General features: G+C 40.0%; 96 protein-coding genes (1 of these 96 running past the window's edge). 55 read left to right on the forward strand and 41 right to left on the reverse strand.

What is annotated here, in order from left to right; genetic code table 11:
- Positions 1 to 289: 289 nt before the first annotated feature.
- Together gppA and rhlB are read right to left on the reverse strand one after the other, a co-directional pair.
- Positions 290 to 1,783 (reverse strand): guanosine-5'-triphosphate,3'-diphosphate diphosphatase, encoded by a 1,494-nt coding sequence (gene gppA, locus H5118_RS13710; RefSeq protein WP_182749133.1) that lies wholly within the window; start codon positions 1,781 to 1,783, stop codon positions 290 to 292.
- A 43-nt stretch (positions 1,784 to 1,826) separates the two neighbouring features.
- Positions 1,827 to 3,104 carry an ATP-dependent RNA helicase RhlB gene (gene rhlB, locus H5118_RS13715; RefSeq protein WP_002960940.1) on the reverse strand — a complete coding sequence of 426 codons (1,278 nt, stop codon included), beginning with the start codon at positions 3,102 to 3,104 and terminating at the stop codon, positions 1,827 to 1,829.
- Positions 3,105 to 3,195: 91 nt separating this feature from the next.
- Here rhlB and trxA point away from each other — a divergent pair, with 91 nt between their 5' ends.
- Positions 3,196 to 3,522, forward strand: a complete 327-nt coding sequence (trxA, locus tag H5118_RS13720) for a thioredoxin TrxA (protein ID WP_002960942.1) — start codon at positions 3,196 to 3,198, stop codon at positions 3,520 to 3,522.
- Positions 3,523 to 3,707: 185 nt separating this feature from the next.
- Positions 3,708 to 4,967, forward strand: coding sequence for a transcription termination factor Rho (gene rho, locus H5118_RS13725; protein ID WP_002960945.1), 1,260 nt, complete (start codon positions 3,708 to 3,710; stop codon positions 4,965 to 4,967).
- A gap of 63 nt (positions 4,968 to 5,030) precedes the next feature.
- On the opposite strand, the gene H5118_RS13730 is transcribed toward rho, so the two are convergent.
- Positions 5,031 to 7,850 carry an ATP-binding protein gene (locus tag H5118_RS13730; protein ID WP_182749135.1) on the reverse strand — a complete coding sequence of 940 codons (2,820 nt, stop codon included), beginning with the start codon at positions 7,848 to 7,850 and terminating at the stop codon, positions 5,031 to 5,033.
- A gap of 76 nt (positions 7,851 to 7,926) precedes the next feature.
- On the opposite strand from H5118_RS13730, the gene H5118_RS13735 reads away from it, so the two are divergent.
- Positions 7,927 to 8,499: a DNA-J related domain-containing protein gene (locus H5118_RS13735; protein ID WP_002960947.1), complete on the forward strand. Its 573-nt coding sequence runs from the start codon at positions 7,927 to 7,929 to the stop codon at positions 8,497 to 8,499.
- Positions 8,500 to 8,521: 22 nt separating this feature from the next.
- Here the strand turns inward: H5118_RS13735 and dbpA are convergent, their stop codons facing one another.
- On the reverse strand, positions 8,522 to 9,910 hold the full coding sequence (gene dbpA / locus H5118_RS13740) for an ATP-dependent RNA helicase DbpA (protein WP_002960948.1): 1,389 nt from the start codon (positions 9,908 to 9,910) through the stop codon (positions 8,522 to 8,524).
- A gap of 189 nt (positions 9,911 to 10,099) precedes the next feature.
- Between dbpA and H5118_RS13745 the strand changes: the two genes are divergently transcribed.
- From H5118_RS13745 to H5118_RS13755, 3 genes are all read left to right on the forward strand, one after another.
- Positions 10,100 to 12,178, forward strand: coding sequence for a TonB-dependent siderophore receptor (locus H5118_RS13745; RefSeq protein ID WP_182737943.1), 2,079 nt, complete (start codon positions 10,100 to 10,102; stop codon positions 12,176 to 12,178).
- 180 nt (positions 12,179 to 12,358) lie between these two features.
- Positions 12,359 to 13,759: a M20/M25/M40 family metallo-hydrolase gene (locus tag H5118_RS13750; RefSeq protein WP_182749137.1), complete on the forward strand. Its 1,401-nt coding sequence runs from the start codon at positions 12,359 to 12,361 to the stop codon at positions 13,757 to 13,759.
- A gap of 86 nt (positions 13,760 to 13,845) precedes the next feature.
- Entirely contained in the window at positions 13,846 to 14,787 is a 942-nt protein-coding gene (locus H5118_RS13755) for a tetratricopeptide repeat protein (protein ID WP_182749139.1), read from the forward strand.
- A gap of 44 nt (positions 14,788 to 14,831) precedes the next feature.
- Here the strand turns inward: H5118_RS13755 and H5118_RS13760 are convergent, their stop codons facing one another.
- Positions 14,832 to 15,737 (reverse strand): DUF808 domain-containing protein, encoded by a 906-nt coding sequence (locus H5118_RS13760; RefSeq protein ID WP_024605924.1) that lies wholly within the window; start codon positions 15,735 to 15,737, stop codon positions 14,832 to 14,834.
- Between the two features lie 145 nt (positions 15,738 to 15,882).
- On the opposite strand from H5118_RS13760, the gene H5118_RS13765 reads away from it, so the two are divergent.
- The 5 genes from H5118_RS13765 (at position 15,883) to H5118_RS13785 (ending at position 21,200) form a co-directional block, all read left to right on the forward strand.
- Positions 15,883 to 16,164, forward strand: coding sequence for an MliC family protein (locus H5118_RS13765; RefSeq protein WP_182696161.1), 282 nt, complete (start codon positions 15,883 to 15,885; stop codon positions 16,162 to 16,164).
- A gap of 66 nt (positions 16,165 to 16,230) precedes the next feature.
- Positions 16,231 to 18,261 carry a methyl-accepting chemotaxis protein gene (locus H5118_RS13770; protein ID WP_182737822.1) on the forward strand — a complete coding sequence of 677 codons (2,031 nt, stop codon included), beginning with the start codon at positions 16,231 to 16,233 and terminating at the stop codon, positions 18,259 to 18,261.
- Between the two features lie 71 nt (positions 18,262 to 18,332).
- The gene (gene ubiD / locus H5118_RS13775; RefSeq protein WP_182712540.1) at positions 18,333 to 19,799 is read left to right on the forward strand and encodes a 4-hydroxy-3-polyprenylbenzoate decarboxylase; all 1,467 of its coding nucleotides are present in this window, start codon (positions 18,333 to 18,335) and stop codon (positions 19,797 to 19,799) included.
- Between the two features lie 109 nt (positions 19,800 to 19,908).
- Complete coding sequence (fre, locus tag H5118_RS13780) at positions 19,909 to 20,622, forward strand: NAD(P)H-flavin reductase (protein ID WP_024594622.1); 714 nt, start codon at positions 19,909 to 19,911, stop codon at positions 20,620 to 20,622.
- A 167-nt stretch (positions 20,623 to 20,789) separates the two neighbouring features.
- Positions 20,790 to 21,200 carry a CBS domain-containing protein gene (locus H5118_RS13785; RefSeq protein WP_024594621.1) on the forward strand — a complete coding sequence of 137 codons (411 nt, stop codon included), beginning with the start codon at positions 20,790 to 20,792 and terminating at the stop codon, positions 21,198 to 21,200.
- A 54-nt stretch (positions 21,201 to 21,254) separates the two neighbouring features.
- Here the strand turns inward: H5118_RS13785 and add are convergent, their stop codons facing one another.
- The 8 genes from add to cyaY form a co-directional block, all read right to left on the reverse strand.
- Positions 21,255 to 22,256: an adenosine deaminase gene (gene add / locus H5118_RS13790; RefSeq protein ID WP_002960964.1), complete on the reverse strand. Its 1,002-nt coding sequence runs from the start codon at positions 22,254 to 22,256 to the stop codon at positions 21,255 to 21,257.
- Positions 22,257 to 22,383: 127 nt separating this feature from the next.
- Positions 22,384 to 25,071, reverse strand: a complete 2,688-nt coding sequence (locus tag H5118_RS13795; RefSeq protein ID WP_182749140.1) for a CHASE domain-containing protein — start codon at positions 25,069 to 25,071, stop codon at positions 22,384 to 22,386.
- A 51-nt stretch (positions 25,072 to 25,122) separates the two neighbouring features.
- Entirely contained in the window at positions 25,123 to 26,232 is a 1,110-nt protein-coding gene (locus tag H5118_RS13800; RefSeq protein ID WP_024594619.1) for a heme biosynthesis HemY N-terminal domain-containing protein, read from the reverse strand.
- Positions 26,229 to 28,070, reverse strand: coding sequence for a uroporphyrinogen-III synthase (locus tag H5118_RS13805; RefSeq protein WP_182674450.1), 1,842 nt, complete (start codon positions 28,068 to 28,070; stop codon positions 26,229 to 26,231). The genes H5118_RS13800 and H5118_RS13805 overlap by 4 nt, the downstream gene beginning before the upstream one ends.
- Positions 28,071 to 29,009, reverse strand: coding sequence for a hydroxymethylbilane synthase (hemC, locus tag H5118_RS13810; RefSeq protein ID WP_024594617.1), 939 nt, complete (start codon positions 29,007 to 29,009; stop codon positions 28,071 to 28,073).
- Between the two features lie 35 nt (positions 29,010 to 29,044).
- Entirely contained in the window at positions 29,045 to 30,022 is a 978-nt protein-coding gene (locus H5118_RS13815) for a DUF2914 domain-containing protein (protein WP_182696168.1), read from the reverse strand.
- Between the two features lie 22 nt (positions 30,023 to 30,044).
- A complete protein-coding gene (locus tag H5118_RS13820; RefSeq protein WP_002960978.1) occupies positions 30,045 to 30,701 on the reverse strand; it encodes an alpha/beta hydrolase in 657 nt (218 codons plus the stop codon).
- The gene (gene cyaY, locus H5118_RS13825; RefSeq protein ID WP_002960979.1) at positions 30,698 to 31,021 is read right to left on the reverse strand and encodes an iron donor protein CyaY; all 324 of its coding nucleotides are present in this window, start codon (positions 31,019 to 31,021) and stop codon (positions 30,698 to 30,700) included. Before cyaY ends, H5118_RS13820 begins: the two co-directional genes overlap by 4 nt.
- A 168-nt stretch (positions 31,022 to 31,189) precedes the next feature.
- Here cyaY and lptM point away from each other — a divergent pair, with 168 nt between their 5' ends.
- The 8 genes from lptM to H5118_RS13865 all read left to right on the forward strand — a co-directional run bounded on the left by lptM (position 31,190) and on the right by H5118_RS13865 (position 37,310).
- Positions 31,190 to 31,384: an LPS translocon maturation chaperone LptM gene (lptM, locus tag H5118_RS13830; protein ID WP_024594615.1), complete on the forward strand. Its 195-nt coding sequence runs from the start codon at positions 31,190 to 31,192 to the stop codon at positions 31,382 to 31,384.
- Entirely contained in the window at positions 31,385 to 32,638 is a 1,254-nt protein-coding gene (lysA, locus tag H5118_RS13835; RefSeq protein ID WP_002960983.1) for a diaminopimelate decarboxylase, read from the forward strand.
- A gap of 64 nt (positions 32,639 to 32,702) precedes the next feature.
- Positions 32,703 to 33,533: a diaminopimelate epimerase gene (gene dapF / locus H5118_RS13840; protein ID WP_002960987.1), complete on the forward strand. Its 831-nt coding sequence runs from the start codon at positions 32,703 to 32,705 to the stop codon at positions 33,531 to 33,533.
- Positions 33,530 to 34,141: a DUF484 family protein gene (locus H5118_RS13845; protein ID WP_182696170.1), complete on the forward strand. Its 612-nt coding sequence runs from the start codon at positions 33,530 to 33,532 to the stop codon at positions 34,139 to 34,141. Before dapF ends, H5118_RS13845 begins: the two co-directional genes overlap by 4 nt.
- A complete protein-coding gene (locus tag H5118_RS13850; protein WP_024594613.1) occupies positions 34,138 to 35,082 on the forward strand; it encodes a tyrosine recombinase XerC in 945 nt (314 codons plus the stop codon). Before H5118_RS13845 ends, H5118_RS13850 begins: the two co-directional genes overlap by 4 nt.
- A 10-nt stretch (positions 35,083 to 35,092) precedes the next feature.
- On the forward strand, positions 35,093 to 35,800 hold the full coding sequence (locus H5118_RS13855) for an HAD-IA family hydrolase (protein ID WP_182749143.1): 708 nt from the start codon (positions 35,093 to 35,095) through the stop codon (positions 35,798 to 35,800).
- A gap of 28 nt (positions 35,801 to 35,828) precedes the next feature.
- Positions 35,829 to 36,932: a retroviral-like aspartic protease family protein gene (locus H5118_RS13860; protein WP_182737978.1), complete on the forward strand. Its 1,104-nt coding sequence runs from the start codon at positions 35,829 to 35,831 to the stop codon at positions 36,930 to 36,932.
- 21 nt (positions 36,933 to 36,953) lie between these two features.
- On the forward strand, positions 36,954 to 37,310 hold the full coding sequence (locus H5118_RS13865) for a HopJ type III effector protein (RefSeq protein WP_002960998.1): 357 nt from the start codon (positions 36,954 to 36,956) through the stop codon (positions 37,308 to 37,310).
- 10 nt (positions 37,311 to 37,320) lie between these two features.
- Here the strand turns inward: H5118_RS13865 and H5118_RS13870 are convergent, their stop codons facing one another.
- Entirely contained in the window at positions 37,321 to 37,728 is a 408-nt protein-coding gene (locus H5118_RS13870; protein ID WP_182749145.1) for a GNAT family N-acetyltransferase, read from the reverse strand.
- Positions 37,729 to 37,768: 40 nt separating this feature from the next.
- Positions 37,769 to 38,074, reverse strand: a complete 306-nt coding sequence (locus tag H5118_RS13875) for a DUF6482 family protein (RefSeq protein WP_002961002.1) — start codon at positions 38,072 to 38,074, stop codon at positions 37,769 to 37,771.
- Positions 38,075 to 38,183: 109 nt separating this feature from the next.
- Between H5118_RS13875 and H5118_RS13880 the strand changes: the two genes are divergently transcribed.
- The 3 genes from H5118_RS13880 to H5118_RS13890 all read left to right on the forward strand — a co-directional run bounded on the left by H5118_RS13880 (position 38,184) and on the right by H5118_RS13890 (position 40,573).
- On the forward strand, positions 38,184 to 38,876 hold the full coding sequence (locus tag H5118_RS13880; RefSeq protein ID WP_182749147.1) for a pseudouridine synthase: 693 nt from the start codon (positions 38,184 to 38,186) through the stop codon (positions 38,874 to 38,876).
- 101 nt (positions 38,877 to 38,977) lie between these two features.
- Positions 38,978 to 39,352: a BlaI/MecI/CopY family transcriptional regulator gene (locus H5118_RS13885; RefSeq protein WP_165722699.1), complete on the forward strand. Its 375-nt coding sequence runs from the start codon at positions 38,978 to 38,980 to the stop codon at positions 39,350 to 39,352.
- Between the two features lie 9 nt (positions 39,353 to 39,361).
- Positions 39,362 to 40,573, forward strand: coding sequence for a TonB family protein (locus H5118_RS13890; protein WP_182749148.1), 1,212 nt, complete (start codon positions 39,362 to 39,364; stop codon positions 40,571 to 40,573).
- A 74-nt stretch (positions 40,574 to 40,647) separates the two neighbouring features.
- Here the strand turns inward: H5118_RS13890 and H5118_RS13895 are convergent, their stop codons facing one another.
- On the reverse strand, positions 40,648 to 41,031 hold the full coding sequence (locus H5118_RS13895; RefSeq protein ID WP_024594607.1) for an MAPEG family protein: 384 nt from the start codon (positions 41,029 to 41,031) through the stop codon (positions 40,648 to 40,650).
- A gap of 238 nt (positions 41,032 to 41,269) precedes the next feature.
- Between H5118_RS13895 and H5118_RS13900 the strand changes: the two genes are divergently transcribed.
- Positions 41,270 to 42,148 (forward strand): DMT family transporter, encoded by an 879-nt coding sequence (locus tag H5118_RS13900; protein ID WP_182749150.1) that lies wholly within the window; start codon positions 41,270 to 41,272, stop codon positions 42,146 to 42,148.
- A gap of 66 nt (positions 42,149 to 42,214) precedes the next feature.
- Here H5118_RS13900 and H5118_RS13905 read toward each other — a convergent pair whose 3' ends face one another.
- From H5118_RS13905 to H5118_RS13920, 4 genes are all read right to left on the reverse strand, one after another.
- On the reverse strand, positions 42,215 to 42,532 hold the full coding sequence (locus H5118_RS13905; RefSeq protein ID WP_002962354.1) for a multidrug efflux SMR transporter: 318 nt from the start codon (positions 42,530 to 42,532) through the stop codon (positions 42,215 to 42,217).
- A complete protein-coding gene (locus tag H5118_RS13910) occupies positions 42,532 to 44,064 on the reverse strand; it encodes a bifunctional GNAT family N-acetyltransferase/carbon-nitrogen hydrolase family protein (RefSeq protein ID WP_024595458.1) in 1,533 nt (510 codons plus the stop codon). The genes H5118_RS13905 and H5118_RS13910 overlap by 1 nt, the downstream gene beginning before the upstream one ends.
- Before the next feature lie 88 nt (positions 44,065 to 44,152).
- Positions 44,153 to 45,001 (reverse strand): MBL fold metallo-hydrolase, encoded by an 849-nt coding sequence (locus tag H5118_RS13915; protein ID WP_182696180.1) that lies wholly within the window; start codon positions 44,999 to 45,001, stop codon positions 44,153 to 44,155.
- 58 nt (positions 45,002 to 45,059) lie between these two features.
- Positions 45,060 to 47,345 (reverse strand): penicillin acylase family protein, encoded by a 2,286-nt coding sequence (locus H5118_RS13920; protein ID WP_182749152.1) that lies wholly within the window; start codon positions 47,343 to 47,345, stop codon positions 45,060 to 45,062.
- Positions 47,346 to 47,501: 156 nt separating this feature from the next.
- Between H5118_RS13920 and ycaO the strand changes: the two genes are divergently transcribed.
- From ycaO to folX, 7 genes are all read left to right on the forward strand, one after another.
- Entirely contained in the window at positions 47,502 to 49,262 is a 1,761-nt protein-coding gene (ycaO, locus tag H5118_RS13925; RefSeq protein WP_024595461.1) for a 30S ribosomal protein S12 methylthiotransferase accessory factor YcaO, read from the forward strand.
- A 115-nt stretch (positions 49,263 to 49,377) separates the two neighbouring features.
- A complete protein-coding gene (locus H5118_RS13930; RefSeq protein WP_182749154.1) occupies positions 49,378 to 52,740 on the forward strand; it encodes an ATP-binding protein in 3,363 nt (1,120 codons plus the stop codon).
- A gap of 43 nt (positions 52,741 to 52,783) precedes the next feature.
- Entirely contained in the window at positions 52,784 to 53,413 is a 630-nt protein-coding gene (locus tag H5118_RS13935) for a YceH family protein (RefSeq protein ID WP_182749156.1), read from the forward strand.
- A 68-nt stretch (positions 53,414 to 53,481) separates the two neighbouring features.
- On the forward strand, positions 53,482 to 54,312 hold the full coding sequence (gene nadE, locus H5118_RS13940; protein ID WP_024589633.1) for an ammonia-dependent NAD(+) synthetase: 831 nt from the start codon (positions 53,482 to 53,484) through the stop codon (positions 54,310 to 54,312).
- A 223-nt stretch (positions 54,313 to 54,535) separates the two neighbouring features.
- The gene (gene folM / locus H5118_RS13945) at positions 54,536 to 55,255 is read left to right on the forward strand and encodes a dihydromonapterin reductase (protein WP_024595773.1); all 720 of its coding nucleotides are present in this window, start codon (positions 54,536 to 54,538) and stop codon (positions 55,253 to 55,255) included.
- Between the two features lie 22 nt (positions 55,256 to 55,277).
- Positions 55,278 to 55,832 carry a GTP cyclohydrolase I FolE gene (folE, locus tag H5118_RS13950; RefSeq protein WP_002962341.1) on the forward strand — a complete coding sequence of 185 codons (555 nt, stop codon included), beginning with the start codon at positions 55,278 to 55,280 and terminating at the stop codon, positions 55,830 to 55,832.
- A 4-nt stretch (positions 55,833 to 55,836) separates the two neighbouring features.
- On the forward strand, positions 55,837 to 56,193 hold the full coding sequence (gene folX / locus H5118_RS13955; protein WP_182749158.1) for a dihydroneopterin triphosphate 2'-epimerase: 357 nt from the start codon (positions 55,837 to 55,839) through the stop codon (positions 56,191 to 56,193).
- 16 nt (positions 56,194 to 56,209) lie between these two features.
- Here folX and H5118_RS13960 read toward each other — a convergent pair whose 3' ends face one another.
- Together H5118_RS13960 and H5118_RS13965 are read right to left on the reverse strand one after the other, a co-directional pair.
- The gene (locus H5118_RS13960) at positions 56,210 to 56,644 is read right to left on the reverse strand and encodes a YqaA family protein (RefSeq protein ID WP_024595772.1); all 435 of its coding nucleotides are present in this window, start codon (positions 56,642 to 56,644) and stop codon (positions 56,210 to 56,212) included.
- A gap of 228 nt (positions 56,645 to 56,872) precedes the next feature.
- On the reverse strand, positions 56,873 to 57,238 hold the full coding sequence (locus H5118_RS13965; protein ID WP_024595771.1) for a DUF4870 domain-containing protein: 366 nt from the start codon (positions 57,236 to 57,238) through the stop codon (positions 56,873 to 56,875).
- Positions 57,239 to 57,423: 185 nt separating this feature from the next.
- Between H5118_RS13965 and H5118_RS13970 the strand changes: the two genes are divergently transcribed.
- The 4 genes from H5118_RS13970 to H5118_RS13985 all read left to right on the forward strand — a co-directional run bounded on the left by H5118_RS13970 (position 57,424) and on the right by H5118_RS13985 (position 61,156).
- Positions 57,424 to 58,125 (forward strand): spondin domain-containing protein, encoded by a 702-nt coding sequence (locus tag H5118_RS13970; RefSeq protein WP_182749160.1) that lies wholly within the window; start codon positions 57,424 to 57,426, stop codon positions 58,123 to 58,125.
- A 10-nt stretch (positions 58,126 to 58,135) separates the two neighbouring features.
- On the forward strand, positions 58,136 to 58,870 hold the full coding sequence (locus H5118_RS13975) for a spondin domain-containing protein (protein ID WP_024607274.1): 735 nt from the start codon (positions 58,136 to 58,138) through the stop codon (positions 58,868 to 58,870).
- 62 nt (positions 58,871 to 58,932) lie between these two features.
- A complete protein-coding gene (locus H5118_RS13980; RefSeq protein WP_024595587.1) occupies positions 58,933 to 59,658 on the forward strand; it encodes a response regulator transcription factor in 726 nt (241 codons plus the stop codon).
- A 10-nt stretch (positions 59,659 to 59,668) separates the two neighbouring features.
- Complete coding sequence (locus H5118_RS13985; RefSeq protein WP_182749162.1) at positions 59,669 to 61,156, forward strand: cell wall metabolism sensor histidine kinase WalK; 1,488 nt, start codon at positions 59,669 to 59,671, stop codon at positions 61,154 to 61,156.
- Positions 61,157 to 61,199: 43 nt separating this feature from the next.
- Here the strand turns inward: H5118_RS13985 and H5118_RS13990 are convergent, their stop codons facing one another.
- On the reverse strand, positions 61,200 to 63,374 hold the full coding sequence (locus H5118_RS13990) for a S9 family peptidase (RefSeq protein WP_182749163.1): 2,175 nt from the start codon (positions 63,372 to 63,374) through the stop codon (positions 61,200 to 61,202).
- Between the two features lie 204 nt (positions 63,375 to 63,578).
- On the opposite strand from H5118_RS13990, the gene H5118_RS13995 reads away from it, so the two are divergent.
- Positions 63,579 to 64,049 carry a DUF2721 domain-containing protein gene (locus H5118_RS13995; protein ID WP_007377300.1) on the forward strand — a complete coding sequence of 157 codons (471 nt, stop codon included), beginning with the start codon at positions 63,579 to 63,581 and terminating at the stop codon, positions 64,047 to 64,049.
- A gap of 92 nt (positions 64,050 to 64,141) precedes the next feature.
- On the forward strand, positions 64,142 to 64,594 hold the full coding sequence (locus H5118_RS14000) for a cytochrome c (protein WP_024595584.1): 453 nt from the start codon (positions 64,142 to 64,144) through the stop codon (positions 64,592 to 64,594).
- A gap of 113 nt (positions 64,595 to 64,707) precedes the next feature.
- On the opposite strand, the gene H5118_RS14005 is transcribed toward H5118_RS14000, so the two are convergent.
- Positions 64,708 to 67,863, reverse strand: a complete 3,156-nt coding sequence (locus tag H5118_RS14005; RefSeq protein WP_182749165.1) for an efflux RND transporter permease subunit — start codon at positions 67,861 to 67,863, stop codon at positions 64,708 to 64,710.
- Between the two features lie 14 nt (positions 67,864 to 67,877).
- Positions 67,878 to 69,056: an efflux RND transporter periplasmic adaptor subunit gene (locus H5118_RS14010; protein WP_076925543.1), complete on the reverse strand. Its 1,179-nt coding sequence runs from the start codon at positions 69,054 to 69,056 to the stop codon at positions 67,878 to 67,880.
- Positions 69,057 to 69,344: 288 nt separating this feature from the next.
- Here H5118_RS14010 and H5118_RS14015 point away from each other — a divergent pair, with 288 nt between their 5' ends.
- Positions 69,345 to 71,852, forward strand: coding sequence for a zinc-dependent metalloprotease (locus H5118_RS14015; protein ID WP_182749167.1), 2,508 nt, complete (start codon positions 69,345 to 69,347; stop codon positions 71,850 to 71,852).
- Positions 71,853 to 71,919: 67 nt separating this feature from the next.
- Here H5118_RS14015 and H5118_RS14020 read toward each other — a convergent pair whose 3' ends face one another.
- The 4 genes from H5118_RS14020 to H5118_RS14035 form a co-directional block, all read right to left on the reverse strand.
- Positions 71,920 to 72,708, reverse strand: a complete 789-nt coding sequence (locus H5118_RS14020; protein ID WP_182749169.1) for a PhzF family phenazine biosynthesis protein — start codon at positions 72,706 to 72,708, stop codon at positions 71,920 to 71,922.
- A gap of 19 nt (positions 72,709 to 72,727) precedes the next feature.
- Positions 72,728 to 73,201: a pilin gene (locus H5118_RS14025; protein ID WP_182738011.1), complete on the reverse strand. Its 474-nt coding sequence runs from the start codon at positions 73,199 to 73,201 to the stop codon at positions 72,728 to 72,730.
- Positions 73,198 to 74,022 (reverse strand): hypothetical protein, encoded by an 825-nt coding sequence (locus H5118_RS14030; RefSeq protein WP_182749171.1) that lies wholly within the window; start codon positions 74,020 to 74,022, stop codon positions 73,198 to 73,200. Before H5118_RS14030 ends, H5118_RS14025 begins: the two co-directional genes overlap by 4 nt.
- A 70-nt stretch (positions 74,023 to 74,092) precedes the next feature.
- Entirely contained in the window at positions 74,093 to 74,707 is a 615-nt protein-coding gene (locus H5118_RS14035; RefSeq protein ID WP_033013459.1) for a PQ-loop repeat-containing protein, read from the reverse strand.
- 290 nt (positions 74,708 to 74,997) lie between these two features.
- Between H5118_RS14035 and H5118_RS14040 the strand changes: the two genes are divergently transcribed.
- Together H5118_RS14040 and H5118_RS14045 are read left to right on the forward strand one after the other, a co-directional pair.
- A complete protein-coding gene (locus tag H5118_RS14040; protein ID WP_024605420.1) occupies positions 74,998 to 76,131 on the forward strand; it encodes a PepSY domain-containing protein in 1,134 nt (377 codons plus the stop codon).
- Positions 76,132 to 76,180: 49 nt separating this feature from the next.
- The gene (locus H5118_RS14045) at positions 76,181 to 77,341 is read left to right on the forward strand and encodes a lipopolysaccharide assembly protein LapB (protein WP_024596092.1); all 1,161 of its coding nucleotides are present in this window, start codon (positions 76,181 to 76,183) and stop codon (positions 77,339 to 77,341) included.
- Between the two features lie 16 nt (positions 77,342 to 77,357).
- Here H5118_RS14045 and H5118_RS14050 read toward each other — a convergent pair whose 3' ends face one another.
- The 4 genes from H5118_RS14050 to H5118_RS14065 form a co-directional block, all read right to left on the reverse strand.
- The gene (locus H5118_RS14050) at positions 77,358 to 80,174 is read right to left on the reverse strand and encodes a PD40 domain-containing protein (protein ID WP_182749172.1); all 2,817 of its coding nucleotides are present in this window, start codon (positions 80,172 to 80,174) and stop codon (positions 77,358 to 77,360) included.
- Positions 80,175 to 80,296: 122 nt separating this feature from the next.
- The gene (locus H5118_RS14055) at positions 80,297 to 81,844 is read right to left on the reverse strand and encodes a PH domain-containing protein (RefSeq protein ID WP_182749174.1); all 1,548 of its coding nucleotides are present in this window, start codon (positions 81,842 to 81,844) and stop codon (positions 80,297 to 80,299) included.
- Positions 81,837 to 82,370 (reverse strand): PH domain-containing protein, encoded by a 534-nt coding sequence (locus H5118_RS14060; protein ID WP_182712512.1) that lies wholly within the window; start codon positions 82,368 to 82,370, stop codon positions 81,837 to 81,839. Before H5118_RS14060 ends, H5118_RS14055 begins: the two co-directional genes overlap by 8 nt.
- Before the next feature lie 36 nt (positions 82,371 to 82,406).
- Positions 82,407 to 83,255 (reverse strand): D-hexose-6-phosphate mutarotase, encoded by an 849-nt coding sequence (locus tag H5118_RS14065; RefSeq protein WP_182712511.1) that lies wholly within the window; start codon positions 83,253 to 83,255, stop codon positions 82,407 to 82,409.
- A 427-nt stretch (positions 83,256 to 83,682) separates the two neighbouring features.
- Here H5118_RS14065 and H5118_RS14070 point away from each other — a divergent pair, with 427 nt between their 5' ends.
- From H5118_RS14070 to H5118_RS14115, 10 genes are all read left to right on the forward strand, one after another.
- Positions 83,683 to 84,165, forward strand: a complete 483-nt coding sequence (locus tag H5118_RS14070; protein WP_182692757.1) for a MarR family winged helix-turn-helix transcriptional regulator — start codon at positions 83,683 to 83,685, stop codon at positions 84,163 to 84,165.
- A 100-nt stretch (positions 84,166 to 84,265) separates the two neighbouring features.
- Entirely contained in the window at positions 84,266 to 85,588 is a 1,323-nt protein-coding gene (locus tag H5118_RS14075) for a carbohydrate porin (protein ID WP_182696061.1), read from the forward strand.
- Between the two features lie 129 nt (positions 85,589 to 85,717).
- The gene (locus H5118_RS14080; protein ID WP_024596096.1) at positions 85,718 to 86,113 is read left to right on the forward strand and encodes a YbaN family protein; all 396 of its coding nucleotides are present in this window, start codon (positions 85,718 to 85,720) and stop codon (positions 86,111 to 86,113) included.
- A gap of 124 nt (positions 86,114 to 86,237) precedes the next feature.
- Entirely contained in the window at positions 86,238 to 86,870 is a 633-nt protein-coding gene (locus H5118_RS14085) for a PepSY-associated TM helix domain-containing protein (RefSeq protein WP_182692760.1), read from the forward strand.
- Entirely contained in the window at positions 86,870 to 87,379 is a 510-nt protein-coding gene (locus tag H5118_RS14090; RefSeq protein WP_024596098.1) for a DUF2271 domain-containing protein, read from the forward strand. The genes H5118_RS14085 and H5118_RS14090 overlap by 1 nt, the downstream gene beginning before the upstream one ends.
- Positions 87,380 to 87,413: 34 nt before the next feature.
- Positions 87,414 to 88,259: a DUF4198 domain-containing protein gene (locus H5118_RS14095; RefSeq protein WP_182749176.1), complete on the forward strand. Its 846-nt coding sequence runs from the start codon at positions 87,414 to 87,416 to the stop codon at positions 88,257 to 88,259.
- A gap of 279 nt (positions 88,260 to 88,538) precedes the next feature.
- Positions 88,539 to 91,067, forward strand: coding sequence for a TonB-dependent receptor (locus tag H5118_RS14100; protein ID WP_220488869.1), 2,529 nt, complete (start codon positions 88,539 to 88,541; stop codon positions 91,065 to 91,067).
- Between the two features lie 204 nt (positions 91,068 to 91,271).
- Complete coding sequence (locus tag H5118_RS14105; protein WP_182749178.1) at positions 91,272 to 92,165, forward strand: hypothetical protein; 894 nt, start codon at positions 91,272 to 91,274, stop codon at positions 92,163 to 92,165.
- 210 nt (positions 92,166 to 92,375) lie between these two features.
- Complete coding sequence (locus tag H5118_RS14110; RefSeq protein ID WP_182749179.1) at positions 92,376 to 94,772, forward strand: PKD domain-containing protein; 2,397 nt, start codon at positions 92,376 to 92,378, stop codon at positions 94,770 to 94,772.
- Between the two features lie 164 nt (positions 94,773 to 94,936).
- Complete coding sequence (locus H5118_RS14115; RefSeq protein ID WP_182749181.1) at positions 94,937 to 96,826, forward strand: monovalent cation:proton antiporter-2 (CPA2) family protein; 1,890 nt, start codon at positions 94,937 to 94,939, stop codon at positions 96,824 to 96,826.
- 273 nt (positions 96,827 to 97,099) lie between these two features.
- On the opposite strand, the gene H5118_RS14120 is transcribed toward H5118_RS14115, so the two are convergent.
- The 8 genes from H5118_RS14120 to H5118_RS14155 form a co-directional block, all read right to left on the reverse strand.
- Positions 97,100 to 98,302: a helix-turn-helix domain-containing protein gene (locus H5118_RS14120; protein WP_182749183.1), complete on the reverse strand. Its 1,203-nt coding sequence runs from the start codon at positions 98,300 to 98,302 to the stop codon at positions 97,100 to 97,102.
- Between the two features lie 223 nt (positions 98,303 to 98,525).
- The gene (locus H5118_RS14125) at positions 98,526 to 99,239 is read right to left on the reverse strand and encodes a hypothetical protein (protein ID WP_182749185.1); all 714 of its coding nucleotides are present in this window, start codon (positions 99,237 to 99,239) and stop codon (positions 98,526 to 98,528) included.
- Between the two features lie 139 nt (positions 99,240 to 99,378).
- The gene (locus H5118_RS14130) at positions 99,379 to 101,169 is read right to left on the reverse strand and encodes an alkaline phosphatase (protein WP_182749187.1); all 1,791 of its coding nucleotides are present in this window, start codon (positions 101,167 to 101,169) and stop codon (positions 99,379 to 99,381) included.
- A gap of 11 nt (positions 101,170 to 101,180) precedes the next feature.
- Positions 101,181 to 102,770 carry an alkaline phosphatase gene (locus H5118_RS14135; RefSeq protein WP_182749189.1) on the reverse strand — a complete coding sequence of 530 codons (1,590 nt, stop codon included), beginning with the start codon at positions 102,768 to 102,770 and terminating at the stop codon, positions 101,181 to 101,183.
- A gap of 209 nt (positions 102,771 to 102,979) precedes the next feature.
- Entirely contained in the window at positions 102,980 to 105,415 is a 2,436-nt protein-coding gene (locus H5118_RS14140) for a TonB-dependent receptor (RefSeq protein ID WP_154903800.1), read from the reverse strand.
- A gap of 208 nt (positions 105,416 to 105,623) precedes the next feature.
- The gene (locus H5118_RS14145; protein ID WP_182749191.1) at positions 105,624 to 107,363 is read right to left on the reverse strand and encodes a solute:sodium symporter family transporter; all 1,740 of its coding nucleotides are present in this window, start codon (positions 107,361 to 107,363) and stop codon (positions 105,624 to 105,626) included.
- 91 nt (positions 107,364 to 107,454) lie between these two features.
- Positions 107,455 to 109,515: an alpha-xylosidase gene (locus H5118_RS14150; protein WP_182749193.1), complete on the reverse strand. Its 2,061-nt coding sequence runs from the start codon at positions 109,513 to 109,515 to the stop codon at positions 107,455 to 107,457.
- A gap of 107 nt (positions 109,516 to 109,622) precedes the next feature.
- A complete protein-coding gene (locus H5118_RS14155; RefSeq protein WP_024595864.1) occupies positions 109,623 to 110,390 on the reverse strand; it encodes a sulfite exporter TauE/SafE family protein in 768 nt (255 codons plus the stop codon).
- 180 nt (positions 110,391 to 110,570) lie between these two features.
- Here H5118_RS14155 and H5118_RS14160 point away from each other — a divergent pair, with 180 nt between their 5' ends.
- From H5118_RS14160 to H5118_RS14185, 6 genes are all read left to right on the forward strand, one after another.
- Positions 110,571 to 111,320, forward strand: a complete 750-nt coding sequence (locus tag H5118_RS14160) for a GntR family transcriptional regulator (protein WP_024595865.1) — start codon at positions 110,571 to 110,573, stop codon at positions 111,318 to 111,320.
- Positions 111,321 to 111,535: 215 nt separating this feature from the next.
- Complete coding sequence (locus tag H5118_RS14165) at positions 111,536 to 112,498, forward strand: aldo/keto reductase (protein ID WP_024595866.1); 963 nt, start codon at positions 111,536 to 111,538, stop codon at positions 112,496 to 112,498.
- 9 nt (positions 112,499 to 112,507) lie between these two features.
- The gene (locus tag H5118_RS14170; RefSeq protein WP_182749195.1) at positions 112,508 to 113,503 is read left to right on the forward strand and encodes a TauD/TfdA family dioxygenase; all 996 of its coding nucleotides are present in this window, start codon (positions 112,508 to 112,510) and stop codon (positions 113,501 to 113,503) included.
- Complete coding sequence (locus tag H5118_RS14175) at positions 113,503 to 114,507, forward strand: YeiH family protein (protein WP_182749197.1); 1,005 nt, start codon at positions 113,503 to 113,505, stop codon at positions 114,505 to 114,507. Before H5118_RS14170 ends, H5118_RS14175 begins: the two co-directional genes overlap by 1 nt.
- A 425-nt stretch (positions 114,508 to 114,932) precedes the next feature.
- Positions 114,933 to 115,142 carry a cold-shock protein gene (locus tag H5118_RS14180; protein ID WP_024595869.1) on the forward strand — a complete coding sequence of 70 codons (210 nt, stop codon included), beginning with the start codon at positions 114,933 to 114,935 and terminating at the stop codon, positions 115,140 to 115,142.
- A 186-nt stretch (positions 115,143 to 115,328) separates the two neighbouring features.
- Positions 115,329 to 115,343, forward strand: the beginning of a protein-coding gene (locus tag H5118_RS14185) for a cold-shock protein (protein WP_007580429.1). 195 nt of this gene lie beyond the right edge of the window; the window shows 15 of its 210 coding nt (coding positions 1-15); it begins with the start codon at positions 115,329 to 115,331; the stop codon falls past the right edge of the window.

Genomic DNA, 115,343 nt, shown 5'->3' on the forward strand with positions numbered 1-115,343 from the left:
CTTTAGCGTCTCAAGGGATGCGAATAATACACCCTTTATTTTTCGAGTCAACACTTTGTTTTAAACTTTCTTTTTAGAAGATTTAAAACCGAAGTTTTATTTAACTCTCTGAGTAGTTCGTGCCTTGCTATGCTTCGGCGTTTCCCGTCTCAGTGGGGTCGCATTATAGGGAGATCCAAAAACAGATCAACCCTTTTTTGAAGAAAACTTGAAATAATGTGCTGTTCGCACATATTTACATCGAAATGGTTACTTTAAACACTAAAAAGGCCCTGATGGGCCTTTTTAATTAGTTTACTATGAGCTTCCAGCCAAGTTTTCCTTGCTGTTTAGACTCTTGTTGCAGCTCGCTGGCCATTAATGGATGATCTTTTAACCAGTTACTTTCAAACTTAAGGTCTAACACTTCATTTTTAGCAGTTAACTCAAACTTAGGCAGTACATCATCTTGTCTGCGCATTGATAAAATGACTGCTATTCGTAGTAATCTCACTATATATTGCGCTAATAGACTATTTACGCCGAGTGAATTAAAACAACCTTTTGGAAAATCAGATCGATGTGCATCTGCTACCGCTACTATTAATTTATGCTCTGATTGTGAAAAACCAGGCATATCGGTATTTTCCAAAATATAAGCGGTATGTTTATGGTACTGCTTATACTCTATTAGTAATCCAATCTCATGAAGCTGCGCTACCGCTTTTAATAGTGGTAACCCATTTAAGCTTTCAATTGGCCAATCTTTATCAATACTCAGCGCTAACTGCATTGCCAAGCTTGAAACTCGACACGCTTGTTTTTGATCAACATGATAACGGCTCATAAACCCATCAACTGTGCGTTTGCGAATGTCGTTATTATGAAACTCCGGAACCATGCTATATAAAACACCTTCACGCAGTGCTCCACCCGCCAATCCCATTTTTTCTATTTCAAGAGATTCAAATAGTGCGATTAAGATTGCAAGTCCTGATACAAATACCAGTCGACGGTCTTCACTTAACCCAGGAAGGTCTAGCGCTGCAATAGTGCTAAATGCAATTGCTTGATCTTTTATGGTGTTGAGCTTTTCAAGTGTAAGTAAGTCGTCAAGATTTTGCGCGACCATAATTTCTTGAATTGCTTGTACTGTACCAGAAGCTCCAGATGCAATTTCCCATCCAGCTGCTTTATACTCTGGAGAAATTTCATCAATGACTGTACGAGCCGCTTTTATTGCTGCGTTAAAGTTACTCTTACTTAGTTGGCAATCTTTAAAATAGCGTTCAAGATAGGTAACACACCCCATATTGAGGCTTTTGTAATGTAGGGCATCAAATGCTTTACCAATTACAACTTCTGTACTTGCACCACCAATATCAATAACAAGCTGTTTGCCAGTACAAGATGAAGTATGGGCAACACCTTTATAAATTGTGCGCGCTTCTAATTCTCCGCTGATAACATTAATGTTATGACCTAGAATTTTTTCGGCATGATTTTTAAATACTTCGGCGTTAGTTGCTAAGCGTAAGGTAGCTGTTGCTACTATGGTGATGTTTTTGTCTGGGATATCTTGTAGACGCTCAGCAAAAAGGGCAAGGCATTCCCAGCCTCGCTGCATTGCTTCAGTACTTAATACGTTTGCTTTATCAAGCCCTGCGGCTAATCGGACTTTGCGTTTAACACGTCCAATTGTTTGTAGACCGCCAGCAATTGATTTGGCAATAAGCATATGAAAGCTATTTGAGCCCAAATCAATAACTGCGTACACATTTTTTTGCGGTTTAAGTTGCCCCACCGTTCAAAAACCTCTAGTTACTACTACATATACAAACGGTCGCTTACGACCGTCCTTTTTGGTAACTATTATTTGGGCGACGTCCGCTGTTATTACTACGGTTACGTGGACCTGTTGAATAGTTGCGCTTTCTTTGAATAATAGGCTGAGTTAAATCATCTAGCAATGCTGTTTTATCATAATGAGATAAAGGAATGCTGTGCTCTATATATTCTTCAATTTCATGCAGGTTGTATGCATATTGCTCACATGCAAAACTAATTGCGTGGCCTGATGCACCAGCGCGGCCAGTACGGCCAATACGGTGAACATAATCTTCACAATCGTCAGGTAAATCAAAGTTAAACACATGACTTACTTCTGGAATATGAAGACCACGCGCTGCAACATCGGTCGCAACTAAAAAGTCTAAATCACCTTTGCTGAATTGCGCTAATATAGTTTGGCGTTTTTTCTGGTTAACATCACCAGTAAGCATACCTACACGATGACCGTCTGATTTAAGCCAAGCATATACTGTTTCACAACTATGCTTGGTATTTGCAAACACGATTGCTTTCTCTGGCCATTCTTCTTCAATTAAGGTTAACAACAGCTTAATTTTATCTTCTTGCGAAGGATGAAATAGCTCTTCTTGAATACGTTTACCCGTTTTAACGTCAGGTTCAATTTGAACATGCTCTGGGTTTGTCATGTGCTCAAAAGCTAATTCTTGTACGCGGTACGACAATGTGGCAGAGAATAATAAGTTTAAACGCTTTGATGTATCTGGCATACGATCGAACATATAGCGAATATCTTTGATAAAACCTAAATCGAACATACGATCGGCTTCGTCCAGCACGACTACCTCAATTTCATTAAGGGTGTAACAGCCTTGCTTATACAGATCAATTAGGCGACCTGTAGTACCAATTAAAATATCAACGCCTTTTTCTAGTTGTGCACGTTGTTTTTCGTAATCTTCGCCACCATATACTAAACCTAAGTTAAGATTACAGTGCGGCGCTAAAATTTTAGCATCTTTGTGTATCTGAATCGCAAGCTCCCGAGTAGGGGCCATGATCAGGGCTCTTGGATGTTTACTAGGTGCTTTGCTAGATTGTAATAACCGATGGCACGTGGCGGTTAAAAACGCCAACGTTTTGCCTGTACCCGTTTGAGCTTGGCCCGCGATATCGCGTCCATCACAAATAAAAGGTAGGCATTTTGCTTGAATAGGTGTGCAATATTCAAACCCATTCTCGGTTAAACCGGCAACCACTTCCGGTGCGATAGCAAAGTCTGAAAACTTTTTATCGGTTAAATGTGTCTTAGTCATAGCGTTTAAGCATAACGTTTAAACTTGCAATAAGAAACAAGAGTGTTTAAATACGCACTAAATATTTCGCCTAACTAAATCGGAGAGCGCAATGAGCGAGAAAATAATCCAAATTACTGACGATAGCTTTGAAGCTGACGTATTACAATCAGACAAACCAGTACTAGTAGATTTCTGGGCTGAATGGTGTGGACCTTGTAAAATGATCGCCCCTATTCTTCACGAAGTTGCTGATGAATACGACAGCCGTGTGACTGTTGCTAAATTAAATATTGACCAAAATGCTGGCACACCGCCAAAGTTTGGTATTCGTGGTATCCCTACTTTACTTCTTTTTAAAGATGGCCAAGTAGCTGCAACGAAAGTGGGTGCTCTTTCAAAAACTCAACTTATCGAGTTTTTAGAAAACAACATCTAACGGTAAGCTAGAACAATAAAAGGGCTTTTTTGCCCTTTTTTAAATTTATTTTGTATAAAGACTGGACGCTTTGCCAGTGAACTGCTAGTTTATAAAGCCAACTAATCCTTAGTTATATTCAACAAACCTCACTCAACGATCAAAGCGATTTTGAGTATGACAACTGTAATAAAGAACCCACCAATATGCATTTACGCGAATTAAAAGACAAGTCGATTAAAGAGCTTGTAGACTTAGCTGAGTCCATGGGGCTCGAAAACGTAGCCCGCTTAAGAAAGCAAGATATCATTTTTGCCATTCTTAAATCCCATGCCAAAGGCGGAGAGAATATCTTCGGCGGCGGTGTATTAGAGATTTTACAAGATGGTTTCGGCTTCTTAAGATCATCAGAAGCCTCTTACTTAGCTGGGCCAGATGACATTTATGTTTCACCTAGCCAAATTCGCCGTTTCAGCATGCGTACTGGCGATTCAATTTCAGGCCTTATTCGTCCACCTAAAGACGGTGAACGTTACTTTGCTTTACTCAAAGTAAATGAAGTTAACTTTGATAAACCTGAAAACTCTCGAACTAAAATTCTTTTTGAAAACCTTACTCCACTACATGCAAACGAACGTTTTCGCATGGAACGTGGTAACGGCAGTAAAGAAGATATTACAGCCCGTGTACTTGATTTAGCATCTCCAATTGGTCGCGGCCAACGTGGCTTGTTAGTAGCTCCGCCAAAAGCGGGTAAAACAATGCTACTTCAAAACATTGCACAATCAATTACGCATAATCATCCTGATGTAACATTAATGGTTTTACTTATTGATGAACGTCCGGAAGAAGTAACAGAGATGCAACGCCTAGTAAAAGGTGAAGTTATTGCATCAACGTTCGATGAGCCAGCTTCTCGTCACGTACAAGTTGCCGAAATGGTTATCGAAAAAGCAAAACGCCTAGTTGAACATAAAAAAGATGTTGTTATCTTATTGGATTCAATCACTCGTTTAGCACGTGCTTATAACACCGTTATTCCTTCATCAGGTAAAGTACTTACTGGTGGTGTTGACGCTAACGCATTACATAAACCTAAGCGCTTCTTTGGTGCTGCACGTAACGTTGAGGAAGGTGGTAGCTTAACAATTATAGCTACAGCGCTTATCGATACCGGCTCTAAAATGGATGAAGTTATCTACGAAGAGTTTAAAGGTACTGGTAACATGGAACTTCACCTTAACCGTAAAATTGCGGAAAGACGTGTATTCCCTGCTATCGACTTTAATCGTTCAGGCACTCGTCGTGAAGAATTACTAACAAAACCAGATGAGCTTCAAAAGCTTTGGATTTTACGTAAAATTGTTCATGACATGTCAGAAATTGATGCAATGGAATTCTTAATCGATAAACTATCGATGAGCAAAACCAATGATGAATTTTTTGATTCGATGAGACGCCAATAAAGCGTTTTAGCTGAATAAAAAAAGCGCCTAAGGCGCTTTTTTTATGTCTGGATTAAACACAGTTTAACTTTCGTTATACTTTTTAAGTACACTCTGCAGCGTATCAACGAGCGCTTTAAAGTCATTCGCACTACTTTTTTGGGTCCTGCGTAAAAGGGCTCTATCTAAACTTTGAGCCGATTGCGCAATTTCATCTAAACCAAACATTTGCGCCGCTCCTAAAATGCGATGACTATCTTTTTGTAGCGCGGCTAAATCTTCACTTATGAAATGCTGAGTAATCGTTTCACTCTCCAAAGCAAAGCTTTGCTTAAAACTAATGACAAGATCGCTCATATCAACTTCATTTTGCTTTGTAATTGGCTGATCTTCTGCATTATGTAGGTGGCTGGAAAGCGCTTTATAAAATGACTCTTTATCTATCGGTTTACCTAAGTAACCACTAAACCCTAACTCTAAATAGCCATCCACTTCATGACTCATAGCATTTGCAGTTAAAGCAAAAATAGGCCGCTCAAAACCACACTGTTTTAATAGCTGAAAAGCAGAACGCCCATCCATCACAGGCATTTGAATATCGAGTAGCACTAAATCAGGATACTCTTTTAAGCACTGCTCTACCGCTTGCTCACCGTTTTCAACGGCAATAACCTCGAGCCCCATTGAACGTAAATAGCGGCTTATTAACCTTCGATTATCAGGGTGATCTTCTGCAAGTACAACACGCCCTGCCAATTGCTTATTTACCTTTGGAGCACTTTGAGTTTCAATCAGGCTTTGCGATTTATTTACTTCTGCGCACGGTAAAAAGAACGAAAACTGACTGCCCTTTTTGTATTCGCTTTGTACACTGATATAACCGCCCATCATCGCGGCTAATTGTTGCGATAAGCTAAGGCCTAACCCTGTCCCCCCAAAGCGACGGCTAATACTGTTATCAGCTTGGCTAAAGCATTCAAAAATAAGCTTTAACTGTTTAGAGCTCATACCAATACCGGTATCTTTTACAATAATCACTAGCCCTTGTTCACTCTTATTTAAAGCAATAATGATTTGGCCAGCGTGAGTAAACTTAATAGCATTAGCACATAAATTTATAAGAATTTGTTTTACGCGTATTAAATCCAGCTTAGTGTAAAACTCATTACCCACTTGATTGTCTAAAATGAGGCGTAAATTTTTTGCTTTTGCTTGAGTGATAAACATTGCATGTACGTCATTTACAAGCTCTACAATATCAAAGCACGAAATATTTAACTCTAACCTATTAGCTTCAATTTTACTTAAATCGAGCACGTCGTTTATTAAGCTTTTTAAATGGTCGCTATGGCGCTGAATTACTCTTAATTCATCTTTAAGTGACTCAGGCTCATATAATTCATTAATTAAAGCATCTGTTTGCCCTAAAATAGCCGTTAGTGGAGTGCGGATTTCGTGGCTAATATTGGCCAAAAACTGGCTTTTAACATCGTTAGCTTCTCTTAGCTCCTGTGCTATTGCCTGTAACTCGGCAGTGCGCTGCGTAACTTGCTCTGTTAACTGCTGCTTAGCGCGTTTTTCTGCGCCACGGCGGTAAAGCGCAATACCAGTTACAACAACCAAAAGTAATAGTAAAAAAGAGAATAAAGTAAGCTGAGAACGCTGCGACATTTTTAGCTCTTGCACACGTCGATCTTGTTTAAGTTTTTCTATTTCTTGGTTTAATTGTGTTGCTTTAAATTGATGCTGAAGTACCGCTAATGCATTTATAATTGCTGTACTTCTGAGTTTTCGTAGCTCACTAATGTATTCTTGTTGCAAGGCCATTGCGCTTGAATAATCGCCTTTACTGGCTTCAAGTAGTGCTTTAGTCCCTAAACCCTCCCTAATTATTCGCTCACTGCCATATTCGTGGGCAAGTGAAATAGCTCTATCTAAACTTATTTTCGCCTCTTCTAAGTTGCCTTTAACAAACTGAATTTTACCAAGCGCATGTAGCGCATTAAGCTCTAAATTATGGTTACCTATTTTAAGCGCATAGTACTCACCTAATTTAGCTTGCTCGTACGCTTCATCTACTTTTTTTAACACTAAATTAGTATTTGCCAAGTTGGTATATTGCGTAGATAACTTATTGTAATCATTGGCTGAAATATAATAACGCAGCGCTAGCTGGTAATAATGAAGTGCTAAGTCAAATTGATTACTCTCCATATGAGCAACACCCATATTGTTGTATACCTGCGCAATACCGCTTTTATCATCTAACCGCTGATAAACTTTAAGTACATCTTGATAAAGACTAAATGCACTATCGTAGCGTGATAAGCGTATATAAACGCCTGCTATATTAAGTAATATGTCGGTTTGATCTTGCTCACTACCGTGCGCTTCGTAAATAGCTTTTGCCTTTAAGTAAAACTCTAGGGTATCGCCTAGCTTATTCATATTAAAATAAGCCAAACCAATATTATTTAGTAAATTTGCTTGTTCAAGTAGTTGTTCATTTTTTTCAGCTAATACTAGGGTGCGGGTATATTCACTTATGGCCTTTTGAAATAAGCCTTGATAAAAAAGTGCTACACCTTGCATTTTTATTGCACGAAAGTGCTCGTCAGGAAAGAAAGTATCTGAAGTGTTTTTTTCTAATAATTTAAAATAGTGTAAAGATTCTTTAAAATTATCAGCCGATAACGCACTATTACCTAATGCCGAATAAACAGCGACACGCTCTTTTTTAGAAACGTTTTGATTAGCAAGTAACGTATTTGCTAATTGTAATTTAGGCTCCCACTGCACTTCGTTTTTGAATTGCTCAAATAACGAATCACTATTTTGGGCATAGCTAGGAGCTATTAGTACACAGCATATAGTAAATAAGAGGCATTTAAACTTGCCCAGCATAATTTTAATCCTTCAAACCGTTACTTATATCAGTGTAATCTTTATTGAAGATACACTAACTACTAGGGCCTAAACAATGCTTAACCCACTGATTGATGAGATTTTTGAGCTGATATTAACAAGGCAGGTTTGGCAAGTTCATACTTTAGCAGCAGAACTGACAAACCGCAGCGCAATAACAACACTCGATAAAAGCCCTGAACGAGATTTATTTAAACGTAACTTTTTAATTATGAATGCATTGTACCAACTGCAGGCACAATTACGCCCTCAAAGTTTACTCATTTCAACTCTGCATATCGAGCTTTTAGAAAAAGAAGATAATAGTTTAGTAACAACGAACGAAAATTTGCGAGATTATTATTTAGATTGGCGTAATTACGATACCGGTGAAGAGAAAATTGATGAGCTTTTGAATAGTTTTTGGCGTCAGTTTAAAACGACATCACCACAACAAGTATTAAATGACAATGAATTTAAAGCGTTGGCTTTAGAGTGGAAGTTACCCGAAAATTTCACTCTTAAAAACGTTCAAAAGCGCTGGAGACAACTTGCATTACAGATGCACCCAGATAAACCAAATGGTTGTGAAGTTAAGTTTAAAAAAATAAAATTACAATACGAGCAGCTAAAGGTAGCTGCTCGCTAATTTGTTAATTTAGCGGTTTAAATTAACGAGTAAGGCGACGAGCGCGTATTTTACGCCCTTTAATGTTGCCTTCGGTTAGTTTGCGAAGTGCTGGTTTTGATGAGTTACGTTCAACAGCAACAAATGCTACGTTATCAAGTACGTTAATTTTACCTACTTGACGACCTGCAACCCCATCCTTACCTGTTAGAGCACCAAGAATATCGCCTGCACGTACTTTTTGCTTTTTACCTGAATCAATCATCAAAGTAACCATTTCAGGGCGGTACGGCGGTTTATCTAATAAATTAAACGGCGGCATTTGCTCTGGAGTAATATCACGCTCGTAATGATCGCCAATTTGTGCAATTTTAAATGCTTCAGCTTCACCATAAATAGAACAAGCAATGCCCTTTTTACCAGCACGACCAGTTCGGCCAACACGGTGAACATGTGTTTGCGTGTCATGTGCTAAATGGTAGTTAATAACCATATCCATGTCATCAATATCTAAACCTCGTGCAGCAACATCGGTTGCAACAAGTATTGAAGCACTTTTATTTGAAAAGTGAATTAGCGTACGTTCACGATCGCGTTGCTCTAAATCACCGTGCAATGCAACAGCGCTGAAGCCTTCGTCAGCTAAATCATCACACACTTGTTGAGTTTCTACTTTGGTATTACAAAATACAACACAGCTTTGTGGTGTAAATTTAAGAAGTAATAACTTAAGCGTTGGATAGCGCTGCTTATTGTTATCCATTTTGTAGAAGTACTGCTTAATTGTGCTTTTGGCTTGCTCTTCTTCTACTTTAACCATTTCTGGATTTTTAAGTACACGCTTAGCAATTGCTTCAATAGCTCTTGGGAAAGTAGCACTAAATAACAATGTTTGACGATTTTGTGGAATACGCTCAATAATTGCATCTAATGTGTCTTGAAAACCCATATCAAGCATTTGATCGGCTTCATCAAGCACCAATGTTTCCACATCATCTAAACGTAGAGTACCTTTACGAATATGGTCATCAACACGCCCTGGCGTGCCAACAATAATATGCGCACCATGTTCAAGTGAACCTATTTGCGGGCCAATTGAAACACCACCACATAACGTCAATATTTTAATGTTATGAATGCCGCGCGCTAATTTACGCATTTCAACTGCAACCTGCTCGGCAAGTTCACGAGTCGGACACAAGACTAAAGATTGAATACGAAAGCGTTTTACATTTAATTTAGCTAACACACCCAAGCTAAACGCAGCAGTTTTACCTGAACCGGTTTTTGCCTGAGCAATGATGTCTTTACCAGCAAGTACAGGCGGCAAACTTTGCGCTTGTACAGGTGTCATGTGGGCATAGCCAAGGGTTGATAAGTTATCAACGAGTCCAGCCGGTAAAGCCAAAGATGAAAAAGCAGTTGAAGTCACAGTAAGTTCCATAGCAATAAAATAACATGGGAGAAAGCCCCACTAATATGCAGCTTATAATAGCAGAATTCGTAATTGGCAACCATTAACAAACACATTATAAAACATGTTAATGAAAGGTGTTGAAAATGATAGTAGTTTGCATTAAGATCGCGATTGTTTTTTACATACCTGCGCTGGAAGCAATTAATGAAACTGAATTCTATTTACATAGCTCTATTAGCAAGCATTACGACAAGCACATATGCAAACACTACCGACCTTGAACGCATAGAAGTAAAGGGTAGCTACTTTAACGATTACAAAGTAGATAACGCTAATGGCGCAATGAGAACATCAGCTTCATTACTTGAAACTGCACAATCTGTCACTGTAATAACCGACACTATTATTAGCGAACAGCTTGCCACTACACTTGGCGAAGTACTCACAAATGACGCAAGCTTAACTGCAGGCTCACAACAACGAAATCGTGAGGTATTTAACTTACGCGGCTTTGAGCTGAGCTCATCGACAGGTTATTTACGCGACGGTCATCAGCATTGGTCGCACTATCAGCAACCAATCGAAATTTTGCAGCAAGTTGAAGTAATTAAAGGCCCATCAAGTATTTTATATGGTCAGTCAGGCCCGGGTGGCTTGGTTAACATGGTAACTAAAAAACCTACAGCACAAACACTATTTAATGCCAGTGCCGATGTAGATCAGCATGGCTCAACCCGCTTTATGGTTGATGCTGCAGGTGCCTTGACTGAATCGGAAGATTTACGTGCTCGCGGGATTTTAGTAAAGCAAGACGTTGACTACTGGCGTGAGTACCAAAACGGTGAAAATCGTGAACGCGACCGCTTTTTAGGTGCTTTAATTGTAGATTACGATATTAGCGATAACGCATTAGTACGTGTGCATTACGACCGCACAGATGACGAAGCAGGTTTAGATACTGGCGCATGGATAGACGATAATGCTAATGTAATTGGTAGCGATAAAACAATCCGTGATATGTCTTGGGCGTTTACCGATATTACCGTAGAAAACCTAGGTGTAGACCTAGAAGTATTTTTAACCGATAACTGGCAAGTAAAACTTGGCTATAACGAACAAACGTTTGAACGTCAACGCTTTGAGTCAGCACCTCGCATGCCTAGTAGCTTTGCTGAAGGTGACAGCTATGAATCTCGTCCTTACGACCGTTTTGACGATTGGCAATTTAAAACTGCATTTATTGATTTTATTGGTGAATTTAAAACAGGTAGCTTACAGCATCAGTTTTTAATTGGCGCAAACTCGCTAGATTACTACTACGGGCAACGCCGTACTTCTGCTGACTACTTTGATTTTTCTGCAGGACAAGCAGAACCATCACGCCCATCTGTAAGTTATAAAACAGATGATACAGTAAGCGAAACTGAATACGACTATTACGGTATTTACGTTCAGGACTTAATTTCGTTCTCACCACAATGGCAATTATCGCTAGGTGGCCGTTACGATAAGCAAACTCGAGAAGGTGCAGATAACGAGTCATTTGTACCAAAGGTAGGTGTGCTTTATCATCCAAATACTTCGGCAACTATATATGCAAGTTACTCAGAAGGTTTTGAGCCTCAAGGTAGTGAAACTCTGATTGATGAAACCGATGTAAATAATGGCATGAAGCTAGATGCCATTACCTCAGAGCAAAGAGAGATTGGTATTAAATGGCAATTATTTGATGACCGTTTACTGCTTACAGGTGCAATTTTTGATATTAGTAAAGAAGGCACACTTGTTAGCGAACAGCTTGAGACGCCTATTGGCTCATTCACAAGTGAAACAAACCAAGTGGGTGAACAACGCCATAAAGGTGTTGAAGTAAGCGCACAAGGTGCTGCTACCGACCGCTTATTTGTTATGGCATCAACTATGTATCTAGATGCTAACTTTGAACGCGATGAAGTATTGGAAGGTAAACGCCCTACCGATGCACCAAAATGGTCGGCATCACTTTGGACTCGTTATGAATTAAACGACGCCATTGCCATTAACGCTGGCGCTTTTTACGAAGGCGAGCGCTTTGCAGATAGCGATAATACAATTACTAAAGATGCATATACACGTGTTGATGTTGGCGCCACTTATAAGTTTAACTTAAGCAATACCGATATTAATTTACGTCTTAACATCGAAAACTTATTTGATAAAAGCTATTTAGGTGGTGGCGGCACGAGTAATGTAACTGTTGGCGAGGGCACAAATCTTCGTTTAGCAGCGCAATTTAGCTTTTAAATAAATGCCTTAAATAACAGTGTTAAAAGATAGCCCGCGTACATTTACGCGGGCTTTTTTATATCTAAACTTTTATACCTAACAGCATTAAACCTATTACAAAGCCTATTCATCTCATCTATTTTTTATCATGTTTGTTACATGTTCTAATAGCGCTAATTATTAAAAAGGCTTACCCAAATGAAAAAATTAATTACCGCACTGCTGCTTACTAGCAGTATGGCTGCAAACGCTAACAACGCCGAATTTACCCAAAAGCAATTACAACAAGTCAATGAAGTGCGCACCTCTGCGCTAAATAGTGATCTAAGCTATAAATTACTAGAGTCATTAACAACTGAGGTTGGCCCTCGCTTACCTGGTACTGAAAATGATAAAAAAGCAGTGGCATGGGCTAAAGCTAAATTTAATGAGCTTGGTTTTGATAAAGTATGGCTTGAAGAAGCGACTTTTCCTGAATGGCGCCGTTATAGCGAAAGCGGAAAAATACTAACACCAAGCGAGCAACCTCTACATTTAACTGCATTAGGTAACAGTATAAGCACGCCTAAAGATGGGATCACAGCGCCAGTAGTCTTATTCGAAACACTTGATGAGTTAATTGCAGCACCTGCAAATAGCCTAAAAGGTAAAATTGCGTATATTAATTACCGCATGAACCGCGATATAGATGGGAATGGTTACGGACCTGCTGTAAAAGCACGTGGCACAGGCGCTATAGAAGCGTCTAAAAAAGGCGCTGTTGCCTACATGATGCGCTCGGTAAGTACTGGTCATCATCGTTTTGCACACACTGGCGGTAGTTACTACAAAGAAGGTGTTACAAAAATACCTAATGTAACCATTGCTAACCCAGATGCCGATCAGATTGCACGACTCATTGCTTTAGATAAAGACGTATCGGTAAATATTAATGTGCAAACCGAAAGCCTTGGTGAAGGCACAGGTTATAACGTTATTGGCCAATTTAATGGTACCGAAAACCCTGAGCAATATGTATTAATTGGCGGGCATTTAGATTCTTGGGACTTAGGGACTGGCGCGCTAGATGACGGTGCAGGCGTTGCGCTAACAATGGCAGCCGCTAAACATATTAGCGATGTAAAGCGTCCTAAGCGCAGTATTCGTGTGGTACTTTTTGCAGCCGAAGAGCTAGGCCTTTGGGGTGCAAAAGCCTATTTTGCAAAGCATAAAAACGAGCTAAGCAATATTGTTGCAGCAGCTGAGTCTGATTTTGGCGCTGATGTTGTATATGCTTTTGAATCGAACGTAAGCGCAGAGTCACTTCCTGTAGTGCGTGCTATTGCAAAAGAACTTGCGCCGTTAAATATTGAGCATATTGGTAAAAACCAAGCGAATGGTGGCCCTGATCTAATTCCACTTAAAGCAGCAACCTCAGCACCTATTTTTGAACTTTCTCAAGACGGAACAGATTACTTTGATTACCACCATACAGCTGACGATACGCTTGATAAAGTAACACCTACTAAGCTTCGTCAAAATACCGCTGCATACGCTGTATTTGCTCTAATGGCTGCTGATGCAAAAACAACAATTAAGCCTAAAGCTCAAAATAAGTAATAACAGACATACTTACTTACAGTTTGTAGCTTTAACTAACACGCTTCTTGTTTTACCTTTAGGTAATTAAACAAGGAGCGTGCTTTATGTTACTTTTCAACACGAGTGAATCATTTCCATATTTTGCACAAACAACACGCTGCCCTCATTGTCAAAGCGACGCCTATCATTTAGTAAATATAAGCCGCTATTTACGGTTTAGTATTTTACCTATGTTTGCCTTAAAATTAAGTTATAAACGCGAGTGCTATCAATGCGGAAAAAGCGAACCTGTAAAAATAACGCAACTACCGTTAATAGAAAAACTAAGCCTACCTAAATACTTTATTGGTGTATTTTTATTACTTTGGATTGTTTTATTTTTTTATCAACAGCACCTTAATAGCGAGACTCGAAAGGAAGGCTATTTAAATACGCCTAAAATATATGATACTTACTTAGTACACGCCGACAAATTTACACACGAGCCCTGGACCTTAACCAATTTAAGAATTGCTCAAGTTTTAAATTTTGACGAACAATTTATTACCTTTCAGATAAGCAACTACAGCTATAAACGTAATAATAGTATTACTTTGGCAATGCGTACTAGCCAGCTAATTCAAGACAATTACTTTTCCACTAAAACGATCACCCTCCCTCGTGATGAAGTAAAGCGTTTGTATAAAGACGAAGCTATTTACGACGTACTGCGCCCTTATGCCAACATCCTTTATGGTGGGTTTGTGATGCATCCTCCCAAACCTAAGCCACTATATAAAGGCTTAAAGCTCGATAAAAACAATCAACAAGGCATTATTTATTTTAAAGATGGTTTGTTTGTTGAAGCACTTAATAGCTTTAAACAAGCTGCTGAAGCAGGCTCTCAATGGGGGCAATTAAATTTAGCGCAAATGTATCGTGATGGTCAGGGAATAGATCAGGATCCACAGCAAGCTATTTATTGGTACAAAAAGGCCATTGAGCAAAAAAATACTAAAGCGCAATTTGAATTGGAATCTCTTTGTAAAATAGCTAACTGTGAATGAGTGAATTTCAATATAGCTGGCGCAACAAGTACGCCAGCTTGGAATTATTTTTTAAATAACTTTGTATAACCTACATGTATAAGCACGACAACTAAGCCAGCAATCACGCCTAGCAAACCATCAAACAATAGAGGAGCTAATACTTCTCCTGTACCGCCAGCAACAGATTGGGCATAGTTTGTTACATCGACTTGAGTATGATGCAGTAACTCAACACCATGTACTAAAATCCCGCCACCTACTAAAAACATCGCGATGGTGCCCGCAAATGCTAAAAACTGCATCAACCTAGGCGCTGCTGCGAGTAAGCCTTTCCCAAGTAATTCTTTAAATTTATTAGCTGTTACCTTTGATTGGTTGAGTAAATAAAGCCCGGCATCATCCAGCTTTACAATACCGGCCACTAAGCCATAAACGCCAATCGTCATTATAATTGCGATAACACAAAGCACTAAAGCTTGATTAAGCAATGTAGCACCTGCCACAGTACCTAAAGTAATCACAATAATTTCGGCAGAAAGAATAAAGTCGGTTCTTATTGCCCCTTTTATTTTTTGTTTTTCGTACTCAACTAAATCTAATTTCTCACCCTCGTCTACCGCTTCACTGTTATGAGGCAAAAACTTAGCAAATACTTTTTCAGCTCCCTCAAAACATAAAAACAAACCACCCATCATTAAAAGCGGTGTTATTAACCAAGGCAGCCATACGCTTATTAATAAAGCAGCGGGTACGAGTATCGCTTTATTTAAAAATGAGCCCTTTGCCACAGCCCAAACAACCGGTAATTCACGCTCTGCTGCTACACCTGTAACCTGCTGTGCATTGAGCGCTAAGTCATCGCCTAATACACCTGCTGTTTTTTTTGTTGCTACCTTACTCATTGTCGCAATGTCATCAAGTAAAGTGGTTATATCATCTAATAACGTTAAAAGGTTAGTGCCTGCCATAAAGCTTCCGAGCTCAAAAAATATTGCTATAAACATAACTTAAAGCGCTACTTTCACCAACGGTTAATTTTGCTTTGTTATTCTTACATTAGATTAAAATTTTGCCCTATGTTTTAACTAACGCTTAAAGAAGATGGGAGGAAAAATGAAAGTATATTTAGCATTAATCGCTATTTTACTAAGCTTAACCGCTTGTAGTGATTTAAAAACCAGTACTGCTTACCAATGCGATGATGAGAGCGTAAAACTCAACATCATTAACAATTCTGAAGCCGAACTTATCTTTAACAATAAAGTGCATGTACTTAATCACGAAAAAAGTGCCTCAGGGAATAAATATATAAATGAAGAGGTACTGTTTTGGGGTAAGGGCAATGAAGCCATGTTAATCATTGCAGGTAAAAAAAGACAGTGCACCAAGGCCTAACATAAAAACAACCAATAAATTACAATAATGCTACAATAATTAAAGACCCATTATTGTGATGAAGTTATGCGTTCAATTGCGATCAAACATAAAATAATTTTAGCCTTTACAGCCATTGGCATATTGGTGCTAACAAGTAGTGTATTTTTTTATTGGTCATTAAACAAAATTAGCGTTAACAATACCCGAACCGAAAAATTAGCGGTTCCGGTACAACAGTTCAGCAAAGATTTAAGGCTATCATTACTGTCTATTACCAAATTTAACGCCTTAGCTTACAGCCAAGCAAACCTTGATTTACTTCAACAAAATAAAAAACAGGCGCAAGTTGAGCAACAACAATTTAGCGATATGCTCAATTTGTTAAGCACTCAACTAAATCAACAAATAACAATGCAAAATTTACTCACCAGTACCAACGCAGGTTTCGAGCAACTGACTGAAGTAAGTGTCGCAATGTTTAGCGCTAAAGAGCGTAAGTTTGTAGCGCAAAATTCCACCATAGAATTATCAGCAACGTTTAACGAGCAACTTTACAATTTAAGTTCTAACTTACTTGATATAGAACTTTTAGAAGTGCCTGTAAAACAGCAGGCGTTACTTAATGCTATGTTTGGAACAGCGACCCGTATAGACGATTTATTGTTTAACTTAAGCAATAATATAAAAAGCATTACTCAAACTACAAGTATCAATGATTTAAATAGCCATCAGCAAGATACCCTATTTCTACTAGATAACATCCAACCTAATTTCACCTATTTAGAGCAACAAGCGCTACCTTTTAATAATGCGTTTAATGCTAAAAATTTAACGGCTAAGTTTAATCAATTAAGAGAGTTACTTAACAACGATACAGGAATTTATGCCCAACAAAATAAAGTACTCAAAAGTACTATTGCTGCGGCTCAAAATTTTGAACACTTTCAACAGCAATTTATAACAACAGAAGATCAGCTTATTGAACTTAATAAATTGGCTGATGAGCGCTTTAATGCCTTACAAACTAATGCAAAGGCCGCCATAAATACAGGGATTAGTTCTGTAGTAATTATTACGATTGTTTTAATTATATTGATTATCGCTATCTCTATTTTTACAACTCGCGCAATGCTAAAACCGCTTAAAAAAGTAAACCGCGATTTAGCCCGAATCGCCTCAGGTGATTTATCAAAGCGAAGCCACCCACGTAGTAAGGATGAATTTGGTACTTTGCTAAATAACATAAATAAACTCAGTGAAGACCTTACTAACCTAATTGGTGCAATTAGTAGCGACGCCCACGAACTAGACAGCAGCGCTATTAAAACCAGTGAAAAAGGTCAGCAAATGACGGTTGTTGCACAACAGCAGTTAGAGCGAAGCGCGCAGGCAACATCGCTTGCACACAATATGCTAATCAACTCACAAGCGGTTTATGAACAAGCAGATAAAACATCAAGTGAAATAACAAACGCATCGCAATTTGCAAATGATGTAAACGAGATTGCTAATCAAAATAGTCTAAGTATAGAAACTTTATTGCAGCGTCTTGATAAAGCAGTAGGCAGCACAGAAGAACTCGCACAGTACACTCAGCTTATTGAAGCCATTGTTGAAACAATTAGTAGCATTGCCGAGCAGACTAACTTACTTGCACTTAATGCTGCAATTGAAGCAGCGCGAGCGGGTGAAAACGGACGCGGGTTTGCTGTAGTTGCTGATGAGGTTCGATCATTAGCTGCACGTACACAAACCTCGACTAGCGAAATAAACACCATGATCCAAACATTGCAACAACACACTAAAACAACTCAAGAACACATTACTGATGGCCAACACCAAGCCAAGCAATGTGTTAAAAACAGCACTGAACTAAATAAAGCCGTAGAGCGTATTAAAAGCACATTGTTGTCTGTTAATCAGATGAGTGAGCAAATTGCTCATGCATCACATGAGCAATTGACTAACAGTGGCGACATTCAACAAATAATGGCAAAGGTGACAGAGCAAGCAACCTTGAATGCCCAAAATGCGACAACCCTAGCAAGCGAAAGTGAAGACGTAAACCAACTTGCACACTCTTTAACGAGTGCCGTAGAGCGCTTTAAGTTTTAAGTGCAAGTAATGACTTGCCTTGCATGAAATGGGTATAATACTTTAACTCTTTTGCTTAATAGCGGCCCACAATGAAATATAAAGATCTACGTGATTTTATCGATTTGCTTGAAAAAAAAGGCGAACTTAAACGTATCACCCAAGAAATCGACCCGTATCTTGAAATGACCGAAATATCTGATCGCACATTGCGTGCAAAAGGCCCTGCGTTATTATTTGAAAACCCAAAAGGCTACGATATGCCGGTGCTTACCAACTTATTTGGTACACCAAAACGCGTAGCAATGGGCATGGGCCAAACAGATGTTAGCGAGCTTCGCGAAGTGGGCAAGCTACTCGCTTTTTTAAAAGAACCTGATCCACCAAAGGGTATTAAAGAAGCTCTAGGCGCTATACCTATTTTTAAGCAAGTGCTTAATATGCCTGCAAAAGAAGTTAAAAAAGCGCCTTGCCAACAAGTAGTTTTAGAAGGTGATGATGTAGATTTAACTAAATTACCTATTCAGCATTGCTGGCCAGGTGATGCAGCACCATTAATTACTTGGGGCCTTACAGTTACCAAAGGGCCTTATAAAAAGCGCCAAAATTTAGGTATTTATCGCCAGCAATTATTAGGCAAAAATAAAATAATTATGCGCTGGTTGTCACATCGTGGTGGCGCGCTTGATTTTCAAGAATGGTGCAAAGAAAACCCAGGGCAACCCTACCCTGTATCGGTAGCATTAGGTGCCGATCCTGCCACTATATTAGGTGCCGTAACGCCTGTACCTGACACTCTAAGCGAATATGCATTCGCTGGCTTATTACGTGGCAGCAGAACCGAAGTTGTAAAATCTATTTCAAATGACCTACAAGTCCCTGCCAGTGCAGAAATAGTACTTGAAGGTTACATAATGCCTGGTGAAATGGCGCCAGAAGGCCCTTATGGTGACCATACCGGTTACTATAATGAAGTCGATGACTTTCCAGTAATGACGGTCACTCATTTAACGCATCGTAAAGAACCTATTTATCACAGCACATTTACTGGCCGTCCGCCTGATGAGCCTGCTATTTTAGGTGTGGCACTTAATGAAGTGTTTGTGCCGATACTACAAAAGCAATTCCCTGAAATTGTCGACTTTTACCTTCCGCCTGAAGGGTGCTCATATCGTATGGCGATTGTAACAATGAAAAAACAATATCCAGGCCATGCGAAGCGCGTGATGATGGGAGTTTGGTCGTTCTTACGTCAGTTTATGTACACCAAATTTGTAATCGTCTGCGATGACGATGTTAACGCCCGCGATTGGGAAGATGTTATTTGGGCTATAACAACCCGAATGGATCCAGCGCGTGATACAACATTAATAGAAAACACACCTATTGATTATCTCGATTTTGCATCACCAGTCTCAGGTCTTGGTTCAAAAATGGGAATGGATGCTACCAATAAATGGCCTGGCGAAACCACCCGCGAATGGGGCGAGCCTATTGTTATGGATAAAGACACCAAAGACCGTGTAGATGATATTTGGGAAAGCCTTAATATTGTTTAAGTGTTTATATGTAAGTACATATCAGGCTATAAAATAACCCTGCAGATATGCTAGAATCTAGCTATTCGATTGCGTATCTGCTGTTACAAGCGCTGCTAAAAGGTAAAAAATGCAAACATTAAAAGCTGAAGTTGTAGCTATCAGCCCACTTACAGAATTTGTTCATAAAGTAATTTTAAAGCCACAACAACCTGTGACCTTTGAAGCTGGCCAATACATGCAACTCGTATTAGGCGAAAAAGACAAACGTGCTTTTTCTATAGCTAGTCGCCCTTCACAGTGCGATGCAATAGAACTGCATATTGGCGCCTCAGGTGCCGATTCGTATGCAATGCAATCGTTAGAGCATTTACGAAACGCCCATACCACAGGGCAGTTAGTAGACATTGAAGCTGGCTTGGGTATTTCACAGTTGCGCCTGCAATGTGAGCGCCCTATTATTTTACTCGCCGGTGGTACTGGTTTTTCATACGCAAAATCAATGGCTGATCATTTAGCTGAAATAAAATGCGACCGCCCTGTATTGTTTTACTGGGGCGTAAAAGAAGAGTCTGCTTTATATGCACATACAGAAATGCAAACATGGGCAGATAGCCATGAGAACTTTAAGTTTATTCCTGTAGTAGAAAATCCATCTGCTAATTGGCAAGGACACACTGGCTATGTACACAAAGCAGTAATGCAAGATATTGTGTCACTAGAACCATACGATATTTATATGGCAGGTCGTTTTGACATGATAGGTGTTGTCCGTGATGACTTTATTACTCATGGTGCAATTCGTGAAAACATGTACGCAGATGCATTCGCATTTATCAAATAATTGAAATTTACTTTCAGTTATAAATAAAGGCACCTAATCGGTGCCTTTATTTTTATAACAACAAATATTTAATAGTTAAAACCTATCAACTCCATCAATATAAACAATTTCCTAAATCCCTATCTATAAACCATACTTTGTATAGAACATCAGCGGGAGAGACCCAAATGCTAAATACAAAAGTAAAAGATTTTATGCAACGCAAGTTGCCAAATATCACACCAGATACAGAAATGACGACAGCCATAGCAGAACTACAAAAATTTAAACTACTTGGCGCACCAGTATTTGATAAAGATAAATGCTTAGTTGGATTTATATCAGAGCAAGAGCTGTTAAAACCACTTACGCAAAGCAGTTATTTTTGTGATGGGATGGTTAAAGTCTCGCAGCTTATGCAAACAGAGGTAGTGACCGTTAGCGGCGATACCAACATTATTGAGCTTGCACAGCAGATGCAGCCTGGTAAACCAAAAAACTACCCTGTTGTAGAGGGTGTTAAAGTAATCGGTATGATCAGCCGAGCAGACGTACTTAAAGCGCTTTACGATAATTACATAAGCTGCCAAACACATTAAATTGCAGATACAAAAATGCCGCTTATATAAAGCGGCATTTTTAATGCTCTTAAATTAACGTGCGCTAACGAGTGCTAAAAGTTCTTTTTTATCGCCATCGCTTAAAAATGCTATTTCTAACGCATTTTTTTGGGCTTTTTCCATATCAGCTTGAGATAAGCCTGCTTTAGGTGCAGCAACGGTATATTCATACTCAATTTCAATACCTTCAACCGCAGGATCATCAGTATTAATACACGCTAAAATACCATGATCTAAAAACTGTTTAAGTGGGTGCTTAGTTAAATCGTTTACTGTACTGGTTTGAATATTACTTGTTAAGCATGACTCAATACCAATACGGTTATCGCGTAAATAATCCATTAGTTTTGGATCTTCAATTGCTTTAACGCCATGCCCTATTCTGCTCGCACCCAACTCATTAATTGCTTGCCAAATACTTGGAGCGCCAAGTGCTTCTCCAGCATGAATAGTCGAAGCTAAATACGCATTTCGTACTTGTTTAAAGTGCTCTACAAACAACTCACCCGGGAAGCCAATTTCGTCACCGGCTAAATCAACAGCGACTAAATCATTTTTAAATGCGAGTAATGCATCAAGCTCTTTTTGACACGTTTTTACGCCATAAGTACGCGATAAAATACCAATCAAGTTAGCTTTTATATTTGCGCCCTTTGTTGCTGATTTAATACCATCAACAACTGCCTCTACAACGCCTTCTGGATGTAAACCTTGGCTTTGTGCCATGTAGTAAGGGCTAAATCGAAGCTCCACATAATCAAGACCTTGTGCTTGTGCATCTTCAATGTTTTCAATTGCGATACGTCTACACGCATCGTAGTCGCCAAGCACAGTAACTCCCCAATCTAACTTTTGTAAAAAAGCCATGAGGTTTGGTTCAGGATCAATAACTTGAACATGAGGGATTAATGCTTCAACGTTATCTGCAGGTAGCTCTATATTAAACTGTCGACCAAGTTCTAATATGGTTTGCGCACGTACATTACCGTCTAAATGGCGGTGAATATCTAGCAAAGGTAATTTTCTATTGATCATAATAGCAACCCAGTTTAGTTAAATTTGCGCGCATGATACGCAGATACAGTTATTTTTCAAGTCTATATGATTTGCGGTAAGTTTTAGCGGTCATATGTCTGCTTTTTGTGCAAAAAAATGATACAGCTTATTTTCCTGATAAGTGATGCCAAAGAGTTTTAAAAAGCGTATTTGCATCAATAGGTTTGGTAATATAACCATTCATTCCACAGGCTAGTGCCTTTTTAACGTCCTCGTCATGGGCGTTCGCCGATAGCCCTATTATGGGTAAATCAATTAACTCTAAATCACGACGAATTACTTTTGTTGCTTTGAGTCCATCCATTTTTGGCATTTGAATATCCATAAGAACAATGTCATAGCTATTTTCGGCTAGCTTTTCTATGGCCTCAAAACCATCGTTAGCAATGTCGGCAATACAGCCTTTCGTTTTTAAAATAGCATTAGCAACATGCTGATTAAGTGGATTATCTTCTACTAAAAGTAATTTATAGCCTGTAAATGATAATGTACTTACGTCTATTTCGTTGTATTGCTGCTGAATTTGCTCTGCCTTTGGTAAAGGCGATATTAGCGGCAAACTAAATGTAAATGTAGAGCCTTTACCTTCATAACTAACTAAATCAATTGCACCACCCATTAACTCAACCAGTTTTTTGCAAATACTTAATCCTAAGCCTGTACCACCATATTGGCGTGAGGTTGAGCTATCAGCTTGTGCAAACGGTTTAAACAATTGTTTCTGTGCTTCGCTACTAATACCAATACCCGTATCGTTAATACTAAAATAAGTCATTTTTTTCGATTGCCAAATTTTCAGAGTGATTTCACCTTCCCCTGTAAATTTAACCGCATTATTGAGCAGATTCAGCAGCACTTGTTTTAAGCGAATTGGATCGGTATTAATGACCAAATTTGATGTTTTATCAAAATCGAGACTTAACTTTATTGATTTAATGTCAGCATCAAACTGAAGTAAATTAAGCATTTCATCCGCTAAACTCGCTACATTAATAGGCTCTTGCATTAAGTCTAGCTTGCCTGCTTCCATTTTTGAAAAGTCGAGCACATCGTTTAATACCCTCAGTAAAACACCAAGTGCCCCATCTGCTTGCTCTATGTAACTTCTAGCTTGTTGCCAATCGTTTTGCTGGAGCGCTAAATAATGCAGCCCTTTTATACCGTTAATAGGGGTGCGGACTTCGTGGCTCATGTTTGCTAAAAACTGCCCCTTTATATGACTCGCTTCATCTGCTTTTTGTTTTTCTTTGCGTAGTGTATGTGTTTGCTTGGCCACTTGTTCGCGAATTTGTATGTTTGTACCAGTAACTGAAATCAAAAATGTAATCAGTAACCACACAAACAACATACCTACTATTTGTGCAAGCCAATATACTAACCAAGACGTTCTAACTATTGGCTCATATAACTCAACCTGCCACATGCGTTTGCCAATCAACAATTGATATTCTTTAAATAGCGCTTGCGAATTAGCGGTATCTGCAATATAAATTGCCTGCTTTTTCCCTGATACCGTTGTATCAAAAAAACTAGCTGAAATTGAGTTGTTGTGATCAAATAATAGTGTTTGCGATAAGCGTTTCAGACTGACTATCGCTGCCACAAAGCCTTGAAAATCATCTTCGGTAGAGGACTCTCTAAAAACAGGATATAAAAAAAGCACACCGTGTTCGGCTGTATTTTGGACCAAGTTAATTGGCTCACTTAGTGCAAGTTCATTAAGCTCTTTCGCTTTGCTAAGCGCTGCACCTCTTACTTTACTAGAAGCTAAATCAAACCCTAAAACATCTTCATTACCTTTTAAGGGATATACGTACTTTACTGGAAAGTAATTACTACGCGTACCTGCTGGTTGCCAAGCTCCATCTAGTGACTTTTCTTTTATATATAGAGGTTTGCCTGTGGCTGGATTTTCATGTGTTTCAAAATCTGCGAGTTTATTTGCTGGTATATAAGGTATCCATTCAAAAGCCAGAATTTCTTGGCTGTAGCCCAACTGCTTTGAAGTAAATTGTTTAAACTCTTTAAAATCCACGTCACTACTACTAGCAAAATATGTAGCTAATAAGCCTAAATGAGCAGTAATACCATCGAGCTTTTGGCTTATAGCATTTTGCACAGAAAGTATTTTGGCTTCTTGCTTTTGAATATCTTTTTCTTTTTTAACACTAGCAGCGCCATAAAAACTAACGCTGATCAGTATGTAAATTAATAGCGAGGGTAAAATTACCAGCATACGGTGGCGTACTTGTGTGTAATTAAAAGCGGCGAGTACTAAAGGTGTAAATATAAGTACGCCAATACTGTCGCCAATCCACCATGCTATAAAGTTATCAAAAATAGCATTGGTCGGAATCACATTATTCAATGCTAATAAACTTGTTCCTACACCTGCAGCAATAACACAACATATTGGCCCCGCTACTATTAAGCTTTGAACACTGTGTTTTAAAGAAGATAAATCCAACGGCGCTTTTATAACATTCACTATAATTTGTCGGCCAATCCAAGCCTGTAAAACAGAGGCTAAAGTAATGCCTATAGCTTGTAAAAGCACAATAAAATGAAAAATATCTACGGTGCGTTCAAGGTGAATTAAGTTAGTACAAAAAGCCCCAATAATAAGGCCAATAAATGACTTACGTCCCCAAATTAAAAAGCTCGCTAAAGCAATTCCTGAGGGCGGCCAGGAGGCGACCGCATAGCCATCTACAGAAAGAAGTGAGTTGCTAAAGTATCCTGTAAAGAAGTAAGCACAAGCCAAGCTAAGGGTTAATATTAAAAACTTTCTCAAAGCTTGTGCTCCTGAACTACAAAAAATGCTAAGTAGTTATAGTGTAGTCATTTATTGATATAAAACGAGCGCCTTTTCTGCCTGTGCACTATTTTTATAACTCAACACAGCTTGTTCAGAGAACTGTTTTTTATTTTCACTATTCAGTGCTTTATCAAAAATTCTAGCTGCTAAGTCATAATCACCCTTAGCATTAGCAAGGCAAGCTAGCGCAAGTAATAGTGAATTATTTGAATCATCCTTCTTAAGCCGTTCTTGAATGCTTATTTGCAACTTAGCTGCATCGGCTGCTGTTGCTTTACTTAATATATTGGCAAGCTCTAAGTGTTGCTCATTGTGCTTAACCATTTTAATTAAGTCACTTTCAATAACAGCCAATTGACCTGCTTGCGCCATTTGCATTAAATATGCGGTGTGGGCATGAGCTTGCAGCTTTTTAGGCAGCTGTTTATATTTTTCACTCAGCTTGTCTGCATCTAACGCACTAAAATAAGCACTAAATAACTGCGTCCACTGTGCATCAGTAAGTGCTTTTTTGCGCAGTAAACGCGGCAAAAAGTCTTCCAGCGCACTAAAGTGTTGTTGCTGTACTAATACTTCTGCATAAAGTTTTAACTCAAGTGCGGTGGCTTTTTTAGCTTCTGCGCTAATACGCATTTGTGATTCAATCGCGCTACTATCGCCACTTGCCAACCATAGCTTTGCTACTTTTAATTGATGCTCTGGGCTTATTTCAAATAAACGCTCAAGTGCTTTATCTGTTTGATTATTAGCAAGCGCTGCTTTTGCAAGTAATGCTAAGCGAATATCTTCAAACTTATCTGGTACGCTATTACCCGATAAAGCCTGTTCTACGTGCTCGTAATCATCATTAATAGCACTCCAAAGAGCCTGCTCAATAGCTGCTTGTTTGCGCTCTTGGCTACGTGCAAAAAAGCCATGCTTAGTATTATGATAAATCGATAATAAATAACGAATTAACTTATATGTTAAATATAAAACAACAGCGGTAATGACTGCCATTATACAAAACGATACTATCGTGCCTTCTATCGTCGTATTGTTAAATGAAATAAGTACATAACCTTTTTCATCTAGAACGAATGGAGTAACCGCTAGTACAACAACAATAGCTACAATTAAAATAATTAGCCCTATCATTGCGCCCACTCCTTAACCTTTTGTGTACTGTTTAAGGTTACTTTTGGATTAAAGTTAAGCTGCTCTTTTTCAAGTTTAGACAACGCTTTAAGTACCGTTTTAGTTGTATCATCGTCTTGCTTAAAGTACTCACCAACTAAACGTTTTGCTTCACTTAAGGCGCTAAAGAAAATACTCGCCTGCTTACTCATAAGTGCATCTTGTGCCTGAGTTATATTAAGCTTGATTCGTTGATTTATTAAATGGCGCTCTTGATCCGTAAGTAATGGCTCAATGGAAACACCTTCGTGCTGACGAATAGTAATAAAGCTATCCACAATTTTATTCCAGCTATTACTCAAGTTTTGCTGCCAATCACTCACGTCACCACTTAAAGCATTTTCATCTATTGCAGCTGCTTCTTCTGGTAAATTAACCGCATTAAAAACTAAGTCGTCAATACTGCTTAGTACACTGTTTAGCTGTAAATAAATAGCCTCTGTTGCAACAGGTTTAAGGCTATCAAGTGTTTGTATATCTTGCATAATCGCTTGGCGAACTTCAACTGTTCCTGGGTGCTCACTAAGTAATCCATCTAAGCGCTTTAAAACAGCACTAGTGCCTTGGTAGTCTTTTTCAGCCCATAGTTTAAACTCAGCCATACGCTGTAAGCTGGTTACTTCTTGCGGGTTTAACGATGAGCCTTGTTGCTGCGCCTTTTGCAAAGCCGCTTTTAGTTCTTGCTGATTTTGAACTGCACTTTCATTTAGGGCTGCGGCAACTTTTTCTTCACTATTAAACAGCGCTTGTTGCAAATTAGATTGCGCCGATTTAAGTGCTTGCAGCTCCTGGGTGAGTAACTTATTTTGCTCGCTTAACTCATTAACGGCTAGGTTTTGCGCCTTACCAGCATTTAATTTTTGATAAAACTCGTATCCAACACCAGAGGCCACAATTAACGAAATAAGAAGCGCAAGTACTGCAACCTTACTTATTTTTTGTTTACTTTTGTCTGCCGTATTTTTTGTAGCTGTAGGCTCTTGCTTAGTTGATTTAGCAGAGGTCGTGTTAGCTATTGTTGGTGTGGCTTTTTCTGCCGTTACTGGCTTTGACTGTTCGCTCATGTTGCTACCTTGCTGATTTATGCAGGTAAACATAGCATTATCGCTAGCCCCTGCTGCAATGTGTATATTAGCCGAACTTACCTGTTGCAGCTTTAAATAAGCGGCTATACGCTCGCTAGCAACATAAAATCGGCACTGTTGTAACCATTGTAGTTGGTGTGCAGTAAGGCTTTTAAATATAGCATCAACTGCTGCATTACTTGTTATGACTATACCGTGTACATTCTGGCTTTTCCAGTGGTCTGTCCAGTTAGAGGTGATACTCTCTGTCGGTTCACGTTTGTACACAACGCAATTATTTAAAAAAGCACCGCGCTCTTTGAGCGTTTTAGCTAACTCAGGGCGGCCACCTTGGCCCTTAACTAATACTATATTACAGCCACCCACCTCGGCGAGTGATTTAAGCGCAAGTAACCCTTCTGAATCATACTGCTTTGGTACTGCTGCGCGCACACCAAATTGCTCATATATAACATCGGCTGTTTGTTGTCCAACCGCATAAAACTGCGCTTTGGTATTTATATCTGGTTTTAATTGCGAAAGTGCACTGACTGCATCTTGCGAGATAAATATTATTTTATCTGCATTTAATAGCGGACTAAGCTCAGTGCTGGAGGGTGTTAAATGCGTTATTTTTAATACCGGAAATAAAGACGCCTGATAACCCGCTTGCTCAAGTTGCTGTGCAAGGGCTGCGCCTTTTCCTTCGGGCCGAGTTATCAGAATATGTGTCATTTATGCGTCTCTATAAACTTCAGCTAGTATTTTGTCTGCACCTTGAGCTAGTAATTTTTTAGCAAGCTCAATACCTAGTTTTTCTGCGTCATTTACATGGCCTGTTACTTCGTCACGTAAAATTTCGCTGCCATCAACAGCACCAACTAAACCACGTAAATGCACTTGTTCGCCATCAACCAATGCATAAGCACCAATAGGAACTTGGCAACCACCTTCTAAATAGCGATTCATCGAACGCTCTGCGTTTACGCGAATACGTGTTTGTGTATGCTCAAGTGGTGCAAGTAATGCTTTGGTTACTTCATCATCAATACGACATTCAATACCTACAGCGCCTTGACCATTTGCTGGTAATGACACTTCTGGCTCAATGTAGTCAGCAATACGCGACTCCATTTCTAAACGAATAAGCCCTGCAGCCGCTAAAATAATAGCATCATATTGGCCGTCATCTAATTTACCTAAACGCGTATTTACATTGCCGCGTAAATCACGAATATCTAAATCAGGGCGAAGTGCCTTAATTTGGCACTGGCGGCGTAGGCTCGAAGTACCAACAATAGCGCCTTGTGGTAGCTCACTTAAATTAGCAAAATTGTTTGATACAAACGCATCGCGTGGATCCTCACGCTCACAAATAGTATGCAGTGCTAGCCCTTGAGGAAACTCTACTGGCACATCTTTCATAGAATGTACGGCAATATCAGCTCGGCCATCTAGCATGGCTTGCTCTAGTTCTTTAACAAATAAGCCTTTACCGCCAATTTTGGCCAATGGCGTATCTAAAATTATATCCCCTTGTGTCGACATTGGGACTAATTCTACGCGCACATCTGCATGAAAACGCTCAAGCTCTGCTTTTACAAATTCGGCCTGCCAAAGTGCTAGAGCGCTTTTTCGCGTTGCGATGCGTACTAATTTTGTTTTTTCTGTCATAGGGGTATCCAATTAATTACTGCGTTTAGCCAGTTTTAGTCAGCTAAAATTCTAAATTCTTTTTGGGCAATTAAATTACCTTGCTCATCAACTACATCAACACGCCAATGACCTGTTTGTGTGTTCATTATATTTTTTGTTGAGTACGTTCTGTAACGAGGCGAAGTAACATTAAGTGTAATTTCAGCCATCGTTTCACCTTCAAACGACCAAACATGCTTAACTTGCTGGCCTTGAAGGTTTTTAATCTCGCTAAAAAACGATAACCCTTCCTCAAACTGGCTTAACCTAATATCAGCAGCAAACACATTAGTAGGCTCACGCTTACTTACTTTACGAGTAAGTACCGCGCGACTAATTTTACCCGTGTCTATTTGCGCCCCCAATGCCACACTTGCCACATGTGCTGTAGAGGAAAAACCTTCAGTGCCACTCAATGCGCCATCATCACTTTCTAACTCTAAAAGTAAGTCACTTTGACTTGCAGGCTCAGTTACGTTTTGGGCTTCTGCGGTTTCTTCTTGCACATCATTATCAAGGTTTGAGTTTAACTCTGTATTAATACTTTCGCTTTGATCAGTAACAATATCGTTGTTAGCCAACAAAGCCGGGGGATTATTTACAAGGTCTACTTCGGCAGGTGTATTACTTGAAATGCTTAGTTGAGTCTCATTTTGCTCAGCTAACAAAGGTTCAATACTCGCTTGAGTTATCTCTACAGACTCAGCAGGGGTATTGTTTCCTGATGATTGAGGCTCAACATCCATTACCTCATCGCTTGTTTGGTTTTCAGCGTTACTGCTGAAATTTAAGAATTGTTCCTGCTCATTTGGGTGCTCACCTTGCTCTGCATTAACAGAGGTGGTTAAGCCATAAACAACTGCTGCAGAGGTCATTAATACCAACATAGCAATACTCACAATACGACGCCAATTCCACTCGTAGCTTACCGTTGGTACGCTCTGTTGTAATTCGCGTTTAACATTTGCTTTTATAACTATTTTTTGACTCATATTGACCTCAGCGGTTCCAAAATTAGCTTAAACGAGCAATTAACCATTGGCGAATAGCTTGCAATTCTTCTGCGCAAACTTGATGAGCCATTGGATATTCTTGCCAGCTTACATCCATGTTATGTGCTGTTAATACTTCAAACGCATTTCTACCCGCACTGTGCGGTACAACGTTATCTTGGCTACCATGAGCCATAAATACGTTTAAATCAGTATGTTTTGCTTCATCAGCAAATTTGTGTGGCACACACATATAAGTAGAAAGCGCCATAACACCCCCAAGCTTTTGCTCAAAGCGCGGCGCTAAATGCAAAGACACAACACCACCTTGAGAAAAACCAGCTAAAATTATTTTATTAGCAGGAATGCCATTAGCAATTTCTTTATTAATTAACTCTTCTACCTTTGCAGCAGAATCTCTTACGCCTTGTTCATCGGCACGCTTATCTAATTCTATAGACTTAATATCGTACCAAGAGCGCATTTCCATGCCACCATTTATGGTGACCGGTTGCACTGGCGCATGCGGAAAAATAAACCGTATACCAAGCTCGCTTGGTAAATTTAGCTGTGGGGCTACTGGCGCAAAACCATCCCCAGAGTCACCTAAACCATGTAACCAAATAACCGTTGCTTTATGTTCACTTTGGGCTGCATATTCTACAAATTCTAAACTCATAGTGATGATTGCCACTTAACTTCTTGGCCTGCTTGGCGAGTTGAGGCTTCATTTATAAACGCCCAAAATTCAGCGCCAGAGCGGTTATCAATCCATAACCCATCACGCATTTCAAAATGATGTCCGTTAAACTTAGTCGCAACCCATACTTGATGAAGAGGTGCTTGCTTATTGATCACTATTTTACTTTTATCAGGAAAAATAATTTCTAAAATACCTTGTGCCGATTCATAATCTAAATCAGCTTCGCAATCATCAACCTGCTCTTCAATAGTGAACATAAGAGCTTCGGCTAATTGGTGATATTCGTGTTCAGTCATTGTTATTTCCTTTGCAGGCGAGCCGCCTAATATTGGGTACGTTTTAGCTTTAAATTAGCTTTAAAAATGTGCAGCTAGTGTAACAGGAATAAAATCATCCGCGAATAGCTGCATTTTTTAGATATTCTGTTACTCTGCGATTATAAAGCCAGCAACCGTATTAATCTAATGAAAGCGACACATACCTTACAATTAAAAAGACTATTAATAAGCACTGTACTGTTAAGCGCCTTAGCTGGCTGCGGACAAAGCGGTCCGTTATATTTACCAGAGCAACAAACAGAGCAAAACCAACCTCAAAATACAGCTAAACCAGCCACTACCGCTGAGCAAGCTAAAGCATCGCAAAGTCAGGAGCAATAAATGGATTATTTTAACTACAAAAACAACCAATTATTTGCCGAAGACGTCAGCGTAGCAAGCATAGCGCAGCAATACGGCACGCCGTGTTATGTATACTCGCGTGCTACATTTGAGCGCCATTACTTAGCATTTGCTAACGCCACTAAAAATCATAAAAGCTTGGTATGTTACGCTGTAAAAGCAAACTCAAATATTGCCGTACTTAATATATTAGCGCGCTTAGGATCGGGTTTCGATATTGTATCTAAAGGTGAACTAGCGCGTGTAATTAAAGCGGGAGGCGATGCTTCTAAAGTGGTTTTTTCAGGCGTGGCTAAAACGTCTGACGAAATAGCTTACGCATTAAAACTGGGCATTAAATGTTTTAATGTAGAGTCGGCGTCTGAGCTTGAGCGTATTTCTGAAGTGGCTTGCGAGCTTAACCTAGAAGCGCCTATTTCTATTCGCGTAAACCCAGACATAGATGCAAAGACACATCCGTATATTTCTACCGGTTTAAAAGAAAATAAATTTGGTATTGATATTCAAACAGCAGTGAGTGTTTATCAACAAGCAGCGGCTTTACCTGGTTTAAAAGTAATTGGTGTCGATTGCCATATTGGCTCTCAATTAACGCAAGTTAGACCTTTTTTAGAAGCCCTTGATAAATTAATGGCGCTTATTGATGAGCTAAAAACTAACGGTATTGAGCTAACTCATTTAGATATTGGCGGCGGTTTAGGTGTGCCATACGACAACGAGCAACCACCACACCCAAGTGAATATGCAGCGCAAGTTACCGAACGCTTAGCTAACTACAAACATCTTGAACTTATTTTTGAACCAGGGCGCGCTATTGCAGCTAACGCAGGTATTTTGGTTACTCAAGTTGAATTTATTAAACAAAACCAAGACAAGTTTTTTGCAATTGTAGATGCAGGTATGAACGATATGCTTCGCCCTGCGCTTTATCAAGCGTGGCAAAAAATTATTCCGGTATCCGTTCGCGACGACGAAACACCTACTCACAACTTTGATATTGTGGGTCCGGTGTGCGAAACCGGCGACTTTTTAGGAAAAGACCGCGAACTTGCACTCAAACAAGGCGATTTACTTGCACAACGAAGTGCGGGTGCATATGGCTTTACAATGAGCTCAAACTACAACTCGCGCCCGCGTGTTGCAGAAATTATGGTAGATGGTCAGCAGCATCACCTTATTCGTGAACGCGAAACTATTGAAAGCCTTTATCAAGGTGAGAAAGTTTTACCATAAACGTTTTTGTCTACTAGCTGCTCTGTGGCATGATTAGCACAGAGCAAAACCGAATTAGAGCGCTATGTTAGTTAATTTTTCCAAAATGCACGGCTTAGGTAACGACTTTGTTGTGATTGATAACATTACACAAAATGTTTTTTTGTCGCGAGACCAAATCAAAAAACTGGCAGATCGCCACTTTGGCATTGGCTTTGACCAATTGCTGATGGTTGAAGCACCATATTCACCTGATCTCGACTTTCATTATCGAATTTTTAATGCCGATGGTACCGAAGTAGAACAATGCGGTAACGGCGCACGCTGTTTTGCCCGCTTTGTACGCATGAAAGGCCTTACTAACAAGCACAAAATTAGTGTATCGACTAAGTCGGGCAACTTAACGCTCTACATAGAAAAAGACGGTCAAGTAACTGTTAACATGGGCCATCCTAATTTTGAGCCAAGTAAAATTCCGTTAAAAGCCAGCAAACGCGAGCTTACTTATATTATTAGAACGCAAGAACACACTGTATTTAGTGGCGCGGTATCTATGGGTAACCCGCATTGCGTGCTAGAGGTTGACGACGTAACCACCGCGCAAGTTGATATATTGGGTCCATTGCTTGAAAACCATGAACGCTTTCCGCAAAAAGCGAACATTGGCTTTATGCAGGTTGTATCGCAAGAACACATTAAGCTAAGAGTGTGGGAGCGCGGCGTTAACGAAACCCTAGCCTGTGGCACAGGTGCATGTGCAGCGATGGTGATTGGTCATATGCAAAATAAACTATCAACAACCGTTCAAGTAGATTTGCCGGGCGGTACTTTGCAAGTGCGCTGGAGTGGTGAAGGTCACCCGGTACGCATGACTGGTCCCGCAGAGCATGTTTTCGACGGACAAGTAGCACTATGAGCGAGCTAAGTACAGAGCAGATTATTAATTACTTACAGCAACATCCTGACTTTTTAGTTCATCACCCCGAGCTACTCGCACAACTTGAGCTGCAACAGCAAGCTCAAGGTGCAACGTCACTAGTACATATTCAGCAACGTCAATTACGCGAGCACAACACGCTTTTAAAAAGCCAAATAGATGCTATGAGCAAGCATGCAACGCAAAACGAGCTCGTATATCGTTTGTTTAGCCAATGTCATCGCCAGCTTTGGAATCATGACGACTTTGACACTCTTGCAAATAATCTACGCAATATAATCTGCTCAAGTGAAGATGTTAACGACTGCAAATTAGTAAAATATAATCCCGAGTACGACGAGCTTATTGCGCATCGCCTTACCCATTCTGGGCATTATTTAGGGCGAATTAATAAACAAGAGCGCGAACAATTATTTAGTGAAGATACACAATCCGTCGCTATTTATTTAATTGGCGACACCAAGCACCCTATCGCTATTTTGGCGTTTGGTAGCAATAACGTAAACCATTTTGAGCCCGCGCAAGATAACCTGTTTGTGCTCGACTTTATAAACGCATTACACCTGCGGTTACAAAAACTAGCATGAGTGACGATGCGCCTAATATTACCGCGCTAAGCGACCACTGGCGTACACCCATAACGCTATTTAGCGATTATTTAAAGTTTGAAAAACAATATTCAGCGCACACAGTTAATCAATACGTAAGCCAACTTGGCTTTGCAGCCCTTTATTTTAGCAAACTATGTGATGACTGGTTTGGCGTACAAGGCGAACATATTCGCCGCTACAGCATGGCACTGCGATCAAAGCAATTAAGTGGCCGTACAATTAGCTTAAAGCTCAGTTGTATTCGCAGCTTATATAAGTTTTTAAAAGCAAAAAATATTGCCGAGCAATCGCATTACCATAATCCGGCTATAGGTATAAAAGGCCCTAAGTTTGCAAAGCCCCTACCTAAGAATCTCGATGTAGATCAAATGGCACGCTTGCTCGAAATACCCGACGACGAACCTCTCGCAATTAGAGATAAAGCAATGATGGAGTTGATGTATTCATCAGGGCTGCGTATAAGCGAGTTAGTTGGCGCTAACATGCAAGATATTAGCGCTGCCAATGGCGAAATTTTAGTGCGTGGTAAAGGCAATAAAGAGCGGTTAATTCCGGTGGGTAAAAAAGCGTTAGACGCACTAAAAAAATGGCTCACAATACGCCCTCAGTTTGCAAAGCCCGATGAAATAGCCGTATTTTTAAGTAGCCAAAAAAATCGTATTTCAATTCGCCAAGTGCGTCTGCGTATGCAAGAGTGGGGAATAAAACAAGGCATTAGCTCGCAGGTTCATCCGCATAAGCTGCGCCACTCGTTTGCGTCACATATTTTAGAATCATCTGGTGATTTACGCGCTGTGCAAGAATTACTAGGGCACAGCAGTTTGTCGGCTACACAAGTGTATACGCATTTAGATTTTCAACATTTAGCCAAGGTGTACGACAACACTCACCCTCGTGCAAAAAAACGAACTGATTAGGTAAATAAATATGATCCGATTTAATCGTGCTATTAAGCCATTTTCTGTCATGAGCTTTGATTTAGACGACACTCTTTACAACAATCACCCCATTATAAAAGCAGCGGTTAAAGCGCAGCAAGATTATTTAAACGCGCTCCCTAGCTACTTAGCCCAAGGCCAAAAATACTGGCAACAATGCCGCAATGAAGCCGTATTACAGTTACCTGAACTTGCTGATAACGTCACTAAATGGCGCCAACATACATTGCGCTTAGCCCTTGCTAAACTAGATTTGAACGAGCAAGAGGTAGAGTACCATGCCGATGCTGCCTACAACGCCTTTGCCGATGCGCGCAGTAAAATAGTGGTAACCGACGACGTACTAAAGCTGCTAGATAACTTAGCCCAGCACTTTACGCTGGTTGCTATAACTAATGGTAATGTTGAAATTGAACGCTTTAACTTACACGATAAATTTGAGCTTGTATTACAAGCCGGTATGCACGGTAAAGCAAAACCTCACAGCACCTTATTTGATAAAGCCGCCGAGCACTTAAACGTTGCTAAAAGTGAAATTTTACATATTGGCGATAGCCTAGATACCGACGTACAAGGCGCAAATAATGCCGGTTGCCAATCGGTATGGTTAAACGATCAAGGCGCCAATTATGCTTATAAAGGGCTGGCTGATATTGAAATAGCCAATATTCATGCCTTAACGCACTTTATTAAATAATACCAATTGCATTAAATAAGAGGTCACAATGAGCCACTATACCAAGCTAATTACCTTGCTATTAATTGGCTCACTTAGCCTTAACGCTTATTTATTGTGGCCGCAGCCCGCGCCAACCAAAGTACAAAAAACGCAAGGTGCTGAAAAAAGCATATCGCCTAAACAACAAAATACGCTATTAAATACGGCAAAGCAGCAGTTTAAAAAACACCAATTTGAAGCCGCACTTAGTAGCTATCAACAACTCAAAAACAGCAATCCAGAAATCGCAAAAAACCTTTATTCATCGTGGCTAGTGCAGCTTAAAACATGGCTAAATAGCAATTTATTACTCAGCGAGTCATTTCTCAATGCGCTATTAAATAACAGCCCTTATAACGTAGAGTTACTTAATTTACAGGTTGAGTATTTAATAAATAGCGAGCAAACACAAAATGCCATTATTGCTTTATTTGAGCTTAATTCATTACTGCCTGCTGATCAGCAAAGTAATGTAAATACACGTTTAAATACGCTCACTCAAAACGAATTACACACATTAACTGAGCAACAAAATTGGCAAGCTATTATTGAGCAAACACAAATTTGGCTTGATTATAAAAGCGATAACGCGCAGTTTTTATATCCGCTTGCGTATGCCTACTATCAGCAAGGCGATTTAATTAGCGCACAAGCAACCCTTGATCGAATGCCAAACCAGCACAATCTAAAAAGCCAAGTGCAAACACTGCAAGCGATGATCAATAAAGCACAATCGCAAGACGACTTTGTTGCTTTAACGCCTTACGGCGCGCATTACTTAATAAACACCGAAATAAATAACAATCTATCGACCGAACTAATGATTGATACAGGCGCAAGCGTAACCTCACTACCTACAAATATTATTAAGCAAATTTCGCCAAGACCTTTGTATTTAGGCGATGTAACGGTAAATACAGCGAATGGTCAAATTGTTGTAAAGCGTTATCAAATTGAATCGTTTAAAGTGGGCTCGCAAATTATTTATGGTTTTGAAGTGCTAAGCATTGAAAACACCCGTGGGCAAGGTTTGCTAGGAATGAACTTTTTATCGCGATTTAAATTCAATATAAATCAGCAAACAGATGAGCTAGAGTTGAGCGCTAAATAATTAAAAACCCAAAGGTAACACATGACACTAAATAACTATTTAAAAGCACTTGCTGAAAACCCAAAAAGCATTCAATTTACCGATACAATGGCCGTGATAGAAGCAAATTACGACTTTACTGCATGTGGCTTTAATAACCATGGATTACTTAGCGCTGCGAGTGAGAACAACGGCTCGTGTAAAATTTTTGCGTTTGCTAAATTAAACGATTTAAGTAAACAAAATACGTTGGATTGTTTTGGTAAGTTTTACCGAGAAGACGTTCTGCAAAACCCTAAAGGGGATGATCATATGAACATTCGCACGTTTATGTTAGCACCAGAGGCAACACCTTTTTTAGGTATTACCTTTGAAGGCGAGCCACTAAAAGCAAAATAGCCAGCAAAAATTAAAGTGGTTTTTCCATAAAGTAACGCGTACCTGAGCGTGGGTAATTATTAAGTTGATACTTAACACTATAACCGCGCTTTTCATAAAAGGGTTTTGCTTGAAAATCAAGTGTATCAAGCTGAGCAGTTGTAGCACCTAGCTCAATAGCTGCTTGTTCAAGTGCCGTTAGCAGTTTATCTGCAAGCCCTTTACCTCGTGCAATATCGCTACACCAAAGCCAACTAATCATCAGCCAATTTCCAAACACACACCCACTAATACCGGCAACAAGCTCGCCCTGCTCATCAGTAAATTTATAGCCTAATGGCACTCTTTGCGCATCAAAATGCTCGGCGTTAAATTCAACCATTTGTGCGCGAAGCGCTGAGTTTAACGCATCGGTATTATCTACTTTTAATTGATACATTTATCGCCCTTAAAAAGCAGATACTAGCAAATTAGCTCAATCAATAAAGATTATTTTTACCATAAGGTACTTCAAGCATATTGCTGCTGGTTTTATCCGGCTGGCCGCACATTTCGTCGTAAGCGCTTGTTTGCCTTAACATCATCTGTGCGTACGCTATTTTTTCAAAACGCTTTTGAACATGCAGTGGGCTGAGCGCTCTTAAAAACTCACCGCTGTCTTCTGTTACATAATATTCAACGTTATTAATCATTACCGATACTTGATAAAGCGCCATATCTAACGAGTGAACAATAACTTTTTGTAGCGGCTCGTGCTTTTTTAACTGTGAAAATTTAATACCCATCTTGGCTACCTTTTTATATTTAACCTGAGTTCTGGTTATTTAACATTATCGATACGCAGCTTTGCTATAATCACGATCAAATTTTTATTAGCCGCTGGCGTCACACGTTATGAGCACAAAAATCCGACTCGCTAAATATATTGCCCATGCAGGTATTTGTTCTCGTAAACAGGCATCGCGTTTAATTGATGAAGGTGTAGTGACTGTAAATAATCGCCCAGCAAATCATATAGATCACGTTGATGAGCAAGACACAATAATAGTGAACGAAAAAGAAATTAAAGGTGCTGCCGATTTAGTTTATTTTGCGTACCACAAACCAGTAGGTATTGACTGTAAATTAAATATTGATGACCCTGCCAGCCTTATTCACCATTTGCCCACACTCACCCGTGTTTACCCTATTGGTCGATTAGATAAAGACTCTCGCGGTTTGCTTATTTTGACCAACGATGGGGATTTTTGTAATCAACTAATACATCCTGACTTCCACCAGCCTAAACATTATTTAGTCACCGTAAATAAGCCTTTAGACGATGCTTTTTGTAAAAAAATGGCTGCAGGCGTACCCGTTGATAAACACATAACCCTGCCTTGTGAGGTAAATAAAATAGCCAGTAATCAGTTTAGTATTGTTTTAAAACAAGGGCTAAACAGACAAATACGTAAAATGGCGCATTACTGCGGATACAAAGTAATTGACTTATTTAGAGTGCAATTTAGTGACCTCCCCCTTTCAAAGCTAAACCTACCTGAAAACCAATATATACAAATTAATAAAAACGATATTTCAAAAATCTAATACCAAGTCACTTAACTATATCTCAAAAAGTTAAAAATAAACTTGCAAAAATAGATTACAGGTGTAGTCTCAAATTAAAGATTACACTTGTAGGCGATAAGATGATTGAATTATCAAAAGCAGAGTTTGACGTGCTCGATGCACTTTGGATTAACTACCCCGCCACCGCGAGCCAAATAATTGAACGCTTAAGCGACGATAAGCAATGGCACGAAAAAACAATTAAAACCCTACTAGGTCGACTAGTAAAAAAAGGCGCACTTACATTTGAAAAAGAAGGTCGCCAATATATTTATATGCCGTGTATTGAGCGCGCCGACTACACCTTAAAAGAAAGCCAAAACTTTATTGAGCGCTTTTTTAGTGGGCGTATTGCGCCACTTGTAAGTGGTTTTGCTAAATCGGAGCAGCTTTCTCAGCAAGATATAAACGAGCTTAAAAAAGTTATAGATGACTGGGAAAAAAACCAAAAATAAGGGATTAACATGGTTATTCAAACTGGTTTTAATTGGTTGATTGAGCAGCAATTACTATTAAGTATTTTGTTTTGTGGATTTATTTTACTCGAGCGATTTGGTTTAAAAGCCCTTGGCTCACGGTTTGTATATAAATTAGCATGGCTATTACCTGCAGCATTGGTTATTGCTAATTTACCAAATGCGGTTAAACCACTGCAAAGTAGCAATATTAGCCATTATTTAATCACCCCTAACCAGCCCTTTGCACATGGAATGGGTATTAGCTGGGCGCTCATGTATGTACTTATTACTGCAGGGTTATTAATAGCTAGCTTTATTACACATACCCGTTTTGTTAAAAATCTGCAGTTAACTGAGTTAACACAATTTGAAGGTACTCTTACCACTGGTGTTAAAACCTACACCAGTCAACATGTAGCCACACCAATGGTGGTCGGGATTTTAAACAGCAAACTGGTGTTACCGAGTAACTATAATACTCAGTTTGATAAAGCCACATTAGCGCTTATTTTAGAGCACGAAAACGTACACATTAAACGCAAAGACAACTTAACAAACGCACTTATATTACTGCCTACTCTTTTACTTTGGTTTAACCCACTAGCTTGGTTTTGTTACGCAAGTATGCGCCGACTACAAGAGCTGACTTGTGATGAACGGGTACTTAGCAATAAAACCACACAACAACATATTTTATATAGCAAAGCCTTAATAAACTGCGCGGCGAATGCGCCCACAGGGCTTATGGCTTATTCACACTACGGAGATAAAAAAACCATGTTACAACGACTAACTAATATAAAACACAGCGGGGAGCGTTCAAAGTTTGCTAAAGGTGGCTTATTACTTTTAGCCGCAAGCATGCTAAGCGGCTTAGCCATTGCAAAACAACCAGAAGTAAATAAAACGCAAGAGGAACATATTTCACCAACAATACGCATTGAACCTGTTTATCCAATACAAGCAGCTCAACAAGGGATCAGCGGCTCTGTTGTATTAAAATACGATATTGCAGCAAACGGTAAAACAAAAAACATTAGTGTTATTCAATCTAAACCTAAAGATGTTTTTGATAAATCAGCGAAAGAGGCACTAGCAAAATGGAAATATAAAGCATCTGATTCAGGTTTTGAAGATGTACTTGTACAACTAGATTTTGCGATTAATAGTGAAGTGACACCTACCGATTTAATTGAGCGAATTAAAGTATCGCATTAACGCCACCGGGTTGTTCAAGACTACAAAGCAAGCGCCCTTTTAGGCTGCTTGCTTTGTGGTTTTACGCTATAAAGTTATAAACTCACCACAATCATGGCAATGGCCGTACCCAAACCAATAAACCACACTAATGAGCGAATTATATCTAGGTTCATATAGTAAAATACGCAATACAAAATACGCGACACAATATGCGTAACTGCTAACATTTCGGTCACTGCACCTACAGAGTTAGTGCCGAGTACAACTGCAATAGCGACAGCAAAAACAGCAAGCGATTCAAAACAATTTTGATGAGCAGCGAGCGCCCGTGCACCAAAGCCGGTTAATTTTATTTGTTGCGCCCTTGGGTGTTTATTGTCGTATCGACCTAATTTTGCCATTGCTATAGCAACCGGCACTTTTGCAAAGTAAGGCATTAATACCGCAAGTAATGCACATACAACTAATGTTGTCATAATTTATCCTTTTAATGTTTCGGATAATTTAGCATAAGCGCAATAAAAAAGCCGCCAGATACGTTTATGACAAACTCTGGCGGCTAACAATAACATCAGACCTACTATAGCTAAATTTATCCTTAAACCCGTGCGACATAATGTCGCAGATGATGAATATTCAACATCATAGTTAATGCATCGCTTTACTTCACAAAGCTTGTTAACTTTACTGCCTTACATTTTAACGATGACAATCATGACCTGGATATTTTTCACTTTTTTAGCCGCTTTCATGCAAGCATGGCGTAATGCCCTGCAAAGTAAATTAAGTAACGATGTGAGTGTTGCTGGCGTAACCCTCTCCCGCTTTATTATTGCAGGCCCTATTGCTGCGGTGTATTTATATGGTTTGTATCAATATCAAGATACCGCCATGCCTACGTTTAATAATGCCTTTTGGGGATTTATTATTGGCGCGAGCGTTATGCAAATACTTGCCACCGGTTTAATGGTTAAGTTGTTTAAAATGAATAATTACGCTGTAGGTGCTGGTCTTGCTAAAAGCGAGGCGTTAGTAGCTGCCATTTTAGGTGTATTATTTTTTGGCTCGGCACTTTCTTTGCTTGGTTGGCTTGGTGTGTTTTTTGGCGCTATTGCCGTATTGCTACTCAGCGGCATAACAAGCGTTAAACACTTTAATGCTAAAACTGCATTACTAGGACTGGCATGCGGTACTTGCTTTGCACTTACATCGCTGTGGGTACGAGAAGCGAGTTTAAATTCAGGGTTACTATTCCCACATTCTGCCGCTTGGGTTTTACTGTTTGTAATTAGCTTACAAACACTAATACTACTGGGCTATTTATTATTAAAAGAGCCGCAAACACTTAGTAAACTGTGGCAATACAAAGGTACTACAGCCGCAATTAGTGTTTTTAGTTGTGTCGGTTCTATTGGCTGGTTTAGTGCAATGAGCTTACAGCACGTTGCTTACGTTAAAACACTTGGACAGGTTGAAGTGTTTTTTACCATGCTAATTGCCGTTCTTTGGTTAAAGCAGCCACTTAAGAAACAAGATACTGCTGGCTTAATACTCATAGCCATTGCCGCTGTTTTGGTTATGTTGCCGAATTAAGGGCATAAAAAAGCGCAGGCTTTTATACCTGCGCTGTTATAATTTTTATAGCTTTAAGAACTGGTTCTAAGAGCTTATTTTAAGTGTTATCACACCACTAATAATCATTAATACTCCCGCAATACGACCAAATGTAGCTGCATCGTTATAAAACAATATTCCCACTAAAAACGTACCGGCGGCCCCAATACCTGTCCATACGGCGTATGAGGTACCCATTGATATTTGCCTTTGTGCAAGCCACAACATAAAACCACTAGCGACTAAAAATACCACCGCTATTGCTATGCCTTGCCAGCGTGTATCAGCGTTTTGCGAAATTTTTAAGCCAATCGGCCAGCCAATTTCAAGTAACCCAGCAATAATTAAGTACACCCACGCCATTAAACGTCTCTCTTTTTAACAATCACTTCGTATAAATCTTCGCGGCGATCTTTTAAATTACGCACTGTGCCTTCGCTGTGAAGTATTTTAAGCTTATCCATATCAAGGTCACTAAATAGCAGCATTTCGGTGTTTGGTGTGGCTTCGTTAAGTGTTGCATCGTGCGGGAACGAAAAGTCCGATGGCGTTAATACCGCCGATTGTGAGTACTGCACATCAAGACTTTCTACCTCTGGTAAATTACCCACCGAACCTGCAATAACCACATAACATTCGTTTTCGATTGCACGCGCTTGTGCACAGTGGCGCACACGTAAATAACTGTTTTTAGTATCAGTCCAAAATGGCACAAACAGAATATCTAACCCTTGTTTGGCCAATATGCGTGAAAGCTCAGGAAACTCTACATCGTAACAAATTTGAATACCTACACGACCGGCATCGGTATCAAACACGGCAATTTTATCGCCGCCTTGAATAACCCAATCGTTTTGCTCATGCGGGGTTATGTGTATTTTACGTTGCTCGTCTATTTTACCGCTACGATGGCATAGGTAACTTACGTTATAAATTTTATCATCTTCGGCAAGTGGCATAGAGCCGGTAATAATATTAGCGTTGTATTCTATTGCCATACGCGACATGGCATTTTTAAACGTTTCGGTATATTCCGCTAAATAGCGAATCGCTTCTGTTTGATTACTTTGATTCCCTAGCCCCATTAGTGGCGCATTAAAAAACTCAGGGAATAGTATAAAGTCACTTTTGTAGTCAGATACGGTATCTACAAAGTATTCAACCTGCTTTAGCATTTCTTCAACCGATTCAACACAACGCATTTGCCATTGCACAGCACCTACACGCACGATTGATTTAGTTGACTCAAGTACCGTGTCGGTTGGCTCATACATAATGTTATTCCACTCAAGTAGAGTGGCGTAACCAACAGACTCTTGATCCTCCGGTAAATACTTTTTAAGTAATCGTTTTACCTGAAAATCGTTAGATAACTGAAAACTTAAAATAGGATCGTATAATTCTTTTTGATCTACTTTTGCAATGTATTCCATTGGCGTCATTTCACTGCTGTGATTGTAATAACGCGGAATACGCCCACCTGCTAAAATAGCGCGTAAGTTATATTGGCGGCACAATTCTTTACGGGCATCATAAAGGCGACGACCTAAACGCATGCCTCTGTGACTTTCGCTAATAGCAACATCTAAGCCGTATAGCGCATCGCCGTCGGTATCGCTAAATACACGGTCGTGACCGTCTGCAATATCTTCGTATGTATGCGGGTTTGAAAAACGCGTGTAATCAACCTGCACGCTTAATGCTAAGCCCACCAGCACGCCGTCATCCACAATACCTATTTGCCCTTCAGGAAATTGGTCTATTAATCTAAAAATGGTATGACTTGGCCACGCACCGCCTAAGTCGGGATACGCTTGATCCATCAAGGTTTTAATTTGCGGATATTGCTCTCTGGTTAAGTTACAAATTTCAAGATGGGTTTTTTCTGCCGACATACACAACTCCTTTGGGCATAAGAAAATAAAAGCCGAATGTACGTTAAAGTACACTCAGCTTTGTATCATGTTTTTTACGTTACGCGTACTACTTTAAGCTACGATAAAAAAGTGTGGTTACTTTCTCTTTTGGTAACCAGCCTGCGTATTCAAGATTCAGCTCAGCCAATGGATCGGCTTTAAGTACTTGCTCTAAGCTTGCATTATTTTGCATTGCTTTTAGCATTACGTCTTTCGCGTTTTGAACTAGCTTACCATACGCTATCAGTCCTGAACGGTCACTTACCTTGCCGTGTCCTGGTATTACTTTAGTGTTGCCGTCAATTTGATTTACTACATCGTTTACTGCCGCTAAAATACCATCAACGCTGCCGCCGCTATCTACATCAACAAACGGTAAGCTGCCAAAATTAAAGTAAATGTCGCCCATGTGCACTATGTTGTCGTTACTAAAAAAGATAACCGAATCGCCATCGGTGTGTGCATGTTCGTAATGCACTACATGGGCGTGTTCGTTATTAAAATGTAGTTTTAAGTCGTGACCAAAACTAATGCGCGGTAAAAAGTCTGACCCTTCCCCGTGCTGCTCTTCTAAACGTTTGTGTACATTGTCGTGGGCTATAACGTGCGCACCCGCTTTAGCAAAGTTCTCGTTGCCACCGGTATGATCGCCATGATGATGAGTATTAATAACAAACTCTGCACTGCCTGGTTTTAAATCGCTAATCGTTTTTTTAATATCATCTGAGAGTTTGGCAAACTGATCATCAATAATATAAATGCCATCATCACCTACACTTGCTGCAATATTACCGCCTTGCCCAAATAGTACGTATACATGCTCACTTAGCTTTTGTGCTGTTACTGGGCCATCATCTGCTTGCGCTGTAGTGCTTAGTAATAAACCTGTTATTAATGCGGGTAGTATTTTTTTCATTTTAGTTCTCTGTTGTTTTATTGGTAATTATATAGAACGTGTTTAGCTATACTTTAGTTCATCGTGTCGGCTTTATTACTATTTGATGTATTAACTCTTGAGGCAACAAAGGTGTATGCTTACCTTCTACGTAATCACTAAACCCCGCTCTGTAAAATTCAGAAAGAGGGTGCCCCGATTGCCCACCGGGAATAGCTAAAATTGCATGCTCTAAATGCCCAGGTTGAGCAATAAAACGCTGCGATGCGCCAAAACTACGCCCTTGTACGGCGGGCATATAACTATCTCCAAAACCCGCTGTTGTGGGCATATTTAATAACTTAGCAAGTAACGGCATTTGCTTTGCAAACGGATGCTCTATCACTAACTCATTTACCTTGCCCCACTGCCAGTTTTGTACGTTATTACCAAATTGTTCTGTAAGCTTAGTAATAGTTTGGTTAAATGCACCGTGTAATTGTGCATCCCAGCTTTTAAATTGCGGGTTTATCCATGTGTCGGGCTTGTTGTTAATAAGCTGCCAAACAGCGGGCTCTAAATCTCGTTTTACGTATTTAAGTGTGCCTTGTTGTTTATTTAATTCATCTTCCATATTGCTAAATAAAATATTAATCACTTCATCGCGGTAGCGCTTAACTAAGGTATACCCTGTGGAGGTTGAACACGCACATTGCTGCCAGTTTTCAAGCGCTGTTATATATTGCTGATTTTTAGTTGTATCGGTTTTTAATTGCTTTAATAGCAAAGCATGCCAAGGCATTAAAAAGCGAGCTTGATTATCAAGTTGTAATGCGTAAAAGTCGCTCTCAGCAAATGTTTGTTTTTCAAATAATCTATCGCGAATTTGACTCGAACGTGCGCCGAGTGCATAACCACCATTACCAAAACGCGCGTCATCCTCAGCCGATACCACGCGAGAATTACCAGTCCATAATCGACCGCTTTGCGGGTTTTTAATAAAAGGGCGTTGTAGTTCATTTTGCTGCCAAAGCGCTGAGTAGTCATCGGCATTTACGCCAAGCTCACTTGGCGTTTTACGAGCAGGTATACCGCCCATGTTTTTCCACGCTGCGCTACCAAGGCTGTCTACCACCATAAGGTTTTGTACCGGAATGCCCACATCGCTTGCTACAGTAAGTGCATCATCTACTGTTTTGGCTTGCTCTAATTTTAATAACTGCATATTAACGGCATAAGGCTGATGGGCAGCCCAGCTCAACGCATAAGGTTTTTCGTTAATATATTTTACAGGTCCGTATTCACTGAGTATTAATGAATAGTTTTCAACCTCCCCATCGGGTAATGCAATAGGTTCATCAACTTGCCATGTTTTACTATCATCGTTTAATGCAATCCAATCGGCTGTATCTAAATAACCGTTAGTAAATCCCCATGCAACATTGTTGTTAGTGCCAACAACAATGGCAGGTGCGCCGGGCAGCGATACACCGGTCACCTGAGTCTGCTCACCACTGTGCATGTAATTTAATTGTGCCCTGTACCAAATTACAGGTACTGCCATCGATAAATGCATATCATCCGACACCATTCCAGCCCCTGTTTTAGTAAGCGCTCCTGTAACAGCCCAGTTATTACTGCCGCGCTCTTGGTTTGATTCAATACTTTTAACTATATGCTTTGTTTGAGTTGGAAAGGTAGGTATGCCGTCACTATAAGGCGCTAATTTGCTGCCATCAAGCGCCGCTTGGTAATTACTCGGTTGCGTTAAAAAATCAACCATTTGCTTTGTGTACGCTTGCTCAATTTGAATAAGTGCTTGGTCGCGCTCAAATGTGGCGCTTTGTAAATCAAGGTACATGCTAAATATCACAAGTAGGCTGTCTTCACTTAGCCATGGCTTTTGTGCTGCACCGGTTAGTAAATATTCAAAGCTTGAATACCCTACTTGCGCTAAGCCTTCGTTTACACCTTGAGCGTAACTTTTAAGTAATTGCTTATCTGCCTCTGGCAGGGTTTGTAAAATAATTTGGCTACGTTTACGTAATTGATGAAAACGCATTTTTTTATCGAGCCCCAACGCTGCTTGGCCAAATAATTCACTTAACTCACCTGCGGCATTACGCCTTAGTAAATCCATTTGAAAAAATCGGTCTTGCCCATGCGCATAACCTAAACCATAGGCAGCGTCGTTTCGGCTATTGGCGTTTATTACTGCTTGCCCTAGTGCATCGCGCGAAATTTTTACAGGCTCTACTACCGCGTTACTGCGTCCGTTTCCATCAAGGGCGGGTAAACTTAAACTAAGTACCCCATAAACAACAGCGGTACTTGCCAGCCCTAATATCACAATTAATAACAACAAGCGTTTGATTACTTTAAACATCACCGTTTCCTTTGCACGTTTTGACCAAGCGTTAAGCACATATAATAACCACAGTTTTATTAAATAATAATGTTCTTGCTCGCAAAGGGTGAAATAAACATCAAAATCCACGATAATGTCAGCTCCACACATCGTGCAGAACTAGTTGAGATCAATATGACTGAAAAAACATTTATCAAAGGTAAAGACCGCGACCTAGAATCGTCAATCTCTACCATGCAAAACAAGCTTAAAGCCCTAAACATTAATGTTGAAGAAGCGCTTTGGCTTAACCCTGTAGCTAACTGTTATTCGGTTCATATAAAAGACAGCGACTGCGGTGTTATGTTTACCAATGGTAAAGGCGCAACCGACAAAGCATCTATTGCTTCAGCACTCGGTGAATACTTTGAACGTTTAAGCTGTAACTACTTTTTTGCAGACTTTTATCTAGGTGAAGAATTTGCTAATGGCGAGTTTACTCATTACCCAAGCGAAAAATGGTTTAAAGTTGAAGGCGATGAAGTGCCAGAGGGCATTATGGATGAAAGCTTATGGGATTACTTTGACCCAGAGCGCGAACTAAACGCATCACACCTTTTTGATTTTAACTCAGGCAATATCGACCGTGGTATTTGTACCCTGCCATACACACGCCAACGCGATAACCAAGACGTATACATTCCGGTAAACGTTATCGGTAATATTTTTGTATCTAACGGTATGAGCGCAGGTAACACCAAGTTTGAAGCTCGCGTACAAGGTTTATCAGAAGTATTTGAACGTGCTATTAAAAACCGTATCATCGCCGAAGGTATTTGTTTACCAATCGTGCCTGAAGACGTTGTTAAGCAATACCCTAAAATTCACGAAGCGTGTGAAGAGCTTCGCAGCCATGGCTTTCATTTACGTATTGCCGATGCGTCACTTGGGGGTAAATACCCTGTAATGAGCGTAACGCTTATTAACCCAACAGATGGTTCTGTATTTGCTTCTTTTGGTGCTCACCCATCATTTGAAGTTGCGCTTGAACGTACCGTGACTGAGTTACTACAAGGTCGTCGTCTTGATCAGCTAGATGTATTCCAACCTGCTACCTTTGATAACGACGAAGTAGCAACACCAGAGAACATTGAACTGCACTTTATTGATTCAAGCGGTTTGATTTCGCATGATTTTTTCCGTGCAAAACCTGATTTTGAATTTGTACACTGGGACTTTAGCGGAACAACTGAAGAAGAATATAACTTCTGTACTGACCTAATTCATAGCATGGATCATGATATCTACATCATGGATTACACGCACCTAAACGTATACGCGTGTCGTATTTTAGTACCTGGCATGTCTGACATTTACCCTGTTGATGAGCTTATTTGGCGTAACAACAACGAAGGCGCAAAATTTCGCGAAACATTCCTATCGCTTGATCAGTACGATGCAGAGCAATGGATGGAAATTTACGACAGCCTAGAAGAAGCAGGCCACAGCGATATTATCCGCGCCGCAGAATTTATTGGCCTTGCAACCGATGCCGACACACCATGGCACACACTGCGTATAGGTGAGCTTAAAGCACACCTATGTTTAGCTGCAGGCAGCGAAGAAGCCATTGATTGGGTTGACTGGATACTTCATACAGGCCAAGTAAACGAAGAGGCAATGCGCCACTTCCGCTGTTTAAAAGCAGTTCTTGAAATTAAATACGATGACGAGCGCGAATACGCAGATTACCAAGATGCACTAGGCTTAATGTTTGGTGCTAATAATGTAGCGCTGGCTATAGAAATTGCCGAAGGTAAAAAGCAGTTTAACGGTTTAACTTTCCCTGGTTTATCGCTTGAAGGCTTTAAAAAGCATGCGGCGCTACTTGATGGTTACCGCAAGCTACATGTAGCAAAGCAAAATCACTGGGCGCGTGAAGTTAGCGACTCGTAACTCGCTAAACTACTAATTATAAAAAATAAACGGCGCATTTGTTAATGCGCCGTTTTCATTTGTGTAATAAATTAGCTATAGTTAATTTGCCTAAATTAACGCCACGATGTAGCAAATGCCACCATCTACTAACAATAAAAAAACGAACGTTCATAACTTTAAGTTGACCTTTTGGTTATCGCTTACGCTAACTGTACTAGTTGGTATCGTACTTGATCGTATTAACTACAATCGTGTTAAAGATGCCCATCGCCTACAAATTCTTTCTGAAGTAAGTACATATCGAGCTCAATTAGAATCTATTTTAGTTTCTAATATCCAACTAGTTCGAGGCTTAGGTGTTGCCGTAGCAGCGCAGCCTGATTTACAGCAAACACAGTTTGAACAAATTGCCCAACCACTATTTAAAACCTCAAATGAGCTTCGCAATATTGGTGGCGCACCCGATATGGTAATTCGTATGACTTACCCCTTAAAAGGTAATGAAAAAGCACTCGGTTTAAACTTTTTAGAAGAAAAAAACCAACGCGCTGATGCTATTAGAGCTCGTGATACAAATACCATTGTAATGGCTGGCCCATTAAAATTAATCCAAGGTGACATAGCACTTATAGCCCGAGTTCCTGTTTACATACCGCCAGATAATCGCTTTTGGGGATTACTTTCAGTTGTTCTCAACATTGACAAAGTCTATGAAAATTCAGGTATTTATGAGCTAGAAAAAGAATACAACGTCGCTTTACAAGGCAGGCATGGACTTGGCAGCAAAGGGGAGTTTTTTTACGGTAATCAAAACATAATAGAGCAAGACCCCCTTGAGTTTACGTTAAGCTTTCAAGGTGGCAATTGGCAACTTTACGTAGCACCTAAAATAGGTTGGAGCCCACCAAATTCAGCTGTATGGCCACTTAGGCTATCAATTATAATTATTTGCGGGTTATTAATTTGGGCCTTTTTATTCTTTTTGAAAATGCTTAATCGCCAGCAACAAAACGAAAAAATGCTTGAGGCAATGAGTGATCTAGCCCAAATAGGCGCATGGTCATTTAACTTAGAAACGAAACAAGTGTATTGGTCTGATATGACCAAAAAACTATTTAAATACCCATTAAATAGCCAACCAGAATGGCCTAAAGATTTAAATTACTTTAAAAAAGGCACTAGCAGAGAAACAATTAAACCTTTAATTGAACGAGCCATAAAATATGGTGAAAGCTACGAAGTTGAATTAGAAGTAATGGATGAAGAAGGTGAATCTGTTTGGGTACTCGTACATGGTGAAGCAGAACGAAAAAATGGACGATGCACACGTATTTTTGGCTCATTACAGAATATTGATACCCGTAAAAAAATTGAATTAGAAAATAATAAAACAGCATTACACAACGAAATTTTAGCTTCCCTTACCGTTAATAAATTAATATTAACTGGGCAGCTGAGCCAATCGAAAGATATTATCACTGAAGCAATCTGCCAAGCATTTGATATTAAACGTGCCAGTATTTGGTTTTTTAATGAAGACAAATCCCAACTAAGCCCTTTTGCCATACATAGCAAACATTCGTCTAGTGATAAAATTGACTCTATTTGGCTAAGAAAAAATCTTCCCGGCTTTTTTAATGCAATAGATCACCAGCCTGTATTTAATGTGCCTGACGCCCAAGAACACCCAATACTCGAGCCAATTAAAGAACAGTATTTAATGACTCTCGAGATTAAATCAATGCTGTGCGTAATAATCCCTGCAGGAAGTGGCGCTATAGGAGTCGTCTGCGCAGAGCAATGCCAATCAAAACGCTACTGGTCTAAAAACGAAGAAAGCTTTTTAATTGCCGTTGCAGCGTTAATAGGCAGCTTGCACTCAAGCCAACAGCGAATTGAAACCGAACAAAAACTAGTTTCTGCCAAAGAAACCGCCGAACAAGCTGTTGAAGCTAAAAGTGAATTTTTAGCGAGTATGAGCCACGAAATTCGCACCCCAATGAACGGTGTTTTAGGGATGCTTAACATAATTAAGCAAACTCAATTGGACCTACAGCAAAAACATCATATTGAACTTGCTCAATCATCAGCTCAATCTTTGCTTAATATAATTAATGACATATTAGACTTTTCTAAAATTGAAGCCGGTAAGCTCGATATTGAAAACGTGCAATTTAATTTACCTCGGTTATTAGGCGAAGTGGTGGAGTCCTTTGCTTTAAAGGTAGAACAAAACAATACAAAACTTATTCTAGATGCTACTCAAATAACTGTTAGCGAGATAATTAGTGACCCTAACCGCTTGCGCCAAATTTTAAATAACTTAATTGGCAACGCGGTTAAATTTACTATTGATGGCGAAGTAGTCATTACTGCCAGAATAGATGAAACAACGGATGGCTCGTTCCTTCAATGTTCGATTATTGATACTGGTATTGGTATTGACCCTAAAAAACAAGCGTCGTTATTTGACTCATTCACACAAGCCGATGCTTCAACAACACGCCAATTTGGGGGCACAGGGCTTGGTCTTGCCATAGTAAAACAATTGTGCGAACTGATGAACGGTGAAGTGAGTGTAAACAGTATGCAAGGTGAAGGAAGTACATTTTCTTTCACAGTACAAATACAACCGCGCTTAAGTAAAGAACAAGATTTACCGAGTCATTTAATTAAAAACAAACATATTTTAATTATTGATGAGTGCTCGTTAAATGCTAACACCGCTAATAAGCAGCTCACTGTTTGGGGTGCAAAAGTTAATTGTATACATAACTATCTTGAGGTTGATGATTACTTAAGTAATGTAACCACCCACCCTGGTGCTATTTTAGTTGATTACTACTTTTTTGAAAAAGCCCCACAAACGCATATCACCGCGCTCAAAAACTTTATAAATATGCATAGTTGCAAGTTAGTTATTATGGCGCCAATGAGTTATTCGTCTGAGGAGTCTAAAGTAGGTATGGAAGTCGACTGTATGATTTTCAAACCTCTCACACCGTCTGATTTGTTTGACTCACTCACAAACGATAAATACATTGAACAACAGCAGCAACAAGCACAGCTTCAAAACAAGCTAACTAAATCGCCAGTACTCGATTCATCAGAACCACAACTATTGCTTGTTGAAGACAATAAAATAAACCAAGTGGTTGCCTCTGCGCTATTAAAGCAGGCGGGTGTTACTTTTGATATTGCCGAAAATGGACTTGAGGCAATTGTAAAGCTCAATGCAAAACAAGGTAAACCATATAAGCTAGTTTTAATGGATTGCCAAATGCCCGAAATGGATGGCTACCAAGCCACTAAAGCCATTAGAGAAGGTGATGCAGGTAAAGATAATGAAAATATTACTATTATTGCGCTAACAGCCAATGCCATGCAGGGCGATAAAGAAAAATGTCTAGCCGCAGGCATGAACGACTATTTAAGTAAGCCTCTCGATTTAGCAGCATTACAACCAAAGCTTCAACAATGGCTTGGCATTCAATAAAGGTGTAAGCTAATAAAATACGCTTACTAATTTGAGATTATTTATGCAGTTATCAACAAATCAACAACGTATTCTTGGTTGCCTATTAGAAAAACAAAGCACGACGCCAGAGCATTATCCGCTATCGTTAAACGCTCTCGTGAACGCATGTAACCAAAAGTCTAATCGCGATCCTGTGTTAAGTCTTACAAATGAAGACGTGCAAAACGCACTTGATGAACTAATAGAAATGCGTTTGGTTACAATAGATGAAGGTCTTTCGGGTCGCGTAAATAAATACGATCACCGCTTTTGCAACACTGAATTTAGTAATCTGCAATTTTCTGCTCAGCAGCGTGCCATTGTTTGTTTATTACTTTTGCGTGGTGCTCAAACCCCTGGTGAATTAAGAACCCGCAGTGCTAGGCTTGCTGATTTTAATAACGTAAATGAAGTAGAGGCAGCGCTCAATAAACTGATTGAAAGCGAGTACGTCACAAAGCTAGAGCGTGAAGCTGGAAAACGTGACAGCCGATATATTCATTTATTTGGCGAACAACAAAATAATTCCGCCGATGCCTTTGTTGCTCTACCAAGCGAAGTAATTAAAGACAAAGAATTAAGCGATTTACTTGAAGAAGTAGAAAAATTAAAAGCAGAGCTTCGCCAAATAAAAGCTCATTTAAAACTTTAATTAACTAAAACTAAATCACATAATAAGTTTATTGCGTATCACATATTAAATTTTATAAGGAGCTGGCAATGCGCGCCGAAATTATGGCTGAAATGAAGGTTCAGCCAACGATTGATGTAAATGCTGAGATAACTCGCCGAGTTAATTTTATTAAAACACGTTTGGTAGCAGCTCATTCACGCTCGTTAGTACTGGGTATTAGCGGTGGTGTTGACTCATCAACCTGCGGCCGCTTATGTCAACTTGCTGTAAACGAGCTAAATAAAGAACACGATACTGACAAGTATCAGTTTATTGCAGTGCGCCTACCTTATGGTGTACAAGCTGACGAAGATGAAGCACAAATGGCGGTTGATTTTATTCAGCCAAGTAAACGTATGACCGTAAACGTACAACCTGCGGCTGATGCATTGCATGAGCAAGCGATAGCTGCCGTAGTTGGCTGTGGTGAAGCACTGCCTGAGCAAGCTCAAATAGATTTTATTAAAGGTAATGTTAAAGCGCGTCAACGTATGGTTGCTCAGTACGAAATTGCAGGTTTTTGCCAAGGCTTAGTAGTGGGTACCGATCATAGTGCTGAAAACATTACTGGTTTTTATACTAAATTTGGTGACGGCGCGTGCGATTTAGCCCCTCTGTTTGGTTTATCAAAACGCCAAGTTCGTGCACTTGCTACTGCACTAGGTGCGCCAGCTTTATTGGTAGATAAAGCACCTACAGCTGATTTAGAAAGTGACCGCCCAGGTTTAACAGACGAAGAAGCACTTGGTTTGAGCTATGAGCAAATTGATGACTTTTTAGAAGGTAAACCTGTGTCTAATGATGTTGAACAAAAGCTTGTAAGCATTTACACGCGTACACAACATAAGCGTCAACCAATTCCGACAATTTACGATTAAGGTTTAGTAGCTAAAATAAAGCAATTAATGCCTTTGAGGATTAATTGCTTTTTTGATCGACAGATTAAGAAGCTGCGTATATTTTAATAAATTAACGCTTTGAATTTTATAATACCAATTGCATTAAATTAGTGAGCTATTATAGCCCTATGAAATAGCGATAGAACGATGATATTTTTAATTATATTGGTATAACTACCCGCCAAAGAGAACACTGCCTTATATGACATCGCCCATTTTAATTACCGGCGCAGGCCAACGTATTGGTTTAGCACTCGCTCAGCATTATATAGCCCAAGGGCAGAGTATTATTATCACGTATCGTACTCGTCACGCCGCTGTTGATAAATTAGAGCAACAAGGCGCTGTATGTATTTATGCCGATTTTAGTACCGATGAAGGTATTAGTACATTTATAAATACGCTTAAAGAGCATACAACATCGCTGCGCGCTATTGTTCATAACGCATCAAGCTGGGACTGCGAAGCTAACAACCCTGACTTTGCAGCACTGTTTGATAATATGATGCGAGTACATGCCAAAACACCGTATTTAATTAATTTAATGTGCGCAGAGCTGCTTTTAAACTATCAGCAAAATGAAAAAGTACCTGCCGATATAATACATCTTACTGATTATGTAGTTGAAACAGGCAGCCCTAAACACTTAGCTTATGCAGCAAGTAAAGCAGCACTCGACAACCTAACCAAATCGTTTAGCGCTAAATATGCGCCAAATATAAAAGTGAACTCGGTTGCTCCATCGCTCATTATTTTTAATGAACATGACGATGAACAATATCGAGCTAAGACCCTTAAAAAATCATTAATGGGCATTGAACCCGGATGCCAAGAAATTATCAATAGCATTGATTTACTATTACAAAGCCACTACATCACAGGGCGCTCTTTGCCTATTGATGGCGGTCGTCATTTAAAGTAAATATAAATAAACTGAGATATTTATGCACAATGAATTAAAAGAAAGTTATGAAAAAATCATCACCGCTGTAGGCGAAGATGCTAACCGCGAAGGCTTACTTGATACGCCAAAACGTGCTGCAAAAGCAATGGAATATTTAACGCAAGGGTATCGTCAAACGCTTGATGAAATAACTAATAAAGCAGTATTTACATCTGACGCTGACGACATGGTATTAGTACAAGACATAGAGCTCTACTCTATGTGTGAGCATCATTTACTGCCTTTTATTGGCCGTTGCCATATTGCTTATATACCAAACGGTAAAGTATTAGGCTTGTCTAAATTTGCCCGTATTGTTGATATGTTTTCACGCCGTTTTCAAATTCAAGAACAGTTAACGCATCAAATCGCTAAAGCAGTTGAAGAAGTTACTGGCGCTAAGGGCGTAGGCGTTATTGTTGAGGCAAAACACATGTGTATGATGATGCGTGGTGTAGAAAAGCAAAATTCAAGCATGCGTACATCAGTAATGTTAGGTAACTTTAGAAGCGATCCTAAAACACGTAACGAATTTTTGCAGCTTATAAAAGGTTAACCCTATGGCTAATGCAATCATTAACGTTACTAATTTACGCCTGCGTACGTTTATTGGCTTTAACCCCGATGAGCGTGAAAAAAAGCAAGATGTAGTGATCAATCTAGAGATTCACTACCCTGCTGATGATGCGTGTAAAACGGATGAAGTTGACCAAGCACTTAATTATAAAGTGATCACCAAAGAAGTTATTAGCTTAGTAGAGCAAGGGCACTTTTTATTGCTCGAAAAATTAGTGGCTGAAATTCTTGCCGTTTGTCACGCGCACCCAAGCGTTCATTACGCTAAAGCACGTGTTGATAAACCACATGCACTGCGTTTTGCCGACTCAGTGTCGTTAACGCTTGATTGGTCTAAATAAGCACTTAAAAACTTATTTAAAAAAGCTTTTCGAATCCTACGGCAAGGGCGATAACCGCTAAATAGCGAGCGCCTTTGCCTAGTGTTACTAACAATAAAAAGGTACTAAGTCGTACTTTAAATATGCCTCCAATCACCGTTAATGGGTCCCCCACAACCGGTAACCAAGCAAATAACAAACTATACACTCCATATTTATTAAATTGCTTTTGTGCGCTATCAAGCCCTTTTTGCGATACAGGAAACCATTTTTTATCTTTAAAACGCAGTACCTGCGTGCCTAACCAGTAATTAACACAGCTCCCTAACACATTTCCAAGTGTTGCTACGCACCACATAAGCCATAAATTAACTTTATCTTGAGTAATCATTCCCACCATTATCACCTCAGAAGAGCTAGGCAGTAATGTCGCAGATATAAATGCGCTAATAAATAACGTGAGATAAAGCATAATGCCCTTATGGCTAAACGTAAAAACCCAGCCTATAGCTGGGTTTATAATACCAATTTTATTAAAAACATGATCATTCTAGCGTATTAAATAACTCACTAACTACGTTAAAAATTATTTATATAGAACAACTATGTATCATAATTTTAGCCTTGTTATTGATCTATTTTCTTATCGCTATAATAGGTCACTAATTTAATGCAATTGGTATAAAAATAAACTGTGTGTTTATTTTATCAAATTTAAACTAAACGGGTAATTAAACTCTTTACCTTCATTAGCTTTAATACTTGCCATTACAACCATTACAAACCCAAAAATTGCCACTATAGGTAGTAATATTAAGCCGACTGCTACAAACATCAGTACAAAACAAACTACATATGCAATTGCCATCGTTATTTGAAAGTTAAGCGCCTTTTTACCGTGCACGTCAACAATTGGCATTTCATCTCTTTTAATTAACCACACAATTAATGGCCCAATTATTGAGCCAAACGGCACAACAAACCCAGCAAGCGCACTTAAATGGCATAACATAGCCCACGTACGGTCATCTTTATTAACTGGTTCAACCTGCTGATTTTCTTCCATAACACTCTCCTTTTTGTTTTATGTATGTTGCCTCTTAACTAAACAAATGTCTACAAATCAACCAACGTATTTATGTTTAAAAATCACAGCGTGAAATCTTGTGATAAAAAAGTGATAAGTTTGTGAGAGTTTCTGGAGACGATTATTCAATACTCAACTCGAATCATCACTTACAGGAAATAATAATGAAAACTTCTACATTAACAATCGCAATTCTTTTAGCGGCAGCTAGCCAATCGACTATGGCCGCAGAATTAGACCTAAAAGTAACTAACCTAACCAAAGGTATTCACTTTACTCCACTGTTAATTACAGCACACAACAGCGAAGACACACTGTTTGAAGTAGCAACGCAAGCATCTACAGCACTACAAACAATGGCTGAAGGCGGCAATATTGAAGAGTTAGTTGCACAAGCAACTGCTGCGGGTAGTGATATGGCTGCAAACCCAGCTGAAGGTTTACTTGCACCAGCCGCATCTACAACGGCAACACTGAGCACGACTGACGGTAATGAGTACCTATCTTTAACTGCAATGATGCTACCAACTAATGATGGCTTTGTAGGCTTAAACAGCTGGAAAATCCCAACAGAAGCGGGTACTTACACAATTAATTTAAATGCTTACGATGCAGGCACAGAACAAAACAATGAGCTTGTAGTTGAAGGCTCTGGCGCACCAGGTACTCCGGGTATTCCTGCTGCTCCAGGTGGCGACACTGGCACTGGCGGTACAGGTGTATTAAGTGGTGATACAAATACTAACATTCATATTCACCCGGGTAGCTTAGGTGATGACGATTTAGAAGCGGGTAATAGCGATTTAAGTAATACAGTACACAGATGGTTAAACCCAGTAGCACAATTAACCATTACAGTTAAGTAGGAGCATGATTATGTCATCTGCTAACAACCTTAAAAAAAGTCTACTAGTGCTTGCACTTGCAACCACACTTGCAGCGTGTAGCGATAATGATAACGACCCAGTTGTTGAAGAGCCGGTCGTTGTTGAGCCAATTGTTGTAGAACCTGTGATCAGTGAGTTTACTATTACTTTTAGTAACTTAACTGCAGGACAGCCTTTGTCACCACTCTCTGTCATTGCTTTTGAAGATGAAGCACCTTGGACCTTCGGTACAACAGCTTCTGTTGGCTTAGAAATGCTTGCAGAAAGCGGTGCAAATGAAGAATACCTCAGCTACGAAAGTGCACTTGCTGCAGTTTCAGCTGAAGGTGCTATTGGCCCTGGTGAAACCACCACAGTAATCATTACTGTTGAAGAGCAAGAAACGCTTAATTTGTCATTTGCTGCCATGCTTGGGAATACAAATGATGCTTTTACCGGTCTTAGTTCTTTAGATGTATCAACATTAGAAGTTGGCGGTTCGTTATCACGCACAACGACTGCTTATGATGCGGGTACGGAAGCAAATACAGAAACAGCTGAAACTGTGCCAGGTCCTGCCGCTAGCGGTGAAGGGTTTAACGAAATACGTGACGATACAGCCGATATAATAACGATGCATCCAGGCATTGTTTCAAATCAAGATGGATTATCTACATCAGCACTTGGTGTTGAACATAAGTTTGATAACCCAGTATCGAAAATAGTAATTACGCGCACGCAGTAACGTTCCAGCTTGTAATGGGGAAGTAAGGGAGCACGGATGCCCCCCTTTTTACGAGGTTATACATGCGTCACGAAAAAATATTAGTAGTAGAAGATGACAGAGAAATAGGTAAGTTAATTACCACGCAGCTAACGTCGCTTAACTTACATGTTGATCATGTTGTAAGCGCAGAACTAGCCTTAAAAAAAATAGCTAAGCATCCCTACGGACTTATTTTACTCGATATAAACTTACCCCAAATGGATGGTTTGAGCTTATGCCGAAAAATAAAAGAGCATTACCCTACTACCTCCGTTATTTTACTCACCGCGCTGAGTAGCGATATGGACAGAGTTATTGGCCTTGAAATGGGCGCCGATGATTATATTTGTAAACCCTTTTTTGCACGCGAATTACAAGCCAGAGTCAAAACCCAATTACGCCACAGATCACAACTACTCGCAGGCCAAAACAACGACAACTCCCCCGTTGATAGCGAACAAACACTAAATGTAGGCTCACTCAATATAGAATTTAGTTCGCACCAAGTGTATTTAGGCAAGCAAGCCCTTAACCTTACCGCCACCGAATTTGATTTACTCGTTTACTTTGCACGCCATCCTAATCATGTTTTTAGCCGTCAGCAGTTACTCGATAAAGTATGGGGTTACCAACACAGTGGTTACGAGCACACGGTTAATTCACATATAAACCGCTTACGTGCCAAGCTAGAAGAACACCAACAAGCGCCTATCATCGAAACAGTTTGGGGGGTTGGTTACAAACTAAACCCTAGCCAACTCAATTAAGACACCTATTATGAAATTATCTTTGTATCAAAAATTAGCTATATCGCTAGTTGTCATTTTTTGTTTTATTTGCGCCCTAGTTTACGGCTGGAGCAAGCAATTAGAACTCACCTCAAAACATCATGCTGAGCAAAATTTACATTTGGCGCTTGCCGAGCATTTAGTACAAGATAACCCATTAATAAAAGAAGGTGTTTACGACTATAAAGCGCTTGAAAACCTCTTTCATACCTTGATGTTATTAGGCCCTGCGTTTGAATTTTATTTTGTAGACGAAACCGGAAAAATTCTTACTTACTCAGCAAAGCCGGGTAAAGTTAAACGCACGCATATTAGTTTAACGCCTTTAAAAAGGCTGATTAACGACCCAAGCGCTGCACCTATCTATGGTGATAATCCTCGTAATAAAGAGAAACAAAAAATATTTTCAGCCGCGCCAGTATTTAATCAAGATAAGCTACAAGGCTATTTATATGTAATTATTGGTGGTGAGGCTTACGATACCTCACTAAGCACTGTAAAAAATAATGATAAGTTATGGCTAGCTGCTTTATGGCTTGGCTCTGCACTCGCATTTTTATTTATTGCGATGCTAATTTTACTACGTTTTTTTACAAACCCAATTCAGCGCTTAGCACGCGATGTTAGTAATATTGAAGCCGCTAACTACAGCCTTACCGACACCAAGCTAAGTAACTATTCAACGCAAAAAAGTAACGAAGTACATAGTTTAGGGCGAAGTATTCAAGCCATGCTAACGCGTATTAATGAGCAGTTTAAAGCGCTTGAACAAGGCGATAAACAACGCAAAGAGTTGCTAACTCACTTATCGCACGACCTACGTACACCACTTGCTTCACTGCAGGGGTTTTTAGAAGTATTAAATCAGTCGGGTGAACAACTAAGTAAAAAAGAGCAGCAAGAATACTTGCAGGTATCGCTTAATAATTGTGGGCAATTAAAGCTACTCATAGAGCAAATATTTGAGCTTGCTCACTTAGAAAATGGCGAAATAAGTATAAATAAAGAAACCTTTAATTTAGGTGAACTCATTTACGATTGCATGGCAAAATTTAGTTTAGCCGTTGACAAAAAAGGCATTAGTTTGTCGGTAGAACCTGCGATTTGTGATTTTCCTGTGGTTGCCGATATAGCTAAATTAGAGCGCGTGTTAAGTAACTTAATTGATAATGCAATTAGGCATACCCCTAGCGGCGGCAGCATTGCAGTACATGTAAAACGCAGTTACGATAATCAACTATTTGTGCATGTATCAGACACGGGCGTAGGCATAAAAGAAGATGAGCTGAATGCTATTTTTGACCCTCACTACCAAGCAAGTAATTCTAATAAAGAAGGGCGCCAGCAAGGTGGTTTAGGATTGGCTATTTGCAAAGGGTTATTAAAACTAATGGATAGCGAAATTTACGTACAAAGTGAAATTGGTAAAGGCACTATGTTTAGCTTTAATTTGCCACAAAAAAAGGTGCTTTTTTAAAAAGCACCTTATTGAGTTAAATCTATTTAAATATAAATATTCACTACTTTTTAATACCCGCTAAATCAAGCATAAATGCATAGTTTAGCGCGGTATCTTCTAAGCGTTTAAAGCGACCCGATGCACCACCGTGCCCTGCTTCCATATCTATTTTAAACAATAACTTATTGTCATCAGTTTTATAGTCACGCAGCTTAGCAACCCATTTTGCAGGCTCAAAGTATTGAACTTGTGAATCGTGCAAGCCAGTCGTCACTAGCATATTAGGATATGCTTGCTTAGATACTTGGTCGTATGGCGAATAAGACAGCATGTAATCGTAGTACGCTTTTTCGTTCGGATTACCCCACTCGCCGTATTCATTTGTTGTAAGCGGAATACTCGCATCAAGCATCGTGGTTACTACATCTACAAACGGTACCGCTGCAACCATGCCTTTATAAAGTTCAGGCGCTTGGTTTGCTACTGCGCCCATTAATAAGCCACCAGCACTGCCACCTAACGCAAATATTTCATCTTTTGCGCCATACTTTCGAGAAACCAATGTTTTAGTTACATCAACAAAGTCATTAAACGTATTCTTTTTAGTGAGTAGCTTGCCGTCTTCGTACCAAGGACGACCTAGCATTTGCGAGCCACGTACATGGGCAATTGCAAATACAAAGCCACGGTCAAGTAAACTCAAGCGCGTGCTTGAAAAAGTAGGATCCATGGTTGCGCCATAAGAGCCGTAACCATATTGCAGTAGCGGGTTAGTACCATCTTTTTTAAACGCATCTTTACGGTAAACTAAGCTTACCGGTACTTTTATGCCATCACGTGCTGTTACAAAAATACGCTCTGAGGCGTAATTATCAGCATCAAAATCACCTAATACAGCTTGCTGTTTAAGTAGTTTTTTATCGCCAGTCGCTAAATCTACATCGTACGATGAACCAGGTGTAGTCATGCTTGTGTAGTAAACTCGTAACGTGCTGCTATCTATATCGTTATTACCATAAGTACCAATTGTATAAGCGCTATCGTTAAAGCTCAGTGGTAACTCTTTACCTGTTTTTAAATCACGCGCAATCAACTTTGATTGGCCCATTTCACGCTCTTGGTAAACTAAGTAGTCATTAAATAAATCAATGCCTTCGAGTTTAATATCATCGCGCGCAGGGATCACACTTTGCCAATTAGCCTTGTCTCCTGCTTTATCAATATCAACTTTCATTAGCTGAAAATTTACAGCATCTAAGTTAGTTACAATGTAGTAAGTATTTCCTAGCTTCGAAATTTCATATTCAAGCCCTGCTTCGCGCTCAATTAAGCGTTTAGGCATTGCCTTAGCATCATCAGCACTTAGTACCGATACGCCTGATGCAGCTGTGCTGCTGTGCCAAATATAAATTTCTGACTCATCTTTGCTTTTACTCATACCCATGTAGTAACTGGTATCAGTTTCTTCGTAAATTAGCTCATCATCAGCTTGCGGTGTACCTAATGTATGACGATAAACCTGATAACCTAATAAAGTTTGTAAATCTTTTTTAATGTAATAAACCGTTTTATTATCGTTTGCCCAAACTATACCGCCGTTGGTGCCCTCAAGTGTATCTTCGAGTAATTTACCGGTTGTTAAATCTTTTATTTTTATACTATAAATACGACGGCTAACAGTATCTTCGCCATAAGCCATTAAATTGCCATTCGGGCTTACATTTAAGCCACTTACTGCATAATAATCATGGCCTTTCGCAAGCTCATTTACATCTAAAATAACTTGCTGACCCGTACCTGCAAAATCGCTGCTGCGTAAGTAAGTAGTGTACTCGTTATCGCCACGTGTTTGCGTTGAGTAAAAATAATCACCGCTTTTAACTGGGACTGAATCATCGTCTTTTTGGATACGCCCTTTTAGCTCTTCAAACAATTCACTTTGCAGCGTTTTGGTATGTGCAAGCATTGCATCTGTGTATGTATTTTCAGCTTCTAAATAGTTAATCACCTCTGGCGCTTTACGTTCGTCATCACGTAACCAATAGTAATTATCTACACGTGTGTCACCATGAATAGTCATCTCATGAGGCACTTTTTTAGCAACTGGGGCAATAGCTTGGGCTACTTGAACCGTTTTAACTTGTGTATTATTTTTTTTGGTTTCTTCAGGGGCTTGATTACAGCCACTTAAAATAGCTAGCGATAATGCAGCAAGTGCGAATGGAGTACGTTTCATCAGTCAAAGTCCTTGTTGGTTTTTGGTTTTTGGTTTTTATTTTTTATTAAGTAATTAAATATACCTAAAAATAACCTGTGTTGTGATTTACTTTGTGAAGCTATGTAAAGTAAATCAACGTAATTCCTCTTTTCTTAATAAGCCTACATCAGGTACTCTGTAGATATATAAGTCATTTTCAAGCTCAACTGATTAAGGGTAGGAATGAATAACGAAGTAATAAATATTTTAACTATGGCTAAAGTAATTCAAACAGCTGTTGCCCCAGTATTCTTGATCACGGGTATTGCCGCTACTTTAGGTGTTTTATCTAATCGTTTGGCACGTATTACCGATAGGGCACGTCAGTTAGAACGCAGATTAAAAGTAAGTACTGACGAGGACTTTAATAAATCACTCGCTACAGAGCTGCGCGCTCTTTTAAAGCGTTCTCGATGTATTCATATTGCTTTTAGTTTAAGTGTATTAAGCGCATTGCTTGTATGCGCTGTGGTTATGTTGTTATTTTTATCGCACATTCAATCTATAAACTTAGGCGTGACTATTGCTTGTTGTTTTGTAGCAGCAATGGCATTACTCATATGTGCATTTATGTCGTTACTTGGTGAGGTATTCTTAGCAACTAGAAGCATGCGTCGCGGGATGATATTTGCAGATATTGATATAAACGATTAAGTTTTAGTTAAATCTATCGTATTCACTTGAATAAATACGATGTTAGATACAAGATACCGAATTAAGAATTACAATTTTCAACAGGGGCAAACATGAAATTAAAAAAAGTATTAGCAACAATAGCGCTGGCAACGTGTGCATTTAGCGTATCGGCAAATTCTGCATTTAAAGAGCCAAGTGACGCGATTGAATACCGCCAAGCAGCGTTTTCAATGATCTCAGTACAAATTGGTGACATGGGCGCAATGCTAAAAGGTAAAGTACCTTTTGACGCAGAGCAATTTAAAAAGCGTGCTAACAACGCAGCTGCACTTTCAAAAATGCCATGGGAAGCGTTTTACGAAGGAACAGATAAAGGCGACACAGCTGCACTTGCTGCTGTTTGGTCTGAAAACGATACTTTTATGAAAAAAGCAACTGCATTCCAACAATACGCAGATGAGTTAGCAGTAGCGGCTCAATCAGGCGATAAGGCCGTAATTGGTAAAGCTTTTGGTGCATGGGCTAAAGGCTGTAAAGATTGCCATAAGCAATTTAAAGATTAATTATTGTTGTTTTAATACTTAATGTAGTAACAACAAATGATAAAAAGCACTGAATGGTTAATCATTCAGTGCTTTTTGTACCCGGCATTTAAGCCCGTATGTTATTTATTGAGCTAAACCTTCTGCGGGCGACGTTTAAATACAGTCCTAATCCCACCCAAAATGCGTGTAAACACCTTACCAATATCACTTAATATAATGTACAAGCATGGCACTAATATAAGTGTTATTAATGTTGCAAACATCACTGCAAAACCAAGCGCTACCGCCATAGGTATTACAAACTTAGCCTGCAGGCTTGTTTCAAACATAATGGGCAATACACCTGCAAATGTAGTAATTGAAGTAAGTAATATAGGTCTGAATCGAGCACAACCGGCATCTATTACAGCATTTTTAATACTAACACCTGTTTTACGGGCTTGATTCACATAATCGGTCATAACGAGTGAGTCGTTTATAACCACCCCTGCTGCTGCAATAATACCAAAGCCAGACATTAAAGTTATATCCAAACCAAACCAGTAATGCCCCCATATTGCTCCCGTTAAGCTAAATGGAATCACCGACATAACAATAAGTGGTTGCGCATAACTCTTAAGGGGTACGGCTAATAAAACATACACCAAAATCATACCGCCGAAGAAAAACATCTTCTGCTGATTAGCCTGATCTTGTTGCTCTTCAATGGCGCCACCTAGTTCTGACTTAACACTTGGATACTCTTCTTTAAGTTGTGGTAGTAGCTTTTCTTTAATTTGATCTACAACTTCGTTTGGCTCAATCACTTCTTCATCTATGTTTCCATAAACATACACAGTACGATAGCCCCCTTCCCGGCGGATATAACTAATGCCTGGTGTTTCAGTAAGTTCAACTACATCACCAAGCAGTACTTCACGGCCCTGCGGGGTAGTAACAACCGCATGCTTAAGTGACGAAAATGCCTCTCGAGTCAGTTTAGGGTAACGCACCATTACACGTACTTCCTCGCCTCGGCGAATAACACGTTGAGCCTCACCACCGTAAAAGCTTGCCCCAACTTGATTTGCAATAGAAGCTAAGTCTAAATCTAAATCGTAAGCGACCGGTTTTAGGCTCATTTGCACTTCTTTACTTGCAGGATCTATTGTAGAGCTAATATCAAACAAACCTTCTTGCTGTTGCAGCAACTCTATAAAACGACGTCCTGCATTATTTAATGTATCAATATCAGAGCCATATAATAAATAACCAAATTCGCCGTCACTGCTCCCTCCATTTACATCATCATAAATGGTTAATGATTTAACACCGGCAATATCGGGCATCGCCTCGCGCCAACGTCGTGATAATTCAAACGCGTTATAAGGCCTTATACTTTCATCAACAAGGGGAACAAGCACTTGTGCTTCAGTTCGCCCTTGGTTAAATACTAAAATATCTCTTATGAGTTTTTGACCATATTTGCGTTCGGTATCTTCATCAATCGCAATCACCATCGCTTCTATTTCACGAATAGCATTTATTGTTTGTATGTCTGATACATTGTCATTCATTTCTAGATTTATTTGCGGGTAGTCATGCGGGATCTTTGGCATAAACCCGGTACGAACTTGATTTGATGAGATTAAAGCAAAGGTTACGATTAATAGAGCAATAAATGAAAATAGCACTGACCAACGCCATTCAACACAACGTATAACAAAGCGTTTATATGGGCCATTTACAAAACCAAAAAATCGCGTATTAAACCGATCTCGCCAGCCCCCCTCTTTTATTGGTGAAAAATGAGTGTGAGCAATATGGGCAGGCAATATCAACTTTGATTCAATCAAACTAAATACCAAGCACAGCATTACCACCACAGCTATACCATAAAAGAAGGCACTTTCTGGGCCTGTAGATAACGTAAATGGAGCAAATACTGCAATGGTAGTTAGTACACCAAAAGTTGCAGGGGTTGCTACGCGTTTTGCGCCATTAACCACATTAACAACACCGCCGCCTTTTTTCTCTATTTCGGTGTAGGCACTTTCGCCTATGACAATGGCATCGTCCACCACAATCCCTAGCACCATAATAAAAGCAAAAAGTGATAAAATATTAATGGTTACACCAAACAGTGGCATCATCATCATTGCGCCCAAAAAGCACACTGGTAAACCAATCATTACCCATAATGCCAACTTAAAGCGTAAAAAGATTGATAGCATAATTGCAACCAAAATAGCGCCCTGAATGAGGTTTGTAACCATCATGTCTAAGCGGGCATTTAGGTAATACGTAAAATCCATTAGTGGCTCTAAACGAACCCCCAGTGGTAGCTCTTTGTTTTTTAATTCTATAAATGCTTTTACTGAATCAGCAACTGGGATAATACTTTGCTCTTCAGTCGCTTTTACCGATATATAAACTGCATTTTCACCATTGAATTTAAAGTAACGCTCACCTTCAGTGAACTGATCTTTAATCACGGCAATATCTTGCAGTAACACTTTAGCGCCATTAGCCCCTATTTTTACCGGTATTTGCCTAAATTCTTCACCAGAGTAAAACTGATTTTCGACGCGAACAGAAATAACACCTGCGTCTGTTTTTAGCTGCCCCGCCGAAAAGTTAGCTGAGTAACGACGCACTGCATTCATTACATCACTAAGGGTTAGGTTATACTGACGCAGCGTATCGGGTTCGATTTCAATTGCTATTTCATCAAGAGGAACATCGTTTACCACTAACGACACGTTAGATAGCTGTAGTAACTCATCTTCTATTTGGTTTGCTATAGGCTTAAGCTCAGTTAGCGGTAAGTCAGCAACGAGTGTCATACCTATAACATCTTGCCTAAACTCAACTTGACTTATGGTGACCGGTTCCATACCGGCAGGGAACGTTGCGATACCATCAACCCGTAATTTAACTTTATCGAGTATATCGGTCAGCTCTACATCAGTATTAATTTCAAGACTTGCTCTACCGCCATTTCTAAATGCCCTGTACACACCTTTTTTAATTTCGGTCACATCTTTTAGCGACTCTTCAATTTTTATAAGTATGCTTTCTTCTATTTCCTGAGGAGAGGCACCGGGGTAGTTAGCTTCAATATTAATGTAGTTAATTTCTACATTAGGGAACATTTGGCGTTGGATATTTAGAAAGCTAATAATTCCCATCACCACAATAAAAATCATCATTAGGTTGGCAGCAACGGAGTTATTAGCGAAGTAAGCAATAATACCGGTTTGTTTTTCAGCGTTAGGCGCTGTATTTGGTAGTTCAGTGTTACTCATAACTCAGCCTACCTTTATAATTTTTCAGTGGAAGCATTTTCAAGTGCCTCTGTATTTTTAGTATTTTGAAGGCCCGCAATTTTTACAGCCATGCCTTTTTGCGGATATTCTGGCAAAGTAATCACCAACTTATCATCTGTTTGCAAACCATCACTGATGTAAAAGTACTCACCCTCTTCACGAATAACTGTGACTTTGCGCGGCTCAAGTTGCTGCTCTTCATTAACGATCCATACGGTTTTGTTATTAACTAACTCTTGCGGTAAGCGGTAAATATTATTAAGCATTGCACCTGCAAAATTTACCTGTACGTAGCTACCAAACTTAATGGCTGGTTGTATATTCTTAAGACCGTATGGGTCTTCTATACGCACTACTAAACTGCTCATACGCGTAGCGTTATCAACAATCCCTAGGTCGCGGTCAATTACACCTTCACGGGTGAAGCTGTTTAGGCCTTTTTGAATAATCGTTGCGGTAATACCTTTAATACGCTCTGGCAAAAAAACGCTATCGAACCCTGCTATAGGAATAATCACTTCAGCGGTCTCAATATTATTGAGTTCAGCAACTTGCGAACCCATAGTGACAAACTGTCCAACACCTATATTTCGGCTAATCACCAATGCGTCGTAAGGGGCTGTAACATCACAATTATCCAAATCACGTTGCGCGCGCTTTAATGCTGCTTGCGCCGACTTTACAGATGCCTGCGCACTGAGCACTTGAGGTTTACGTAAAAATAAATCTGTGCGCGCTTTACTTGGAAAGCGCTTGGCTTCGTCTTCGGCTACTTGAGCTTGAGCTTGTTCCTCTATTAAACCCGCTTGTGCGCGAGCAAGCTCGGCCTCTGCAACAAGTACTGCTGCTTCATAGTTGTCTTTTTCGATAGTGAATAAGGTTTCACCGCGAGCAACTATGCCACCGGCTACAAAATTAGGATGCCAACTTAACACCTCGCCCGACACCTGCGCCGAGAGCAGTGTATTTTCAAGAGGCTTTACTTCACCGTAGCTATTAATAATAACTTGGTGATCGTTTGCAATCACTGGCTCAACTTGCACTGTTGGACGAGTATCAATTACTTCTTTTTTTTCTGGATCTTTTGCAATGGCATTGATTCCCATAAAGCCAACAACACCAACAATGAGCGCTACAAATGGAAAAACCCATCTAAGTGAATTTGTTTGCATATCCTATTATCCCCAAAATTCTATTAACGCCATAATACCAGAGCCATATGAAACATTAAGGTGACATTTGTAAGCAACTGTTACAAATGGATATAGGCCACTGCTATTTAGGGCTATAGAATATAACTTCACACGCAGTCCATCTCATTCGTTATATTTTGTTACAAACTTTTATTCATTAATATCAGTTTATTAGCGTTAAACACTTAAATTTCATCGCGAAGATGTGCGAAACTAAATTAATTTACGTACAGTCCAATTAAATTAACAAATATTAAAAGCCTCAAAATGAAATTAACGACCATCACCCTTGCGCTTAGCTTAGCGTTTGGCAGCCATGCATTTGCAGCCGATAAAAAAGACGAAAAAGAGTCAAAAACACTTAGCGAAATGATCAAAGGACAAACCGAATTTGCCGGTATATTTAGCCTTTATCAAGACGAAAAAACCGGTAAGCACCTTATGGTGATTAACGAATCCCAACTCAATACGCCGTTTGTGTATTTTGCGCACACTGTCGATGGCGTTACAGATGCTGGCCATTATCGTGGTTCGTACCGCGAAACTAAGTTAATTGAATTTAGAAAATACTTTGACCGTATCGATATTATTAGCAAAACACCTCGCTACAAATTTGACGAAAGTAGTGCAATTTCAAAAGCAAGTGATGCCAATATTAGTGAAGCGGTACTTGCGAGCATTAAAATAGAAAAAGAAGAAGACGGTAAAATAGCATTTAATGTAAATAAGTTATTTTTAAGCGAAGCACTTCACAAAGTATCACCTACGCCAAATCCAGCAGATAAAAACGCTAAAAAACGCTTTAAAGTAGGTAAACTAGACGATAAAAAATCACGCATTATTAAACAGCGTCCATATCCTAATAACTTAGACGTAGTTGTTGATTACGTATTTACTAACCCAAGCCCAACGGTACGTGGCTCAAATGCAGTAAGCGACCCGCGTAGCGTATCGGTAAAAGTTCAGCACTCGTTTGTCGCTCTACCTAGCAATAACTACGCACCACGTATGGATGATGCGCGCATTGGTTATTTTACAAATCAATTTGATCAAATGACATCTACCGATTGGGCACCTTATCAAGATGTTATAAAACGCTGGGACTTACAAAAGAAAGACCAAAGTGCAGCGCTTTCAGAGCCAGTAAAACCAATTACTTGGTGGATAGAAAACACCACACCCATTGAATGGCGCGATACTATTCGTGACGCTGTTTTAACGTGGAATACCTCTTTTGAAAAAGCCGGCTTTAAAAATGCCTTAGAGGTAAAAGTACAACCAGACGATGCAGACTGGGATGCGGGCGATATCAATTACAACGTACTGCGTTGGACTTCGTCACCTAAGCCTCCATTTGGCGGATACGGGCCAGCACTTGCTAACCCATTAACAGGCGAAATACTGGGCTCAGACATTATGCTTGAGTTTGTATTTATGAAAAACCGCTGGATTTACGACACACTTTTCACACAAGGAACAATGAGCCACGGTGAAACAACAAATACCGGCGAGCTAAATTGCTCTCTTGGGCATGAGATTCAACAAAATCTAATGCTTGCCAAAGGCCTTGCTAGCGGCGACAAAATTGAAGATAAAGAAATGCTTCGCCAAGGTTTAACACAATTAGTACTTCACGAAGTTGGCCATACTTTAGGTCTTAACCACAATATGAAATCATCTATTTTGTGGGATGAAAAAGAAGTACACGACAAAAACAAAACCCAAGGCATAGTAACCGGCTCTGTAATGGATTATGCACCCGCTAACATTGCCCCAATTGGTATGCAGCAAGGTGATATTTTTCAAACAAAACCTGGTCCTTACGATGATTGGGCAATTAACTATGGCTACAGCGTAGCGCTTGCAGATGAAGCTGCTGAGCAAGCTCGACTTGAAAAAATACTTGCTCGTTCAAGTGAACATGCCCTTGCCTTTGGTAACGATGCAGACGATATGCGCACACCAGGTCGCCATATCGATCCACGTGTAATGATTGGTGATTTGTCGTCAAACCCTGCTGCCTATGGCGCAGATCGTATGGCACTAATTAATAAACTATTTACTGAGCTAAAAGATAAAGCAACGGTTAAAGGTGAGTCTTACCAACAGCTTGTTACCTCTGCTAATAGCTTATTTGGTCAGTACCGAGCTCAAGCAGGTGTGGTTTCTCGCCAGATTGGTGGCGTATACGTTGAGCGCGCTGTAGTGGGTGATACAAATGCAGATAAACCATTTACACCGGTATCGCTTGAGCGTCAAACACAAGCAATGGATATACTAGCCAAGTTTGTATTTGCACCAGATGTACTACAAAACATGCAACCTCTTTATAGCTACTTACAGCTGCAACGTCGTGGCTTTAATCACTATGGCAAAAATGAAGACCCTAAAGCACACCAAATGATTTTAGGAATGCAAAAGTCTGTACTTGCACAGCTATTACACCCAGCGGTATTACTGCGTATTTCTGATACTGCTTTGTACGGTAACGAATATAGCCTAACTCAGTTTATGGAAGATTTAACCGCCAGCATTTTCGTGAAAAACAAAGACGCAAACTCTATTAGTCACAATTTACAAATTGAGTATGTTAACCAGTTAATTGCAATTGCAGGTCTTGGCAAAGCAAGCAAATACGATAACTTAGCTAAAACAGCTGCGTTATATCAGCTAACTCAAATAGCCGATACCAGTGTTGCTTGGGGTGCAGATACAGCAACTAAAGCGCATAAGAAATATATTGATCGCTTAATTGCAAAAGCGCTAGAAGCATAAAACCTCTATTAATTGAGTAAACCAAGGCCACAATTTACGTGGCCTTTTTTATAACTTAATTCACAGTTTAAATATAAATAGTGCCTTTTAAATACCTTACAGCATGCCCGGTCAAAGTGACGGTTGTATCATCCACTTTGCAAATTAAATGCCCGCCTCTGCTTGAAGCCTGATAAGCACTTAACGTAGTTTTATCCAATTGCTGCGCCCAGTAAGGTGCCAAGCCAGTATGAATTGAGCCCGTTACATAATCTTCATCGCCACCGCTTGCAGGCCAAAAATAACGAGATATAAAATCGTAATCATCACTAGGTGCTGTAGCCACTACATCTAGTGGATAAAGCGTTTTTAAAAGCTCGGAGTTAGTTTTTAATTCAAGTATTTGATCGGCATTTTCATAAATAGCAAAGTAAGCTTGGCGATTTTTAAGCACTTTAATCGGTTGTATAGACAAGCCATCAAGCAATTGCTGCGGTACATTTTGTACCTCAATCGGTGCTTGTTTAGGAAAGGTCATTGCAAAGCTGCCATCAGCGTTTCTATTAACGATTAGCTCGCCCACCGCATCAGCAACAAAGCGAATTTTCGATATATTATGCTCTTCACATAAAACATAGGCAGCCGCAAGTGTGGCGTGACCACAAAAGTTGATTTCCATCAACGGCGAAAACCAGCGAATAACAAAGCTTCCATCGTCTTGCAGGCAGGTAAAAGCAGTTTCAGAAACGTTATTCTCAGCGCCAATCTTTAGCATTAAATCGTCACTTAACCACGATTCTAGTGGGATCACTGCCGCATAGTTACCTTTAAATAACTCATTCGTAAACGCATCAATTTGATGAATAGCTAATTGCACTTTAATCCCCTAAATTATTTTATATACATGCTGAAGGTAAAATTTCTTTTGGTACTGTTGTCTTATTTTCACCAATAGCTTGCATGCCAGTTACCGGTTCATCAAACCCACATAACCATGCAATTGGGCTTGTAGGGCTTCCTGTTACAACGGCGGGTCTGAATGTTAAAACTGTATTTTGCAAAAGCTGTGAGGCTTTATTACCCAAGCTAATATGAATAGCACCATTATCGACTGTGATGCCCGTCACTCGATTACCAATCAAAAATTTACTTGCAGGCACACCCGCTTGCTCATTACTTGCTGGAAAGCGCCTGTTTTCAAGATAATAAACCGTAACGTCTTCTCTAATGGCAGCAGCCATTGCAAGTGGGTCAACAAGTTCTGCTCGTTGTATATACTTACTGTACTGAGGTAGTGCAACCGCAGCTAAAATACCAATAATAGACACCACCACCATCAACTCTATTAACGTAAATCCTTTTGTCCTCATAGTACTTCTCCTAGCATAAATAGTGGTTGATAAGCCGCTTTCACAAATAAGCAAATAGACACAACAATGACCAAACCATAAACAATAACGAGCTTACTTATAAAGCTTTTAATATGTGTATTAAGTAGCTTTAGCTGATGCTTTAATAACGCTTTAAATTCTTCTTGGGTTTCTAAACCTAGCAGCTCGCATTGAGCTAAGTGCTGGGTTTGTGGTGTAGAGGCTTTAACACCCTTTTTATGATTACTTGGAAATAATAGCGTGGTAATTAAAGAGTTATGCTCATTAATTAATTGACGAGGAATAAGAAATTTAAATAAACCCGAAAAAGGCTTTAGCTCTGTGAGAGCACTTACATTTTTTAGCTTTAAAATAACGGTAAAAATAACACTCAGCAATAAAACGAGTAAAATAATTGGCACATACCAGTACGCAAAATAATCATCAAATACATGATTTAAAGAAATAGTATGCTTGCTATATATCTCTACAAAAGTAGGCACAACAAAAGACTGATACAACAAAGAGGATAAAACATAAATAACAAATACAATGGTTAAGTAACTAAGCCAGCCCTTGTGCTCAAACTTAAATTCGTTAACTAATTCCGGTAAACATTGATAATACGCAGCTTGCTTTTGCGATGTTGCTTCATCTTGAGATGCAATTTGCGTCACCAGATTATGCGCTAATTTACTATGCGACCCGCTATTGGCATACATATTTAAATGGGACTGTGTACTTAGCTTATCTTTTTGCTCTGTACTTAGTGTTTTAGAGCTATTAACACGGCAAATATAGCCAAACTGATTCCAATTCATACTTTATCCTTTTGTTAGATAAAGTAATTTGCCATAAATTAGGTTAAATAGGAACTTAAGTAGCTTGTTTTTAAGCCATTACAGGTCGCATTCTATAATATTGCATACAACCAAATTGCACAGCATTGGTAAGCAATAGCATAATAAACATAAGTAAGTGCGCCGTGCTTGGAGCAACTGTCGTAAGCTCAACAACTAAGCCGCAAATACCAGCAATAAACTGCAAGCTAAAGTAGCGCGCGCTTAAATTACTCACATTACCCGTACGCAATGTTTTATAAGTTTGCGGCATAACACGTACCGAACTCATCACAAGACCAACATACGTTAAAGCGCTTAATACCGTTGCAGTATCAAGGCTTGAATTTAAAAGCAGTGAAAAAGGCAGCAACGAAAAACCTAGCATAGTAACCAGCTGTACACGTTCTCGTTTAGCTGCATTGAAACGTGCAAAAAAATATAAAATAAGCCCGCTTAACGCACCGGTTACAATAAATGGTAACGCAATATAATAGCGCTCAAAGAAAATATTGTAGGTTATAAAATAAAGGCTTTGTGCTAATCCAAATGTCATCATTAATAGTGACAAACCAGAGACACTACGATTTTTTCGAATTTTGTTTAGTAATGGTAAAAAACTAAAAACCAAAATAAAAGAAGACAATATAGGCAAATAATGCGCCAAAGCAACCTCGCTCGTTATATAAATGTTAATTAAAAACAGAAATAAAAACATTTAATAAACATCTGTTTTTAAAAGGCTTTTACTATGAGCGCGGCATTGTAGAGCCGCGTAAATTTAACTCAACTAAATAAGATATTCTTATTTTAGGTACTGGAAAGCTAGGTATACAAAAACCGTAGAATTAAGTTCACGGTTTACCTATTTAATAGAAAACCTACTCACAAGCTATTAAATGAAAATGATAGTTGTTATCATGCGCAAGTCATTAACTGCAATATATAAAACTATCTATGAGAAAAACTCTTTTTAAAATTCACAGTTGGATCGCTCTTATAGCTCTCATTCCCTTGATTGTTATTAGTATTACAGGGAGCGTATTAGTTTTTAAAAGTGAAATAGATGGCTTACTTATGCCAAGCAGTCACTATGTTGTAAAAGCACTGCCAGAGCGCATGCCAATCGACAAATTAATCGCAAAAACAGAGCTTGCTTACCCTGAGTATGTAGTAGGTAGTTGGGAGATATTTAACGATGATACTGCTGATCGGGTTTACTTAGTTAAACGCGGGACAGAGCAATGGTATAAGTTTCATTTAAACCAGTATACGGGTGACATTTTGTCAGAGCCTGTTGGTACCAGCCATTATTTTACTGATTGGTTTTTAGAGCTGCATTACACCTTTTTACTTAACGACTTTAAAAACCTGCCAGGGCAAACAGGCACAGTACTAGGCTTCTTTTTTGCTCTGTTTTTATTGGTATTAGGTATTACAGGACTTATTATTTATCGTAAATTTTGGCAGCGCCTATTTAGTGTGCGCTGGCGTGCAACACTGCAAATTGTACTTAGCGACATTCATAAAATGACTGGGGTGATAGGGTCGCCCATCATTATTATTTTAGCTATTACAGGTGGCTACTTTAACTGGGCTGTGTGGTATCACGAAGTTATTGAACACGCTGAGGAAGAGCACTTTGTACTAACCAAAAACTTGCACAGTAGCGATATTTCGTTTCAACACATACTCGATGACAGTAAAAAGCAAATACCCACTTTTAATGGTACGTTTTTAGTTATGCCGCTCGAGCCTGACGAAAATATCACCTTATTCGGCGAAGTCGATACAAATAACCCGCTTGCGAGCGAATACGCTAATACGGTTAGCTACGATAAGCATACAGGCGAACATTTAACTAACTGGGATATTCGCGAAGTAGGCGTTGGCTGGCAAGTAATTGATAGCTTTAGAAAACTTCATTTTGGCTACTTTGCAGGGCTAATAAGTAAAATACTGTGGTGCGTAATTGGTTTGAGCCCAGTGTGGCTAGCAGGTACTGGTTTTTACTTGTGGTTTACCCGCCGTAAACGTAAAAAACAATCACAAAAAAATCGCTCAAGTAAACGCAGTACAGCAAGTGCTTGATTAAAAACCCACCACATTGTAATGTAAAATTTAACAATGGAGTGGGTTTATGATGTTTTATAAAATAGCAGTCTGTATTACTTTTTTATATTTAGTTGGATGTAACACAACCAAGGTTCACCAAGTAGAACAACAAATAGAGCTTGAACAACTATTAAACCATTCTTTGTTTAATAAACTCGACACTCCTTCTGAGTATAGTATTTTCGAGCTGCCAAATGCTGAAAAAGAAAAATTTTTAGCCTATGCCGAAAAACAAAAACAGTCTGAAATCCGTCATGACCGCATTATTTACAACTACCTCGAAAGCAACTTAGCTAACTTTAAATACCACGGCGATACACTTACTTCAGCCCAAGCCTTAAAACTTTCGCAAGGCAACTGCATTAGCTTAGCTGTTTTAACACAAAGCTATGCACAAGCTCTCGGATTAGAAACGAGCTTTCAAGAAGTAACAAGTCAGCCTGTATACGCAAAAGAAAATAATGTTGTTTATGTAGCAAGCCACTTTAGAACAAGAGTATACGCCCCAAAAGTAGAGAAAAAAGATGATAATATTGTTGAATTTTTCAGAGCGGGCACCTTAATCGACTACTTTCCTACCCGTCGCAGCTTTTATTCAAGCAGTGCAGATTATAACGATTTAGTTTCTAAGTTTTACAGTAATTTAGCTGCAACAGCGCTAGCAGACAAACAGCTGGATATTGCTTACTCACTTATTTTACAAGCAAACAAATACACTCCCAATGATCCTGAATTATTTAATATAGCGGGCGTTTTGCATCGTCGGGCAGGTGATTTACAAAGCGCTAAAAATATCTATCAAACAGCACTTAGTAATAATGAAATAAGCATTAATTTAATCAGCAACTATCAGCTTTTAGCTAAAAAATTAGGCGACAAAGAGCTTGTTAAAGAGCTCACGTCACAATTAGTTAATAAAGAAAAAGACCCATATGAATTACTAGTAATCGCTAAAAACAACTTACAAGCTGGCCATGCTCATCAGGCTAAAGCACACCTTGAGCAAGCTATTACTAAAGCGCCTTACATTGCTGAGTTATACTTGGAACTCGCAAAAGTTCGCTATCAACAAGGTAATATTAAACAAACACAAACCTTGCTTGAGAAAGCTATCGAACTAGAACGTGATAACCAAAAAATCGATGTATATCAAGCTAAGTTACTATCCTTGCAGATGGATAAGTAACTTAGCCAATTAATATTTATAGCGAATAATAAAAGCTCAGCCACGCTCGCATTTCATCCTCAAAACTGTCGCCTTCTACTCGCGACAGTCCCATATTAAATATTAAGTCATTTATACCAGCAGGCCCCATTCCAAAACTAAAATCACCTTGGTGTTTTATCCCGTAACTTTGTGCATATACGGTGCCGTCGAGTTGATGCTGCTTGTAATAAAGCCACGGCATGCCTTCTTTAAAGCTAAAGCCGCCACCGTAACCTTGATAGCGCTTTGCAACTGCGCTATAAAAAGGCAGCTCAGATGAAAGTACATATTCACTATTTTGCTGCTGATTAATAAGATTTGAGCTAAAGCCACCTAATGCAAGGCTGCTGTCATCACGTTGTTTTTGAGAAAAATTTGCATAAAGAGGAATACCAAACGCTTTACCAAAAATTTTGGCGACTAAATCGTAACCTTGCCAACTATTACTTTTACTACTGCCATCGTACCAACTTGCATAAAGGCTTTGGCCTATCACAAAGTCTTGACGATCATATTGCCAACTTTGGGCAACGCCTAAGCGCGTCCAATTTTTATGGCGTTGTTTATAATCAGTGTAATTGTAGGCAAGCTCCGGCGTTAAACTTAGCTGCCCAAATTTAACAGGGTAACTTATTGCAGCAAAACCACCACGGGCATCCATATCTGCATTTAGCCTTTGTTGATACTGGCGCGATGTATTTAAATTATAGTCAAACAGTGCAAGTTTCAGTTTTACATCAAGCGCATTATATTTTGCCTGCACATAACCACCGTGCAGTGCTCCATCGTGTAAATCAGTGCTATATCCTGCTTGCAAGTCGAGCTGTTTTAATAAATCGCTACTTTTAATACTTAAATCTAACAAACTGGTAGAAGCCGAATAATACTGCGCCCCTAGTGCAAAAGTAGCGTGCTGGTCGAGCACGTTGTAATTTGTTTGCTGCGTTGTTTGGTGCGTATATACTTCAGCTTTTGGAAGCGTATGTTCGTTTACAATGAGCAGCGGTGCTTTTTTATTAGCCGAAAATTCAGTAACTACAGTGCTGTTTATAGCTTTTGGCAATGTTTTTACATTTGGCCCATCTGCGGTTATCGAAAAATAGAGTAACGAGCCATCAGCCATTTCAATCGGGTGAGCAACGGCTTCCTGCCCCTGAGTTAACTTGCTGAGTGTTTTACTCTCTATGTTGTAGTTATAAATATCAGTAGCGCTATTTAAGCCTGCAACAAAGTAAAGTGACTCACCATTATGGCTAAAGCTAGGCTGACTTAAATATTGATACCCGTTTGGCATAGGTATTAATTGCTGCTTATTACTACCCACATCTTGTATATACAATTGCCAGTTTTCATTTAATGACGTTGATAAATAAGCTAATTTAGTTTCATCAGGACTGAGTATTGGGTAATCGTAAGTTGTCTCAAGGCTTTTTGTAAATAATGGTGTGGTGGTTTGCGTATTGAGATCAACCTTTACTAATTCAGAGTAGCCACCTCTTATTTGCTCGCCATACAAGGTTTCACCGTTACTGGTTACGCTAAATCGTCGTATACCAGCAAGCTTGGTAAGCTGTGTAATATTTCCAGTGTCAGTGTTATAGCTAAATATATCTGACACTTTATTATAAATACCCGACTCTTCATTGCTGTACGCATTAAAATATAACGTTGTGCTATTTACCCATTGCGGGTTTGCAATACCGGCTCGATTAATTTGATTAAGCACTTGTTTTTGTTCGCGCTTAAACACACTTGGCGCTGTATCGGGGATGTCTTGTGCATCGTTTTTGAGTAGCTCTTTTTGCGCTTTAGTAAACTCCTCTTGCGCCTTTATGTTGTCATCCGTGCTATAAATTACAAGCTTGGTATTACTCTCTTTATCTCGCTCAACAATCGCAATCTTACTACCATCTTTTGAAAGTGCTGGGTTACTTGCATATAAGTTAAGCTCAAGCCAAAGTTCACTATTAAGTAACACCTCCCCTTGCTCTATTTGCATTGCTTTATAGGTATATTCAGCTATAAATCGGCGATATAACTTGGCTACACGTTGCCCAAACACACCGCTAAATGCCTCATCAAAATCACGCGTTTTTACGCCTTGCATTCGCGTCCAAACGCTATCGAGTGTTTGCTCTGTATAGTTTTGCTCTAACCAATTTAAAAAGCGACTACCCATTAAATACGCCATTGAGCCGCCCATAAAGCCCTGCTCGCCATTTAATTGCCCATAGGTTGGCAAAGCACCTTGCTGAGCAAATTCTCGCAGTATTGACTCTGAGTAGTTATCAAATAAACGCCCACGGCCCATCATTTTAGACTCAATCAATGTGGCATAACCTTCGGCTACCCAGCGCGGTGTATCACTGTAAGTTAAGTCGTATAAATCCCATATGCCACGTACTTTTTGCTGCCAGTCATTGCGTGTAGGCTGTGCTAAGTGTACTAAGTGAATATATTCATGCAGTACAAGTAACTGCTGCCAGCCAGCGCTGTTTGATATAACGGTGTCGGATTGTGGTGGGGTTGTAAAAAGTGCCATTACAGGATTATTTGAGGTAGGTAGCGCAAAGCCATTTGCCGCATTTAGGGGATCAAACACCACTACATCAACTGTTTTATCAAGTGCTCGGTTTTGCTGCTCAAGCACTTTGGTGCGTACTATTTCAAGCTCTGCTGCAGTTGATTTAGCAAAATCAGCATGCTCAACACTGTAGTGAATGTTGAAATGTTCGGTATGAATAGTTTGCCAATCGGCTGCAAAGATCGGTGCTGCTAGTAATAAAGCTGAAGCGATAAGTGTTTTTTTCATGAGCGTCCCTAAAATAATTCCTTAATACCATCTAGGGTATTATTAAATGTCTTTCATGGGCAGTAAGAAAATGTAATAAAACATGTGAAAATGGGTATTTCCACATGTTTTATTAGGGGAATTTACATCCAGCTGCGAGTATCTGACTCAATCTGCTTAATTGTAAAATCAATAATAAAGTCAGCATCTTGCTGCTTTATGTAGGGCATAAATACAAAGCCTGAAGCAAGTTGTATATACAGGCTTTTTAAGCCTGACTTTCTCATTAGGTACGTACTTATACTGCGCGCACTTTGCGCTTTATAAAGCTCAAAAACACGGTAATGAACGCCAATCATACCTTTGCGTACAACCATGTAAAATCGACCATTATCCTCATGCATGTAATAACCATAACGCTGATACGACAGAGTAACCAAGCCAGAAAACCCCACCAAAACACCAAGGCTTATCAAAGTATTAATATCAGCAATAAAACAAAAGCCAAACACTAATACACTGGGTAACAGTGAATAAAAACCTAAATTTTTATACAAAAGCGCTCGCTCTGCGCGCTTAAAAGCGAGTTTTTTACTATTAAACCACGGGTAAATCCATTGGCATACACTATCAACTTGTTCGCTATTTAATACAGGTAATACTAACGTTTGTTTATTTTTTTTAGCTGCAACACCGGCTGCTATTCCGCCGCTACTTGCTTGTAAACACTCAACGGTAAATCGCTTTAGTAATCGCCCCATTAGGTTTTGTTTAATAACAATAGATTGCACCTTGTCCATGCTCATTGAAAGCTGATGGCGCTCTAACAAGCCAGCAATACGTTTAAATTTTTGACCTTTAAAATAAAGCTCAAAATTATAAAAGCGAATAAGCGACATAGTCACCGATAGCATTACAGCCACCACAACTAACAAACCAATTAAGGTGATCATCGCAAAGGTAGCAGCGCTGGCCAGCATACCAAGCTCTTGTTGATAAAAGCCTTCTACTTTCGCAATAATTTGCTTCTCTAAAAAATCAACAATTAGGTTTATAAAAGGGGCAAAAGCAGCGATTGCTAAAATAGCCATATTCGACATTAAACCAAATTTGGCTATTTCTTTATTGCTAATGCTTAGGCTGTTTTCGATAGTGTCTGTTTCGCTTTGTTCAGTATTTGGTGCTTCTTGCTGTTGCTGCGCTTTAAAATCAAATATTTGTTTACGCATTTGCTGTGCATAATCTTTAGTAACACCAGGTAAAACAACTTCTTGCGACACACTGCCAGCGGCATCAAAAATACAATTAACTAAGTTTACGGGGGTAAAATAAAACGGCTCGGCAATATTAACGTTTTGCACACGGCCAAATTTAAGCGTAAGTCGCTCTTTTTTAAATACACCTTTGTTAAGCAATATTTCGTTGTCGCTACTAATACTAAACTTAAAATTTAAATAATATAAAAATGAGTAAACAAGTAGCAAAATTAGTGCAATACCGCCTGCAACCTGCGCCCAGAACAATTTATTTTCTACTTGAGTAACAAACACGACTAGCATGGGCAGTAAGTTTAAAAGGCCATCTTTTACAAAGCGCACACTAAAGTGCACAACAAAATATAAAAGTGCCCAGGGCGATACTTTTTGCCAGTAAATAGGGCTGGCTTTATCTTCGATAGTTGTATTACTCATCGACTAAAGCTGCCTGAGTAGTTGCGTCGTCTTGGCGGTAGTTTTGTACAAATTGGCGCATATTTTTACAATCATCATGGGTTAGCCCACTAATTTGTAAATCGGCACTTACACCGCCAGCGCTAAATAATTTAATACTCGCAAGGCTAAGTTTTCGCTCTATTGGCCCTTGGTGTATTTCCATATGCTGTACACGCGCTAAAGGTAATACCGTCACTTGTTGCCAAATAACGCCTTTTTTAAAAGCAATGTCATGATCTCGCACTGCAAAACCTCGCAACCTCACACTTATTATGTTGTACGCCATAGATACGGCCACCAAAATTGGCATACCAATTAGCAAATACGTTTGTGCGTTATTAGCAAAGGCTTCATTAAAATAACAAACAGCAATAAGCGCTCCAATTAGCGGTACATAAAACAGAAGCGAGCTAAGTTGTGTATGTAATAGGGCTTTATCAGCCAATGGCTTAAAGCTAATATCACTATGCTTTGGTAAATCCATTATTTGTTGATTGTTAAACACTATTTGTCCCTATTTCTGCTTTTAATTATGACTAGCTTACCAACTAATGGTAGTTATTAAGGTGTGGCTTTGTTTTGGCTCAAGCGTTACTTTATCTGTCAGTACATTAGCGGCCTCTAGGCACAGCATTGTTTTATACTCATCGTCAGCAAAATTAGATAAGCGTTTTGATTTTTCTATCCATGGATTCCACAGCACACACGAACTTGAGTTTTCGCGGCTCACATTAATAACACCTTCTGGCGTATTAATGCTTTGCACTGTACTTGCTTGTGTATAAACCATATCGGTTTCGCGATTAAAGCTTACAACATCATTTTGTACAAATGGCCCTTCACTAAACTCAATATATTGCGCGCCTTGCAAACCATCTACATGGGTGTTTGTAATATCTGAGGTAGGAAAATAGGTATGCAGTGCTTGAGTAAAGCTAAATGGCACACTACCTAAGTTAGTGGTCGTTAAGCGAACCTGTAATTTATCACTTAATACAAACTCAACTTTTAATGCGCACTGATGCGGCCAATACGTTGTATTAACAAGTTTCATGGGGAGCTTTAAACTAACTGTAATTTGCTCATCAGATTCGTGTACTTCATCGGCTTGCCATACGCTTGTGCGCGCAAAACCGTGGGCAGGCCACCCATCATTAGCGTGTGTACCAAACCACGGCCAACAAATAGGAATACCGCCTCGAATACTCGCCCCTTCTTGATAGGTTTCCTCTTGTGAAACCCAAATAAGTGGCTTGTTATTTTTAGGGATAAACTCGGTAATTTGCCCACCTTGCAAAAATATTTTTGCGTCGCACTTTTCACTAGCTACTTTAATAAACTCAAGTCCGGATTCGCTTTGCTCAATGCTAACTGATGGCGATAATTTCATACCTTCCCCTATAATACTGATACTAAAGATTTTTAATGTTTACATCTAAACAATAATGCATGCTTAAAGTATACGCTATTGATATTAAATATTGATTGCTGAATTTGTTCATTGCCGATTAATACATATACAGTAAACTCACAAACAATTACTTTGTACTAACAGCTGTAAATGAATAATACTAAAGTCTATACAATAAGACTTGCCAATTATTCACAACATACGTACTGTGCGCAACTTAATGCACACAAGGTGCTAAGAAAATTTACCAATATTTAAACAATATAATTTTACATTAGTTACTGCTCTAACTATTAAAAACCAATAAAAGCGGGCTAAAGTACAATATATTATTTGAATTCAATTTATTTGATGTGTAACATTTCGCGATTACGGCAAACTACCGCCCCATCGACGAGATAAGCAAATGCAAAAATATGACGAGTTATTGATTTCTTTACGTAAAGTTATCCGCGCGATTGACTTACATTCTAAGCAGCTAAATAAAACTTCGGGTTTAACTGGCCCACAATTGCTTATAATGCAAGAAGTGCAAAAAACCGATGGAATAACGGCGAGCCGTATTGCTCAAAATGTAAATTTAAGCCCAGCAACGGTCACCAATATTCTCGACAGAATAGAAAGCAGAAACTTAGTAACACGCGTACGCAGTCAAATGGATAAACGCAGAGTGAGCTTATACCTCACCGATAAAGGAAAAGAGTTACTTGATAAAGCACCTCAGCCATTGCAAGAACACTTTATTGAAAAGTTTTCTGCACTTGCTGAATGGGAACAGAGCCTTTTACTCTCATCAATGCAGCGTGTAGCCGCAATGATGGATGCAGATAAATTAGATGCATCGCCCCTTCTAGAAGTTGGTGCGCTTACTCAAGCTCCTAAAGAATAAATAATAAAAAAAATACATAGTTTTTGTACTTACCCTAAACGTAAGGCGTTTTTTTACGTCTTGAATTTTTTATTTTTTAATCAAAATCTGAGCGGCAATTATGACTAAACTCTCAAAATTAACACTAGCACTAGTTCTAGGTGGTGTTACAAGTACTTCTTATGCGTCTGATGATCTAGACACGTTACAAAGCCAACTTAAGCAGTTAAAGCAACAAATGCAACTGCTTGAAAATAAGTTAGCTGATGAAAAAACAAAACAGCAAAAAATTAATGAGCTACACAAGCAAGAAGTTGCAAAAATTAGTAAAAAAGCTGATAACAAAGAAGTTGTTGTTGCTGCCGCCGAATCTGAGAAAAAAGACGAAGGCGTTAAAATTGGTGGCGCAGTGCGTTTTAATTACAGCACTAATTCATACGATGAAGACACTCAAGATCGTAGCGGCGACTTAGACTTTGAAGTATTTCGCATTAACTTATCTGGCGAAATAAACGATATTTCTGTTAATGGTGATTTTCGCTTTTACGATTACATGACCATTGTTAAGTATGCATACTTAGGTTACGAATTTACTGATGGCTGGGAAGCACAAGCTGGTATTGCACCTGTCCCTTTTGGTAATGGCCCATACAACTCACACAGCTACTTTTTTAGCACTAACTACTATGTTGGCCTAGAAGACGACTTTGACTTGGGTGTAACAGTAAACCGTAAACTAAAAGATAACTGGAAACTAGACCTAGGCTTTTTCAAAAATGATGAAGTAGGCGGCGTTGATGGCAGCTCTGAAGTTAACGAGCGTTACTCTTTTGATATAGTTGGTAGCCGTGCAACAACCGAAGGCACATACGATGCACCTGGCTCTCGCCTTGGTGAATACAACACATTTGCAGCTCGTACAGTGTACCAAATTGAGCATGGCGAAAACGCTAAAACCGATGTGGGTGTATCACTATTAAGCGGTGGCTTACATGATGGTAACGACCGTGCAGGTAACTACGGCGCATGGGCGTTCCACGTAAACAGCCAAATAAATAACTGGAATATTCAATTTCAGCACGGTGAGTACGACTACGACCTAGACGACAACAGCAACCGCTTTGTTGTAGGTGCGTTTGACTACTACGACACCGTATCAAGCGAAGCTACCATGACTAACTTTAACGTAGCTTACGACCTATCGGTTGATTTAGGCCCTATAACAGGCGTACAGTTTTACAACGATTACGGGATCATTTATGACAAATCTGACGACAGTGCAGATACATGGATGAACGTAACAGGTATGAGCGTATCAGCAGGCCCGTTATTTACGTACTTTGACTTTATTCAAGCACGTAACCAGCCATTTATTGGCGGAACAATTATTGGTGATGGCGATACAGAGCGTCGCTTTAACATCAACGTAGGTTACTACTTCTAGATAAGTAAAACCTATTTTATAAATTTAAAAGGGCAAACTTAGTTTGCCCTTTTTTATGTTTTTACACTTCGATTTTATAACTATTTGGCCTACAATCGAAAGTATCAGCCATTACTAAAAAGAGCCTAAGTGAATATAAAAGCAGTGTTTATTTGTTATAAAAACTTATGGTTTAAAGCACTTGGCTTAATACTTGTAGCCTTGGGTATTATTGGCATTGTGCTGCCGGTCATGCCTACCACTATATTTTTTATTTTAGCGCTCACCTGCTTTACTCGCTCATCACCCGCGCTTGAACAATGGCTGTTAAACCACCCTCGTTACGGTGTAACTTTGCAGCAATGGCAAGCCCATAAAGTAGTGCCTGTAAAAGCCAAATGCTACGCCGCCATTGGCATGTTAATTGGATTTACATTTTTACTGTATTCAGCCGCCCCTATTTGGGTTATTTATCTCGTTGCAGTAATAGAAGTATTGGTAATGATTTACCTTATTTTAAGACCTTCCAGCCCTCCTAAGCGTTAAATATTCATTTTTTACCTGCTTACCGCCTTTGTTTTAAAGTTTTTATGTAAAGATAAGTAAGTAAATTTGTAATAGCTAATGCAAATCATTATCATGCTGTAAATTTAATTTATTTACTGTTTTTATGTCGTTTATTAACAAGCGGGCTTTGTATAGCACAAGCCGTGCTCTACATATTTATATTTCTACAGCTTTGTTTTTTTTGCTTATCTTATTTTGCGTTAGCGGCATTGTGCTCAACCATATTGATTGGCTTAAAAACGATAAAAATAATGGCCAAGTAACGGCGGTAATTCCAGCAGAGCTAGTTACCAAAGCGAATGAGCAGCTGAATACGCTGCCAACGCTTTACCCTGAAATAGAAGCTTACCTAGCCGAGCAATATGCACTTACAAAAGTAAAAAGCATTGAGTGGGAAAAAGAAGACGCGCTTGTCATGCTCGACTACCCACTGCCTGCTGGGTTTGCCTACGCAGAGCTTGATTTTACAACTGGCGAGCTAAATCTTGATTACCAAACAGGTGGCTTTTTAAGCCTTATTGGCGACTTACATAAAGGCCGCCACAGCGGTGAAGTATGGAGTTGGGTAATTGATATATCTGCCGTACTAATGATTTTATTTGCCATCACCGGCATGATTATTTTGTTTCAAAATAGAAAAAAACGCTTAGCAGGAATATGGATAACCGTACTCGGAGTGGTAACTCCACTGGTTATTTATTTATGTTGGGTTCCACAAATAAAAGGAGTGTCTTAATGGTTAAATTTAAATTATTTATAAGCGCCGCATTACTGCTCGTAGCTGCGTTTTTTCAAACAACGGCGCATGCAAAAACACCACAGCTAGAGGTTGAATTAACACTTCCTGACTTAGAAGTACAACCGTATCACCGCCCATACGTTGCAGTTTGGCTTGAAACACCAGAGCGCAAACACGTTACAACGCTTGCACTTTGGGTGCAAAAAGCAGAATGGTTTAAAGACTTACGCCAATGGTGGCGTAAAGCCGGTAAAAGCGATGCCAACTTTGACGGCATTAGCGGCGCAACAAAACGCGCAGGTACTTACACCATAAATTGGCAAGGTAATGATTTAGACGGTAACCCAGTAAAACCAGGTAAATACTTACTAAATATTGAAGTTGTACGCGAAGAAGGCGGCAGAGACTACACCCGCGTTGAGCTCGATTTAACTAAATCAGGCAAACTAACAATTGATGGTAAAAACGAGTTTTCTAAAAGCTTCGTCACTGTAAGCACTAAGTAGCTGCTACTTAATCATTTGAATTTAAGGAAATACAATGAAAATTAATTTATTAAAAACGGCATTAATCGGCGCATTGAGCTTATCTGCTTTAGTGTCAACTTCAGCAAGTGCACACGGACGTTGGTTACTACCTTCGCATACATCTTTATCAGGCGATAAAGCGCATTACGTAATGATTGACGCTAGTATCTCTAACGAAATGTTTGCACCAGACAAAGCCTTTAAACCTAAAGAAAAAGGCGCCGAGTACGACGACACATTATTAATGGCACTTGCACCTAATGGTGAGCCAGTATCTGAAACCATTCGTGCTTATTACTTAAAGCGTAAAAGCTCAGCTGCGGTAAGCTTAACAGAGCAAGGCACTTACCACATTGCAATGACCCAAAAGCCAATGTACATGACCTTCTATAAAAACGAAGAAGGTAAGCGCAAGCGCGTATTTGGTAAAAAAACAGAAGCCGAGTTACCTAGCAATGCAAAAGATGTAACGACAACGAAGGTTGTTTCAACAGTAGATACATTTGTAAGCCGAAATGGCACCTCAAAACCTGCACAGCTAGGTTTAGGCTTAGAGCTTAGCGGTCCAACGCATCCAAACGATTTATTTGTAGGTGAACAAGCACGTTTTCAGTTACTACAAGATGGTAAATCTGCTGGTGAAGGCGTTGAAGTAAGTATTTTAAAAGGCGACACACGCTACCGTAACGAGCGTGGCGAAGTAAAAGTAATGACCGATAAAGACGGTATGTTTACAATTACGTGGAAAGAGCCAGGCCTATACCTAATCGAAACCTCTAACAAGGTTACCGTAAATGAAGAAGGCGTAGATGCAGGACGTTATGCATTATTTACAACGCTTGAAGTTGCCCCTGAATAATTTAAATTACTAAATTTAAAAATTGAAAGGCCAAGCATTTGCTTGGCCTTTTTACGTCTTACTAACTTTTATCTAAAATCCCCTTGAATTCGCAACCATTCGACACAAGATTGCAACTACAACGATCCAAACGCCTATATCACGCGTAGACAGTGACCTTACTTGTTAACAACTTAGAATATCTTAGATAGTTTTTATCTTTGCACTAGGGTAGTCGCTTCTATATGATGCGCTCCTTTTTAAAATCAATAGTCAGCAGCCCTCAAGGGAATCAACATCATGTTAAAGCCATTATCAGCCAAAAAAGTAGCACTTAGCCTGGCCGTTTCTTCTGCACTTAGTGCACCCTATTCTTCTGTATTTGCTGCAGAACAAGATGTTCAAGCCGAAAAAAGCATTGAAGTGATTTCAGTAACAGGTACTCGCCGTAGCTTACGCAGTATTGCCGAAAGCTCAGTACCTGTAGATATTATTACCAGCGGTGATATGCAAAGTACGGGTCAGCTAGAAATAAGCCAAATACTAGCAAACCAAGTACCTAGCTTTAACTACCCAAGTGCCACTATGGGTGATGGTACTGACCATGCAAAACCAGCTGTTTTACGTGGATTAGCACCCGATCACACACTAGTGCTTATAAACGGTAAGCGCCGCCATGCCGGTGCGCTATTAAACTTAGCAGGTGTTGTTGGTCGAGGCTCTACCGCTGTTGATTTGAACATGATCCCAACCTCTGCAATTAAACGTGTTGAAGTACTACGTGATGGCGCAGCCGCACAGTACGGTTCTGATGCAATTGCTGGGGTAATTAACATTGTACTTAAAGATGCCTCAGAAGGCGGCAGCGTTAGCGTAACGTACGGTAAATACGATACTCAAATGGCTGGCGTACCTCAGCTAGAAAGCACCTATGCAGATGCTAACGGCGACTTAGCGTTTAATACCGGTGGCGACAGAGAAGTAAACGACGGTGCAACACGCACTGTTAGTGCAAACTCTGGTTTTGCGTTATCTGATAACGGCTTTGTTAACGTATCAATTGAATACCGCGATAACGACTCAACGCAGCGCTCAGGCTTTGACCCACGCGAACAATACAGCCGTCTTGATGATGGCAGCTTAGACCCACGCGAATTTACTATCGATCGTTACAATCACCGTTTTGGTAAAGCAGACCTTGAAGACTACGCACTGTTTTACAACATGGGTTACGATTTAGATAACGGCTTAAACCTTTATTCATTTGGTAGCTACTCAAAGCGTGAAGGTAATTCAGGTGGTTTTTACCGCCGAGCAAAAGACAGCCGTAACGTTTTAGAAGTGTACCCAGATGGCTTTTTGCCGCAAATTGAAACAGACGTACAAGACTACTCATTTGCACTGGGCTTAAAAGGCGAAACTAACGACTGGACATGGGATGTAAGTACCAACTACGGCCGCAACGACTTTGGTTTTGGTGTTGTAAATAGTATTAATACATCACTAGGTGCCGACAGCCCAACCGAATTTGACAACGGTGCATTGGTTTACGATCAGTTTTTAGTAAACGCAACAGCCAATACCACACTCGATTTAGGCTTACCTGATGACGTATTTTTTACCGTAGGTACTGAATACCGCCACGAAAGCTACAAAATAGAAGAAGGCGAAGAAGCGTCTTACATCACCGCACTTGATAGCAACGGCAACCCAATTGCAGCCGGTGGCGCGCAAGTACTTGCTGGTTTTGGACCAGAAAGTGCGACTGACGAAAGCCGTCATAACATCGCTTTATTTGTTGAGTTTGATACCTACTTAACAGAAAAATGGAACGTCGTTTTAGCGGGTCGTTATGAAGATTACAGCGACTTTGGCGACACATTTACCTCTAAACTTGCCTCGCGTTACAGCATTACTGAAAACCTATCGCTGCGCGGTGCAATTAGCACCGGTTTCCGTGCGCCATCTTTAGCGCAAAGCTCGTACCGCCAAATATCAACAGTACTTGAAAACAACCAACCATTTGAAGTTGGTTTATTCCCAACCGATTCAGCCGCAGCGCAAGCACTCGGTGCTCAGCCGTTAGATGCTGAAGAGTCAGTAAACGTTACTGCGGGCTTTATGTACACGCAAGGCAGCTTTAGCTTAACCGTTGATGCGTACCGTATTGATATTGATGACCGTATTGTATTGTCTGAAAACTTAGAGGGCGATGCCGTAGTAGAAATACTACAAAATGCCGGTGAGCTAAATACCGAAAGCGTACGTTACTTTACCAACGCTATCGATTCACGCACGCAAGGTGTAGATATAGTTGCCACTTATAACCTAGATTTAGACAACTTAGGTGATTTACGCCTAAACGTAGCAGCTAACTTTAACGACACCGAAGTAACACACGTAAACGACAACCCAAGCGAACTTAACTCACTAGGTGACGACTACGTAGTGTTTGCGCGTCGTGAAGTAGGTCGCTTTGAAGAAGGCACGCCAGATAGCAAATGGAACCTATCAGCAGTGTGGAACTTTAACGAATGGCAAACAACGCTTCGTGCCACACGTTATGGTGAAGTCGCTGATATATCAACTACAGCTGATCGCGATGAATACCTAGACCCTAAATGGATCACCGACCTAGAAGTGGCATACCGTCCAGACGAATATTGGAAATTTGCCGTTGGTGCAAACAACTTGTTCGATCAGTACCCACAAGCCACCGTGGATAACATTGGTTACTCTGACTTTGGTCAAATATTCCCGTACACACCGTATGCACCTTACGGATTAGACGGACGTTTCTTATACGGTAATATTACTTACAGCTTTTAATTAGTTTACTAATAAAAGCAGAGCAATTATAAAAGGATGCATCACGCATCCTTTTATATTAATAATTAGTTATTTTAACCACTTATTAGTATTTAAACTTTCATAAAAAACCACCACCCTATATAAAACAACAGCTTACATTTCGGCCTCATTTTTGCTCTATATTGTTTATATAAATACAAACAAAAATACAAAGGACTAAACATGAGCTCATCAACTGTATCTAACATTACAAAACCACTTTCACTTATTGGCGGCATTTTATTATTAAGTGGCTGTGTATTTCACATATCGCCAAGCGTTGCCTCAGTAAAGCAAACTCAACAGCTATCACTGCCAAGCAATAATCTTGAATATTTAAATGTATTAAGCGGTGCAGGTAGCCTTGAAATAAAAGGCTCAAAAACGGCCACCAGCATTAGTGTTGATGCCACTATTTACACAGCCGACATTGAAGACGAATACGAACTAACGCTCGAGCAAGACGGTAAACAGGCAAAGCTTGTTGCCCAAAATAAAAGCCGTAATGGTATTAGCTTTTACAGTGGTCAATCTCCAAGTATTAATTTAGTGGTTACTGTGCCAAGTAATCTAAATTTAGATATTGATGATGGCTCTGGCGATATTTTAATAAGTGCTATGCAAAGCAATATTGATGTTAAAGACGGCTCGGGGAATTTAACGATAAGTGGGGCTAAAAACCTAACTGTTGACGATGGATCTGGTGAAGTAAACCTTGAAAACATCGCAGGTAATTTAGAATTAACCGACGGCTCTGGCAGTATTCATATAAACAACGTAAGTGGCAATGCAACTATTGACGATGGTTCTGGCGAAATGCACGTGAGCAACATAACCGGTTCGCTAAACGTTGAAGATGGATCGGGTGATATAGTAATAAGCCATATTAGCGGTGCAGTTAATGTTGATGATAACTCTGGCGACCTGCTTATTGAGCATATTGGTTCAAGCGTAACAATTGAAGACGGTTCGGGTGATATTCGCGTTAATCATGCAAAGGGGCTGACTATTACTGAGTCGGGCTCGGGCGATGTAAGTATCGATAATATTAGCGGTTCAGTAAAAGTAGCAGACTAACTTTATTCAACTGCCATTTAATATACTTTATGCCCTATCAATCTGGGCATAAAGCACTCCCCTCAAAGTATAAATTATTTAAAAGCAGCACTGTTTCACGTTAACTATTTCCTAAAATAATGAAAATTTACTTATTTGATTTATTTTTTTTGCTTTATATCTAATTTAGGTACATATTAATATTCAACTTATTAAAAGGATATTAATATTATGAAATGGAAGTTATTAATTTTAATTACTGCTTTATTCACCCTCGTAGCTTGTGGCTCTGGAGGTTCAGACCCCAAAACAGTAACTAAACCGCTCAGCACTAACACAAAGCCTATTGCGGTTATTACCACCGAGCAATCGGAGTTTAAAGTAAATACCACCCTCGTTTTTAGCGCAGCACAAAGTAGTGACCCCGATGGCGATGCACTCACCTATCAATGGCAATTAACCAGCAAAAACGAACAAGTAGAAATACCGATTACGGTTAATAACGAAAGTACCGTTGAGTTTTCAGTATCTGAAGCACAAGAATACCAATTAGTATTAACCGTGAGTGACGGCAAGCTTTCAAGCAGTCCTGCACAAAAACAATTCACCGTTACTGCAAATACCCAACTAACGGCTAACGCAGGTAGCACACAAACCGTTAAACAAGGTGATGTTGTGCTTTTAAATGGCGCGCAAAGTAGCACAACCAGCGGCGCCATTAATCAATACAAATGGCAATTTATTACCAAGCCCGTAGCAAGTAATGCAACGCTTGAAAATGCGACTCAAGTAAAAAGCCAGTTTGTTGCCGACGAAATAGGCGAATTTAAAGTTGAGCTTACCGTTACTAATTCACAAGGTGATACGGCAAGCATTGTTGTACTCATAAAAAGTGAATCGCTTAATTCTAACTCATCGCCACAAGCGGTTATAAACGTAGAAAATAAAACAATTGCCCCAAATGAAGTTGTTACACTTTATAGTAACCAAAGCACTGATCCCGATAAAAACGATACGCTTAGTTATGCGTGGGCAATTACATCAAAACCCCAGGGCAGCACGCCTGCTCTTTCAAACATGCAAAATCATACCGCTGGGTTTTCAGCGTCAACAGCTGGAGATTACTCGCTTTCACTCACTGTTACCGACCAACAAAACAAAAGCGATACCGCATCCGTTACTTTAACTGTTACCACAAGTAATAAAGCCCCAGTTGCAACACTTGAATCCGAACGTGATATTACGTTAAACGAATCTACCACTTTGCAGTGCCAACAATGTAGCGACCCCGACGGAGATACGCTGAGCTATAACTGGCAGTTACAAGCTAAGCCTGTAAATAGTGCATCACAACTGACTAACAGCACATCAGCAACACCCTCTATTATTGCCGATAAAGAAGGCGACTACGTTGTAGTACTTACAGTGTCTGATGGGCAATTAAGCTCAAACCAAGCAACCTCAGCACTGCATGCCAGTAGCAATAAAAAGCCTATCACTTTGGTAACTTATGAAACCTCTATAACGGTTGATGAGCAAGTTTTACTTGATGCCTCACCTAGTTACGATCCAGAAGGCCAACCACTAAGCTACCAATGGGAAATCATTTCGTCGCAAGGCCAAGCAACGCTTAGCAGTAATACAATATCAATACCAACGTTTAGCGCATCAGTAGAGGGGCAAGTGGTTATTTCGGTACGCACTAACGATGGCGTGCAGTACTCCGACACAAAAACCCTAACAATTGATGTAATACAAAACGCATTGCCAGTAATTAGCTTCACAGGGGAGCAATCACGCTACGATGTAGTGGGCAATGCAGTTAAATTTGATGTAAGCCAAAGTTACGACCCTGAGGGAACCACTCTCGATTACGCTTGGACACTATCAGCGCCTTCAGGCTCGAGCACCAGTTTAAGCAATACAAACCAAAGTATTACCGAATTTATCGCCGATATGACAGGTAGTTACACGTTAACCGTTGTCGCAACTGATGCTGATGGATTTTCAAAAAGTGTGCAATTTTCAATTACAGTAACCAACTCTGCACAACTTACCGGTCGCATTAAAGGGCAACTTACTAATGTGCAAAAAGCGGCTATAAGTAATGCACAGCTAACAATTAATGGACTGCAGTACAGTACCAACACAAACGGCTTTTTTGATGAAGAGGTTAATTTAGCACAAGGTGAAAAAATAACGATAACCACCGCAGACGAAAGACTCGCAACAGGGGTATATAACTCTGTAGCAATTACGCAAAGCAACTTTACTGTGGATATAGGCCAAAATAGCATGCCCGTTTTACAAGCTGTTGAGGTTTCGGTATTTGTGTGTGCTGAGTTTTCAGGCCCCGACACCGTTAACTTACGCTTTAACATGGTAGATACACTTTTAGCGTCAGATAGCTTTCAATTTAGCTTTGATCAAACAAAACCACTTACTTTGCAAAAAAGCGGAAGTACTTACCTCGATAGCGAATTAGATATCGACCTACCTGCATCAGCAGAGTTTGAAGTAACAGTAATTGAAACAAGCGTTGAAAATACAATAAGCTCAAACATTACTATTTACCATTCTGATTCAGGCCAACCAAGCTCAGCAATTATAAGTATTTGTAATATTTAGCCCCCCAAATAACCCCTTCAACATAAAGTGCTATTCTTAGCCCAGTAGTTATAACCATTAGTGTTATAACTACTGATAAATAAGCAACTTTGAGCCATATAATCCATTGTATTTTATAAGCAGCTAAGCCATTCTAAAAGCCTTGATGTTATTAGGATAAACGCGTGTTAGAAATTGCTTTAATTTACTTAGCAGCAGCCATTGTAGCTGTCCCTATTGCAAAACGAGTCGGACTGGGCTCAGTGTTAGGTTATTTAATTGCCGGCATACTCATTGGCCCTTATGCGCTGGGTGTTGTGGGCGATCAGACCGATGTAATGCACTTCGCCGAATTTGGCGTAGTAATGATGCTGTTTTTAGTGGGCCTTGAGCTACAACCTTCGCGTTTATGGACATTACGCCACTCTATTTTAGGGCTTGGCGGCTTACAGGTCGTGCTATCGGCAGCGGCTATATTTGCATTTTGTTATTGGTTTTTTGCCATGCATTGGCAAACCGCACTCGCCATTGGTTTAATGCTCGCGCTCTCCTCTACCGCTATTGTGCTGCAAAGCCTTGAAGAAAAAGGCTGGCTAAAGCAAGAAGCCGGACAAAACGCGTTTTCGGTATTGCTGTTTCAAGACATCGCCATTATTCCTATTTTAGCCCTATTACCACTGCTTGCATTTGCCCCGCAAACTAGCACAAAAGAAATCAGCGACTCGATTATTGCAAGCTGGCCTGTATGGCAACAAGTATGTGTATCGGTTGCGGTTATTGCCGCTATTATTGCCGGCGGTAAATATGTATCGGCGCCGTTATTTAGATACATTGCCCAAACACACATGCGTGAAATATTTACTATTTTTGCACTGTTTTTAGTGGTCGCTATTGCGCTGGTTATGCAAAGCATTGGTTTATCACCTGCTTTGGGTACTTTTTTAGCGGGTGTGGTACTTGCCGAGAGTGAGTTTAGACACGAATTAGAAGCCGATATAGAACCCTTTAAAGGCTTACTTTTAGGATTGTTTTTTATAACTGTTGGCGCATCAATTAACTTTGAACTGCTATTTAACGAGTTTAGTACTGTTATAGGCTTAGTGGTTTTACTCATTGTGGTTAAAGCCTGCATTTTATTTGCCCTTGCTGTTACCTTTAAAATTAACAGTAAACAGCAATTATTATTTGCCTTAGCGCTTGCCCAAGGGGGTGAGTTTGCCTTTGTACTGTTAAGCGTAACCACCACCTTAAGTATTTTAACGCCCGAGCAAACCAGCCTTGTTACCTTAGTTGTGGCGGTATCAATGCTAATAGCGCCGTTATTACTTATGGTTTATGAGCAAATACAAAAACGCAGCAGCAGTGCTCTGCCTGAGTTTGATAAGCCAGAGCAAATTAGCACCGCTAAGCACGTAATTATTGCGGGCTACGGACGTTTTGGCCAAATTATGGGGCGTTTACTGCACGCGCAAGGCTACGAAATAACCGTACTTGATCACAGCCCTAGCCAAATAGAATTACTACGCCGTTTTGGCAATACCGTATTTTATGGCGATGCCGCACGCCAAGAACTCCTTGAAGCCGCAGGCGCGCACACCGCGCAAATGCTGGTAATTGCAATTGATAACCCCGATAAAACCATTGAGATAATTAAGCTCGCGCATAAAAACTACCCGCAGCTTAAAATAGTTGCTCGCGCAATCGACCGCCGCCATGCGTATCAGTTACTTAATTTAAAAGTAGATGCGTTTAACCGAGAAACAGTCGACTCGGCCATTAACCTTGCCGTAGAAGCTCTGGAGTTACTAGGTAACACTAAGCAAGATGCAGAACGTGCTGGTAAACTATTTAGAGACCACGACCGCGCTGCAGTACTGCAACTTGCTGCGTTATGGGGAGACGACGCCAGCTACGGCGTAGCCGTGCGCCAACGCATGGAAGATTTAAAACAAGTTCTGCAACAAGATAAACAAGCACAAAGCGATTTAAATACCTGCGACAGCGGCGATTGCGAAGACGGCCTAACAGAGCTAGCTGATAGGCCTAAAAAGCCTGATGATTCTCACCTTGAGTAGCATCAGGTCGTTTTTTGTACTGTTAGCAGATAGTAGTAAGGCTTCAATAGGTTGAAGCTAAAAAGGAACACAGAGCTAACATCTGTGTTCCTTAAAATAATTTGTCAGGTAACCTTACTAACTTTGCCTACCGGGAAGAAACCAATATCTCCGAGCCACTATAATAGAACAACAAGCATAGAGAAACTGAACATCGTACTATGCAAAAAATAGTGGGTTAAAATTTATAGCAACGCAAAATATAAATCACTATCCAGGTTGAATTTAAATGATTTATAATCTGCTTTTGGATAACATTTCAAACGCCCATTCAGCAAAAACTCTTTCTAATTGCCAACGGTCATCTACTCCACCCTGATACAAGCTACCCTTAACTATTTCGTCTTGTTTTTGGACAAATTCTTTATATATATTAAGAAAACTTATTTCTAAGTCTTTTAATTCCTGCTCGCCATTAACTATATAAAATGGCAATTCAATGATTGGCGGCTTTATTTGACTTATTATTGGCGTACTAAAAGATGGAGTGTCAGTCTCAATTTTCCTTAAGTGCAAAAGCAGTGAATATTGAAGAGTACCTTTTTGAAAATAAAATAGGTCGCAATAAAAACTTGCATTAAGTCCATCGAGCTTTTCTGGATGAGTAACAAATTCAATATCTGGGAATGGGATACATAAATTCTCATTTTTAAAATGAACTACTGGAACTTCATGCATTATTGTATTCTTAAATTTTAGCATGTAGTTATACTTTATTGGCTTTTCAAAAAAGCAGTTTTGCCACCAATATTGTCCACCTTCACATTCAGTATCACCTATCTCAATAGTGAAATCTGGGTCCAATGTGTAAAACGCTCCATTATTACCATTATAATTCCAGTTTTCTGTATCCTCTAAAATGAAACTAAAACGCTTCGACGCTGATAAATCTAAGTCAAACCTTTCTCTCCACATTGCTTCGATATCACGTGGATTTGCACAAGAGTCTTTTGGGGTATTCGTATCTTTAACGCGAGAATATACTGTTCCAGCTCTAAGAAATCTCCCTCGTAATTTGATTTCTTTGGTCAGAAAATATGGTTTTACACGCTCGTTTTCAATAGTAAGGATTGCGATGTCTTTGTTTTGGTATTTAATGAATTTTAAATTAATGTTCGGTGCTTTATTTTCAGCGAATGGCTGTTGTCGTAAAAAGTCTAATATACCTGCTTGTGTATAGGTTTTATCCTCTGACTTCAATCCAATCACATCAAGTTCATCAGATATACCAAAAATTAAGTAACGCTCGCCCTCATGAATAACATTAGATAAACAAATAATATCATGTAATAAGTCATACAAATCGTTATGAAATTTTTGCTTAAAGTCCCACCATAGTCCTTCGCATTTTTTGGAAATTAAATTTGAAACGATTTCGTGCATGTAACCTCGAATTGCATATAACAGCTTTGCTTGGGGGAATTTCCGTATTTTCACGAAAAACGTCCCTATTGTGTGAACTGCTATTAATATCAAATAGCGTAAATTATTACCAACTATAAATAGTTTGTGGCGGGTCGGTTATTTTTGGAAGTGTGAAGGAAGTGGCTTGCTCATAGGAATTTAGTTGTTGTGACTTTCATTAACTAACTCGTTGAATACCTACTTGTAGCTCATAGCCGCCTGTCGTTTTTAGCTATGAACTACAACATTTAAAGACCTAGTGGTGATGTCCGCCTTGAATAACCTCGCCCTGCTGGTTATAAAAGCCAGTTGCGCCGTGTTCAATAAAACCAAGGTTTATCATTTTAGCTAAAGACGGGTCGCCTTCGTTATCGCCAATGTCGGCGTAATCGGTGGTTTGAAAGCGATCCCACTGTGCAAATTGAGCACTAATTAGTGGCTCATCAGTGCTTACATTGTTCAGGCTAAGTAAGGTAGTTGTTTGGCTTTTTTTGTTACTAATACTAAATGTTTTAACTAATTTTGAATGCGTAAAAAAGGCGAGGTTAAAGTCGTTGCCATTTTCGCTCAGTGTATAGTTTTTTACTTCATCACAGCCGCTGCCTTGTGTGCTTACTAGGATCATTTTTTCGATTAGGTGGTTATCCACCAGCTGGTTTTTAGCACTCCAGTTTTGTACGCCGCGTACCTCAGATGGTTGGTATTCAATACCGCGTTGCTGGGCATTAAAGTAACGTATTGGTCGTATTTGATTATTAGCTAAGTGCTGCCAAAGCTCGGTGATTACTTCACTTTGATGCGCTACTTGCTGATCGTTTCGCCAAAGGGTAAGTGACTCGCTACTTTGCTGCGCTTTATGGCTGTTGGTAATTTTATAATCCGCTTTTAAATGCTTGGCATCAATATCACATTGCGAGGCAAAGCTACTTGTACTTACAAGCGTGGCAATTATTAATAACGCTTTTTTCATTTAGCTATCTCTTATTTATATTTCAAGTTTATGGCAATAACATAACGATTATAAATGTCAGTTTAATGACAAAAACCCCGCACAGTATGCGGGGTTTTTTATTTAGATATATTTAACTAAATTTATAACTAGCCGGTATTTATTGCGCTAGTTTTTCGTCTGCTGTTTTTACAAAGTCAGCTGCAAAGTCCATTACATGGAATAAAAAGCTTTGCTCGTTTGTGCCTGTTACCAAGTGTGCACCTGGTCCCATTGCATAAACGCCAACATCTTCACCGGCATGTGTTTCTGAGCCAAGTGGTACTAACGACTCTTGGTGAAAACCCGGTGTTGTTGTATCAACATCGCTTAAGTCAACACGCCCTGTTACCGGTGCGGCTAAGTAAGATGCATCGGCATTGGTTTCATCGCCTAAATCTCTGTAACCTAAACCATTAGTGTAGCCAACAGTTGTATAAGGCATGTCGTCGGCGGCGAGGCTTGGCTCAGTTTCGCCCACGGCAACCACTTTACCTAAAATTGGGTTACCGCGTTTAGGGTAACCGGCAATGGTAAATACATGGCTGTGATCGGCTGTTACAACTATTAATGTTTCTTCTGGGTTGGTGTTTTCCATCGCCACTTTAACGGCTTTAGCAAGCTCAATAGTGTCGTTTAACGCGTTATAAGCATTACCCGCATGATGCGCGTGGTCAATTCGACCCGACTCAACCGTTAAGAAAAAACCTTGCTCGTTGTTATCAAGTACGTTTATTGCTTTTTCGGTCATTTGTGAAAGCGAAGGCTCGCCTGCTACATCATTTGCTCGATCAGCTTCGTACTGCATGTGGGATTCGTTAAATAAGCCAAACACTTTAGTGGCGTCGTCACTTATTGCATCAAAACCGGTTTGATCCATTACGTACGTGCCATTTGGATATTGCGTTTTCCACTCTGCGGTTAAGTCGCGGTTATCTGTACGATCCCCTTCAACAGCACTTACTGCATCGGTTGAATTAAACGCAGCATCTTTTGGTAAAAAGTGACGACGACCGCCGCCCATTACTACGTCAATACCGTCTACATCAACACCACTAAAGCGTGCTTCTAGGTTGGCTTCAAAGTTAACCAGTTGCGATGCAATATCTTCACACGTTGCGGCACTTTCTGGCATATCGGAGATATCTTCCCAGTTACGCTCTGCCGATTTAGCATACGTTGCAGCTGGGGTTGCGTGAGTAATACGCGCTGTAGAAATAATCCCTGTTGCTTTACCTGCAATTTCAGCAAGCTCTAATGAGGTAACTAGTTCGTTCCCTTTGCCTGATGCACAATTACCACGTTCAACCGCTTCATCTATACCTAAAACGCCCGCGTCGGTTTTAACACCCGATGCCATTGCGGTCATAGTGCCTGCAGAATCTGGCGTTTGCGCATCTACGTTGTATGTTTTTACAAAGCCCGAAAAAGGCATAGTTTCAAAGCTTAACTGGTGTTCTTCACCCATTTCGCCCTCTAACTGACCCGCTAAAATACGTGCTGCGGTTATGGTAGAAATACCCATACCATCGCCCACAAATAAAATAACGTTTTTAGCTTTGCCTGATTCAGTAACAATGTTGCTACTGGCTGTTTGTGCAGCACCTAATTTTGTTTGTGCTTCACTAAACCATGCATTACTAGTAAGCGAGGCTAATTGCTCGTTTGTGAGCGACGTTGCAGGTGCATTACACACTAAATTAGTTGAGTTAACTTCGTCGCTGTCTAGCACGTCGTTATTATTGGTATCTGCGCCTACTTGCGTTTCTACACCACCATTAATGCACTGCTCAGAGCCCACTGCAATAGCGTTATCTACTGCGATAATATTGTTTTCATTTTTGTTATCGTCACTCGAGCAACCTGCTAGCGCGACCATTACTGCTAAAGAAAGTACTGTTAATTTGTTCATGTTAGCCGCCATTATTGCTGAGTTAGTTCAAGAGCTTGATTAATTAGATGAAACACTACGTTTTGTTCAATTACGCCTTGTGCTAGCTGAGCACCTGGACCTTTTGCATGCAGTGAAATATCTTCACCCGCGTGTGTTTCTGAGCCCATTGGTACAGTTGCTTCTTGGTGAAAACCTGGGGTTGTTGTATCAACGCCATTTAGCTCAACACGCCCTGCAACAGCAGCACTTGTGTAACTTGCATCCGCATCAGTCTCACTGCCCAAGTTTCTAAAACCTAAACCATTTGCGTAACCTACTGTGGTGTACGGCATATCGTCGGCAGCTAGGCTTGGTGTAGTTTCGCCCACTGCAACTACTTGACCCAAAATTGGATTGCCACGCTTAGGGTAGCCTGCAATAGTAAATACATGGCTATGATCGGCGGTTACTAAAATAAGGGTTTCTTCAGGATTAGTGTTATCTACCGCTGCTTGCACGGCTTTAGCAAACTCAATGGTGTCGTTAAGCGCGTTGTATGCATTACCCGCATGGTGCGCGTGGTCAATTCTTCCTGACTCAACCGTTAAGAAAAATCCGTTATCGTTTTTACCAAGCACTTCAATTGCTTTAGTGGTCATATCGGTAAGCGAAGGCTCGCCCGCTACATCGTTTGCGCGGTCAGCTTCGTATTGCATGTGGGATTCGTTAAATAAACCAAATACTTTAGTGGCGTCGTCTGCTATTGCATCAAAGCCTGTTTGATCCATTACGTACGTAGCATCTGGGTATTGTGTTTGCCACTCAGTCACTAGGTTGCGCTCGTCAGTACGGTCGCCTTCTATAGCACTTACTGCATCTGTTGAGTTAGCTGTTTCGTCTTTTGGTAAAAAGTGACGACGACCGCCACCCATTACAAAATCAAGACCGTCTACGTCGGTCCCTACAAATCGTGCTTCTAGGTTTTTTTCAAAGTTAACAAGTTGCGATGCAATGTCTTCACAGCCACCCGTTACGGCATCTTCTGGCATATCTGATACGTCTTCCCAGTTACGGTCAGCCGATTTAGCATACGTGGCAGCAGGCGTTGCATGAGTAATACGTGCTGTAGAAATAATACCGGTAGATAGCCCTTTAATTTCAGCTAATTCGGTCGCGGTAATTAGCTCATTACCTGCTACTGTTGAACACACGCCGCGTTCAATATCTTCATCTACACCAATAACGCCCACATCGGTTTTTACACCCGAAATAATAGCCGTCATCGTGCCTGCTGAATCGGGCGTTTGAGCATCTACGTTATACGTTTTAACTTGTGCAGAGTATGGGAACTCTTCAAAGCTTAAATAACCTTCTTCGCCAGATTGGTTATTACGCTGCCCTTGTAAAATGCGCGCGGCAGTAAGAGTAGATATACCCATGCCATCGCCCACAAATAAAATAACGTTTTTAGCTTTAGTGGCTTGTGTAGCCTGCGCTTGTGTTGTTTTTGTTGTTAGTTTAGTTTGCGCAGCGCTATACCAGCTGCTGTCTGTTTGGCTTTGCGGTAGTACATCAGCATGGCTCACTACGCTAAACGTAAACGTTAGCGCGATTGCCGCAGCGACTTTTTTAATTTTCATCCGTAATTCCCATTGTTTAGTGGTTATTTTTTTGAAATGTGTAAACACAAAAAAGATCAACCGCTGCACTATAGAAAACAGATGTGACTGATAAAGGTAATTTTAATGAAAGTAAAATGACTAAACTATTACAAAGATAAGTCACAAAAAAAACGCAACGTGTAAAACGTTGCGCTTGTAGGGAAATTATTAAGAGAATTATTTAAATATTAAAAACGTGCTTTAAACGATACTCCAAAGTAGCGCTCAGCATCACGTGGTATTTGGTAACGGAAGTTATCGCCACTGTAGGTAGTTGCGTAGCTTTCATCTGTTAAGTTTTTAGCAATAAGCGACACTCTAAACGCGTCATCTTTAAACGATAAACCCACACTTGCATTTAAAATACCGTAATCTGGTAACAAAGCGGCTGGGTTAAATTCGCCTACGTTGTCTGGTAGGTCTGAGTATTGCTCGTCGGTATAAATGTAAGAGCCATTTATATGTACGTTAAAGCCATGGTCGGTTTCAATAAAGTAGTCAGCCGTTAGTGAGTATTTTAAATCTGGCGAAAATGGTACATCTAAACCTGAGCGGTCAGTACATGAACCTGCGGCTACCTCTGCCGGACAATTAAACTCGTCAATTTCAGCTTTAATGTAAGCAACACCACCGGTAAGCGTTAGCGACTCTGTTGCAGCCCACATAAAGTCAACTTCAACACCTTGCGTACTTACATCACCCGCATTGGTTAAGCGCGTAATACAAGTGCCGTCTGAACAGTCAAAGTTGTTAGCTTGAAAGCCTTCAATTTCGGTTCTGAAAAGCGCCATGTTAAATACAAATTCGCGGCTTGCGTATTTGTAGCCTATTTCATAAGCGTCAGACTCTTCAGGTGCTATTTCGCGGCTGTCGGTGTCTGGGTTAAAGTTATAATAAATATTAAAACCAGGGCCTTTGTAACCTTGCGAGTAAGTACCGTATACCATTTGACCATCGCCTAAATCGTATTGCATACCTAAACGACCCGATACGTTGGTTTCTTCGGCTTTGCCTTCATCATCTGTATTTAGTGTTGCTGGGCGCACGCCTACACCGGTGCGGCCATACACATCATTACTTACACGGCGATGCGTGTACGACACTTCATCGTCGGTGTAACGAATACCAAATAATACGCGTAAATCTTCAGATAAATCGTAAGTACCATCGGCAAAAGCGGCCCAGTTATTAAATTCTGTGCTCATAAAAGCAGTGGCCGATACAATATCGTTTGCGTTACAGCTAACACCTAGGCCTTGTGTGTAACCTTCTAAATCAGCAAGCGCTGTATCAAGCTCAGCGCCCGATAAGTTATTTTGCGCGTAAAAAGCCATTGCGCTATCAAGCTGGCCACCATTATTTTGACAACTAGCATCGCGAGTAAAGTTACGTTGTGAATCCATGTTCCAATAAAATAAGCCAGCAACATAGTTAAATGGCCCAGCTAGGTTTGATGTAACTCTAAATTCTTGCGAAAACTGATCCCATTGCTGTGCACCTAAATCGTGTAATTGAAACGGCGCGTCAAATACCGGCTCGCTGCTGTCGCCAGCAATAGAGGTAAAGTCGCCTTCACGGTACTCTGTGTTATCCCACGAACGCTGTGCAGTAATTGAAGTATATGTATAGTCGCCAATTGTTTTATCAACCTGTACCGAAAACGCGCTATGTTCGTCAATTGTGCGCGACTCGTAATCGTGATCAACGCTGCGTTGGTCTAAATCAATATCGGCTACGCCATCAACAATACCGTTACTGTTTGGTACTGATTTTGAATCTGGATTACGGCCACTTGGTAGTGCTTCTAAGTCGGCACAACAGTCGTCATCTGCGTTATAAAACTCAGCTATAAACTTTACGCTTAAGTCGTCCTCTGGTTCGTATTTAAATACAGCACGTGCACCTTCACGGTCGTAACCGTTTACTTTTTCGTTGTTGTAAACGTTATCAATGTAACCGTCAAATTTACCTTTAAATACCGTAAGGCTTGCCGCTAGGTCGTCGGTTAAACCGCCGCTTATAACGCCTTTAAAACGGTATTCGTTATCTTGATAAAACGAGGTTTCTACGCTGCCTGTTGTGTCGTACGAGGGATCTTTTGTTGTTATGTTTACCACACCTGCTGAGGCGTTTTTACCAAACAATGTACCTTGTGGCCCGCGTAATACTTCAATGCGGTCTACGTCGTATAAATCGGCAAATGCTTGACCCGAGCGGCCAAGCACCACGCCATCAACAACAGTTGCTACACTTGGCTCGGCAGCAATACTAAATGAAATAGTACCAATACCGCGCACTGTTAGCGCTGAGTTACGGGTTGTGGTGCCTTTTCTAAAGCTAACTGAAGGGACAAGTGACTGTAAGCCTTCCATGTTATTAGCAAAAGCTGAATTAATTTGATCGCTATTAAGTACCGATACCGCAACAGGTACTTCGTTTAAACTTTGCGTTCTTTTTTGTGAAGTAACGACTATTTTTTCAAACGTATCGTTTTTAGCTGTTTCTGTTTTTTGTTGTTCTTGTTCGGTTTGCTCTTGCTGCGCATGTACCTGCGCGCTAAGCGCTAAACCGGTTGTCATTGCTAACGTGACTGCCAAGCTTAAGACGGACTTTTTAGCTCTCATGTCATTCTCCATATTGTGCGTGTGTGCTGTGTGGTACCGCGCTAGCAATTGTGTGTGTTGCTAATAAAGCGGTGTCAGTGTGTGATACTTTCCTTAAAGCTCTTATATCTTATATAAGAGCTTTAAATTTAAACAAACTATCTTACTAATGCAAACATTATGTGAATTAAATGTGATTTAAGTTTGGTATACAGAATATAGCCGCAGGTTATGCGGCGTTTTTAGCACCAATACGCGCTAAGCTATTTTCGTAACTAACCTGCCAACGACGTACACTCCACCAGCTAAGCACTAAGGCTGTAGACCATACAGCAGCTAAACTTGGTACAAAGTACACACTGGTTCCACCAACCAATCCGAGTGGCGAAAATAATATATATAAGCTAACAATCAAGCTTACTAATACAATTGCGCAAGGTAATGCGTATTTCCAAGGATTAAGGTCTACCTCAGCTTTACGAGTAAATTGCCATGGTGTTTTAAGTGGTTTGTAGTAACCAATACCCAGCATTATCGCCAATTCAATTAAGAACAAAATGGCGTAAATATGAATAAAGTTAATGTCTACATCCCATACAAATTTAAGCAAGGTGTAGGCAATAATATGGAATATAATCGCGACTTTAGCGCCCAGTGCAGGCACTTTTCGAGTAAACAAACCTACCAATACAATTGTGATGACCGGAATATTGTAAAAGCCTGTAAACACACGAATTATGTGCCATAAACCTTCAGGTGCGAACATCAATAATGGCGCAGTTATAAACGACAATATGGCAATAACAATACTAGTAATTTTGGCTACTTTTATAAGTTGGCTGTCTGTTACCTTATTTTTTTTCATTGGCTTATAAACGTCTAAGCAAAATAAGGTTGCCGCGCTATTGAGCAGTGAATTAAATGAGCTAAATACAGCACCTAGTAATACGGCCAAAAAGAACCCAGATAAATACTGTGGAAGCACTTCTTTCACTAAATGTGGGTAAGCTAAATCGATAGTGGGTAGGCTTTCGTGTTTATAAAGATGGTAAGCAATAACGCCTGGGATCATCATCATAAACGGTACTAACACTTTAAAGTACCCTGAAAACAACACGCCTTTTTGCCCTTCTACTAAGTTTTTAGCGCCCAGCGTACGCTGGATCACGTACTGATTAGTACCCCAATAAAACAAATTAGCGAGGATCATACCTGTAAAAATAGTGCCAAATGGCACGGGATCATCCTCGCTACCAATAGCGTTGAGTTTTTCTGTATCGGTGTTTACAAGGGTGCTTAACCCTTCTGAAAAACTACCGTCGCCTAGTGCTATCAAACCTAGTGTGGGCACTAAAATACCAATAATTAATAACCCAACACCGTTAATGGTATCTGATACCGCAACCGCCTTTAAACCGCCAAAAACAGCGTATATAGCGCCAACTGAGCCCACTGTAATAATGGTCACAATCAGGCTTGCTTCGTAACTCATATTTAATAAGGTAGGAACATCAAACAGCCTGAGTACGGCTATTGATCCTGAGTACAAAACCGAAGGGATCGTTATAAAACAATACCCTACCATAAATAAGATCACCGTCATGCGGCGTACGGTATCATTAAAACGATCTCGTAAAAATTCAGGCAAGGTAGAAAACGCACCCGCTAAATAACGAGGCAAAAAGATCAACGCCATAATGATGGTTGATACTCCTGCGGTTACTTCCCAAGCCATTGAGCTTAGGTTGTAACCATAGGCTGAGCCATTAAGGCCAATTAGTTGCTCTGCTGATAAATTTGTGAGGATCATCGAGCCTGCTATAAACGTACCCGTTAACCCACGACCCGCTAAAAAGTAGCCATCTTGGGTGTTAACTTCACCTTTGGTTTTTTGGTACGAGATATATCCTACCAGCGCCATAAACGCCAAGCACGATAGCAGTGTCATGGTAATGTTCATACCTTCCATCTTGCGCCCCTTTTAGCTTACTTTACTCGGTAAAAAGTAAGCTAATATCTTTATTATTGTGTGTGTTGTGTGTGTTTTATTAAGCCGAGTTTTATTTAGGCCATGCTGTTAATTGGCTCATTTCTTGCCCTGTGTGTTGAACCTCTGGGCCAAGCATTAGGCTGTCGCCTTCGCGTACAAATACTGCCATTTCTTCAAGTGCGAGTGTGTGCTCGTAGTACTTACTCCCTTCGTAAACTTGTTTATCGGGGAAGCGAATCCAATTACCTTGAGGTAAGTAAAACTTAACTTTACCGTTTGGTACTACACACGGCACAACCAGTAATTTTTCACCGCACATAAATTGCTGATCAAAACTATGCGCCAGTACATCATCAGGAAATGCCAATGCCATGGCACGCTGAACCGGCAAGCCTGTTTGCTGCGCTTGCTCTGCACATGTTTGTAAGTACGGAATTAACTGGTAGCGTAATTTAAGTGCTGCAAATACCGCATCACTTGCTTGCTCTGTGTAAGACCAAGGTTCGCGAGGACCAATACCATGTAAGCGCATATGTGCGCTAAATACCGAGGCTTGTGCCCAGCGCACGTAAAGTTCTGCGTCGCGGGTGTCTTTGTAAAAACCACCAATGTCGGTTGCAAAAAATGGCCCACCCGACATACCCCACGCTAAACTGCCACGAATGCTTGCCGCTAAACCCTGCCAATCGGCCTGTGGGTCGCCGCCCCATTGTGCAGGAAAGCGTTGGCTGCCAGTCCATGCTGAACGGCTAAACAAAAATGGCCCTGTTTTACAGTATTTTTCGGCGGCCTCAAAAACGCAGCGGTTATACAACATGCTGTAAACGTTGTGTAATCTTATGCCGCTGTCGCCACTGTGCGATACCATGTTTTCGTCTTCTAGCTGTTCGCCAAAGTCTGCTTTTATCATATCTACGCCAAGCTCAAACAATGGCTTGTGCGATTCGAGCCAGTATTCGTAAGCGTCGGGGTGAGTAAAATCTAAAATACCCGACTCTGGTAGTGGTGTAAGTACTTCGCCAAATGGGCTTAAATCCCACTCGTATTGATACGCTTTACCGGTGCGTTTATCTTTTATAAGCCAGCCATTTTCGGCCGCTTTAGCAAATAATGGGTTATTTACCGAGATCATCGGGTATTCCCATACGCAAATTTTAAAATCCATCGCTTTTAGTTCATCAAGCACTGGTTTTGGGTCGGCGTAGCGTGTTGGATCCCATTCAAATGCAAAGCGGGTGTCGGTGTCTTGCCATGCGCGGCCATCAAGAGTAATTACGTCGCACGGCATATTTTTAGCACGCACTTCGCGGGCAACACTAAGTAATTCGTCAGCATCTTTGTAATACGCTTTTGATAAAATAACACCAAAGCTCCACTGCGGTGGCACCGGTGCAAAACCTGTTAGCTCACAGTAACGGTTAATGCTTTGGGCAGGTGTTTGTTCTTGATATAAAAATACATCTAGCGCGTCATCTTCAACTAAACATACATATGCGCGTTGCGACCACAGTGCGTAACCTACGCCATGAGTTACCGGCGCAGGTGTATGTACAAATAAGTTCCAGCCTTCTGGGCTCCATGCATACGGTGTGTTTTTATAAGACTTTTCGGCGTTAACGCCTAGCGCATCGTGGTTGTATGAACGAATAAGTTGGCCGCGTTTATCAAGCTTTCCCCATTTTTCGCCAAGACCATACACGGCCTCATCGTAGTTAAGCTCTAAGCTTAATATCCAGCCGTTATCAGTTTTAGCCAGTGGCGGTAAACGATGCTGGCGTACAAAGTGGCCATCGGTTGCTGATTGCTGCACTAGCTCATCGTTTTTATAAAGTTTGAAATGAAAAGGGTCGCAGTAAAACTCTAGCCGGTATTCGCCACCACTTACACTGTAATCATTATTGTTTTTGCTAAGTGTGAGGGGGTATTCTGATGGGGTTGTGGTTAATATTTTAAACTGCTCGTCATGCGTGGTGCCTGCATTTAAACGTAAGCCAAACTGGCTAATCGTTACGCTAATATCACCAAACTGAGTGGGCAAAACCAGCACATTACCTTGTAACTTTGGCTGTGCGGTTAAGCGTGCTGGCTCTATTGCGTTCCAGTCTGGCTCACGTAATTCAAATGCATTCATGGGAGTTCCTTAACCAATTATTAGTCTTGTATAAGACACAAGTTAGATAATTGTAATCCCCATGTCAACGTAAATAAACTCAAGATGAATTATTTACATCGCATTTTTTAAAAAATGCCAGGTGCCGATGTAGCCACCAGCGATACGCCGCTCAGTCCTAGTAACGTAATAGCTATAATGCGTATCCATTTAGCGTCAACGTAAGGTGTTAATTTACGAGCAAAATGCGTAACTAACAACACTAAGGGAATAGCCGCTGCAATTAAAAACATAATGTCGAGCCCCGGCAAAGTACCAAATAAGGCGATACCTACACGTACTAACCCGCCAATAGTAAATACCGCTAATAACGTACTGCGAATAGCTTCAATAGACCAACTTTGTTTATAACACTGAAACACAAGCGGCGGCCCTGAGGTTGAAAACAACCCACCAAGTAATCCACTCACCCCTCCAGCTATTAAAAACGAACGAGGGCGGCTTTGTTTATTAGCACGATCGCGGCCAATCAGCATTAAAGCGCAGCACAGCAGAATACTTACACCTAAAATAAAGTTTAAATAGTGCGTTAAATGCGACGACATAAACTCAAGTAGCACAAAACCTATCAGCATTAACGGTATACCGGTATACAACATAAGTTTTAGCTCGGGTACTTTTACCGAACTGCGGTTTTTAACGACCACGGTTGTTGAATTAACTAACCCTAGCAAACTCACTAAAAATGTAGTTGCCGTAAGTGGCAATACATCAAGCAACGTAAAGCTTGCAACCACCAGCAACCCAAAGCCAAACCCGCTAAGAGTTTGCATTACAGTGGCAAGGCTTAGGCACAACGCCATAAGCAAAATGAGTTCAAAAGAAATACTGAGCACTTTTAATTTCCTAAGGGTGAGCTATTGTAGTGTAACGATTTGTTTTTAGGCATAATGTATATTTTGCGCCTATTAAACATTACAGCAGTAGTTCACGTTTAATTGAGCTAGCGCAAATATGCGTAAAAGGTTTCACCTATGCTATAACTACAGGTGGATTAAATTTAATGGTAAATAATAATGAGTAACTCTATGTTTGATCACAAATTAAGTGGCCCAAGCTTGGCTTTTCAACCACTTTACTTACAAGTGGCTGATTATATTAAACAGCTCATTGTTGAAAGACGTTGGGTACCTGGCGAAGCACTACCAAGCGAATTTCGCCTTGCTGAAGAATTTAACGTAAGCCAAGGTACAGTTCGTAAAGCACTAAACTTATTAACCGACAATAAAATAGTAACTCGTCGCCAAGGCGTTGGTACGTTTGTATCAGAGCATACTGCGCAAGATGCCTTATTTAGGTTTTTTCCGTTACAAGCAGACGGTAAAGGTGCCGATTTGCCAAAGGCTGAACTGCTATCGGTTGAGCTTTGTGCAGCGCCAGTTGAAGTAATAGAAGCGTTACAACTCAATAAAAAAGACAAAGTTACCAAGCTTGTTCGTAGGCGCATTCTTAATAACGAATTTTGCATGAGCGAAACTATATACCTACCACAAAGCTACTTTCCTGATATACATCAAAGTAGTGATATTCCGCATACATTGTACCATTACTATCAAACCAAATTTAACCAAACTGTACACAAAACCCAAGACAGTATTAAAGCTGTACTTGCTACAGCTGATGATGCCAAAATGCTTGCTATTAAAGCTGGCGACCCACTGCTGTTGGTATCACGAATTACCGAATCAATCGAAGGTAAGCTAATTGAATACCGCCAAAGCAAATGCCGTAGCGATCATTACCACTATCAAATTGAACTTGATTAATTAAAAGCGTGTTTAGTGCTAAAAACTCACTTTAGCGCATAATAATTAAATATTTTTTAAAGGCAGCAAACGCTGCCTTTTTGCTGCCTGTAGGTTTTTTAACCCACCCATTTACTACTTTGCTGTTAACACAGTATTGACACTGTTTGATTCGTATAATAACTTATGTCTTATACAAGACCTAAGTCATTATGCATTTTTAACAGGAATTCCCAATGAGTTCATTAAATAATATCCCTCCAGTAGGGTTCGGTTTATGGAAAGTAGCACAAGAAGATTGTGCGCAAACGGTATACCAAGCCATTAAGGCAGGTTACCGCCATCTTGATTGCGCATCAGACTACGGTAACGAAGAACAAGTAGGCGATGGCATAGCCCAAGCAATAAACGATGGTTTATGTACTCGCGAAGAATTATGGGTAACATCAAAACTGTGGAATACCTTTCATGCACCAGAGCATGTTGGCCTCGCGATTGATAAAACACTGAGTGATTTAAAGCTAGATTACCTAGACTTATACCTAATTCATTTTCCGATTGCGCAAACATTTGTGCCAATAGAAACCCGCTATCCACCAGAGTGGTTTGTTGACCCAGACGCGCAAAATCCACAAATGGAGCTGGCAAAAGTGCCGCTATATTTAACGTGGCAAGCAATGGAAGAGCAAGTACATAACAACAAAGCTAAACGCATTGGAGTATGTAATTACTCAAGCGCGCTGCTTCACGATTTAATGACCTACGCAAATATCAAACCCGCTATGTTGCAAATTGAGTCGCACCCTTATTTAACGCAAGAGCGATTAGTAAGATTAGCTAAGCAGTACGATATTCCGGTTACTGCGTTTTCACCACTGGGTGCGCTTTCATACCTTGAGCTAGAAATGGCTGATAAAACTGAATCAGTTCTTGAGCAAAGCGTTGTTAAAGCGGCTGCACACAATCATGGCAAAACGCCAGCACAAGTAGTTCTTCGCTGGGGCGTGCAACGCGGCACAGCCATTATTCCAAAAACTTCAAAACTTGCACGCATGAAAGAAAACCTCGCACTGTTTGATTTTGAATTAACAGAGCAAGAAATGGCGCAAATTTCTGCGCTTAACAGTAATCGCCGATTTAACGACCCTGGGCACTTTTGTGAAGCTGCCTTTAACCGTTTTCACCCAATTTACGATTAGGAACATACAATGTCAGCTACCGAAATTAACTACGCCTCAGTGCCAACTCAATTAACATTCGATGATTCGGTTTTTCCGTGCATTGTGGTTAATAACAATAACGCCAGCACCGTTGAAGAAGCGGTAGCTTTCATTCGCGCGAATAAAAGTGAACTGGCTACAAAGCTTCGCAGCTCAGGTGCTGTGCTGTTTCGTGGCTTCCCGGTAAATAGCGCCGAAACCTTTGATACTTTTTCAGCAGGGTTTGACTACACAAACTTTACCTATAAAGAGTCACTGTCTAACGCGGTACGTATTAATTTTACCGAGCGTGTATTTACAGCCAACGAAGCGCCAAAAGATGTAGAAATATACTTACATCACGAAATGGCGCAAACGCCTATTTCGCCAAGTAAGTTATTCTTCTTTTGTAAATCGGCCGCAGAAGAAGGTGGTGCAACACCTCTTTGCCGATCAGATAAGTTATTTAGCGCATTAAAAGAATACGACAGTAAACTTGCCCATGATTTTGAACACAAAGGCCTAAAATATACCACCTATATGCCAGCCGCTGACGACGCAACATCAGGCCAAGGTCGCAGCTGGAAAAGTACGCTAAGTGTAGAAACCAAAGACGAAGCACATAATAAATTAACCGAACTTGGTTACGAGTGGGAATGGCTTGAAGACGGCTCACTAAAAGCCGTTACACCGGTACTACCTGCTGTAGTAACTCTTGAAAACAATGTACAGGTTTTTTATAACCAACTGATTGCCGCTTACATGGGCTGGAAAGGTGTACGCGATAACCCATCAATTGCCATTACCTTTGGTGATGGTAGTGCCATTCCTAAAGCAGGGCTTGATAAAATTGTTGAGCTTTCTAAAGTATTTACCTTTGATCTTGCATGGCAAGACGGTGACGTTGCTTTAGTTGATAACGAAATGGCTATGCATGGTCGTCGACCTTTTACAGGTGAACGTAAACGCCAAGTGTTAGTAGCACTTACCGCAGCAAAAGCGTAATGCAGCGCTTAAGTGGTAAATTAAGCAGTAAAATATCACCTTTATGGCAAGGCGCCAGCATTGCTGCAATGACTGGCCTTGCCGCTTTATTTTTGAGTGAGCATTACGGCGCGCCAGCCATGCTGTTTGCTTTGTTACTGGGTATGGCAGTCTCATTTTTGTATCAAAGCGATAGCCCTTGCGCCAAAGGTATCGACTTTACTGGCACCACGGTTTTGCGCGTCGGTATAGTACTGCTAGGCACACGCATAGCACTGGGAGATTTAGTAACACTGGGTTGGCAAACCGCACTTATGCTAGCGGGCGCTATATTTACTACTATTATTTTAGGCGTAGTACTAGCACGCGCATTTGGCTTGCAAAAGCGCTTTGGTGCACTTACAGGTGGTTCGGTTGCTATTTGTGGAGCGTCTGCTGCGCTGGCTATCTCGTCTATTATGCCAAACAGCGAACATAAAGAACGCGACACCTTATTAACCGTTATTGGCGTAACAGCCATGTCGACCCTAGCTATGATCCTCTACCCTATTGTGGTTAATTACCTTGAATTTGACGCGCATAATGCAGGCGTATTTTTAGGCGGCACAATACACGATGTAGCGCAGGTAGTGGGTGCTGGTTATTCTGTATCACCCGAGACAGGCGATATAGCAACTCTAACTAAGCTTGTGCGTGTTGCTATGCTACTACCCGTTGTGCTTATTATGATGGTTGTTATTAATCGCTCAAATAAAGAAAAACACGGAGAATTACCTAAAGTACCTGGCTTTTTAATTGGCTTTGTCATACTTATGATAATAAATAGCTGCTTTTCTCTTCCTACAATAGTGCTTGAAACCGCTAACGAACTTTCACAGTTCTTTTTAATTGCGGCTATTTCAGCCATAGGTATGAAAACTAATTTAGGAAAACTTACCGAAGTAGGCATGAAACCTATTGTTTTAATTGTTGCTGAAACACTTTGGATTGCATTATTAATACTTGGATTTATAATTTGGAGCTAATGAATCAGATTATTTCAGATATATATTAAAATATTTAGTAGGTAATTAGGTTATGTTTTAACCAATTAAAACCTGTATTTCACTTACTCTAAAACCGTGTACAAAAACAAGCATAAAGCGTTGATTAAAATAGATTTACCTTTAATTAAGAAGTAAAAAAGATCATCTCAATCATAACTAATCAGTTAAAAAACAAACAAACAAATAAAGCACTTACTCTAAAATAAATTTACAATAGGGCTTGGTATATAACTTAATTTACTGTTATCCTGCTTACCATCGGGTTGACAGAAAACCCTATTTATTTGTAAGTACCACGTTGTTTTAGTAATAATCCTTCGCGTTATCCTCAGTTAAATGTATGTTTTCTTCCTGTTAAATTGCCTAATTTAAGGCGCACTTTTATTAATCCTTAGGATACTATTATGTCTACAACTACAACTGGTACAGTTAAATTTTTCAACGAAGCAAAAGGTTTTGGTTTCATCGAGCAAGAATCTGGTCCTGATGTTTTCGCACATTTCAGCGCAATCTCTGGCGACGGTTTCAAAACTCTAGCTGAAGGCCAACGTGTACAGTTTACTGTTACACAAGGTCAAAAAGGTCCACAAGCTGAAAACATCGTTAGCATCTAATTGCTTTCGTTAAAATGGGTTAGCAATAACCCATTTTGAATACTAGTTTGAAAGAAGTTTTGTTTTATTTGTTAGTACCGAGTTGTTTTAGTAATAATCCCACGCGATATCCTCAAGTTAACTATTTTTTCCGGCTCAATCGCCTCTTTTCAGGCACACGTATATTAATTTTTTAGGATACATATTATGTCTAATACAACT

It is taken from the genome of Pseudoalteromonas sp. SR41-1, from assembly GCF_014164015.1.
GTDB classification, from domain to species: domain Bacteria; phylum Pseudomonadota; class Gammaproteobacteria; order Enterobacterales; family Alteromonadaceae; genus Pseudoalteromonas; species Pseudoalteromonas distincta.

Coding starts and splice junctions, on each gene's coding strand:
- H5118_RS14150 (WP_182749193.1), bottom strand. CDS start 109,515: ATGAATGCATTTGAATTACGTGAGCCAGACTGGAACGCAATAGAGCCA.
- H5118_RS13850 (WP_024594613.1), top strand. CDS start 34,138: ATGAGTGACGATGCGCCTAATATTACCGCGCTAAGCGACCACTGGCGT.
- rhlB (WP_002960940.1), bottom strand. CDS start 3,104: ATGACTAAGACACATTTAACCGATAAAAAGTTTTCAGACTTTGCTATC.
- H5118_RS13770 (WP_182737822.1), top strand. CDS start 16,231: ATGCGTTCAATTGCGATCAAACATAAAATAATTTTAGCCTTTACAGCC.
- H5118_RS13890 (WP_182749148.1), top strand. CDS start 39,362: ATGGTTATTCAAACTGGTTTTAATTGGTTGATTGAGCAGCAATTACTA.
- H5118_RS14025 (WP_182738011.1), bottom strand. CDS start 73,201: ATGAGGACAAAAGGATTTACGTTAATAGAGTTGATGGTGGTGGTGTCT.
- H5118_RS13735 (WP_002960947.1), top strand. CDS start 7,927: ATGCTTAACCCACTGATTGATGAGATTTTTGAGCTGATATTAACAAGG.
- H5118_RS14085 (WP_182692760.1), top strand. CDS start 86,238: ATGTCGTTTATTAACAAGCGGGCTTTGTATAGCACAAGCCGTGCTCTA.
- H5118_RS14105 (WP_182749178.1), top strand. CDS start 91,272: ATGAGCTCATCAACTGTATCTAACATTACAAAACCACTTTCACTTATT.
- H5118_RS13875 (WP_002961002.1), bottom strand. CDS start 38,074: ATGGGTATTAAATTTTCACAGTTAAAAAAGCACGAGCCGCTACAAAAA.
- H5118_RS13965 (WP_024595771.1), bottom strand. CDS start 57,238: ATGGAAGAAAATCAGCAGGTTGAACCAGTTAATAAAGATGACCGTACG.
- lysA (WP_002960983.1), top strand. CDS start 31,385: ATGGATTATTTTAACTACAAAAACAACCAATTATTTGCCGAAGACGTC.
- H5118_RS14065 (WP_182712511.1), bottom strand. CDS start 83,255: ATGAAATTATCGCCATCAGTTAGCATTGAGCAAAGCGAATCCGGACTT.
- rho (WP_002960945.1), top strand. CDS start 3,708: ATGCATTTACGCGAATTAAAAGACAAGTCGATTAAAGAGCTTGTAGAC.
- nadE (WP_024589633.1), top strand. CDS start 53,482: ATGCGCGCCGAAATTATGGCTGAAATGAAGGTTCAGCCAACGATTGAT.
- H5118_RS14050 (WP_182749172.1), bottom strand. CDS start 80,174: ATGAAAAAAACACTTATCGCTTCAGCTTTATTACTAGCAGCACCGATC.
- H5118_RS13915 (WP_182696180.1), bottom strand. CDS start 45,001: ATGAAAAAAATACTACCCGCATTAATAACAGGTTTATTACTAAGCACT.
- H5118_RS14165 (WP_024595866.1), top strand. CDS start 111,536: ATGAGTTCATTAAATAATATCCCTCCAGTAGGGTTCGGTTTATGGAAA.
- H5118_RS13905 (WP_002962354.1), bottom strand. CDS start 42,532: ATGGCGTGGGTGTACTTAATTATTGCTGGGTTACTTGAAATTGGCTGG.
- H5118_RS14070 (WP_182692757.1), top strand. CDS start 83,683: ATGCAAAAATATGACGAGTTATTGATTTCTTTACGTAAAGTTATCCGC.
- ycaO (WP_024595461.1), top strand. CDS start 47,502: ATGACTGAAAAAACATTTATCAAAGGTAAAGACCGCGACCTAGAATCG.
- H5118_RS14090 (WP_024596098.1), top strand. CDS start 86,870: ATGGTTAAATTTAAATTATTTATAAGCGCCGCATTACTGCTCGTAGCT.
- fre (WP_024594622.1), top strand. CDS start 19,909: ATGCAAACATTAAAAGCTGAAGTTGTAGCTATCAGCCCACTTACAGAA.
- H5118_RS14130 (WP_182749187.1), bottom strand. CDS start 101,169: ATGAACAAATTAACAGTACTTTCTTTAGCAGTAATGGTCGCGCTAGCA.
- H5118_RS14010 (WP_076925543.1), bottom strand. CDS start 69,056: ATGCAAACAAATTCACTTAGATGGGTTTTTCCATTTGTAGCGCTCATT.
- H5118_RS13745 (WP_182737943.1), top strand. CDS start 10,100: ATGAAACTGAATTCTATTTACATAGCTCTATTAGCAAGCATTACGACA.
- H5118_RS14170 (WP_182749195.1), top strand. CDS start 112,508: ATGTCAGCTACCGAAATTAACTACGCCTCAGTGCCAACTCAATTAACA.
- H5118_RS13815 (WP_182696168.1), bottom strand. CDS start 30,022: ATGAGTCAAAAAATAGTTATAAAAGCAAATGTTAAACGCGAATTACAA.
- H5118_RS13995 (WP_007377300.1), top strand. CDS start 63,579: ATGAATAACGAAGTAATAAATATTTTAACTATGGCTAAAGTAATTCAA.
- H5118_RS14135 (WP_182749189.1), bottom strand. CDS start 102,770: ATGAAAATTAAAAAAGTCGCTGCGGCAATCGCGCTAACGTTTACGTTT.
- H5118_RS14175 (WP_182749197.1), top strand. CDS start 113,503: ATGCAGCGCTTAAGTGGTAAATTAAGCAGTAAAATATCACCTTTATGG.
- H5118_RS13870 (WP_182749145.1), bottom strand. CDS start 37,728: ATGTATCAATTAAAAGTAGATAATACCGATGCGTTAAACTCAGCGCTT.
- lptM (WP_024594615.1), top strand. CDS start 31,190: ATGAAAGCGACACATACCTTACAATTAAAAAGACTATTAATAAGCACT.
- H5118_RS13750 (WP_182749137.1), top strand. CDS start 12,359: ATGAAAAAATTAATTACCGCACTGCTGCTTACTAGCAGTATGGCTGCA.
- H5118_RS14030 (WP_182749171.1), bottom strand. CDS start 74,022: ATGAATTGGAATCAGTTTGGCTATATTTGCCGTGTTAATAGCTCTAAA.
- H5118_RS13765 (WP_182696161.1), top strand. CDS start 15,883: ATGAAAGTATATTTAGCATTAATCGCTATTTTACTAAGCTTAACCGCT.
- H5118_RS14040 (WP_024605420.1), top strand. CDS start 74,998: ATGAGAAAAACTCTTTTTAAAATTCACAGTTGGATCGCTCTTATAGCT.
- H5118_RS13980 (WP_024595587.1), top strand. CDS start 58,933: ATGCGTCACGAAAAAATATTAGTAGTAGAAGATGACAGAGAAATAGGT.
- H5118_RS14110 (WP_182749179.1), top strand. CDS start 92,376: ATGAAATGGAAGTTATTAATTTTAATTACTGCTTTATTCACCCTCGTA.
- folE (WP_002962341.1), top strand. CDS start 55,278: ATGCACAATGAATTAAAAGAAAGTTATGAAAAAATCATCACCGCTGTA.
- H5118_RS14145 (WP_182749191.1), bottom strand. CDS start 107,363: ATGGAAGGTATGAACATTACCATGACACTGCTATCGTGCTTGGCGTTT.
- hemC (WP_024594617.1), bottom strand. CDS start 29,009: ATGACAGAAAAAACAAAATTAGTACGCATCGCAACGCGAAAAAGCGCT.
- cyaY (WP_002960979.1), bottom strand. CDS start 31,021: ATGACTGAACACGAATATCACCAATTAGCCGAAGCTCTTATGTTCACT.
- H5118_RS14180 (WP_024595869.1), top strand. CDS start 114,933: ATGTCTACAACTACAACTGGTACAGTTAAATTTTTCAACGAAGCAAAA.
- H5118_RS13935 (WP_182749156.1), top strand. CDS start 52,784: ATGCAGTTATCAACAAATCAACAACGTATTCTTGGTTGCCTATTAGAA.
- H5118_RS13860 (WP_182737978.1), top strand. CDS start 35,829: ATGAGCCACTATACCAAGCTAATTACCTTGCTATTAATTGGCTCACTT.
- H5118_RS13900 (WP_182749150.1), top strand. CDS start 41,270: ATGACCTGGATATTTTTCACTTTTTTAGCCGCTTTCATGCAAGCATGG.
- H5118_RS13895 (WP_024594607.1), bottom strand. CDS start 41,031: ATGACAACATTAGTTGTATGTGCATTACTTGCGGTATTAATGCCTTAC.
- H5118_RS14095 (WP_182749176.1), top strand. CDS start 87,414: ATGAAAATTAATTTATTAAAAACGGCATTAATCGGCGCATTGAGCTTA.
- ubiD (WP_182712540.1), top strand. CDS start 18,333: ATGAAATATAAAGATCTACGTGATTTTATCGATTTGCTTGAAAAAAAA.
- trxA (WP_002960942.1), top strand. CDS start 3,196: ATGAGCGAGAAAATAATCCAAATTACTGACGATAGCTTTGAAGCTGAC.
- dapF (WP_002960987.1), top strand. CDS start 32,703: ATGTTAGTTAATTTTTCCAAAATGCACGGCTTAGGTAACGACTTTGTT.
- H5118_RS13865 (WP_002960998.1), top strand. CDS start 36,954: ATGACACTAAATAACTATTTAAAAGCACTTGCTGAAAACCCAAAAAGC.
- H5118_RS13985 (WP_182749162.1), top strand. CDS start 59,669: ATGAAATTATCTTTGTATCAAAAATTAGCTATATCGCTAGTTGTCATT.
- H5118_RS13880 (WP_182749147.1), top strand. CDS start 38,184: ATGAGCACAAAAATCCGACTCGCTAAATATATTGCCCATGCAGGTATT.
- H5118_RS13960 (WP_024595772.1), bottom strand. CDS start 56,644: ATGCTTTATCTCACGTTATTTATTAGCGCATTTATATCTGCGACATTA.
- H5118_RS13855 (WP_182749143.1), top strand. CDS start 35,093: ATGATCCGATTTAATCGTGCTATTAAGCCATTTTCTGTCATGAGCTTT.
- H5118_RS14100 (WP_220488869.1), top strand. CDS start 88,539: ATGTTAAAGCCATTATCAGCCAAAAAAGTAGCACTTAGCCTGGCCGTT.
- H5118_RS13805 (WP_182674450.1), bottom strand. CDS start 28,070: ATGACACATATTCTGATAACTCGGCCCGAAGGAAAAGGCGCAGCCCTT.
- H5118_RS13785 (WP_024594621.1), top strand. CDS start 20,790: ATGCTAAATACAAAAGTAAAAGATTTTATGCAACGCAAGTTGCCAAAT.
- H5118_RS14075 (WP_182696061.1), top strand. CDS start 84,266: ATGACTAAACTCTCAAAATTAACACTAGCACTAGTTCTAGGTGGTGTT.
- H5118_RS14055 (WP_182749174.1), bottom strand. CDS start 81,844: ATGAGTAATACAACTATCGAAGATAAAGCCAGCCCTATTTACTGGCAA.
- H5118_RS13845 (WP_182696170.1), top strand. CDS start 33,530: ATGAGCGAGCTAAGTACAGAGCAGATTATTAATTACTTACAGCAACAT.
- H5118_RS14000 (WP_024595584.1), top strand. CDS start 64,142: ATGAAATTAAAAAAAGTATTAGCAACAATAGCGCTGGCAACGTGTGCA.
- H5118_RS13755 (WP_182749139.1), top strand. CDS start 13,846: ATGTTACTTTTCAACACGAGTGAATCATTTCCATATTTTGCACAAACA.
- H5118_RS14125 (WP_182749185.1), bottom strand. CDS start 99,239: ATGAAAAAAGCGTTATTAATAATTGCCACGCTTGTAAGTACAAGTAGC.
- H5118_RS13730 (WP_182749135.1), bottom strand. CDS start 7,850: ATGCTGGGCAAGTTTAAATGCCTCTTATTTACTATATGCTGTGTACTA.
- folM (WP_024595773.1), top strand. CDS start 54,536: ATGACATCGCCCATTTTAATTACCGGCGCAGGCCAACGTATTGGTTTA.
- H5118_RS13800 (WP_024594619.1), bottom strand. CDS start 26,232: ATGATAGGGCTAATTATTTTAATTGTAGCTATTGTTGTTGTACTAGCG.
- H5118_RS13760 (WP_024605924.1), bottom strand. CDS start 15,737: ATGGCAGGCACTAACCTTTTAACGTTATTAGATGATATAACCACTTTA.
- H5118_RS13930 (WP_182749154.1), top strand. CDS start 49,378: ATGCCACCATCTACTAACAATAAAAAAACGAACGTTCATAACTTTAAG.
- H5118_RS14045 (WP_024596092.1), top strand. CDS start 76,181: ATGATGTTTTATAAAATAGCAGTCTGTATTACTTTTTTATATTTAGTT.
- H5118_RS14005 (WP_182749165.1), bottom strand. CDS start 67,863: ATGAGTAACACTGAACTACCAAATACAGCGCCTAACGCTGAAAAACAA.
- folX (WP_182749158.1), top strand. CDS start 55,837: ATGGCTAATGCAATCATTAACGTTACTAATTTACGCCTGCGTACGTTT.
- H5118_RS13820 (WP_002960978.1), bottom strand. CDS start 30,701: ATGAGTTTAGAATTTGTAGAATATGCAGCCCAAAGTGAACATAAAGCA.
- H5118_RS13975 (WP_024607274.1), top strand. CDS start 58,136: ATGTCATCTGCTAACAACCTTAAAAAAAGTCTACTAGTGCTTGCACTT.
- add (WP_002960964.1), bottom strand. CDS start 22,256: ATGATCAATAGAAAATTACCTTTGCTAGATATTCACCGCCATTTAGAC.
- H5118_RS13885 (WP_165722699.1), top strand. CDS start 38,978: ATGATTGAATTATCAAAAGCAGAGTTTGACGTGCTCGATGCACTTTGG.
- H5118_RS13910 (WP_024595458.1), bottom strand. CDS start 44,064: ATGTCGGCAGAAAAAACCCATCTTGAAATTTGTAACTTAACCAGAGAG.
- H5118_RS14015 (WP_182749167.1), top strand. CDS start 69,345: ATGAAATTAACGACCATCACCCTTGCGCTTAGCTTAGCGTTTGGCAGC.
- H5118_RS14140 (WP_154903800.1), bottom strand. CDS start 105,415: ATGAGAGCTAAAAAGTCCGTCTTAAGCTTGGCAGTCACGTTAGCAATG.
- H5118_RS14160 (WP_024595865.1), top strand. CDS start 110,571: ATGAGTAACTCTATGTTTGATCACAAATTAAGTGGCCCAAGCTTGGCT.
- H5118_RS13970 (WP_182749160.1), top strand. CDS start 57,424: ATGAAAACTTCTACATTAACAATCGCAATTCTTTTAGCGGCAGCTAGC.
- H5118_RS13990 (WP_182749163.1), bottom strand. CDS start 63,374: ATGAAACGTACTCCATTCGCACTTGCTGCATTATCGCTAGCTATTTTA.
- H5118_RS13920 (WP_182749152.1), bottom strand. CDS start 47,345: ATGTTTAAAGTAATCAAACGCTTGTTGTTATTAATTGTGATATTAGGG.